The sequence below is a fragment of the Rhodococcus sp. IEGM 1366 genome (assembly GCF_033142425.1).
In the GTDB taxonomy this organism is placed as follows: Bacteria; Actinomycetota; Actinomycetes; order Mycobacteriales; family Mycobacteriaceae; genus Rhodococcus_F; species Rhodococcus_F globerula.
Genome location: NZ_JAWLRZ010000001.1, coordinates 797,180 through 900,225 on the forward strand (window position 1 = coordinate 797,180; position 103,046 = coordinate 900,225).

The 103,046-nt window shown below is 62.0% G+C and carries 101 protein-coding genes (1 of these 101 cut by a window edge); 56 read left to right on the top strand and 45 right to left on the bottom strand.

The genetic code is table 11. The annotated features are described in order from the left end of the window. Together R4P64_RS03880 and R4P64_RS03885 are read right to left on the bottom strand one after the other, a co-directional pair. On the bottom strand, window positions 1–839 hold the 5' portion of the coding sequence (locus R4P64_RS03880; RefSeq protein WP_116104254.1) for a histidine-type phosphatase. 616 nt of this gene lie to the left of the window's left edge; only the first 839 of its 1,455 coding nucleotides appear in the window; the start codon lies at window positions 837–839; its stop codon lies beyond the left edge, outside the window. Between the two features lie 120 nt (window positions 840–959). Beyond that, the gene (locus R4P64_RS03885; protein ID WP_317819351.1) at window positions 960–1,679 is read right to left on the bottom strand and encodes a TSUP family transporter; all 720 of its coding nucleotides are present in this window, start codon (window positions 1,677–1,679) and stop codon (window positions 960–962) included. A gap of 83 nt (window positions 1,680–1,762) precedes the next feature. Here R4P64_RS03885 and R4P64_RS03890 point away from each other — a divergent pair, with 83 nt between their 5' ends. Beyond that, window positions 1,763–3,274 carry a PLP-dependent aminotransferase family protein gene (locus tag R4P64_RS03890; RefSeq protein ID WP_317819353.1) on the top strand — a complete coding sequence of 504 codons (1,512 nt, stop codon included), beginning with the start codon at window positions 1,763–1,765 and terminating at the stop codon, window positions 3,272–3,274. Here the strand turns inward: R4P64_RS03890 and R4P64_RS03895 are convergent. Further along, window positions 3,264–4,523: a Glu/Leu/Phe/Val dehydrogenase gene (locus R4P64_RS03895; protein WP_317819355.1), complete on the bottom strand. Its 1,260-nt coding sequence runs from the start codon at window positions 4,521–4,523 to the stop codon at window positions 3,264–3,266. The two genes, R4P64_RS03890 and R4P64_RS03895, sit on opposite strands and share 11 nt — an antisense overlap. Further along, the gene (locus tag R4P64_RS03900) at window positions 4,520–5,872 is read right to left on the bottom strand and encodes an aspartate aminotransferase family protein (RefSeq protein WP_033235366.1); all 1,353 of its coding nucleotides are present in this window, start codon (window positions 5,870–5,872) and stop codon (window positions 4,520–4,522) included. The genes R4P64_RS03895 and R4P64_RS03900 overlap by 4 nt, the downstream gene beginning before the upstream one ends. Window positions 5,873–6,182: 310 nt before the next feature. Here R4P64_RS03900 and R4P64_RS03905 point away from each other — a divergent pair, with 310 nt between their 5' ends. From R4P64_RS03905 to R4P64_RS03925, 5 genes are all read left to right on the top strand, one after another. Next, the gene (locus R4P64_RS03905) at window positions 6,183–6,920 is read left to right on the top strand and encodes an SDR family NAD(P)-dependent oxidoreductase (RefSeq protein WP_092805474.1); all 738 of its coding nucleotides are present in this window, start codon (window positions 6,183–6,185) and stop codon (window positions 6,918–6,920) included. Continuing rightward, window positions 6,917–7,837, top strand: coding sequence for an ABC transporter permease (locus R4P64_RS03910; protein ID WP_317819359.1), 921 nt, complete (start codon window positions 6,917–6,919; stop codon window positions 7,835–7,837). The genes R4P64_RS03905 and R4P64_RS03910 overlap by 4 nt, the downstream gene beginning before the upstream one ends. A 146-nt stretch (window positions 7,838–7,983) precedes the next feature. Continuing rightward, window positions 7,984–8,904: an ABC transporter substrate-binding protein gene (locus R4P64_RS03915; RefSeq protein ID WP_317819361.1), complete on the top strand. Its 921-nt coding sequence runs from the start codon at window positions 7,984–7,986 to the stop codon at window positions 8,902–8,904. Continuing rightward, window positions 8,901–9,725 carry an ABC transporter ATP-binding protein gene (locus R4P64_RS03920; RefSeq protein ID WP_317819363.1) on the top strand — a complete coding sequence of 275 codons (825 nt, stop codon included), beginning with the start codon at window positions 8,901–8,903 and terminating at the stop codon, window positions 9,723–9,725. Before R4P64_RS03915 ends, R4P64_RS03920 begins: the two co-directional genes overlap by 4 nt. Before the next feature lie 82 nt (window positions 9,726–9,807). Next, window positions 9,808–10,995 carry a lipase family protein gene (locus tag R4P64_RS03925; protein WP_033235439.1) on the top strand — a complete coding sequence of 396 codons (1,188 nt, stop codon included), beginning with the start codon at window positions 9,808–9,810 and terminating at the stop codon, window positions 10,993–10,995. 32 nt (window positions 10,996–11,027) lie between these two features. Here R4P64_RS03925 and R4P64_RS03930 read toward each other — a convergent pair whose 3' ends face one another. Together R4P64_RS03930 and R4P64_RS03935 are read right to left on the bottom strand one after the other, a co-directional pair. Further along, window positions 11,028–11,405, bottom strand: coding sequence for a DUF5313 family protein (locus R4P64_RS03930; RefSeq protein ID WP_033235370.1), 378 nt, complete (start codon window positions 11,403–11,405; stop codon window positions 11,028–11,030). A gap of 31 nt (window positions 11,406–11,436) precedes the next feature. Beyond that, window positions 11,437–12,408: a GlxA family transcriptional regulator gene (locus tag R4P64_RS03935; protein WP_317819368.1), complete on the bottom strand. Its 972-nt coding sequence runs from the start codon at window positions 12,406–12,408 to the stop codon at window positions 11,437–11,439. 70 nt (window positions 12,409–12,478) lie between these two features. Here R4P64_RS03935 and R4P64_RS03940 point away from each other — a divergent pair, with 70 nt between their 5' ends. From R4P64_RS03940 to R4P64_RS03950, 3 genes are read left to right on the top strand one after another with little or no spacing between them, the layout of a single operon-like run. After that, complete coding sequence (locus R4P64_RS03940) at window positions 12,479–13,804, top strand: MFS transporter (RefSeq protein WP_317541899.1); 1,326 nt, start codon at window positions 12,479–12,481, stop codon at window positions 13,802–13,804. Window positions 13,805–13,837: 33 nt separating this feature from the next. Next, entirely contained in the window at window positions 13,838–15,391 is a 1,554-nt protein-coding gene (locus R4P64_RS03945) for a succinic semialdehyde dehydrogenase (RefSeq protein WP_033235373.1), read from the top strand. 8 nt (window positions 15,392–15,399) lie between these two features. After that, on the top strand, window positions 15,400–15,843 hold the full coding sequence (locus R4P64_RS03950; RefSeq protein WP_033235374.1) for an SRPBCC family protein: 444 nt from the start codon (window positions 15,400–15,402) through the stop codon (window positions 15,841–15,843). A 45-nt stretch (window positions 15,844–15,888) separates the two neighbouring features. Here the strand turns inward: R4P64_RS03950 and R4P64_RS03955 are convergent, their stop codons facing one another. Continuing rightward, entirely contained in the window at window positions 15,889–16,830 is a 942-nt protein-coding gene (locus tag R4P64_RS03955; RefSeq protein ID WP_045066206.1) for a proline dehydrogenase family protein, read from the bottom strand. Between the two features lie 171 nt (window positions 16,831–17,001). On the opposite strand from R4P64_RS03955, the gene R4P64_RS03960 reads away from it, so the two are divergent. After that, a complete protein-coding gene (locus R4P64_RS03960) occupies window positions 17,002–17,280 on the top strand; it encodes a hypothetical protein (RefSeq protein ID WP_317819373.1) in 279 nt (92 codons plus the stop codon). A gap of 179 nt (window positions 17,281–17,459) precedes the next feature. Here the strand turns inward: R4P64_RS03960 and R4P64_RS03965 are convergent, their stop codons facing one another. From R4P64_RS03965 to R4P64_RS03980, 4 genes are all read right to left on the bottom strand, one after another. Continuing rightward, window positions 17,460–18,275: a siderophore-interacting protein gene (locus R4P64_RS03965; protein ID WP_233364788.1), complete on the bottom strand. Its 816-nt coding sequence runs from the start codon at window positions 18,273–18,275 to the stop codon at window positions 17,460–17,462. An 80-nt stretch (window positions 18,276–18,355) separates the two neighbouring features. After that, window positions 18,356–19,726 (bottom strand): HNH endonuclease signature motif containing protein, encoded by a 1,371-nt coding sequence (locus R4P64_RS03970; protein WP_317819375.1) that lies wholly within the window; start codon window positions 19,724–19,726, stop codon window positions 18,356–18,358. A 70-nt stretch (window positions 19,727–19,796) separates the two neighbouring features. Further along, window positions 19,797–20,414, bottom strand: coding sequence for a LuxR C-terminal-related transcriptional regulator (locus tag R4P64_RS03975; protein WP_033235378.1), 618 nt, complete (start codon window positions 20,412–20,414; stop codon window positions 19,797–19,799). Continuing rightward, window positions 20,411–21,613: a sensor histidine kinase gene (locus tag R4P64_RS03980; RefSeq protein WP_317819378.1), complete on the bottom strand. Its 1,203-nt coding sequence runs from the start codon at window positions 21,611–21,613 to the stop codon at window positions 20,411–20,413. Before R4P64_RS03980 ends, R4P64_RS03975 begins: the two co-directional genes overlap by 4 nt. A 114-nt stretch (window positions 21,614–21,727) precedes the next feature. Here R4P64_RS03980 and R4P64_RS03985 point away from each other — a divergent pair, with 114 nt between their 5' ends. The 3 genes from R4P64_RS03985 (at window position 21,728) to R4P64_RS03995 (ending at window position 24,061) form a co-directional block, all read left to right on the top strand. Beyond that, window positions 21,728–22,774, top strand: a complete 1,047-nt coding sequence (locus R4P64_RS03985; protein ID WP_033235440.1) for an ABC transporter permease — start codon at window positions 21,728–21,730, stop codon at window positions 22,772–22,774. Further along, window positions 22,771–23,511 (top strand): ABC transporter ATP-binding protein, encoded by a 741-nt coding sequence (locus R4P64_RS03990; RefSeq protein WP_317819380.1) that lies wholly within the window; start codon window positions 22,771–22,773, stop codon window positions 23,509–23,511. The genes R4P64_RS03985 and R4P64_RS03990 overlap by 4 nt, the downstream gene beginning before the upstream one ends. A gap of 109 nt (window positions 23,512–23,620) precedes the next feature. Continuing rightward, window positions 23,621–24,061: a PAS domain S-box protein gene (locus R4P64_RS03995; RefSeq protein WP_033235381.1), complete on the top strand. Its 441-nt coding sequence runs from the start codon at window positions 23,621–23,623 to the stop codon at window positions 24,059–24,061. On the opposite strand, the gene R4P64_RS04000 is transcribed toward R4P64_RS03995, so the two are convergent. Beyond that, window positions 24,062–24,700 (bottom strand): TetR/AcrR family transcriptional regulator, encoded by a 639-nt coding sequence (locus R4P64_RS04000; RefSeq protein WP_233364260.1) that lies wholly within the window; start codon window positions 24,698–24,700, stop codon window positions 24,062–24,064. 54 nt (window positions 24,701–24,754) lie between these two features. Between R4P64_RS04000 and R4P64_RS04005 the strand changes: the two genes are divergently transcribed. Beyond that, window positions 24,755–25,687 carry a hypothetical protein gene (locus tag R4P64_RS04005; RefSeq protein ID WP_317819385.1) on the top strand — a complete coding sequence of 311 codons (933 nt, stop codon included), beginning with the start codon at window positions 24,755–24,757 and terminating at the stop codon, window positions 25,685–25,687. A gap of 46 nt (window positions 25,688–25,733) precedes the next feature. Here the strand turns inward: R4P64_RS04005 and R4P64_RS04010 are convergent, their stop codons facing one another. Further along, complete coding sequence (locus R4P64_RS04010) at window positions 25,734–26,738, bottom strand: AraC family transcriptional regulator (RefSeq protein ID WP_033235388.1); 1,005 nt, start codon at window positions 26,736–26,738, stop codon at window positions 25,734–25,736. Window positions 26,739–26,853: 115 nt separating this feature from the next. Here R4P64_RS04010 and R4P64_RS04015 point away from each other — a divergent pair, with 115 nt between their 5' ends. The 4 genes from R4P64_RS04015 (at window position 26,854) to R4P64_RS04030 (ending at window position 31,185) form a co-directional block, all read left to right on the top strand. Beyond that, the gene (locus R4P64_RS04015) at window positions 26,854–28,308 is read left to right on the top strand and encodes an aldehyde dehydrogenase (RefSeq protein WP_045066833.1); all 1,455 of its coding nucleotides are present in this window, start codon (window positions 26,854–26,856) and stop codon (window positions 28,306–28,308) included. Window positions 28,309–28,321: 13 nt separating this feature from the next. Then, window positions 28,322–29,113, top strand: coding sequence for a maleylpyruvate isomerase N-terminal domain-containing protein (locus R4P64_RS04020; protein ID WP_317819388.1), 792 nt, complete (start codon window positions 28,322–28,324; stop codon window positions 29,111–29,113). Window positions 29,114–29,175: 62 nt separating this feature from the next. Beyond that, window positions 29,176–30,012: an SDR family oxidoreductase gene (locus tag R4P64_RS04025; RefSeq protein WP_172936933.1), complete on the top strand. Its 837-nt coding sequence runs from the start codon at window positions 29,176–29,178 to the stop codon at window positions 30,010–30,012. A 75-nt stretch (window positions 30,013–30,087) separates the two neighbouring features. Next, window positions 30,088–31,185, top strand: a complete 1,098-nt coding sequence (locus R4P64_RS04030; protein WP_317819391.1) for an NAD(P)-dependent alcohol dehydrogenase — start codon at window positions 30,088–30,090, stop codon at window positions 31,183–31,185. A 74-nt stretch (window positions 31,186–31,259) separates the two neighbouring features. On the opposite strand, the gene R4P64_RS04035 is transcribed toward R4P64_RS04030, so the two are convergent. From R4P64_RS04035 to R4P64_RS04045, 3 genes are all read right to left on the bottom strand, one after another. Next, window positions 31,260–31,544, bottom strand: coding sequence for an SHOCT domain-containing protein (locus R4P64_RS04035; protein ID WP_141485349.1), 285 nt, complete (start codon window positions 31,542–31,544; stop codon window positions 31,260–31,262). Beyond that, window positions 31,541–31,978 carry a DUF6325 family protein gene (locus tag R4P64_RS04040; RefSeq protein ID WP_317819393.1) on the bottom strand — a complete coding sequence of 146 codons (438 nt, stop codon included), beginning with the start codon at window positions 31,976–31,978 and terminating at the stop codon, window positions 31,541–31,543. The genes R4P64_RS04035 and R4P64_RS04040 overlap by 4 nt, the downstream gene beginning before the upstream one ends. Before the next feature lie 82 nt (window positions 31,979–32,060). Further along, entirely contained in the window at window positions 32,061–33,275 is a 1,215-nt protein-coding gene (locus R4P64_RS04045) for a hypothetical protein (RefSeq protein WP_317819395.1), read from the bottom strand. Window positions 33,276–33,367: 92 nt separating this feature from the next. On the opposite strand from R4P64_RS04045, the gene R4P64_RS04050 reads away from it, so the two are divergent. After that, window positions 33,368–33,955, top strand: a complete 588-nt coding sequence (locus R4P64_RS04050) for a DinB family protein (protein ID WP_317819397.1) — start codon at window positions 33,368–33,370, stop codon at window positions 33,953–33,955. A gap of 7 nt (window positions 33,956–33,962) precedes the next feature. Here the strand turns inward: R4P64_RS04050 and R4P64_RS04055 are convergent, their stop codons facing one another. Next, window positions 33,963–35,522 carry a YfcC family protein gene (locus R4P64_RS04055; protein ID WP_095887602.1) on the bottom strand — a complete coding sequence of 520 codons (1,560 nt, stop codon included), beginning with the start codon at window positions 35,520–35,522 and terminating at the stop codon, window positions 33,963–33,965. After that, on the bottom strand, window positions 35,519–36,895 hold the full coding sequence (locus R4P64_RS04060; RefSeq protein WP_080711779.1) for a M20/M25/M40 family metallo-hydrolase: 1,377 nt from the start codon (window positions 36,893–36,895) through the stop codon (window positions 35,519–35,521). Before R4P64_RS04060 ends, R4P64_RS04055 begins: the two co-directional genes overlap by 4 nt. Window positions 36,896–37,514: 619 nt before the next feature. Between R4P64_RS04060 and R4P64_RS04065 the strand changes: the two genes are divergently transcribed. From R4P64_RS04065 to R4P64_RS04075, 3 genes are all read left to right on the top strand, one after another. After that, entirely contained in the window at window positions 37,515–38,987 is a 1,473-nt protein-coding gene (locus tag R4P64_RS04065; protein ID WP_317819401.1) for a hypothetical protein, read from the top strand. Between the two features lie 98 nt (window positions 38,988–39,085). Then, window positions 39,086–39,766, top strand: a complete 681-nt coding sequence (locus R4P64_RS04070) for a class F sortase (protein WP_317541938.1) — start codon at window positions 39,086–39,088, stop codon at window positions 39,764–39,766. An 81-nt stretch (window positions 39,767–39,847) separates the two neighbouring features. Further along, window positions 39,848–43,048, top strand: coding sequence for an acetyl-CoA carboxylase family protein (locus R4P64_RS04075; protein ID WP_317819403.1), 3,201 nt, complete (start codon window positions 39,848–39,850; stop codon window positions 43,046–43,048). Here R4P64_RS04075 and R4P64_RS04080 read toward each other — a convergent pair. Genes R4P64_RS04080 through R4P64_RS04100 form a run of 5 tightly spaced genes read right to left on the bottom strand, consistent with a single transcriptional unit; the run spans window position 43,038 to window position 46,411 of the window. Further along, on the bottom strand, window positions 43,038–43,979 hold the full coding sequence (locus R4P64_RS04080) for a CopD family protein (protein ID WP_045066226.1): 942 nt from the start codon (window positions 43,977–43,979) through the stop codon (window positions 43,038–43,040). The two genes, R4P64_RS04075 and R4P64_RS04080, sit on opposite strands and share 11 nt — an antisense overlap. 3 nt (window positions 43,980–43,982) lie before the next feature. After that, window positions 43,983–44,519 (bottom strand): copper resistance protein CopC, encoded by a 537-nt coding sequence (locus tag R4P64_RS04085; RefSeq protein WP_287160950.1) that lies wholly within the window; start codon window positions 44,517–44,519, stop codon window positions 43,983–43,985. After that, window positions 44,516–45,184 (bottom strand): YcnI family protein, encoded by a 669-nt coding sequence (locus tag R4P64_RS04090; RefSeq protein ID WP_045066227.1) that lies wholly within the window; start codon window positions 45,182–45,184, stop codon window positions 44,516–44,518. The genes R4P64_RS04085 and R4P64_RS04090 overlap by 4 nt, the downstream gene beginning before the upstream one ends. A gap of 47 nt (window positions 45,185–45,231) precedes the next feature. Then, complete coding sequence (locus R4P64_RS04095) at window positions 45,232–45,747, bottom strand: hypothetical protein (RefSeq protein WP_317819407.1); 516 nt, start codon at window positions 45,745–45,747, stop codon at window positions 45,232–45,234. Window positions 45,748–45,757: 10 nt separating this feature from the next. Continuing rightward, entirely contained in the window at window positions 45,758–46,411 is a 654-nt protein-coding gene (locus tag R4P64_RS04100; RefSeq protein ID WP_045066229.1) for a DUF6474 family protein, read from the bottom strand. Between the two features lie 124 nt (window positions 46,412–46,535). Here R4P64_RS04100 and R4P64_RS04105 point away from each other — a divergent pair, with 124 nt between their 5' ends. The 5 genes from R4P64_RS04105 to R4P64_RS04125 all read left to right on the top strand — a co-directional run bounded on the left by R4P64_RS04105 (window position 46,536) and on the right by R4P64_RS04125 (window position 51,892). Next, window positions 46,536–48,092 carry a TM0106 family RecB-like putative nuclease gene (locus R4P64_RS04105; RefSeq protein ID WP_033235445.1) on the top strand — a complete coding sequence of 519 codons (1,557 nt, stop codon included), beginning with the start codon at window positions 46,536–46,538 and terminating at the stop codon, window positions 48,090–48,092. Window positions 48,093–48,166: 74 nt separating this feature from the next. Next, entirely contained in the window at window positions 48,167–48,571 is a 405-nt protein-coding gene (locus R4P64_RS04110) for a hypothetical protein (protein WP_051730605.1), read from the top strand. A 71-nt stretch (window positions 48,572–48,642) separates the two neighbouring features. Beyond that, window positions 48,643–50,853, top strand: a complete 2,211-nt coding sequence (locus R4P64_RS04115; RefSeq protein WP_317819410.1) for a hypothetical protein — start codon at window positions 48,643–48,645, stop codon at window positions 50,851–50,853. A gap of 13 nt (window positions 50,854–50,866) precedes the next feature. After that, window positions 50,867–51,628, top strand: a complete 762-nt coding sequence (locus R4P64_RS04120; protein WP_317819412.1) for a hypothetical protein — start codon at window positions 50,867–50,869, stop codon at window positions 51,626–51,628. A gap of 36 nt (window positions 51,629–51,664) precedes the next feature. Then, on the top strand, window positions 51,665–51,892 hold the full coding sequence (locus R4P64_RS04125) for an EAL domain-containing protein (protein ID WP_275942458.1): 228 nt from the start codon (window positions 51,665–51,667) through the stop codon (window positions 51,890–51,892). A 25-nt stretch (window positions 51,893–51,917) separates the two neighbouring features. Here R4P64_RS04125 and R4P64_RS04130 read toward each other — a convergent pair whose 3' ends face one another. After that, entirely contained in the window at window positions 51,918–52,685 is a 768-nt protein-coding gene (locus R4P64_RS04130) for an SDR family NAD(P)-dependent oxidoreductase (RefSeq protein WP_092805447.1), read from the bottom strand. Between the two features lie 166 nt (window positions 52,686–52,851). Here R4P64_RS04130 and R4P64_RS04135 point away from each other — a divergent pair, with 166 nt between their 5' ends. From R4P64_RS04135 to R4P64_RS04145, 3 genes are all read left to right on the top strand, one after another. Further along, window positions 52,852–53,442 carry a hypothetical protein gene (locus R4P64_RS04135; RefSeq protein ID WP_092805449.1) on the top strand — a complete coding sequence of 197 codons (591 nt, stop codon included), beginning with the start codon at window positions 52,852–52,854 and terminating at the stop codon, window positions 53,440–53,442. Further along, the gene (locus R4P64_RS04140) at window positions 53,435–54,088 is read left to right on the top strand and encodes a DUF6308 family protein (RefSeq protein ID WP_141485357.1); all 654 of its coding nucleotides are present in this window, start codon (window positions 53,435–53,437) and stop codon (window positions 54,086–54,088) included. Before R4P64_RS04135 ends, R4P64_RS04140 begins: the two co-directional genes overlap by 8 nt. Before the next feature lie 166 nt (window positions 54,089–54,254). Continuing rightward, a complete protein-coding gene (locus R4P64_RS04145) occupies window positions 54,255–55,493 on the top strand; it encodes an HNH endonuclease signature motif containing protein (RefSeq protein ID WP_317819417.1) in 1,239 nt (412 codons plus the stop codon). Window positions 55,494–55,544: 51 nt separating this feature from the next. On the opposite strand, the gene R4P64_RS04150 is transcribed toward R4P64_RS04145, so the two are convergent. Continuing rightward, window positions 55,545–56,228, bottom strand: coding sequence for a TetR/AcrR family transcriptional regulator (locus R4P64_RS04150; protein WP_033235207.1), 684 nt, complete (start codon window positions 56,226–56,228; stop codon window positions 55,545–55,547). A 102-nt stretch (window positions 56,229–56,330) separates the two neighbouring features. Here R4P64_RS04150 and R4P64_RS04155 point away from each other — a divergent pair, with 102 nt between their 5' ends. From R4P64_RS04155 to R4P64_RS04175, 5 genes are read left to right on the top strand one after another with little or no spacing between them, the layout of a single operon-like run. After that, window positions 56,331–57,521 (top strand): lipid-transfer protein, encoded by a 1,191-nt coding sequence (locus R4P64_RS04155; protein ID WP_007735955.1) that lies wholly within the window; start codon window positions 56,331–56,333, stop codon window positions 57,519–57,521. Window positions 57,522–57,563: 42 nt separating this feature from the next. Then, complete coding sequence (locus R4P64_RS04160) at window positions 57,564–57,995, top strand: SRPBCC family protein (RefSeq protein WP_095969428.1); 432 nt, start codon at window positions 57,564–57,566, stop codon at window positions 57,993–57,995. Between the two features lie 7 nt (window positions 57,996–58,002). After that, window positions 58,003–58,893, top strand: a complete 891-nt coding sequence (locus R4P64_RS04165) for a MaoC/PaaZ C-terminal domain-containing protein (protein ID WP_317819419.1) — start codon at window positions 58,003–58,005, stop codon at window positions 58,891–58,893. A gap of 41 nt (window positions 58,894–58,934) precedes the next feature. After that, on the top strand, window positions 58,935–59,801 hold the full coding sequence (locus R4P64_RS04170; protein ID WP_007735961.1) for an SDR family oxidoreductase: 867 nt from the start codon (window positions 58,935–58,937) through the stop codon (window positions 59,799–59,801). Between the two features lie 4 nt (window positions 59,802–59,805). Then, window positions 59,806–62,004 (top strand): acyl-CoA dehydrogenase, encoded by a 2,199-nt coding sequence (locus tag R4P64_RS04175; RefSeq protein WP_317819421.1) that lies wholly within the window; start codon window positions 59,806–59,808, stop codon window positions 62,002–62,004. A gap of 20 nt (window positions 62,005–62,024) precedes the next feature. On the opposite strand, the gene R4P64_RS04180 is transcribed toward R4P64_RS04175, so the two are convergent. The 4 genes from R4P64_RS04180 to R4P64_RS04195 all read right to left on the bottom strand — a co-directional run bounded on the left by R4P64_RS04180 (window position 62,025) and on the right by R4P64_RS04195 (window position 65,215). Next, window positions 62,025–63,437 carry an amidase gene (locus R4P64_RS04180; RefSeq protein WP_317819422.1) on the bottom strand — a complete coding sequence of 471 codons (1,413 nt, stop codon included), beginning with the start codon at window positions 63,435–63,437 and terminating at the stop codon, window positions 62,025–62,027. Between the two features lie 90 nt (window positions 63,438–63,527). Next, on the bottom strand, window positions 63,528–63,701 hold the full coding sequence (locus tag R4P64_RS04185; RefSeq protein WP_179300798.1) for a hypothetical protein: 174 nt from the start codon (window positions 63,699–63,701) through the stop codon (window positions 63,528–63,530). A 144-nt stretch (window positions 63,702–63,845) separates the two neighbouring features. Beyond that, entirely contained in the window at window positions 63,846–64,496 is a 651-nt protein-coding gene (locus tag R4P64_RS04190; protein WP_317819425.1) for a sterol desaturase family protein, read from the bottom strand. After that, window positions 64,493–65,215, bottom strand: coding sequence for a FadR/GntR family transcriptional regulator (locus R4P64_RS04195; protein ID WP_317819427.1), 723 nt, complete (start codon window positions 65,213–65,215; stop codon window positions 64,493–64,495). The genes R4P64_RS04190 and R4P64_RS04195 overlap by 4 nt, the downstream gene beginning before the upstream one ends. A gap of 158 nt (window positions 65,216–65,373) precedes the next feature. Here R4P64_RS04195 and R4P64_RS04200 point away from each other — a divergent pair, with 158 nt between their 5' ends. Further along, window positions 65,374–66,387 carry an ABC transporter substrate-binding protein gene (locus tag R4P64_RS04200; protein WP_317819428.1) on the top strand — a complete coding sequence of 338 codons (1,014 nt, stop codon included), beginning with the start codon at window positions 65,374–65,376 and terminating at the stop codon, window positions 66,385–66,387. On the opposite strand, the gene R4P64_RS04205 is transcribed toward R4P64_RS04200, so the two are convergent. Next, window positions 66,316–67,059: a TMEM165/GDT1 family protein gene (locus R4P64_RS04205; RefSeq protein ID WP_317819429.1), complete on the bottom strand. Its 744-nt coding sequence runs from the start codon at window positions 67,057–67,059 to the stop codon at window positions 66,316–66,318. The two genes, R4P64_RS04200 and R4P64_RS04205, sit on opposite strands and share 72 nt — an antisense overlap. 292 nt (window positions 67,060–67,351) lie before the next feature. Next, window positions 67,352–67,879: a hypothetical protein gene (locus R4P64_RS04210; RefSeq protein WP_033235199.1), complete on the bottom strand. Its 528-nt coding sequence runs from the start codon at window positions 67,877–67,879 to the stop codon at window positions 67,352–67,354. A gap of 167 nt (window positions 67,880–68,046) precedes the next feature. Here R4P64_RS04210 and R4P64_RS04215 point away from each other — a divergent pair, with 167 nt between their 5' ends. The 7 genes from R4P64_RS04215 (at window position 68,047) to R4P64_RS04245 (ending at window position 75,841) form a co-directional block, all read left to right on the top strand. Then, a complete protein-coding gene (locus tag R4P64_RS04215) occupies window positions 68,047–69,378 on the top strand; it encodes a DUF1254 domain-containing protein (RefSeq protein ID WP_317819432.1) in 1,332 nt (443 codons plus the stop codon). Window positions 69,379–69,396: 18 nt separating this feature from the next. After that, window positions 69,397–69,969 (top strand): HdeD family acid-resistance protein, encoded by a 573-nt coding sequence (locus R4P64_RS04220; RefSeq protein ID WP_033235197.1) that lies wholly within the window; start codon window positions 69,397–69,399, stop codon window positions 69,967–69,969. Continuing rightward, window positions 69,959–71,149: an AI-2E family transporter gene (locus R4P64_RS04225; protein WP_141485364.1), complete on the top strand. Its 1,191-nt coding sequence runs from the start codon at window positions 69,959–69,961 to the stop codon at window positions 71,147–71,149. Before R4P64_RS04220 ends, R4P64_RS04225 begins: the two co-directional genes overlap by 11 nt. Before the next feature lie 72 nt (window positions 71,150–71,221). Then, entirely contained in the window at window positions 71,222–72,085 is an 864-nt protein-coding gene (locus R4P64_RS04230) for a polyphosphate polymerase domain-containing protein (RefSeq protein ID WP_051730595.1), read from the top strand. Then, window positions 72,086–72,763 carry a DUF4956 domain-containing protein gene (locus R4P64_RS04235; protein ID WP_033235194.1) on the top strand — a complete coding sequence of 226 codons (678 nt, stop codon included), beginning with the start codon at window positions 72,086–72,088 and terminating at the stop codon, window positions 72,761–72,763. It begins immediately after the preceding gene. Then, window positions 72,763–74,439, top strand: a complete 1,677-nt coding sequence (locus tag R4P64_RS04240; protein WP_317819435.1) for a CotH kinase family protein — start codon at window positions 72,763–72,765, stop codon at window positions 74,437–74,439. Before R4P64_RS04235 ends, R4P64_RS04240 begins: the two co-directional genes overlap by 1 nt. A gap of 46 nt (window positions 74,440–74,485) precedes the next feature. Further along, entirely contained in the window at window positions 74,486–75,841 is a 1,356-nt protein-coding gene (locus R4P64_RS04245; protein ID WP_317819436.1) for a hypothetical protein, read from the top strand. Here the strand turns inward: R4P64_RS04245 and R4P64_RS04250 are convergent. Continuing rightward, window positions 75,838–76,461 carry a superoxide dismutase gene (locus R4P64_RS04250; RefSeq protein ID WP_033235191.1) on the bottom strand — a complete coding sequence of 208 codons (624 nt, stop codon included), beginning with the start codon at window positions 76,459–76,461 and terminating at the stop codon, window positions 75,838–75,840. The two genes, R4P64_RS04245 and R4P64_RS04250, sit on opposite strands and share 4 nt — an antisense overlap. Before the next feature lie 233 nt (window positions 76,462–76,694). On the opposite strand from R4P64_RS04250, the gene R4P64_RS04255 reads away from it, so the two are divergent. From R4P64_RS04255 to R4P64_RS04265, 3 genes are all read left to right on the top strand, one after another. Continuing rightward, window positions 76,695–77,894, top strand: coding sequence for an acyltransferase family protein (locus R4P64_RS04255; protein ID WP_172936913.1), 1,200 nt, complete (start codon window positions 76,695–76,697; stop codon window positions 77,892–77,894). Then, complete coding sequence (gene msrA / locus R4P64_RS04260; RefSeq protein WP_045066262.1) at window positions 77,812–78,525, top strand: peptide-methionine (S)-S-oxide reductase MsrA; 714 nt, start codon at window positions 77,812–77,814, stop codon at window positions 78,523–78,525. Before R4P64_RS04255 ends, msrA begins: the two co-directional genes overlap by 83 nt. Window positions 78,526–78,632: 107 nt before the next feature. After that, complete coding sequence (locus R4P64_RS04265; protein WP_245005885.1) at window positions 78,633–79,226, top strand: hypothetical protein; 594 nt, start codon at window positions 78,633–78,635, stop codon at window positions 79,224–79,226. Window positions 79,227–79,290: 64 nt separating this feature from the next. Here the strand turns inward: R4P64_RS04265 and R4P64_RS04270 are convergent, their stop codons facing one another. Further along, entirely contained in the window at window positions 79,291–80,220 is a 930-nt protein-coding gene (locus tag R4P64_RS04270; protein ID WP_317819437.1) for an LLM class F420-dependent oxidoreductase, read from the bottom strand. A 27-nt stretch (window positions 80,221–80,247) separates the two neighbouring features. After that, window positions 80,248–82,023, bottom strand: coding sequence for a hypothetical protein (locus R4P64_RS04275; RefSeq protein ID WP_317819438.1), 1,776 nt, complete (start codon window positions 82,021–82,023; stop codon window positions 80,248–80,250). A gap of 477 nt (window positions 82,024–82,500) precedes the next feature. Between R4P64_RS04275 and R4P64_RS04280 the strand changes: the two genes are divergently transcribed. The 4 genes from R4P64_RS04280 (at window position 82,501) to R4P64_RS04295 (ending at window position 85,974) form a co-directional block, all read left to right on the top strand. Then, on the top strand, window positions 82,501–83,388 hold the full coding sequence (locus R4P64_RS04280; protein ID WP_317819439.1) for a DUF4328 domain-containing protein: 888 nt from the start codon (window positions 82,501–82,503) through the stop codon (window positions 83,386–83,388). After that, entirely contained in the window at window positions 83,385–84,149 is a 765-nt protein-coding gene (locus R4P64_RS04285; RefSeq protein WP_033235185.1) for a glycerophosphodiester phosphodiesterase, read from the top strand. Before R4P64_RS04280 ends, R4P64_RS04285 begins: the two co-directional genes overlap by 4 nt. 74 nt (window positions 84,150–84,223) lie before the next feature. Continuing rightward, the gene (locus R4P64_RS04290) at window positions 84,224–85,138 is read left to right on the top strand and encodes a DUF5926 family protein (protein ID WP_033235247.1); all 915 of its coding nucleotides are present in this window, start codon (window positions 84,224–84,226) and stop codon (window positions 85,136–85,138) included. 47 nt (window positions 85,139–85,185) lie between these two features. Further along, window positions 85,186–85,974, top strand: a complete 789-nt coding sequence (locus R4P64_RS04295) for an alpha/beta fold hydrolase (RefSeq protein ID WP_317541992.1) — start codon at window positions 85,186–85,188, stop codon at window positions 85,972–85,974. Here R4P64_RS04295 and R4P64_RS04300 read toward each other — a convergent pair. The 5 genes from R4P64_RS04300 to R4P64_RS04320 all read right to left on the bottom strand — a co-directional run bounded on the left by R4P64_RS04300 (window position 85,971) and on the right by R4P64_RS04320 (window position 90,176). Next, complete coding sequence (locus R4P64_RS04300) at window positions 85,971–86,516, bottom strand: ferritin (protein WP_033235246.1); 546 nt, start codon at window positions 86,514–86,516, stop codon at window positions 85,971–85,973. The two genes, R4P64_RS04295 and R4P64_RS04300, sit on opposite strands and share 4 nt — an antisense overlap. A gap of 90 nt (window positions 86,517–86,606) precedes the next feature. Continuing rightward, window positions 86,607–87,152 (bottom strand): ferritin, encoded by a 546-nt coding sequence (locus tag R4P64_RS04305; protein ID WP_033235183.1) that lies wholly within the window; start codon window positions 87,150–87,152, stop codon window positions 86,607–86,609. 46 nt (window positions 87,153–87,198) lie between these two features. Continuing rightward, window positions 87,199–88,536, bottom strand: a complete 1,338-nt coding sequence (locus R4P64_RS04310) for an LCP family protein (RefSeq protein ID WP_373557460.1) — start codon at window positions 88,534–88,536, stop codon at window positions 87,199–87,201. 16 nt (window positions 88,537–88,552) lie between these two features. Next, the gene (locus R4P64_RS04315; RefSeq protein WP_045066276.1) at window positions 88,553–89,407 is read right to left on the bottom strand and encodes a CPBP family intramembrane glutamic endopeptidase; all 855 of its coding nucleotides are present in this window, start codon (window positions 89,405–89,407) and stop codon (window positions 88,553–88,555) included. Further along, the gene (locus R4P64_RS04320; RefSeq protein ID WP_045066279.1) at window positions 89,379–90,176 is read right to left on the bottom strand and encodes a DUF2470 domain-containing protein; all 798 of its coding nucleotides are present in this window, start codon (window positions 90,174–90,176) and stop codon (window positions 89,379–89,381) included. The genes R4P64_RS04315 and R4P64_RS04320 overlap by 29 nt, the downstream gene beginning before the upstream one ends. Before the next feature lie 139 nt (window positions 90,177–90,315). Here R4P64_RS04320 and R4P64_RS04325 point away from each other — a divergent pair, with 139 nt between their 5' ends. The 3 genes from R4P64_RS04325 to R4P64_RS04335 are packed head-to-tail and all read left to right on the top strand — an operon-like array spanning window position 90,316 to window position 92,570. Then, window positions 90,316–90,969 carry a hypothetical protein gene (locus R4P64_RS04325; RefSeq protein ID WP_317819441.1) on the top strand — a complete coding sequence of 218 codons (654 nt, stop codon included), beginning with the start codon at window positions 90,316–90,318 and terminating at the stop codon, window positions 90,967–90,969. Window positions 90,970–90,990: 21 nt separating this feature from the next. After that, entirely contained in the window at window positions 90,991–91,905 is a 915-nt protein-coding gene (pheA, locus tag R4P64_RS04330) for a prephenate dehydratase (protein WP_317819442.1), read from the top strand. Next, window positions 91,902–92,570: a histidine phosphatase family protein gene (locus R4P64_RS04335; RefSeq protein ID WP_317819444.1), complete on the top strand. Its 669-nt coding sequence runs from the start codon at window positions 91,902–91,904 to the stop codon at window positions 92,568–92,570. The genes pheA and R4P64_RS04335 overlap by 4 nt, the downstream gene beginning before the upstream one ends. A 9-nt stretch (window positions 92,571–92,579) precedes the next feature. Here the strand turns inward: R4P64_RS04335 and R4P64_RS04340 are convergent, their stop codons facing one another. From R4P64_RS04340 to R4P64_RS04365, 6 genes are all read right to left on the bottom strand, one after another. Next, complete coding sequence (locus R4P64_RS04340; protein WP_317819445.1) at window positions 92,580–94,643, bottom strand: acyltransferase family protein; 2,064 nt, start codon at window positions 94,641–94,643, stop codon at window positions 92,580–92,582. A 40-nt stretch (window positions 94,644–94,683) separates the two neighbouring features. Beyond that, window positions 94,684–95,511, bottom strand: a complete 828-nt coding sequence (locus R4P64_RS04345) for an ESX secretion-associated protein EspG (RefSeq protein ID WP_317819446.1) — start codon at window positions 95,509–95,511, stop codon at window positions 94,684–94,686. Continuing rightward, window positions 95,508–96,740 carry a PPE family protein gene (locus tag R4P64_RS04350; RefSeq protein WP_317819448.1) on the bottom strand — a complete coding sequence of 411 codons (1,233 nt, stop codon included), beginning with the start codon at window positions 96,738–96,740 and terminating at the stop codon, window positions 95,508–95,510. Before R4P64_RS04350 ends, R4P64_RS04345 begins: the two co-directional genes overlap by 4 nt. Window positions 96,741–96,797: 57 nt before the next feature. Further along, window positions 96,798–97,097 carry a PE domain-containing protein gene (locus tag R4P64_RS04355; protein WP_092805548.1) on the bottom strand — a complete coding sequence of 100 codons (300 nt, stop codon included), beginning with the start codon at window positions 97,095–97,097 and terminating at the stop codon, window positions 96,798–96,800. Window positions 97,098–97,238: 141 nt separating this feature from the next. Then, a complete protein-coding gene (locus R4P64_RS04360; protein WP_033235174.1) occupies window positions 97,239–97,589 on the bottom strand; it encodes a metallopeptidase family protein in 351 nt (116 codons plus the stop codon). Between the two features lie 3 nt (window positions 97,590–97,592). Then, a complete protein-coding gene (locus R4P64_RS04365) occupies window positions 97,593–98,690 on the bottom strand; it encodes a septum formation family protein (RefSeq protein WP_230590200.1) in 1,098 nt (365 codons plus the stop codon). Window positions 98,691–98,772: 82 nt separating this feature from the next. Here R4P64_RS04365 and R4P64_RS04370 point away from each other — a divergent pair, with 82 nt between their 5' ends. The 3 genes from R4P64_RS04370 to R4P64_RS04380 form a co-directional block, all read left to right on the top strand. Continuing rightward, window positions 98,773–99,168: an ankyrin repeat domain-containing protein gene (locus R4P64_RS04370; RefSeq protein WP_092805552.1), complete on the top strand. Its 396-nt coding sequence runs from the start codon at window positions 98,773–98,775 to the stop codon at window positions 99,166–99,168. 67 nt (window positions 99,169–99,235) lie between these two features. Next, window positions 99,236–100,489 carry a serine--tRNA ligase gene (serS, locus tag R4P64_RS04375; RefSeq protein WP_033235171.1) on the top strand — a complete coding sequence of 418 codons (1,254 nt, stop codon included), beginning with the start codon at window positions 99,236–99,238 and terminating at the stop codon, window positions 100,487–100,489. A 359-nt stretch (window positions 100,490–100,848) separates the two neighbouring features. Continuing rightward, window positions 100,849–103,046: Ig-like domain-containing protein (locus R4P64_RS04380; RefSeq protein ID WP_317819455.1), on the top strand; the 2,198-nt coding region annotated here is incomplete at its 3' end.

Here is a 103,046-nt window from a genome sequence, read left to right on the forward strand (position 1 = left end):
ACGAGTGAGAACTCGCCGGCGACAAGACGATCCACAAAGCTCTTCGAGTACAGCTTCTCCATCATGTGACGTGACACGTCGCGAGTGCGAGGCAGGTTCTCGATCTGCTCGTCCACGGCTTCGAGGCGAGGATCGGAATCCTCGTATTCCTTGTAGTCCGCGTTCAGATCGGAATCGTGGAAGTAGAGGACGTCAGGATCAGACGTGACAGCTCCGATATTTCCGGCGATCGCCGGAAATGCGGTGCTCACGCCCTGGGCGAAGTTGGCGGCACTGTCCACTGCGCGGTCCACGCCCGAGGACGTCAGGGTGATCGAGCCGTCCTGCTTGGCAATTGCGTCGAACAGCTGCGGAAGGCGTTCCGTCACACGGGCACCCATCTCGCGATGCTCGGTAATGCCGAGGCCGCTCAGATTGCCGTAGCCCAACGTCTGGTTGGCCGCCATGAGTTCACGAAGTACGGGGCCGAACTCCTTGCCGACGGGAGTCAGAGCGTTCTCGGCTTCGGCGATCTCCCAGAGTTGCAGGCTCAGGTCGTCGTACTTCAGGCTCGAGAGCGCGCGGGAACCATGACGTGCAACGCTTTCCGTGTACACGGGCGTGAAACCAGCGGGCACGGCCTGGAGTCCGCCAATGGCCTGGCCGGGTGAATACGGAGTCTTGGACGTGAAGCCCCCGACGGCAGGTGTGCCCGGGGCCCCGAGAGAACCGGTGTCGAGAGAACCGGTGTCGAATGAACTGAATGGTGACGCGTCGGCAATGGCAGAAGTGCCGGTCGTGACAAGCATGAGTCCGACAGCGCCTGCGGCCGCCAGCAATCCGAAGCGGGGGCTTCGCATGGTGATGAGTCCTTTCTGCTCGCGCCGATATGGCACGACGAACAGGAAGTTAGATCGGCTAAGCGTCCGTAGGTGGCCATAGGACAGACGTCCAGGTGGCCGCAGGGTTAAAACTCGGATTCACATGGCCAGTCCGGCTACGCTTTTGGCAAACAGCACGGTTGCCGCGGTGAGGATGATGTAGGTGGTTGTGCGACTCAAGACCGCCAGGGAGATCCGCCGCGCCAGGTACGAGCCGAGCAGGTGTCCACACACCAGCAGGGGAGACAATGCGAGTGCGCCAAGCAATTCGCTTCCGGTAACACCGATCTGGAGATGGAGTGCGATAAGCGTCGCCGCAGCCATGACAAGAAAGATCGTCGACAACGTAGAGCGCAGGGTGGCAGCATCGTCCGGCCGATAGGTCAGCGACAGCGGTGGGCCGGGCATCGCGGCCAATGCGCCCATGAACCCGGCCGCGGCCCCGGCGCCGGCCAGGGTTCGCCGTGATCCGGTCACGGACTTACCCGCGAGCATCACCGCCCCTGCTGCCAGCGCGAGAACGGCCACCAGGAGTTGAACGGACGCCGTTTCGACGCGCTGTATGACCCATAGGCCTGCGGCGATACCGGGAATCATTGTGGCGGTCGCGATTCCGACCGTGCGTGTGTCGCAATGCCCGCGTTCTCGCGCCGCCACCATCAGCATCATCGGGATGGTGAGAATCAGTAGCGGGGCTGGAACAAGCCACGGGGCAATCAGAATAAGGGCGGGTCCGGCGATCAAGCCGAAACCCGAGCCGGTTGCCGATTGAATCGCCGAGGAGGCAACAAGAACGCAGGCAACCAGGAGAAGAATCACAATCCCATTCTCTGGGCGATCTGGCACTGACGGAAGATCCAGATCGTGGGAGCATTAATGGGGCCAGAATCAGGAGGAGCAGGTTGCGATCACACGAAAATCTCGGAGAGTTCCTCGAGGGCAGGTCGGCGTATCTCGACTCGGCCACCAACACGCCGATGTACCGGCGCGTGCGGGCCATGCTCGAAGACCTGCTTGCACGTGGAGTGTTCGACGGTGGTCGACCCATGCCGTCGACGCGCTACCTGGCGCAGGAACTTGGCGTTTCCCGAAATACGGTGGCATCGGCCTATGACGAGCTGATTGCGCTCGGAGTTATCGAGAGTCGTCCTCGCAGTGGTCTTTACGCGGCAGCCCCGCTCACTCGAACACCTTCTGCAGAGTCGTCGCCGCCCGCTCCGCCAGTTGACTGGTCGACATTGCTACAGCCCCGCGAGAGCGTCGAGTTCACCCGAACTCTGGGCCATCCCGACGCCTTCGACTATCCGTACCCGTTCATCAGTTCTCAGCCCGAACTGCGCTCCTTCCCGGTCCGCGGTTGGTTGCGCGCGGCGAGTGAGGCGATGACGGGCCCGCATCTGCGATACAGCGTGCGTGATGCTGTCGATCAGGACGATCCGCTGCTGGTGGAGGCGCTGCGCAAGGAAATTCTCCCGTCGCGTGGCATCGAAGCAGCGGCTGACGAGATCTTGGTGACGAGTGGAACTCAGCAGGGGCTGTCGCTGATTGCCGACGTCCTGTTGCGACCCGACAAGATCATGGGCTTCGAGAACCCCGGATACCTCGACGCTATGCACATTTTCAAGCGCTCCGGTGTGGAACTGTCTCCCATTCCCGTTGACGGGCGTGGGGCGGTGTTCGACCGATCGACTGTCTTCGACGCCATGTATCTCACTCCGAGTCATCACCACCCCACCAACGTCACATTGAGCCTGCCTCGCCGCAAGCTGCTTCTGGAATTGTTGGAGGAGAGAAACGGTTTTGTAATCGAAGACGACTATGACAGCGAATTCCGCTTTCGTGGGAGGCCGACTCCGTCCCTCAAATCCTTGGGGGACAACCGCCGGGTGATCTACCTCGGTTCCTTCTCGAAGTTTCTCTCGGCCGGCCTGCGCATCGGGTACATCGTGGCGGATCCGCCTGTCATTGCGGCACTTCGAGCAGAACGGCACCATCGAACCAAACATCTTCCGGGACATATTCAGCGGTCGCTGGCGTTGTTCATCATGTCCGGTGATTACCACAAGGTGTTGCGCTCGCATCGTCGTCGGCTCAAGCAGAACTGGGAAATCATCACCGAGTCGATCAACAAGTACATGCCACGAGTTGAGACGCCGGCGTTTCCTCCAGGCGGTGTCAGTGTCTGGTACACCGGCCCGGAGGATCTTGACGCTGCCGAACTCACGGAACGTGCAGCCCTGCAGGGGATCCTGGTGGCCGACGGCTCCCGCTACTTCTTTCCAGGGACAGGCTCCCGAAACTGCCTTCGACTGGGCTTCGGTTCGATAGATCAGAATTCGATCGAACCGGGCATCGCACTGCTTGGAGGAATTGCTCACCGACTACTGGATGAGTCTCGCCGGATCAGTGAGTGAGGCCGCGCGCGCGGTGGGCCCGAGCGACGCGACCGACTGCCAGGGTCATTGCGGCGCGTCGGAGCGTGGTGCCGGTAGCACCAGCCTGATCCAGTACCGCAGCCCAGGCTGCAGTCATCCGATCATCGAGTCCCCGTTCTACTTCGGGGAGAGTCCACCAGTAACCCTGTTGTGCCTGAACCCATTCGAAGTAGGACACGACGACTCCGCCGGCGTTGGCCAGGATGTCCGGGACCACCAACACTCCCGCTCGCTCGAGTGCGGCGTCGGCCTCGGCGGTGGTTGGCCCGTTTGCACCCTCCACGACAATACGTGCCTGGATGCGATGTGCGTTGCCGCCGTGGATAACTCCTTCAACCGCAGCGGGAACCAGGAGGTCGACATCCAGTTCGAGAACGGCAGCGGGGTCGATCTGCTCACCTCCGGGGAAGCCTGCGACGGAACCGTGCTCGGTGACGTGGGCTCGCAGAAGGGGCAGGTTCAATCCGTCGGCGTTGTGCACCGCGCCGAATCTGTCGCTGACAGAGATGATCCGGACTCCCGCGTCGACGAGGTAGTCGGCAGCGTCGGCTCCCACCTTGCCGTATCCCTGGACAACGGAGGTGGCCGAGTTCGGTTCTATGCCTGCCTTTTTCAGAGCCAACAACGCGATGTGCGCAACACCGCGTGAGGTTGACGTCCGGCGGCCGAGCGAACCGCCGAGATCAAGCGGCTTGCCCGTCACCACGCCCGGGACACCACGGCCCCGAGTTGCGGAGTAGGCGTCCATCATCCAGGCCATCGTCTGCTCGTCGGTGCCGACGTCCGGAGCGGGAATATCGTTGTCCGGTCCGATGACGGGTGAGATTCCCTGGGTGTACGTCCGGGTCAGTCGTTCGAGTTCGGCCGGCGAGAGAGTCAGGGGATCGACGTCCACCCCACCTTTTGCCCCGCCGTACGGAATATCGAGGAGCGCGCATTTCCACGTCATCCACATTGCGAGAGCCCGCACTTCGTCAAGATTCACTCCGGCGCTGTACCGGATCCCGCCCTTCGCCGGTCCGCGCGCGATGCTGTGCTGCACGCGGTATCCGGTGAACACTTCAACGTCGCCGTTGTCGCGGACCAGCGGAACGCTGACCGTCGTCTCACGTCTGGCGGACCCGAGGATGCGGTGCAGGCCGTCCGGGTAGCCCAAGGCCGCCACTGCCTCCGCGAGTTGCGTGCGCGCGTCGTCGAGCGCACTGGCGTGGACGGCCGAGGCTGTCACCGGGGACCGTCGTAGTAGGAATCGGCCACGTCGAGGGCAGTGTCGAGCATGGCGAGTGCGGCGTCGACCTGCGTCGGCGTCACGGTGCACGGCGGGACGACGTGGATGCGGTGGTAGTTGTTGAAGACGAGCAGTCCGGCGTCGCGGGCGGCGGCCATCGTCTGGCCGATCGCGGCGTTGGTGCCGCCATACGGTGACAGGGGCTCGCGCGTCTCGCGGTTCGTCACGAGATCGAGTGCCCAGAAGACTCCGAGACCGCGGACGTCCCCGATGCTCGGGTGCTTGTCCGCGAGAGCGCGTAGGCCCGGTCCGAGTGACGTGCGACCGATGAACTCTGCGTTCTCGACTATGCGCTCCTCGTGCATCGTGGTGATGGTGGCCACCGCTGCGGCGCAGGCGAGCGGGTGGCCGGAGTACGTCATGCCGCCGGGGTACGGACGCTCGGCAAACGAGTTGTAGATCTTCTCGCCGACGATGACTCCGCCCAGGGGCACGTAACCGGAGTTCACACCCTTGGCAAACGTGATGAGATCGGGGACAACGTCGTAATGGTCGATTGCCAGCCAGGCGCCCGTGCGGCCGAAGCCGGACATGACCTCGTCGCAGATCATGACGATGCCGTATCGGTCGCAGATGTCACGAACACCCTTCAGATATCCGGGCGGCGGCGGCATGATGCCGGAGGTGCCGGGAACGGATTCGACGATGATCGCGGCAAACGCGGCCGGACCTTCGAAGCGGATCAGAGTTTCGAGATGTTCGAGAGCTCGCTCACATTCCTGTTCCTCTGTCTCGGAACGGAATTCGGATCGGTACAGGAAAGGTCCGTGGAAATGAACGGCGCCCGAGTTTCCGTAATCGTTCGGCCACCGGCGGTGATCGCCCGACAGGTTGATCGTCTCGGCAGTAGCGCCGTGGTACGAGCGGTACGCCGAAAGGATCTTGTAGCGACCGGTATGCAAGCGCGCCATGCGAATTGCGTGCTCGTTGGAGTCTGCGCCGCCGCTGGTGAAGAACACCCGGTCCATTCCTTCGGGTGAAATCTCGGCGATCAGACGCGCTGCCTCGGACCGAGCCTCGTTTGCGTGCGCCGGCGCGATGGTGCAGAGCTTCGCAGCCTGCTCCTGTACCGCCGCGACAACCTTGGGATGCTGGTGACCGACGTTCGTGTACACGAGTTGCGACGAGAAATCGAGGTATTCCTTGCCGTCGCCGTCCCACAGGTAGCAGCCGTCTGTGCGCTCGACCACCATGGGCTGCAAGGATTTCTGTGCCGACCATGAGTGAAAGACGTGTGCGCGATCCAACTCGTACGTGCGTTGTGACGTGCTGATTGCGGGAGCTGCCATGGCAGAAACCTCCTGATCGAGGGTTGGAACTTCTTCAGTCCACTCAAGGATGGGGAATGGTTGTGGTCCTGCGCCAGATCCAGATTCGAGGGCATCTCCTGGGGCCAGTTACACGATGGAACCTTCGCGTTAACACGAGACGGCTACGTTACGACTGGCCCGAGAAATTCACCACGCAGGTGGCACTGGAGTGGGGGCCAGATCACGACCACACTGGTGGGCAGTTCATTCGCCGCCGTCGGGATCTCGTGTCTGCGGATCTCTCAGGGCCGAAACATCATTCATCGAGGAGTTCACAACTATGTCCGTCATGAAAGCTCCAGTTGCCGTGGTCACCGGGGCCAGCAGCGGCATCGGTGCCGCTACGGTGCGCCACCTCGTCAAAGAGGGTTTCGACGTGGTGATGGGTGCACGCAGAATGGATCGACTCGAGGAGTTGGCCCGCGAAACAGGTGCTCGCGCTCTGTCTCTCGATGTGACGGACGTCGAATCGGTCGACGCATTCTGTGACGCGATCGAGCGGTGTGACGTGCTGGTCAACAATGCCGGCGGCGCATTGGGAGCCGACAGTATCGCCAACACCGACGAAGCCGACTGGTCCGCGATGTTCGACGTCAACGTGCTCGGTGTACTGCGCGTCACACAGCGACTTCTCCCGCGCCTTCGTGAGAGCGGAAACGCTACTGTCGTCACCATCGGGTCGATTGCCGGACGCGAGCCCTACCTCGGCGGCGCTGGGTACAACGCCGCGAAACATGCTGTGACAGCACTCACTCGGGTTCTTCGCCTCGAACTGCTCGGCGAACCCATCCGTGTCTGCCAGATCGATCCCGGCATGGTGGAGACGGAGTTCAGCATGGTGCGCTTCGGTGGCGACAAGGAGCGTGCCGATGCGGTGTACGCCGGCGCCGATCCGTTGACCGCGGACGACATCGCGGAATGCGTTGCCTGGGTTGTGACCCGCCCGAGCCGAGTCAACGTCGACTCGATGCTTGTACTGGCTCGCGACCAGACCTCAGCTCAGCGAGTGCACAGGAGGACGGCATGACCACCACTGCTTCACCGAGTTCAACTGCTTCACCGAGTTCAAGAGAAGCTACGCGTGTACCTACTCCTCCGCCCGCAGTGTCCGCGAAGAAGCGCACACCGATCTTCACGCCGGAACGGGTGCGCTCAATCGGAGTCCGGATTGCGGCTCTGGTTGCGTTCCTCGTGGTGTGGTGGGGTGTTACCGCAGCCGGTGTGATCGACGAATTATTCCTTCCTTCACCAGGTTCGGTGTGGGATGCGTTCATTCGGGCCAACACCTGGCATCAGGTGGCGCCCGGTGTCGACCGCGAAGTGCTCGGCGAACAGAACTACTTTCTCTGGGAACACTTGATCGCCAGCGGTCAGCGCATAGCGGCGGGCGTCGGCGCGGCCGTGATCGTGGGTCCGCTGATCGGTTTTGCGATGGGAATGTCCGTCCCGATCAGAACCTTCGTGGAGCCGTACCTGAACTTTCTGCGTGCGTTGCCGCCACTCGGCTATATCGGCCTGCTGATCGTCTGGTTCGGTATCGGTGACACCTCCAAGATCTGGCTGCTGTTCCTCGCTGCCTTCCCGCCGATCGCGATAGCCACACTAAACGGCGTCACCTCGGTGAAGGTCGATCAGATCAACGCCGCTCGAGCTCTGGGTGCGAGCCGAACTCAGGTACTGACCAATGTGGTCTTTCCGTCGACGCTGCCGGAAGTGATCAACGGTATTCGAATCGCGGTCGGCTTTGCGTGGACCACCGTGGTGGCCGCGGAACTCAACAACGGCATACCCGGTATCGGCGGGTTGGCCTATCTTGCCGGCACGCAGCTCAATACACCACTCACAATCGCATGCATCATCGTCATAGGTTGCGCCGCACTTGTTCTCGACTCCGCGATCAAGGCAATCGGAACACTCGTAGCACCATGGAAGGGTAAGGCATGACCGGTCAGTCGAGGCGAATTGCAATCGCGGTGGTTTCCGCTGCAGCTCTGGGAACAACTTTGACCGCGTGTGTGGAAACGGGTCGAGGTGAGATGAGCCGCTCGATGGACAGCTCAGTGAGTTGTCCTGTCACAGTGGATGAATCGGTGACTACATCGGCACGGATCGGGTATCAGGACATTCCGAACGGTGACCTGATCGTCAAGGATCAGGGACTGCTCGAGGCGTGCATGCCCAATGCGGATATCACGTGGAGCAAGTTCAGTTCGGGGCAGGATGTAGTGCAGGCCTTCGGTTCCGGAAGCCTGGATCTGGGAACCTTGGGGTCGAGTCCGGCAACAATGGCGTTGTCGGCACCGCTGAATATCCCCATGCAGGTCGTCTGGATCCAGGACGTGATCGGCGAAGCCGAGTCTCTCGTTGTCAAAGACCCATCGATAACCACATTGGAAGGGTTGAAGGGCAAGAAAATCGCGACACCGTTCGGCAGTACGTCGCACTACAGTCTGCTTGCAGCCCTCGGAGCGGCAAACATGACTGCCGATGTCACCCTCATGAGTCTGAAACCGGACGCAATGCTCGGAGCGTGGCAGGGTGGACAGATCGACGCGGCCTGGGTGTGGGATCCGACGCTGTCGAAGCTGACGGCCGACGGTCACATCATCATGAGTAGCGCTGATGTTGCGACACAGGGCGCGCCTACGTTCGATCTCTCGGGTGCTACCACTGAATTCGTCTCCGCCAATCCGGAATTCATGCTCATGTGGACCAAGCTGCAGGACTACGCAGCCGGCCGGATCAACGCCGATCCCACTGGTGCCTCAGTATCGATGTCTGCTCAACTCGGTATTGCCCCCGATGTCATCAAGCCGCAGTTGGCGGGCTACACGTACCTCTCGGCGGCGGAGCAAGCCGGCCCCGCCTTCCTCGGCGGCGAATTCACTCAAAGTCTTTTCGGCACTGCGGAATTCCTGCTGCAGCAGGGAAACATCGACGCAGTAAGCCCCAGCAGCACCTACGCCGAGGGAATCTACACGGACGCAGTGACGAAAGTGGGCCAGTCATGACGAGCACGGCTACAGACCTCAGCACTCGCGTCGTACTCACCGAAGTTCGGAAGGAGTACGTCACCGCAGGTGAATCGGTACTCGCGCTGGCCCCCACCAGCTTGACTTTCGAACCGGAAGAATTTGTCTGCGTAGTCGGACCGTCCGGTTGTGGCAAGACGACGCTCCTCCAAATGCTTGCCGGTTTCCAAGCGCCGACCGAGGGAACCATCATGGTCGGGAACACTCACATCAAGGGGCCGGACCCGGATCGTGGTGTGGTGTTCCAGCAAGCAAATCTGTACCCGTGGTTGTCGGTGCGGAAGAACGTCGAGTTCGGGCTGAAGATGCGGGGAGTTCCTCGCGCCGAGCGTGCCGCCGAGGCCGATCGGATGCTGGAAATGGTCGGCTTGGAGTTGTATGGTGACCGTAAGCCCTACGAGCTGTCCGGTGGCCAGCAGCAACGCTGCCAGATTGCGCGTGTACTTATCACAGACCCGCGAATTATCCTGATGGACGAGCCTTTTGGTGCACTCGACGCCATGACCCGCGAGAAGTTGCAGCTCGAACTGCTCGACTTGTGGCGCGAGCGTCGTAAGACGGTCTTCTTCGTCACTCACAGTGTGGAAGAGGCAATCTTCCTCGGAACCCGAGTGATTGTGATGGGCGCCAGGCCGGGTCGCGTCATCTACGACCGCAAGGTGTGGTTCAAGGGTGACAATCGCGAACCCGTCCCCACCACTGTCCGTTCGACCCCCGAGTTCGTGGCTATGCGAGACGAAGTCGCAGCCAAGATCTACGAGGCACAAGGTTTGATCGGCGCAACGGTTGCGTTGCACTGACTTTCACTGCACTGACTTTCACTGCACTGACTTTCACTCATCTGGAGGAGTTTTCGTGAAGCTCGAACGCAAGAGACGTCTGATCCGAGTGTCCAGTGGAGCCCTGGCACTGTGTGCGGCTGCATCGGTAGCAGCCTTTGCTGCCCCGGCGTCGGCCGAAGGGTCACTGTCCTTCGGAGATCCGCAGGCACCACAACTGTCGCCGGGAACTCTGATCACCGCGCACAATCTCACCGAATCTGCTGCACTGCCCAGCGCGGCGAAGAACGAACGTATCACCTATATGTCCCAAAGTGCCTCAGGTGAACCGATTCTCGTCTCTGGCGTTGTTGCTATCCCCAAGACGCCTGCCCCGGCAGGTGGTTGGCCGGTGATCAGTTGGGCACACGGCACAACCGGAGTTGCCGACGCCTGTGCGCCGTCGGCGGATACTCCCGCCGGTCCGGTTCACGACTACCTGTCGGTGGTCGACCAGACGCTCGACCAGTGGGTCAGCAGTGGGTACGTTGTGGTCCAAACCGACTACGAGGGTCTCGGTACTCCCGGCGGTCACTCGTACATGAACGGGACCAGCGCAGCCAATACCGTGACCGATATCGTTCGAGCCGCTCGGCAGGTGGACGATCAGGTTGGCAAGGACTGGTTTGCGATGGGTCACAGCCAGGGTGGGCAGGCAGCCGCTTTCACGTCGCAGATCGGCAAGGACCGCGCACCGGAACTGAATCTGAAGGGTGCGGTATCGATAGCTCCCGGAAACGGCACGGCCCAGATTCCGGCAATGGTTGCTACGGGAAATCAGGCTATGGCAGGGGGAGTGCCGTTTGTTCCGGTCATCCTGCTGGGCGTACAGGCAGTTGATCCGTCTGTAGTTCCTGAAGACTTGTTGTCGGACCAGGCTCAGCCGCTCCTCGAGGCTGCCCGGACGGGGTGCCTGGCGGCAGTGCGTGCGGTACCCACCGTCCCCGTTGATCAGATCTTCCGTGAGGGTGCAGATCTGACGGCGTTGACAGCAAACCTGAACGAGCAGGAACTGTCGACCGTAACCCCGAAGGTGCCCACCTTGTTCGCGCAGGGAACCACGGATGTTCTTGTCTCGGTGGCAAGTACGTCCGGCGCAGTCAAGGATTACTGCGCCAAGGGCTCGGACATCGAGTTCAAGACCTACGAGGGTGCCGATCACCGCGGAGCAATCGCGGCGTCCTACAACGACGCGATGGACTTCACGACAAGAATGCTCGCGGGCGGAGAGGTGAACCCCGGGGCTTGTTGACCTCGCTAGGCCGATCGCACTCGTGAGGGCTGTCAGCGACCGTGCCGCTTTTCGTAGTCCTCACGAGTGCGATCGGCGCGGCGCTGGGCTTTCTCGTTCATCAGTTCGGGATCGAGGCCGTGACTCTGAAGGCGGTGACGGCGGTAGATGTTGCCGAGCGCCACGACAAAATAGGCCAGCGGGATGAGCAGTAGCGCCATCATGGCGAGAGGGATCCAAATGGGTCCCGGAATCAGGAGAAACAGCAGGAGGATGAGCGTCGCCGGCACCGTGAAACGGACGATGTAGCGAACCTGGGCGCCCGGTCCGACCAGATCGTTCCGAACCCAATCCTGGTACTTGTCAGGGAGTGTCTTGCCCAGAAGGTAGCCGCAGTACTGGAGGAAATTCGGGCGGGTCGATTCAGCCATACCTCCAGGGTAGTTGCCGGGAATGGCAGATTTACCCCGGTGCCTGGAAAGTGCGGCGATAGGCACTCGGCGAGACGCCGAGCGTGTCACTGAGGTGCTGACGCATCGATGTGGCGGTCCCGAATCCGGTGCGCGTCGCAATCGTGTCGATCGAGAGATCGGTTTCTTCGAGTAGTTCGCGGGCGTGATCGATACGCCGAGCGGTGAGCCAGCGGTTCGGTGTTGTCCCGACCTCGTCGCGGAATCTGCGACTGAAGGTGCGGACGCTCATGTTGGCGCGATTCGCCAGGTCCGTCAGAGTGATCGGTTCCCGGAGATGCTCGAGAGCCCAATGCCGAGCGGCGGCAGTCGATTCGGAAGGTTTGTCGGCCAGCGGGCGTCGAATGTACTGGGCTTGCCCACCGTCGCGCCACGGCGGTACGACGCATCGCCGGGCGACGGTGTTCGCCACTTCCATGCCGTGATCGCGCCGCACGATGTGTAGGCACAGGTCCACTCCTGAGGCCACTCCGGCGGAGGTCAGAATGCGGCCCTCGTCGACGAACAGGACGTCGGGGTCCACCTTCACCTTGGGGTAGATGCGCTGGAAGTGATCCGTGTTGCGCCAGTGAGTAGTGGCCCTCAAGCCGTCGAGCAGGCCGGCCGCAGCCAGAACGTACGAGCCGGTGCAGATCGACACGAGCCGTGTCCCGGGGCGGATGTGTTCGAATGCCGCCGCCAACTCGGGGGATAGGTAACCGTCCTCGTAGGCGGGACCAAGTTCGTACGACGCCGGAATGACGACGGTGTCCGCTGTGGCGAGTAGTTCACTGCCGTGGTCGACCGTAATGCTGAAATCGGCATCCGTTCGCACGGGCCGGCCATCGACAGTGCAGGTGAGGATCTCGTACAGAGGCTTGTCCTCGGCGTCGACCGCGCGTCCGAAGATGCGCGCCGGGATGCCGAGCTCGAAGGGAATGACACCGTCGAGGGCAAGGACAACAACGCGATGCGGTCCGCTCATGGCCTGATTCTTTCATATATTGGCAATCTGGCCACTGTCGCGGGTTGGCGCGGTACAGCAGAATCCTCTTGTGACTTCTGAGATCGCTCTCCCTGAATCGGGCCGACAGCGGGTGCGCCCGCCGCGCTTTCACCGTGCCTGGTCGGTGGCGATCGTGGCCTTCCTGGCGCTGGTCGGTGCTGCCAGTTTCCGAGCGGCACCGTCCATTCTGATCGACCCCCTACATGAGGATTTCGGCTGGTCACGCGCCAGTATCTCGGCTGCCGTATCGGTGAACCTGGTCCTGTACGGACTCACCTCGCCGTTCGCGGCGGCCCTGATGGAGCGCTTCGGTATCCGCGCTGTTGTCACCTCCGCGCTGGCGTTGATCTCGCTCGGCAGTGGTTTGACGATCTTCATGACGTCGAGTTGGCAGTTGATCCTGCTGTGGGGCGTCTTTGTCGGCTTGGGGACCGGATCGATGGCACTGGCCTTTGTCGCCACCGTCGTCGACCGCTGGTTTGTCGAGAAGCGTGGGCTCGTCACCGGCATCCTGACAGCCGGTGGTGCGGCCGGCCAATTGGTGTTCCTGCCCGTCCTGGCAAAGATCGCCGAAACCTACGACTGGAAGAGCGTCGCCTTCACGGTCTCGTTCGCCGCGTTGGCCGTCGTACCGTTTGTGCTGTTGTTCCTGCGCAACTACCCGTCGGACGTCGGGACGACGCCGTACGGTGCACCCGCCGATTACGTCGCGCCCGCTGCGCCGGTTCATCAGCGTGGCGGCGCCGGGGGCCGTGCAATCTCCGTGCTGATCATGGCCTCGAAGACCAAGGTGTTCTGGCTTCTTGCGGGCACTTTCGCGATCTGCGGCGCGAGCACCAACGGCCTGATCGGCACGCACTTCGTCCCAGCGTCGCACGATCACGGCATGCCGATCACCACGGCCGCGTCTCTGCTGGCGTTGATCGGAATCCTCGACATGATCGGAACCATCGCGTCCGGGTGGTTCACCGACCGGGTGGACTCGCGGAAACTGCTCGGCATCTACTACCTGTTTCGCGGAATCTCGCTGCTCTTCCTGCCGTTGCTCCTCGCGAACACGGTGAACCCGCCGATGATCGCCTTCGTCATCTTCTACGGACTCGACTGGGTGGCGACGGTTCCGCCGACCGTCGCGCTGTGCCGTCAGCACTTCGGCGCCGACGCTCCCATCGTGTTCGGTTGGGTGCTGGCGTCGCACCAGATCGGAGCGGGACTGGTGGCCTTCCTGGCGGGCCTGGTCCGTGATCAGATCGGCTCGTACGACGCGGCCTTCTACGTGGCAGGCGCTCTGTGCGCGATCGCCGCTGTGATGTCGCTGATGATTGCAAAACGCCGTACTGTGATCGGCACCACCGACGGGGTAAGTTATACGTAACTCCAAGAACTACTCACCAGTAGGGGTACCGAAATGCCAGCTCCGTCCGCTGCGACCTTCTCGCGGCTCGCCGAACTGATCGCCATCGACAACGCTGCCGATCGCCCGACGAAGTCCATCACCGAGGTGTTCACCGGCAAGGAGCTGGCGACCATCCCCGTTGGCACCGCCGACGACGCACTTGCCGCTATCGCTCGCGCCCGCGTCGCACAGAAGGAGTGGGCAAAGCGCCCCGTCCTCGAGCGTGCCGCGATTTTCCATCGCTACCGCGACCTCATCCTCGAGAACCGCGACGCACTCATGGACATGGCACAGGCGGAGACCGGCAAGTCGCGCGCGGCTGCGCAAGAAGAAGTTCTCGACATTTCGATGACGGCGCGGCACTACGCGCGCGTCGCCCCGAAACTGCTGCGTCCGCGCCGAGTATCCGGCATGCTTCCCGGCCTGACCAAGACGGTTGTGCGGTACCAGCCCAAGGGTGTTGTCGGCGTCATCTCGCCGTGGAACTACCCGATGACGCTGGCGGTGTCCGACGCCATTGCCGCGCTTCTCGCCGGTAACGGTGTTGTTCTCAAGCCCGACAGCCAGACTCCGTACTGCGCTCTTGCCTGCGTCGAATTGCTCTACAAGGCAGGGCTTCCCCGCGATCTCTTCGCCGTTGTTCCCGGGCCGGGTGGCGTTGTCGGAACAACGCTGGTCGAGAACACCGACTACCTCATGTTCACTGGTTCCACTGCCACCGGACAGTTGCTCGGCGAGCAGGCCGGTCGCCGTCTCATCGGATTCTCCGCAGAACTCGGTGGCAAGAATCCGATGATCGTTCTGGCCGGCGCAGATCTGCGTGAAGTCACCGACGCAGCGGTGCGCGCGTGTTTCTCCAACTCCGGCCAGTTGTGTATTTCCATCGAGCGCATTTACGTCGAAGAGTCCATCGCACCCGAGTTCATCCGGATGTTCGGTGACCGCGTCAAGAAGATGAACATCGGCGCCGGGTACGAATTCGGAATCGAGATGGGCAGCCTCGTCTCCGAAGCCCAGGTCAAGGCTATTTCCTCGCATGTCGACGACGCTGTGGTGAAGGGCGCCACCGTCATTGCCGGTGGAAAGGCGCGCCCGGATATCGGACCGCTGTTCTACGAGCCCACACTCCTCACCGGCGTGCCCGAGGATGCGGAGTGCTACCGCGACGAGACTTTCGGCCCCCTCGTTTCGATCTACCCCGTCAAGGACGCCGAAGAGGCAATCGCCGCTGCAAACGACACCGAGTACGGTCTCAATGCCAGCGTGTGGGCGGGAAGCAAGGCCGTCGGTGAAGCGATTGCCGCACGAGTCCGCGCCGGAACCGTCAACGTCGACGAGGGCTACGCACCTACCTGGGGCAGCACCGCTGCGCCGATGGGCGGCATGGGAGTTTCGGGCGTCGGACGCCGTCACGGTGCCGAAGGTCTGATCAAGTACACCGAGCCGCAGACGGTTGCGACCACTCGGGTCATGAATCTTGGTGGGCCACGCGGAGTTCCGGCCAAGCTGTGGGCCAAGATCATGCCCCATGCCATCAAGATCATGTCCTGGGTTCCGGGTCGGTAGGCGTCCAGGTGGATCGCTCGAGCGCGTACATCGAAGCCACGCCCGACTCCGTCTGGACCTTGGTCAGCGACCTCGAAGGGATGGGTCGTTTCAGTCCCGAAAATACCGGTGGTGCCTGGACTTCCGGAAAGCCGGGTACGGTGGGCGCAACATTCAAGGGCACCAACAAGCATGGTCTGGTGCGGTGGAGTACCCGCTGCACCATTACCGAAGTTGTTGGTGGGCAGAAGTTCGCCTTCGAAGTAGCTGAGTCGAAGGCGCGATGGAGCTTCCTCGTGGAGCCGTCGGGAACGGGCACTCTGCTCACCGAGACTCGTGAAATATTCGCGACTGCGCCCCGGTATGTACGGATTCTGTCCGGTAGTGGCGTTCTCGGCCGCGGCCGAGATCAGATCATCGCGGCCGGGATCGACACCACCCTCGCGCGTATCAAGATGCATCTCGAGCAGTAGGGAGAACACGCAGTGGGGCCAGTGCGGCCCCACTGCGTGTTTTGATCAGACTGCGGCGTCGGCAATTGCTGTGTAGACGCGCGCCGGTTCCTCGGCAATGCGATTGAGGACGTAGAGCCACCACTCGGTCCCGAAGATCACGTATTCGCGAGTGGTGAAACCGTCGGCATGCAAAGCGTCCAGTTGCTCGGTTCCCAAGCCGAGCAGCATCTCGAACTCGACGTGTTCCGCAGCCAATGCCGAACCATGTTCTGCTCGAAGTGTTTCGAGGATGTCGCGGTCGTGTGTTGCGATCGCCACGAGATGTCCGGCCTTGACGATCTTCGACGCGTACGTCAGGTATGCGTCCTGCAACTCGGCACTTCCGCGTGGGTATGCAATTGAATCCGGTTCCAGGAACGCGCCTTTCACCAGTCTGATGCGCCCGGGCCGATCGAGGAGTGTTGCGATGTCCTGCGCCGTCCGGTGCAGTCTCGCCTGAACGGTGACACCGACGTGAGTGAACCGTTCCGCTAGTCGGCCGTGAATGTCGAGTACAAGATCGGTACGGTCGGAGCCTTCGGCCGAGATCATCAGTTCGGCTCCGGCACGCTCGGTTGCTTCGGCGAGCCGAACGACGTTGCGGTAACACAACTCCGGATCGACGACGAGACCGATGTGCGATAGGTCGAATGACACCGTGCTGTCGACGCCCGTCTTGCCGATGCGCTCCGCCAGTTCGACGAACACGTCGGTTTCGGCGTTCGCGACATCAGCGTCACGAACACTCTCCCCGGTGTATTCGATGCTGCCCTTATGCCCACGGGCAAAGATCGCCGGCAGGCGATCGAAGGCTTCGTCCATCGTTTCGCCACCGATGTAGCGATCGGCGACTCTGCGCGCAATTGCTGCGGATGCCGGATCGGCCATCGTGCGCTCTTTGAGTGTTTCGTCGAGGGCCATCCGTCGGAGTACGTCGGCGGCCTGGGCTGCGGGGTCGGGATTCACGATGTCAGCCTACGTTCCCGGGCGGGGCAGGAATTTTTCTTCAAACCCTTGCGTTCGATCTATTGTCGATATATCGTCGATACGTCAAACAAACACAAACAGTCCAGGAGGACAACATGTACGCCCCACACAACAACCCAGAAATGCAAGAACGCCGCGAAGACTGCGGACGTGGACACCAGCGCCGGGATCGCGGTCAACGCCGCGGATTCGGTGAAGGTCGCGGATTCGGCGGTCGCCCCGAAGGCTGGCCTGAAGGTCGTCCTGAAGGCCGACGCGGCGGAAATCCTGAAGGCCGACGCGGCCGTGGCGGCCCCGATCGTCGAGGTCACGGCGGCCCTGAAGGTCGTGGAGGACGCGGAGAATTTGGTGGCCGTGGCGGACGCCCGGAGTTCACCGAGGCAAGTGCCGCACTTCGCACTGAGACGGGTCTTCTCCGAGGCGCCGTAGTTGCGGTAGCCACTGGCGGAACACCCGAGCAGGTAGCTCAGGCGCAGGCAATTCTTGCTGAAGCGCGACGCGCGCTGTTCGAACTGCTGGCCCAGAAGCCGGCTGAAGCGCCCGCTGAAGAATCTACCGGTGAGTCCGCTGAAGAATCTGCCGAGACTTCGGCAGAGTGACCACCTCGCTCAGGCGCCGACGGTAACGTCCTCGCTGTTCATGCCGGAGACATGACCGTCGGCGCCCTCTCGCCAATAACCGACAACATTGTGCTTGTCGCGGGCGATTCCACGAACTTCCCTCAGATGCTTACGAATTCGTCGGCTTGTTGCGCTTTCGCACGCCACCCAGGCGTAGGTATTCTCTGAATCGGAGTCAGGGAACTCCACCTTCTCGACGGCATCGAAAAGTGCGCTCGGCGCCTTTCCGAGACCACTGCCCGTGAGCCACGTGTACGTGACTTCGCCGCGAGTGACTAATTCCTGTCGATCGTCTTCCGTTTCGACCTCGATGATCGCGTGTGCGACATCGCCTTCGCGGAGTTCTTCGACAATCCTGCCCAGCCCCGGGAGGCCCGTTGCGTCCGCGACAAGCAGTTGCCAACGAGGGCCGTCGGGAGCTTGGTAATGGGAGCGCGAACTATCGGACCAGAAGACGCCGAGCAGGTGTCCGGGTTCGGCCCGCAAGGCCCAATCAGCAGCAATACCGCCAGGGTGCACGACGAAGTCGATGTCGAGACGTCGACCACCGTCGTGCACCTTGCGCACTGTGTAGTGCCGCCACGGCGGCTCGGTCCCCAGTTCGGCTTTGCCGTAGTCGGGATTGTTGAAGAACTCGTAATTCGCCTCTGTTTCACCGGGTTTCGGGAAGGCGAGGTCGATTCGCTCGTCACCCTGCCCGCCGGTCGGCCAATGCCAGTCGCCTTCTGCCTCGATGCTGATCCGCCGCATGTGCGGTGTCAGGGACACGACGGATACGACGCGGGCGGGCTCGCAGAAAGACATGCTTCGACCATAGGGTTTCGGCCTGTCGATGTGGGGACAGATGCTGTCGCAAGGAGGACACAATCCCGCGATTATCGGGTTCAGTCTCGGTGGACGGGGCCCTGGCGGGTGGTGGAGCGGCGGCGTCGTTGTTTCGGGTCGATCGCGGACGGTGGGATGAACCACGGTTTGTGATCGGTGCCCATCTTGACTTCCCAGATACCGCGGAACCCGCTGGTGCTGTGGATCAATCGGTGGTGGTTGCGGCAGAGGAGGGTGAGGTTGTCCATCACCGTCAGGCCTCCGACCGACCACGGTTTTATGTGGTGGGCGTCGCACCAAGCCGGTACGGCGTCGCAGTTGGGGAAGGCGCAGCCTTTGTCGCGGGCGATCAGTGCCGTCCGCTGCTCGGGTGTGACGAGGCGTTTATGTGGAGTCGCATCGAGCGGTGCGCCGTTGCCGTCCATCAACACGGTGGAGAGCATGCAATCGCACGCGAGCATGCGGGTCAGGCTCACACTGAGCGGCCCCATCCACGGCATGTACCCGACATCAAGGTCCTCGACATCAGGCTCATCGTCATCGAACGCACTGCCGTAGAACTCGCCATCATCCGATGCGGTATTGCCGCGCATGGTCGCGCATTCCCGATGCTCGGCAAGATCTTTCGCGGTGATATGCACATTCACGTGCGGACGCTGACCGCCATCAACACCGGTCATGGCGTTGTCGAGGTACCGGCGAATCAGTTCCGTGAAGGCGTCGGCGGTGCGTTTGGCTGCCGACCGCTGATCTGGGGTCCCATCCGCGGCCGGTTTCGGCATCGACAAACCCGAGAGAGCCGACAACAACATTTCACCGGTGAGTGCATCGAAATCGCCCTTGATCGCGACCCGACCGTTGAGCGTCGGCGAAATCCGCAAGACGTTGAGGTCATCGTCCTCACCGGGCGGGGTGTCGTCGGATTCGAAGATCCGCTCGAGAACCGCAATCGCGTACCGCAGTTTGATGGTGGTCGCTTCCACACCGGATGCGGCAGCGAGAAGGGTTGCCATGCAGGACGGTAGAGCGTTCTCCGGCATTCCTTTTGGTGGTGATTCGCAGAACGAGGCGATTATTGCCGCGTGATCGAGCGAGAGGTCACCGGCCTCGAACTGCGCAGCAACATCCGGGAATACCCGCAGTGCAGCACCGAGAGCCGCGATCTTGTTACCGGCCGCATTCTGCAGCATCGTATTCGCCGCCAACCACCGCCCCACGCCGCGGTAGCAAAGCACCTGCTCGTCCGGATTGAGCGCCAACGCGTCGACTGCGGCAACCCGAATCGCTTCCAACCGAAGGATTTCCGCAGACACGCAGACAGCGACATCCCGAACCTCGGACGGACGCAACCGCCACAACCTGCCACGCACACCCGCCGCCGGACCGGCTACAACATCCCCCACCACAGTTGAATCGAAAACCGTCGTCATCAAGGCCTCCCCACCCGTGACCTCAATTATACTCGAACACCTATTCGAATCAAGAGGCATTTCGGACAGGTTAGATCGAGCCCAACTCCCGAGCCCGGGCGACGGCGGAGGTTCGTGACTTCACACCCAGCTTGCCGAAAATATGGACCAGGTGAGATTTGACCGTAGTCTCGCTGAGGAACAGTTCCTTGCCGATTTCGCGATTCGACTTTCCGGCCGCTACCAGCTTCAGAACCTCGATTTCTCGTGGACTGAGGCTGGTTTCGGGTTTTCTGACCCGGGTCATCAACTTGGATGCGATCGCGGGAGAAAGAACGCTGTCGCCCGCAGCGGCAGAGCGGACCGCCGCGAGGAGTTCTGGCGGCGGAGTGTCCTTGAGTAGGTATCCGCTGGCTCCGGCTTCGACGGCGCTGAGGATATCCGCATCGGTGTCGTAATTCGTCACCACGAGTACGTGTGGCGGGTCAGGCAGTGCGCAGACGCTTCGGGTGGCGTCGACGCCTGATTTTCCAGGGCCGAACCGTAAATCCATGAGTACCAAGTCGACTGGTGTGGTGGCGCAGAATGCGATGGCTTCTTCGGCGGTTCCCGCTTCGCCGATCACTTCGATGTCGGGTTCACTCTCGAGGAGAGCGCGCAAACCGGCTCGTACGATGGCGTGATCGTCGGCCAGCAGTAAACGGATCATTCGTCGCCGATCTCGAGGGGGAAGGTCACGGTGACTGCAGTGTGCCCTGGCTCCGACTCGATGTCGAAAGTGCCGCCTTGCAGTTGGACACGTCGCCGAATTGCGTTGAGTCCAAAAGATTCGGCTGGCCCGCGATCCAGGACCGAGATGTCGAAACCGACACCGTTGTCGACGATGTCGAGGCTGACGGTGTCCGTGGAATACGTGAGTGTCACGGCCATTCGAGTGGCGTGTGCGTGGCGCAGAACGTTCGCCACCGCGCCCTGAGCGATCCGGACGAGGGTTGCCTCGAGCGGCATCGGTAGCGCGATCGGCTCGCCTTCGACTACGGCACGGGCCTCGATGTGAGCGCTGGACGCGCGCTCGCAGATTCGGCCAAGGGCGTCGGACAGCGACTGACCATCCAGCGCTGCGGGTGTCAATTCCGCTATCAGTTGCCGGGTTTCGGCAAGGCTGTCTGCTGCAGCTTCGCGGGCGAGGCTGATCTGACGCACGGCAGGACTGTTCGGATCGGCGCGTTCTGCGGCATGCAGCAGCATCTGGATGCTCGAAAGACCTTGTGCAACAGTGTCGTGAATTTCGGCGGCCAGTCGCTCGCGTTCTGCAAGTTTGCCGGCATCTCGTGACGTCGACGCCAATTCCTCACGCGTGTTCATCAACTCGTCGATCAGGCGACCGCGCTCGGCGGCCTCCCGGTACAGCGCTTGATAGCCGAGTCCAATGGCAACCGCGACAGCGGCGCCGATCATCGGACCGATTGCCCCCGCGATGGACCATCCCCGGTGCAGACCTGTTCCGATCACCGCGACCGACGTCGCGGTCACTACCGCTACCAGGCTCCACGGGCGTCGTAGCAGGTGAACGTAGAGGAAGAACAGACCGAAAACGAGGTAGGCAGCCTCGGCGGACAGCGCCATCAGAACTATCCACACGAGGGTCAGCATGGCCAGCCACCAGCGCGCGGCATTCCCGCGCAGGCGCTTGACCACCCCGAACAGATAGACCGCGGTGAAGATCGCCGTCAAGGCGATGATGTACGGCATCGCCGCGGTTTCGTCGACGATCGCCCTCAGAAGAACAACGCCGGCCAGCGCGACAACCAGTATGTCCTCGCCGAGTTGGAGGCCGGCAAAGACAGGTGTGAGCGGTGATCGGTGCATCTCGCCCAGCTTAACCAGGTTCGGCGCCGCGCCATCCATCAAAAGTTGTAATCGCGGGTCCTACTTCGGTTGGCCGCGATGTCCGTCCGAGGTGCGATGGAAAGAGTGTGGATCAGCGGGAGTGTAGAGGCAAGCACAGGAAAGGAATTCACAGTGTTTGTCGCAATGAAGGACTTACGGGCAGCGCGAGGTCGTTTCGCGTTGATCTCGGCGGTGGTTCTGTTGGTTGCACTGCTGGTCAGCTTTCTCAGCGGTTTGACCGCCGGGCTACGCCATCAGAATGTTTCTGCCATCGAGTCGATGACGGCGGATACCGTCGTGTTCGCCGATACCGGGGCGGGTGCGTCGTTCGACGAATCGGCACTCACCGCTGATCAACTCGCAGCCTGGACGGCAGGCGCGCAGACTGTGGATCCCGTCGGCATCGGCCGCGGTAAGGCCGGTGTCGTGGGCTCGAACCAGAAGTCGGTGGCGCTGTTCGGCGCTGACGGCGGTTTCGGCAACCGGACGCCCGACGCTCCGGGAACGGTGGTCCTCAGCGAGGGCGCAGCCCGGGACTTGGGCGCAGCCGACGGTGACCGAGTCAGCATCGGCTCCGGGGAGTTCACCGTCAGCGCAGTTCGCGGCGATGACTGGTACAGCCATACTCCCGTCGTCTGGACGACACTCGCGGATTGGCAGGACCTGAATCCGCGCGGCGGGGTAGCAACAATTCTGGCTGTATCCGGCGCGTCGGATCCTTCGGCAATCGACGATGCGGCATCAACCACGTCGACGACGGTGACCGGATCGCTCGATGCCATCGGGTCGTACAAGTCCGAGAACGGGTCGTTGACCTTGATGACGGTGATGTTGCTCGCGATCTCGGCTCTCGTGATCGGCGCATTCTTCACGGTGTGGACGATCCAGCGCATGCCGGATATCGCAACGTTGAAAGCGCTCGGCGCGACGTCGGGTTCCTTGGTCCGCGACGCGCTTGGCCAGGCGTTCATCGTGCTTGTTGTCGGCGTTTCGCTCGGAATCGGCTTGACTGCGATCGCCGGTTCGGTGATCGGCGATTCGATGCCTTTCGTATTGGACGCGTCCACAACTCTGGTGCCCGCAGTGGCGCTCATCGGGCTCGGCCTGCTCGGCGCCGCGTTTGCTCTTCGATTCCTCTTCACCACTGATCCGCTCACAGCACTAGGGAGTTCGCGATGACCTCTGCAGCCGGAAGCACCGTTCTCGACATCCAAAACGTCAACCTGACATTTCCCGACGGACAATCCCGCGTCACCGCTCTCGACGACGTGTCCCTGCGACTCGATCGCGGGGAGATTGCCGCGATCACCGGCCCGTCGGGTTCGGGAAAGTCCAGCCTGCTCGCGGTGGCGTCGACGCTTATTCGCCCGGACTCAGGCCACGTCTACCTGCGCACCGGCGGCGAAGCCACGGATCTTGCGACACTCGGCCGCCGCGACGCGTCCGAACTACGACGCACGTCCATCGGCATCGTGTTCCAGCAATCCAATCTGGTGTCGTCGTTGACGGCGCTCGAACAGCTCGAGGTGATGGCGCATCTGGGGCAGTCCGTGTTCACGTCGCGGGCGCGCCGCAAAGCCGCGAAAACGAAAGCGATGGATTTGCTCGATGCGGTTGGATTGGCAGATCACAGCGGGAAGCGTCCAGGGCAACTGTCCGGTGGTCAGCGTCAGCGTGTGAATCTCGCGCGCGCCTTGATGAACGATCCGCAACTGTTGGTGGTGGATGAGCCCACGAGCGCGCTCGATCAGGAACGTGGCGCGGCGGTCATGGATTTGATCATCGGAGTCGTGCGAGAACACAATGCTGCAACTCTTCTCGTGACACACGACCGCGGACACCTGCATCGGATGGATAATGTTTATCGTGTGGTTGATGGATCCTTGACAGTCGATCGGGAGGTATTCGCGGCCTGACTGCGGGGGCATGGTCTCCAGTGACCGTCGAAATTCCCCAACCGGAAGTCAACCGACGATTAGCTGGGACGCTAGACTGTTGCGACTGGGCAACATGAGAGGACGTGTTATGGAACGCCGCCGCAATGTTGCGCCGCCGACGCAATCACCGATCGCAGATCTCGAGCAGATGCCGCCGTTGATCCTGCTGGACAGATTGCCGGTCCCGGTGGTGGCCGTGCACCGCGACGGCAGCATTGTTTTTGCCAATCCGTCCTTTGCCGACATGCTTGGCTACCCGAAGAAAGCCGTCGCCGCCTTGCGTCTGCAGGACATCATGTACGACAAGGATGCCGACGACGTCAGTGCCGAGCAGGCTCACCGCGAGTTGAGTTCCGAGCCGGGTTCGATCAAGGAATTTGTCCACGCCGACAGCACTTTGGTTCGCGCGACGGTCAGTCAATCGTTGCTTCGGCGTGACGACGACACAATCACTCTGGCAGTTTTCCACGACCTGACAGAGCGATTGTGGAACAACCCGCGTCATACCTTGGACAAACCAAACGCCTGATCACATGCGGCGCGGCCTGGACTTCTTCGCTTGGTCCAGGCCGAGGGTGGAGGCAAGTGTGCCGACCACCCATTCTTCGTATTGCTCTCCGGTCCACCCCGACTCGACCACGAGATCGGTATAGGTTTCGGCACTCGTCAAAGTGAGCGCGACGTTGATCGCGGTCTCGAGATCGACGGACGGGTCTTTCTCCACGAGCCCGATCATGAGGTGCTGTTGCACGGTTCTCCGCTGAGCGAGATTGGTTTGCCACAGCAGTGCCGCGTCCTCGTCAGCGGATGCGGCGGCGCGCAAGGCCAGCAGGATGTCTGCGGTTCGTTCGAGGATGAGTCGCCCGTGATGAACCTGAATGCGCAGTTGTCCGAGGGGATGTGGCGCACCGAGTGCCGCCGCCACCCACGGCCGATCCAGAGTGCTTATCCGAGCCTCGTCGCCGGCGACCTCGACTTCCAGCAGCGCCGACAATACGCTCGGCTTGTTGCCGAACACGAAGTAGACGCTTTGGACCGAAACGTCGGCCGCGTCGGCCAGTTGTTTGATAGTCGCTGCCGCGTATCCCGGATTGACGAAGACATGCCGCGCCGCCGCGATGATCTTCGATCGTGCGGTCGCCTGTGCCACTGTTTCTACCCCCACCATGCGCTGGAGTTTAGCTCTAGAGTGAAGCTCTAGCTACTCGGAGGGAACAAGAAAATGAAGGTCCTGGTTCTGGGCGGCTATGGCGCAGTGGGTGTCCCGCTGATGGAGGAGTTCCGTACGGACCCCGCCGTGTCAGCGTTTTCTGCCGGGCGCAACGCCGCTCGCGCCGACGTGGCTGTCGATCTGACCGATCAGGACGCCTACTCTCGGGCCGTATCGGGCTACGACGTGGTGGTCAACGCGTCGGGATTCGAAGACGTCCGGTTGGCGCAGCAAGCAGTTCGCGGTGGAGCTACGTTTGTGGACATCACCGCGACGTCGGCGTACTGCGATGCATTGGAAAACGTCGACGGTCCCGTGCTGCTGGGTGTCGGATTAGCGCCGGGATTGACCAGTGTTCTTGCGGCGGAGGCACATCGACTCGGCAGCGGACCGGTGGACATCATGGTAGGTCTTGGCGGCGGCGAACTTCACGGCCCCGCGGCCACGGCGTGGACGTACGGAATGTTGGGCACCAGGTTTCGTGATCCGAGCGGTGAACTCGTCCGCAACTACACGGGAATGAAGGTATTCGACGTCCCGGCCGAGGCGCCTGGCTACCGCAAGGGTCCAGCGGTGCGCGCGGACTTCTCCGATCAACATGCTTTGACGCGTGATCTCGGCGTGCCGGTGAGAACCTACTTGCGTCTGGATACCTCGGCGGCGACGCTCGGTTTGGCCGCGATGACGTGGGCACCGCCCTTGCAGAAAGTAGTTCCCAAGAAGATGTGGGGTTCGGATCGCTGGATTGTCATGGCCCGCACCGAAACCGGCCCGACGCTGTGGGCGTCCGGCCGGAGTCAATCGGCTGCGACAGCCATGATCGCTGCGCGCGCCGTGGACGTCATTCGTCAGTCTCCGATTGCGCGACCGACGTGGCTTCATTCGGTGGAGTCGACTGAGTCGCTACAGGCGGGTATTCCAGCATTGGTGGTCAGGCAGAGATAGTAATGGAAATGATTTCCATTCCTGTGTCGCTGTGCAAACTACGCAATCAACTGCTGCGCCCGGTCAATTCCCTCCGCTTCGCGAGTGGCGTTGTGGAGAACCACCGCTTACAGCTCCGGGTCAGGGTGCTCGGTTCGGAATAGCCAAGTTGCCGTGACACTGCGGAGACCGGGACGTTCGGGTTGGCGAGAAGGCTGAGAGCGAGTTCGCGCCGCGAATCATCGACGAGTGATTCGAAAGTTCTGCCTTCAGAGGCCAGCCGTCTCTGCAGTGTTCGCGGGTGCAGCATCATCAATGTCGCGACTTGCTTCAGTGTGGCCACGCCTGCGGGCAGAGACCGCACGATCAACGCGGACACCGCGTCGTAAAACGCCACATTCGGATCTCGACCCGCCATGAAACGCACAGCAACGCCGTAGGCCAACGGATCCACCCGGGGCAGCTGACGATGCATGACTCCGCGCGGAAAGGTCAGCAGATTCCGGTCTGAGCCGAACTCGACCGAGCACCCGAAATATTCGATGTACCTGTGCAGTTCGGAGATGCGCGGATGCTGGAATGAGATGTGCGTCGGATGAAAATCCGGGCCCGCCATCATCCTGAACGTCTGGAGCGTCACTCCCATCGCCAGTTCCACGACGTGCGAACGGTACGGCAGTCGATGCAGCACGGTGTCGAGCCCATAGGACACGTCGGTGTCGCCGATCGTCAGATCGACGGCCAACGCCGGGCTGTACACGTGGGCATAACGGGCCACGTCGTGCAACGCGTCGCCGATCGTCTCGGCGCTGCGGGCCGCGATGGCGACCGGACCGAGGATGTCCGGGTCTTGTCTGCTCGCAAGCCTGAGGGCGAAATCCGGAACCCCAAGCTCCTGTGCGCATTGTCCGAGCAAGGTGGACAACGCACTGAACGGAACGAAGCTGTCGTAGGTGCCGATCATGGCCGGATCGATGCCCACACGGTCACAGAACTCGTGGGGATCACCCCCGAGTTCGGAGATCAACTCGGGCAATCGCGTCAACGACGAAGCACTGATGAGATCCGCCATGTGTCGAAATGTAAATAAATTGGCGCGTGAAGTCAATTTAATCCTCGCGTGGGCAGTGATGATCGACACAGATGACTTGTTCAGCGTCGAACGCCATCCTCGGAGGAGCCAGAAAATGACATCGCGCACCGACCACACCGCTCTGTTCATCGACGGAGCGTGGAGGACACCGGACAGTTCGGAAACCATCCCGGTTGTCTCACCTCTCACCGAGCAGGAGATAGGTTCGTTCCCCGCATCCACGACGACGGACGTCGACGCGGCGGTGACATCGGCTCGAAACGCGTTGCGGCGGAGCGACTGGGCGGAACTTTCCCCCACCGAACGTGCAGACGCCATTCGCAGATTCGCCGACGAACTCGAGAAACGAGCCGAGGACCGCGCGACGACGGTCACTCACCAGAACGGCATGCCCATCGAGCTCGCCCGATTCGCCGAGGGCGCCGCACCCGTCCAACTCTTGCGCTATTACGCAAACCTCGCCGAGTCGACGCCCCCCGAGGAACGACGCGTCAGCCAACCGATGCCGGGCACGACGATCGTGCGACGCGAGCCCATCGGCGTCGTCGCTGCCATCGCGCCCTGGAACTTCCCTGCGGTGCTGTCGATGTTCAAGATCGCTCCGGCTCTAGCGGCGGGTTGCACCGTCGTATTGAAGCCGTCGCCCGAAACTACTTTGGACTCTTACGTATTGGCTGAAGCCGCCATTGCGGCCGACCTTCCTGCGGGCGTCATCAACGTCGTGACGGGTGGACCGGAGATCGGCCGGTATCTCGTGGCGCATCCTGGGATCGACAAGGTCGCGTTCACCGGATCCACCGCAGCCGGTCGACACATCGGCGAGGTGTGTGGCGGAATGCTTCGCCCCGTCACCCTGGAGTTGGGCGGTAAGTCGGCAGCCCTGGTTCTGGACGACGCGGATGTCGAGCAGACGGTAACCGGTCTCGCGACGGCATCTTTGCTCAACAGCGGGCAGACCTGCTACATGTCGACTCGAATCTTGGTCCCGCGCAGCCACAGTCGGACCTACATCGATGCCATCACTGCCATGGCGGCGGGTCTGCAGGTCGGCGATCCGATGGACCCGTCGACGTTCGTCGGCCCCATGGTGAGCGCAAGGCAACGCGATCGCGTGCTGTCCTTGATCGAGCAGGGTCGTTCCGAGGGCGGAACCATCACAACCGGTGGTGGACGTCCTACCGACCTCGACACGGGATTCTTTGTGGAGCCCACCGTGTTCGCCGACGTGAACAACGCCAGCACAATCGCACGGCAGGAGGTATTCGGGCCGGTGCTGTCCGTCATTTCCTATGACGACGTCGATGATGCGCTCGCACTTGCCAACGACTCCGAGTACGGACTCGGTGGGACGGTGTGGACCTCCGACGAGGAACGCGGAATCGAAATTGCCCGGCGCGTCGAGACAGGCTCGTTCGGCGTCAACACCTTCAACCTCGACTGGGGTTCACCGTTCGGTGGAGTCAAAGCCAGCGGTGTGGGCCGCGAACTCGGTCCAGAAGGACTCGCGTCGTACCAGCAGCTCAAATCCATCTTCCTCGCATCCTCTTGAGAATCGAGTCACCATGTCCGAGGCAGGACTCGCCGGCGCCCGCGCGCTGGCAGAAAACACAGTCAAAATCGCCGAGCAGTTCGGGACCGCCGAATGGGAAGCCGACAGTGCGTGCCACGGCTGGCGCGTTCACGACCTCGTTGGCCACATGGCGTTCTTCTTCAACTTCATCGCCGATCCGGACCTCGTATTCCCGCCGAACCCCAGTGGAATGTCCGAGCGGCTCAACGACGCTGCTGTTCGCGAGCGCGCAGATCTACCGCACGAGCAGATTCTGGACTACTACCGGGAACAGTCCGCAGCAGGTCTCGCGACGCTAGCCGCGCTGCAGGGCGAAGAGCTTCGCAACAACACACTCGAGATGCTCGACCTCGGGACCTATCGTCTGCATCAGCTCAGCGATGCGGTGTCGTTCGACCATCTCGTTCATCTGACGTCGGATCTTCTGGCACCGTTCGGACCGATCTCTCACGGGGATGTCGACGTGGCGGCTGCTATCGATCCGGCGATCGACTGGATGGTCTCAGGACTCCCACAGATGTGCGGCGAAGCCGTCGCTGCCGCCTTGACATCGCCTGTGGCACTTCGACTTACCGGTGCCACCGAGCGCACTTTCGTCCTGGCTCGTGGCGACGAAGGAGTCACCGTCACCGAAACCGGTGACGTGCCCGAGAACATCGCGACGACCCAGGCCACCGATTTCCTGCGATGGGGGACCACCCGATCTGCATGGCGGTCAGCGGTCGATGTTTCCGGCGATCGGAAGACCGTCGCGGGCGTCCTCGATGCCATCAACATTGTGTGATCCACACAGAACTTTCGGTGTGACCCACACAGAACTCACGCTTTCGAAGAAAAGGGAAAATTATGTCTCAATACTTGCAGGACAAGGTCATTCTCATCACCGGCGCGGGCGGTGGGTTCGGTCAGCTCATCGCCGAGAAGGTGGCAGCGCAGGGCGCCAAGGTCGTCGGCGTCGACATCAACGAAGCCGGTCTGAAGGCTGTGTTCGAGGGTATCGCGGCAGCAGGGTTCACTGGCACCTACAAAGTTGCCGACGTCACCGATATGGACCAGGTCGTCGCTGCAGCACAGCACGGAATTGCGGAATTCGGAGCGCTCGACGTACTCGTCAACAACGCCGGGGTTATGCCTCTCGCCTACTTTGCCGACCACGAGCGTGCATGGCAGAAGTGGCACAAGGCAATTGACATCAACATCAAGGGCGTCGTCAACGGAATCTCCGCCGTCTACGACCAGATGATCGAACAGGGTCGTGGCCAGGTCGTCAACATCTCGTCGATCTTCGGCAACGCAGGCATCGACGGTTCCGGCGTCTACAGCGCGACAAAGGCTGCAGTCACCACGATCTCGGATTCGCTGCGAATCGAGGCCAAGGGCAAGATCAAGGTCACGACGGTCAAGCCAACTGGCGTGACAGGCACCAACTTGGCGAGCTGGATCGTCAACGAGAAAGCGATCCTCGGGCTCACCGGTCAGCGCGCCGGCATCTACATGGAGAACGTCGGTCACCTGACCGAGGGCACCATGCGTCCCGAGCAGAAGGACGTCGACTCGATCGAATACTGGCTCATCAAGCCCGACGATCTAGCCGATGCTGTTGTTCACGTCATCGATCAACCGTGGGGCATCAGCATCAGTGACATCACCGTCCGCGCCAGCGGCGAGGACTACTTGTACTGACGGGCGCTCACAACGCCGACAGACCAAATCGATCCGTCTCACCACTGCCACTGACTCGAAAGACGCAGGAAAGCAATGAAAATCGAAGCAGCCGTCCTCCGTGGCGAAGAAGCCCCCTTCAGTATCGAGGACCTCGAGTTGGCCGACCCGACCCCGCATGAGGTCCTTGTCCGGATCGTCGGGGCCGGCCACTGCCACACCGATGTATTACCCAGGGCCGCAGCAGGGTTCGGAACCCCACCGATCGTTCTCGGACACGAGGGCGCCGGAATCGTGGAAGCCGTCGGATCCGCGGTGCAGACCGTCGCGGTCGGTGACCACGTTGTCCTGAGCTTCGACTCCTGCGGCACCTGCGCCAACTGTCTTGACGCTCACCCGGCGTACTGCGACACCTTCCTGGCCCGCAATCTCGTCGGCAACGCCCTCGACGGCTCCACCCCGCTGACCGACACCGCCGGAAAACCCGTCGCCGGAAGATGGTTCGGCCAGTCGTCCTTCGCCACCCACGCGGTCGTCGACGCACGTAACGCCGTGGTCGTCGACAAAGAACTGCCGCTGGAATTGCTCGGCCCCCTCGGATGCGGAATTCAAACCGGCGCCGGTGCAGTTCTCGAAGTGCTCCAGGTGCGTCCCGGTGAAGGCATCGTCATCGTCGGCGCGGGTGCAGTCGGCCTGTCCGCGGTCATGGCCGCCAAGGTCGCCGGCGCCGGACCGATCATCGCTGTCGACTTGAACAGCGACAGGCTCGAACTGGCCCGCGAACTCGGTGCCACGGACACGATCGTTCCCGGAGTGGGTGATCTGACAGAACAGATCCGCGCGATTGCTCCGGCCGGAGTCCGATACGGCCTCGACACCACCGGGCTACCCACCGTCATCGCGGCTACCCTTGATGCTCTTGCTCTTCGCAGCACTCTGGGACTGGTCGGCGTGCAACAGGGCGATTTGATGATCGCACCACTTGCTCTGACTGCCGGTCGCACCATCACCGGCATCCTCGAAGGTGACGCCAACCCGCACACCTTCATCCCCACCCTGATCGCACTGTGGCAGGCCGGGCAATTTCCCTTCGACCGCCTTGTCACCACATTCCCTCTCTCCGAGATCAATGCCGCTGAAAAGCGCGCTCTCGCAGGGGAAATTGTCAAACCGATACTTCTCCCAGGCACCTAGTTCACTCGCGCACGAGGTCTCGAAGTAAGGGCTGTGCTCATCCCCGCAATCGGCGGGGATGAGCACGATGACGCTCAGTTCCCGAGAATCCGGGCCTTCTGGGCGTCGAACTCGGCGTCGGTGAGGATGCCGGCGGCTTTGAGCTCACCGAGCTTGGTGAGCTGTTCGATCTTCGCGTCCATCGATGCTGCCGGCGCAACCTGAGGCGGCAGCGGCGGCAGATCCGGAATCGGTGGAACAGCCTGTGCTGCTGCCTTGGCCTGATCTTCTGCTGCCCAGCGAGTTCGCTGGCGGCGCTGAACATTTCCGTGGATGGAGCTCGCGACAGCTACTCGGCTGGCCCGCCTGAGGAAGCTCATTCGTTGTTCTCCGTTTCATTCAAGGCATCGGCCAGTTCGTCGACTGAAATGTGACCTTCGGTGATCACTCGGGCACCGCTGCGAACCCACGCATCCAGAACGGGGAGCACAGTCAACTCCTCGTAGACGAGAACCGCTGCAACACTTCCGGCGGCGATGTCCTCGCCCACGGCGGCGATGTCGCCGGCGTCGAGCAATCCGGACGCGGCACCGTCGAACTGGGACAGATCAAAATCTGCGAGGTCGAACGTGGATGCCGGAACCACGCGCAGCGAGTTGTCCGCAGCTTTGACAACAAACTCGAGATCGAGAATGCGGATGGTTCCGTTGTCGACGATCTCGAGCAACTGCTCGAAACCGTCGGCAGTTATTGCGCCATCGGGAAACTCGACGGCAACATATTCGATAGGACCGAACTGGTCTTGACTGGCCATCAGTTCTCTTGTTCCTTCTTCGAGGTCGGTGTTCCGGCCTGGTGAAATGATCATCTGCAACTTTAGTCCGACTGTCTGGTTTCTACGCTTTCACGGTTTCGGCGACATCGCGGTAGACGATCATCTCGCGCTGCAACGCACGACGGAACCGCGGCTGCTCGGCCAGCAGCACTGCCAGCACCGTCAGGAGTAACCACGTCGCGGCGGCGCTCGCAACCAGCATGAGCACCGGAATCCACGGCCCACCCATCTGCTCGAGTAGCGTCGTCTTGGCCCAAACACGCCAGTACAGCATGAGATTGACGACCAACCCGACACCGTACGAGATGGCGAAGGAGAGCATGAAGGGTTTCCACGTGCCGTCGTAGCGACGTTCGAGAATCGGTTCGGCACGCAACGGCAAGCTCACCGACATGACGTTGGCGACTCCGAGCCACAGCAGGATCATGGTCAGGACCTGCCCGCAGGCTTTCAACAATTCGGTGCTGTTTCCGGCGCGCCATGACAGAACGACGCTGAGAACAAAGCCGGCGGTGCCGACGAGGATCAGCATCACGATGTTCTTGGCGACCAGCACATGCCACAGGCGGGTACCACCGGAGAGCGCGGCGCGCACCCGGCCGGCGTCGAAGCTCAGTGCATTGGTGCAGACCACACTGCCGATGACCCCTGACAATGCGTACAGAGCCAGATAGGGCAGTCGGTCTTCCTTGCTGTCCCACTGGAAAAGTCGGATGAACGCCAGATACGCGAACCCTAGCCCGAGGCTCAGGCCCAGACGGAACGCAATGGATCGAGGTTTCCCGTTGAATACGTGTCGGAATTCCTCGCGAATACGGCTGCCGAGGTCCTGCATGTGCCGAACCGCGGGGTTACCGGCCGCGAGCGGGACATAGCCGCGGATCGCAGCGGCAACGTCGTCACTGTCGCCGGCATCGAGGGCGGCGACACGAGCTTCGAGAACTGCGAGATGTGCTGCTTCGAGCGCAATCCGGGCGGTGGTGACCGCTGCTACCGCGTCAGCTTCTGCTTGAGCTGCAGCGCCGATGCTGGCGTCGGCCGGCAGGGGTGGCTGAAGGCGGGTGATCAGTTCGAGTTGGCGGGCCATGTGCGGTGACGGCGAGAGGCCGCTGTACGTCGGTTGGTTCAGTGCCGCTCGATCCTTGTCCAACAGATCCCGGGCACCGATCGCAGCCTTCTCCACTGCAGTTCGGCTCTGCCATCGGACCGAACGTACTTCGGCTTCGGCCGCGAGGGCCCGCGACGCCACTTCGGCCAGATCTTCGACCGCGGTCAACTGCTCACTCCACTCGGTGGTTGTTATGGGGAAATCAGCTCTCCTGCGCACTATCTCACGCAAGAGCAGGCATCGGTGCAACACTGACAGACATGACTAGCGTGCAAGACAAGGCCGATCTGCAGCGATACCTTCAGTCGGCTCGGGACGCCTTGCTCTGGAAGCTCGAAGGGCTGTCCGAGTACGAGATCCGGCGACCGATGACGCCTACCGGCACCAATCTGCTGGGGTTGGTCAAGCACATGATCGGCGTGGAACTCGGGTACTTCGGCCCGGTGTTCGGACGCCGGGTGCCGGACCTGCCGCAGTGGTTGCGCTCGGACGAGCCCAATGTCGATATGTGGGCCCGCGCAGACGAATCCAGGGATTACATTCTCGAGACGTACCGTCGCACGTGGGTCTTTTCGGATGCCACGATCAATGATCTGGATCTGGATGCAGCGGGCGAGGTGAAGACGTGGCCGCCGGAACGGCGTGACGTGACCTTGCATCAGATACTCGTGCACGTCGTGACGGAGATTCACCGTCATGTCGGCCACGCCGACATCGTGCGCGAAATGATCGACGGCGCTGCTGGTCTGCGATCCGACAACGCCAACGTGGCGCCGGGTGATCAGGCGTGGTGGGCCGAATATCGAGACCGCCTCGAACAGGCAGCTCGCAGCGCCGACCACGCCTGACCCATTTCTACTCGAGAACCGCGGCGGCGCCGATCACGACGACCACGATCACGAAGTTGATCAACAGCAGTGGCCAGACGAAGCGCAGGAACTTGTCGTAGCCGACCTTGGCCATTGCGAGTCCACCGACAACGACGACGTTGGTGGGTGCAACCATCAGCATCAGGCCGTGGCCCATCTGGAAGGCCGTGATCACCAAAGACCTACTGACTCCGGCAAAATCACCCAGCGGTGCGAGCAGTGGCATTGCGAGGGTGGCGTGTCCCGAGCTGGACGGAATCAGGAAGGCCAGTGGAATGTTCACGAGCATCACGAGGATCGCGAACACACCCGCGGACGCGCCGGACACCAACTGTTCCATCGCATTGAGGATGGTGTCGAGGGTTTCGGTGTTGGTCATGATCACGGAGACGCCGCGCGCGAGCAGGATGACGATGGCGGGCCCCACCATGTCGCCGGCGCCACGGGTGATCAGTGAGACGGTCTTCTTCTCGCCCATCTTGGCGACGATGCCGACGAGGACGGCTGCGAGGATGAACAGCATCGCCAGTTGCGGGAACCACCAGTTCAATTCGAACCAGTATGGCTCGGTGGCGGTGACGTGGTACGCGTCGTACTCGGCCGGCCCGGTGGTACCGCCGAAGATGCTCGACCACGGGATGACGGAGAAGATCATCAAACCGAAGGTGAGTCCGGTGATGACGAGGACCAGTTTCTGAATTCCGGTCAGCTTGCTGTCGATGTCGACAGGTGGTGCTGCCTCTTCTTCCTCGTCGTCGATGTCGAATCCGACGAGCGAGGTGGCCGGATCCTTCTTCACCTTGGCGGCGTAGCGAAGTACGAATACCACTGCCACTGCGGTCAATACGATCCACAGAATGACACGCAGGACGATACCGTCGCCGATGGAGACGCCGGCTTCACCGGACGCGACGCCGATCGAGAACGGGTTGACGGTCGACGCCATATTGCCGACGAGTGCGCCGAGGATGATCATCGTCGCCGCGACCATGCGGTCGTAGCCGAGAGCCGTCATCAGGGGGATGAGGAGCGCGTAGAAGCCGAACGTTTCGACGGAGAACCCCATCGTCGATCCGAGCAGCGAGAACAGCACCATGATGACGGTGATGAGCAGCCAGCCCTTGTCGCTGAGCTTGGTAGCTAGTTGCGAGACAGCGGTTTCGAGGCTGCGAGTGGCGAAGCTGACGGAGATGAATGCACCGAGGGCCATGATGAACAGAACGACACCGACAGATCCGAAAAGCCGACCGATGTTGTCGGTGTCGACAAATCCCGTGAGTGGATCCTGGACACCGTAGAGGCCGTTGACGGGGGAGAGAATCAGCTGCTGGATGCGTTCGAAGAAAGTCAGCGGGGACGTGACGGTTTCGAAGCTACCGGGGACGGGTGATCCGTCGACGTCGACACCGAAGCGTCCGGCCGGAATGAACAGCGCGGCAATCCATACCAGTACCGTGACGATGGCCAGCATCGTGACGGCGCCGGGAAACTCGAACTTCTTCTTCGCCGGGGTGTGCGCGGCGCCTTCTTCGGTCTTGGTGCTCATTTCTTTCCTTCGAATGTGCGGGCGTACTCCTGGAAGAACAGAGCTTTCGCGACAACGGCCTTTTCGAATTCGTCGAGAAGCACACGCTCGTTGGGGCCGTGAATATTTGCGTACCCGTCGGTTGCGCCGAAGAGCAGTTTCTCGGCGGTGGGCACGGCAGTGTCGAGAGCCATCACGATCGGGATGGAACCGCCGCCGGCCATCTGTCCGGCTTCGCCGTCCCAGGACTCCGAGAGCGCGAACATGGCCGCGTCGAATGCGGGGCCGCCCTGTTCTGCAGCAAAGCCGTCCCCGGTTTCTCCGGCTTTGACGTCGAGTTCGAGGCCGAACGGGCGTAGTGCCTGTAAGTGCCGGACCAGTGCTGCCTGCGCTTCGGATGCAGGCTGACGCGGATGCACGCGCAGGTTGATCACTGCGCGTGCGGTGCTCGCGACGGCGTTGACTGCGCCGTCGACGGGCGGTGCGTCGATTCCGGTGACGGTGATCGCCGGACCGGACCAGATTCGTTCACCGATTCCGCCGGTGCCGAGGAGGGGGAGTCCGTCACGTACTTCGGCGAGGGTGCGGAATTCTTCGTCGGTGTAGCTGCTTCCCGTCCATTCCTCGCGCAGCAGACCGTCGACGGCGACATCACCGTTGTCGTCATGCAGCGATGCCAGTGCGCGGATGAGCGCGAGGCGCGCGTCGGGAGCGGCGCCGCCGTAGAGGCCGTTGTGTTTGTCGGCTCCGAGAGTGGTCAGTTCCACGATCACCTGGGCGGATCCGCGCAATGCGACGGTCAGGGTGGGTGATCCGGGGCGAACACTTCCCACATCGGCGATCACCATGGCGTCGGACTGGAAGAGTTCCGGGGCTTCGGGCGGATAATTGTCGAAGGGGCTGCCGAATTCTTCCTGGCCTTCGATGACGAGTTTGACTGTCACAGGCGGTTTTCCGTCGAAGACGCGAAGCGCCCCGATCATGCCGATCACGTTTGCCTTGGAATCCGCCGTCCCGCGGCCGTAGAGCGCGCCGTCGCGTTCGGTGGGCTCGAAGGGCGGTGTGTCCCACAGTTCGAGGTCTTCGGCGGGAACGACGTCGTAATGCGAGTACATGAGGACCGTGGGCGTCCCGACCGGACCCGGAATGGTCGCAATGATGACAGGTGCCGTCTTACCCGGAATTTCGAGACGATCGATCTGGGTGACCCCGGATTTCTCCAAGAGCGACACGATGAAATCGTGGGCCTCGAAGAGTGGTGCTGCGGGATAGCCATCGGTCGCGATCGACGGTATCCGTACCAGTTCGATCAATTCCGATCGAAGCGCAGGCATCAAATCTGCCGCAGCGTTCTTGATCTGAAGAGGCGTCATCGGCCCAGCGTTTTCGGGCATCGCTTGATCTCCTTCTGGAGCAAAGTGGACAGTGGGTACCTAGCTCTGCGACAAGTCGAGCCGAGCACCCTTCAGACCGGTCAGTCCTTAGTCGGAAAGATTACGGTTGTCTGGTTGATTTCGTGCGGTCGGTGTAGACATTGCGCCCGTTCGTGCCGGGCGGCAGCACGCGAATGGTGCGGGTCGAATTGCGTGATTCCATTCATTCTCGGGCCGCGTGCGCTATGGGATCGCGACGCGCCGTGAGTTGATCAACAGATAGTCGTTTGGTCGATTTGTCACCATTCAGCTATCGGTAAGCACAGCTATCGTCTTGTAACTGTGTCGATTGTTGAATTTGTGACGATTTTCTTCCGGATTGGGAAATTGTTTCGGGAACTGTTCGCCCTTGTGGATAAATGCACAGGTTATCGCCGGTTTCCCCCTGTATCTGTGACAAAGTGTCACATAACAAACCTTTTGGCTGTTTTGCGACGCTATGGGCGCTTTCCTCCGAATAGTGACGTTTGACAGCAAGCGCGCAGCAAGTTTCAATCGTCGAACTGTGTTGGCAATCACATGGCTAATGCCATGTTGGCCTGCTGGGTGCCCCAACTGTTACTTCGCGAGGAGATCGTCCATGAACACATCGTCATCGTCATCAGCCGTGGTGCGGCGGAAAAAGATCGGGCTGGCATCCGTGTCCGCTGTGTCGACGCTTGCATTGGTCGGTGGAATTGTCGCCGGTTTGGCAGGGCCGGCAACAGCGGCGCCCGCGTCGTCGGCCGCCTTCACTGCGCCGATGTGCGAAGGCACGCAGACGTCCGCTGACTATCCCTACGCGGACGACATGGTTATCGATGGTGTGCGCCTGGATTACTACAACGCCGGAAATGTGGTGCCGCTGTACTACAACAACGACCAGCGGTCACCTGCCCCTATCTGTGGTGTGCGCGACGTCCCCGAGGCCAGTGGTCCACAGTCGGAGTGGATGTACTGCACCGACATGAAGGAAGAGACGTGCGATGAGATCTCGCCTGATGGCGAGCCTGGCTACAGCGATGGCGGGCAGTTCAACGTAGTAGGACCGACGCTTCCGGTCGGCGGCAACGATCGTCTGACTCAGGAACAGGAACTGCTCATCAGCTACCTGATTCAGAATCCCCACCCGTTCACGCCGGGTGGCGTCGCTGATGATTCGACGGCTGCGAACAGGGTAAATCGTCAGCTTCTTATCTGGTGTGTATCGGACAAGGAGTACCTCGAAGGAACCGACGCCGTAGTCGATTGCGACGCGGATCTCGGTCCGGCTGAGCAGGCTCGGATTCTCGGGGTCATGAATGTGACACCCGCCCTGAGTATTTCGCTCGCAGACCCGGCCAGTGGCACTCTCGCCAGTGGCGGCAAGGCAACATTCACGGTGTCCACCAACATGTACGGCAAGCCGCTCACCGTGAGCGCTCCCGCAGGCGCAACTTTGGAACTGTGTGAGCCGAACGCAAATGTGAAGCTGACCGGAAACACCCTGGTTGTCACCGGTGAGGGCAATGATCCGACTGATGTGGCGCTGTGCGTCACGTCCCCGGGTGCAGGCGCGGTCAAGGTATCCGTCTCCGGCGCACCCAGCTCGTTCGAGAGCATCCACTGGAACAACGCCGGCGCCGAGTGCCAGGTTTTTGCAACGTTCAACACCGTCACCCCGGCCAAACTCCAGGGTGATGCGACGGTGACCTTCGATGCGGCTCCGACCACAACGCCGTCCACGACTGTTCCGACCACGACGCCGGGAGCTCCGACCACGACGCCGTCCACGACTGTTCCGACGACAACCACCAAGCCCAACGTGATCGTTCCGATCATTCCGATTATCCCGATCATTCCGGTGATCCCCGGAGTGCCGGTTGCTCCCGCTCCGACCACGGTTGCGGTACCCACCCCGCGTGTGGTCACGCAAACGACCCCGAAGGCTCCGACGGGTGAGCGCCCGACCTCCATCGACGGTGGCGCAGCTGACGAGACTGCAGGTCCGCACGTCGGAATTGCGATTGCGGGACTCGGTCTGATCGGGCTGGCTGCCTGCGGAGCAATCGCCGTCCGCCGCCGCCGCTCGTAGCAGCGGAAATCTGAACCAGTTTCGATCGAGCAGCGTCCGGTGCCGACTCTCCCCGTCAGCACCGGACGATGCTCGTTCACGACAAAGGAACATCTCTGATGACGTCGATGAATCCGAATCCCGTACCGGATGAGCCAGGCACCAGTTCCGCGGAACCTGTGCGCAGGCGCAAGTCTCGCGTATTTGCTACTGCGGCAATAATTATCGCGGTAACTGTGGGCTTACTCATGACATACCTCGGCTCTCGGTCGGGTGAGAGTACGGCGATACCGCCGGCGCCCACGGCCGGCCAATCGGCGCCGGCGGTGCTCGCTCCTGCTGATGCGCAGATGTCGCCTGCTACTTTGTCCCTCGATCCGCTCGGGGTGCAGGCACCGATCGTCGACGCGAGTGTCATCGATGGAGCATTGACCCCTCCCGACGACGTCAGCGAGGTCGGGATCTGGTTGGACGGTGCGCCATTGGATTCGCAGACGGGCACAACACTGATCGCCGGGCATGTGAATCTTGCCGGTCAGGGTAACGGTGCGTTGTTCGATCTCGGGACAGTCGAGCCTGGGCAGGAGATCCGTACGTCGGATGCCGCTGGGAACAGCACACGGTGGCGGGTGACGGCGGTGGTGTCGCGAGCCAAGGCGGACGGAATCGAGGAGAGTGTTCTGGCCGGGCCGGACGGTCCGCGCAAGCTTGCCGTGGTGACGTGTGGTGGGGAGCTGGAGTTCTCGGACGGGGTCGGCAACTACCAGGACAACGTGTATCTCTACGCCGACGTGATCTAGTGGTGCGGGCGATCCCCCATGCTTGACATTGACGTCAACGTCAAAACACACTGTGGCGGTGACTGACTGCGAAACCTCGGAATGAGACTGCTGATCGCCAATCGAGGCGAGATTGCTCTGCGCATCATTCGAACAGCCCGCGAACTCGGGATCGAGACCGTGTCGGTCTACGCCGAAGATGACGCAACAAGCCCACACGTCGAAGCTGCGACAGAGTCGTTTCCACTGCCAGGCAGCGGCGCGTCTGTGTATCTGGATCAAGACTCGCTGTTGTCGATCGCCCTCGATTCATCGGTCACGCATATCCATCCCGGATACGGATTCCTCAGTGAGAATCCGGATTTCGCACGGGCGTGTGCCAGTGCGGGCCTTGTATTCGTGGGTCCGAGCGCTGAGGTGCTCCGTATCTTCGGGGACAAGTCACGCGCGCGTGGCGCCGCTGTGGAATCCGGCGTTCCGGTGTTGCCGGCCACGGCGGGCGATGCAAGCCTCGACGAGGTGCGGGAGTTCTTTGCGCGGCATTCGCGGGGAATCATGATCAAGGCACTTTCGGGTGGCGGCGGTCGGGGCATGCGTGTCGTGCGCGATCTGCCCTCGCTCGACGACGCTTACCGCGTGTGTGCGGCGGAGGCTCGGGCCGGCTTCGGCAGTGCCGAACTGTTTGCCGAGGTGCTCAGTGAACGTGCTCGCCATATCGAGGTCCAGGTTGTGTCGGCGCCCGGCGCGGCGGGTATCTGTGCGACGGCACTGGGAGATCGCGATTGCAGCGTTCAGCGCAGGCATCAAAAACTTGTCGAAATTGCTCCCGCGCAAGGTCTTTCCGAACCACTGCGCGAGCGTTTGCATGCCGCTGCGGCGAGGTTGTGTGCGGAGGTCGGTTACCGTGGGATCGCAACAGTGGAGTTTCTCGTGGAGGAGCGAGGATTCGTTTTCCTCGAGGTCAATCCGCGTATCCAAGTGGAACACACCGTCACGGAAGAGGTGAGCGGTGTCGACCTGGTTGCCGTGCAGTTGATGATCGCCGACGGCGTGAGTTTCGAATCATTGGATCTTCCTGAGGGGATTACCTGTGCAGCAGGAGTTCCTGGGCATCAGGGAACCGTTGCGGCGGCGTCGGGTATCGCAATCCAGATGCGGGTCAATATGGAAACCATGACGCGCGACGGCGGTGCGCGCGCGGAAACCGGAACGCTTGACGTGTTTGCGCCGCCGAGCGGACCGGGAGTTCGAGTCGACACCTTCGGTGCGGCGGGTTTGTCGCCGAGTGCCCGCTACGACTCCTTGCTGGCGAAGGTGATCACACACACCCGTCGGGCAGATTTTGCTGCGGCGGTGCGCAAGTCGATTGCCGCACTCGACGAGTTTGCGATCGAAGGGGTTGCGACCAACCTTCTTTTCCTGCGGGCGATCGTGTCGGAGAAGGATTTCCGTGACGGCGTCGTCGATATCGACTGGCTCGAGGGACGTATTGCCGATCTCGTCCCGGAAGCCAAGGTTTCGGAGCCTCCCGTTGCAGTGCTGGGTGAGACCGTCCTGCGCGCGCAGATGGCCGGAATTGTCGTCGAGATTGCCGCTGTCGGCGATGCTGTTCACCAGGGCAGTCAGGCCGCTGTGCTCGAAGCGATGAAAATGCAGCATGTCCTGGCTGCCGAGTCCGATGTCGAGGTGATTCGCGTACTCGGCAGGGTCGGCAAGGCAGTGGTTGCGGGTGAGCCACTCATGGTGGTGCGCGATGCCACAGCGGCCGAGCGAGTGGAGCGTCCCGAGGACCTCGACCTGGATCTGGTGCGTCCTGACCTCGCGGAAATCCTTGCCCGACATGAGGTGACCTTGGATGCGGCGAGGCCCGAAGCGGCAGCCAAACGGCACAAGCTGGGTCGTCGGACGGCACGCGAAAATGTCGAGGACCTGATCGACGACGGCAGCTTTGTCGAATACGGCGCCTTGACTTTGGCGGCTCAGCGTAGCCGTCGCAGTGAAGAAGACCTGATCGCAAATACGCCCGCAGACGGATTGATCGGTGGCGTGGCAGCAATCAACGGCGGTGAGAGCGTCGTCATTTCGTACGATTACTCGGTTCTTGCCGGTACGCAGGGCATGCGCAATCATGCCAAGACAGACCGACTGCTCGAGCTCGCCGCCCGTAAACGTGTTCCCGTGGTGCTGTTCGCGGAGGGCGGTGGTGGTCGCCCCGGTGATACGGATGCCGGAGCAGGGTCGGGGCTTGAACTGGGTACCTTCCGGGCGATGGCGGCATTGCGCGGCCGAGTGCCGTTGGTGGCCGTCGTATCGGGTCGTTGCTTTGCCGGCAATGCCGCGTTGGCGGGTGCGTGCGATGTCCTGATCGCCACGCCGGACGCCAATATCGGAATGGGTGGTCCGGCGATGGTCGAGGGCGGTGGACTGGGCACTTACCGCCCGGAGGACATCGGGCCGATCGACATTCAACGGCGAAACGGGGTTGTGCACGTGGTTGCCGAGAATGACGCTGAGGCAGTCGAATTGGCAAAGAAGTATCTCGGCTTCTTCCAGGGTGCGGCGCAGCAGTGGACCGCGCCTGATCCTCGGCTGGCTCGGCATGTAATGCCGGAAAACAGGCTGCGTTCGTACGATGTGCGACGCGCCGTCGAGGCGATTGCCGACGTCGATTCGGTGCTGGAGTTGCGGCGCGATTACGGCCGCGGCGTCGTGACGGCGTTGATCCAGGTGGAAGGGGTTCCGGTTGCCGTGCTCGCGAACAGTAGTGAGCATCTGGGCGGGGCAATCGATGCGGAAGCAGCGGACAAGGCGTCGGACTTCCTGGAACTGTGCGAGGCGCATCGGATTCCGCTGGTTACGCTCTGCGACACTCCGGGATTCATGGTGGGGCCGGATTCCGAGGAACAGGCGACGGTACGGCGATTCGGTCGCTTTTTCGTGGCCGGTGCGAGGCTCACGGTGCCTTTCGGGACGGTGATCCTGCGTAAGGGTTACGGTCTCGGTGCCATGGCGATGGCCGGCGGGTCATTTCACGCGCCCGAGTTCACGGTGGCCTGGCCGACCGGCGAGATCGGGCCGATGGGGCTTGAAGGCGCTGTCCGACTGGGCTTCCGGAAGGAACTCGAATCAGTCGAAGATCCGGCTGCGCGGGAAACCCTGTTCGGTCAGTTCGTGGAATTGGCCTACGCACAAGGCAAGGCGCTGATGGCGGCAACAACATTCGAGTTGGACGACGTCATCGATCCGGCAGATACGAGGAAGTGGATCAGGCAGCTTTGCGGGGCCGAAGGCCCTAAGCGGTAGTGGCAAGGGCCGCTGCAAGCCCGAAAGCAACTGCCATGAGGACAACTTCGCCGATTGCGCGGCGAAGCGATCCGTCGGCGCTCATGCGGTGGGCGGCACTCGCGACGACCCACGTACGACGCCACCACCATCCCAACCCGAGGAGCAGGGCAACGGCAACGAGCTTGGCGAGGACGACGCGGCCGTAGGCGGTGTCGACAAACGCGGTCACAGATCCGAGTCGTACGGCTGCGTTGACAACTCCCGTGATGACCAGCGCAAGAACGCATCGCCACGCGAGAGCAGAGTATTTGGGCAGCCAGAGTGCCCAGGCGCCGCGAGCGGGCATGGCGAGCGCGAGGGCGGCGAGGACGCCGAACCACAAGCCGGCAGCGAGTACATGGATGGCATCGAGGATGGAACCGAAGCTCTGCTGCGCCATGTGACCGGTAATGGGGCGGGTGGCAAGGGCAAGGGCGGTGACAACCAATGCCGGTGCGACGGGCGCTGTTTCAGGGTTCTTGAATCCGTAGACGCCGTAGCAGACGACGGCAAAAGCGCACACGATGATGGCTGCTCCGACCCGGCCGACATTGACTTCGCCGACAAAAGTTGCGAAGTGGCCGACGGTCAACGCGGTGATCGGCTGTCCGTCGGCGGCAGCGGCACTCAGTGCGAGCAAGGCGATTTCGGCAACCAGCCACACGGCGGCGATGGCAGTGAGTTGTGTCCACATCGCGCTGTTGGGTGAAGCCGGCCGACGCTCGCCCCGGCCCATCCAGGCGAGTGTGGCGATTCCCAGTGTCACGGAACCACATCCGATGGCGAGGACGCGTACCGTGCTGGACGCTTCAGGGCCGGCGGGACTCGCCAATCCCCACGCGATCAGCACTCCCAGCAGTGCTGTGGGTACGGCAAACAGCAACCACCACCTGTTTGCCGTACCGCTCACGGATCAGCTCGACTTCGGCTTGCGGAGCACGAAGAACAGTGCGCCGCCGAAGACGACAACACCGGCGAGGATGAATCCCCACACCGGGATGCTGCTCGACGACGACTCGGACGACGAACTGTCACCAGCCGACGCAGCCGGGGTGACCGGGGTGCCGGGACCGGCCTCGGTGAGTGTGAAGTTCAACGTTCCCTGAACCGGATGGCCGTCGGCGGACGTGACGCGATACGCGATCGTGTACACACCGGCGGGTCCCAGATCTCCCAGGTCCACGCTCACTGTTGCCCCCTCGACTGAGGGCTCGCCCTTGGACCATTGATCGCGGCTGTCACCGGGGCCCGTGACGGTCAACGCCGCGAACTGCGCTTGCAGTGCTTCGTTGAAACTGACGGAAACGTTGTCCGGGGGAACCTGGATGGACGCGCCGTTCTCGGGGTTCGACCCGACCACCGCGGAGTGCGCGCTGGCTGTGCTCACCCCGAGCATGGACGCGAGCATGGCAAGTAGGCCGATAGTGACGACCTTCAGTCGTGTGCTCATGAACGCTTGCTCCTCACAAGTGCACCCAGGCCCAGTGCAGCGCCGAGCGCGCCGAGAACCAGTCCGGCTCCTCCGAGCCAGCGGGCGGTGTTGTCGTTCGATGATTCTGTCGCAGTTGTCTCGTTCGTGGCGTGAGTATCGGCGCTGCTTCCGTGCGCGTCGCCCGTCGAAGCTGCCAAGGTCAAGGACGGCGCCGGCTTGTCGGGCTCACTGCCGTCGGCGAGGGCGGCCTGATCCCAGTTGACGACGTTGCCGTCGCTGTACGTCTGCACCGCATTGAACGAGACCTCGTCCTGCGTGGGCAGCGGGCCGGCGGAGAGAACGAACTGTTGGAACTGGCCGGGGCCGACGCCGACACCGGGATCTGCCGTCCAGGTGACGGACTTGGCGACCAACGACGTCGGATCCTTCTCGACGACGGCAGTCCAACCTGGCATCGGTTCGGTGCGCGCGGACTTGAGGTCGGGCAGTGCCACCGTCACCTTGGTGGTGGACGCGGTGTCGGATTCAGTGGGTACGCGGAAGGTCAAAACGCTGTACCCGCCCTGGGTCGCTCCCGGAGCTACGACGCTGACGTGCGCCGACGCGATTCCGCCGGCGAGCAGGATTGCCCCGCCGGTTGCTGCTGCCGTGATGAGCGCACGCGAAATCAGGGTGTTCTTCATGTGGAATGTGTCCTCTTGGTCTGGTGAAGGGTTTCAGTGCGAGTTCTTCAGACCAGAGCGGGAGGTCCGCGCGGGGAAATGCCGGCGCGAAGGAGTGCGCCATTGGGGCCGAGGTGGTGCGTCGTCGGGAATCGACGGATCAGCGCTGCGACGGGCATCGCCGGCGCGGACAGCACGACCTGCACGACGCGGGTGACGACTCCGAACAGTCGCTCGGCAGCCAACACGAGGGTCGCGCAGACGAGCACGGCGACTATGTGTGCTCCGAGCATCGCCAGCCCCGGAGAAGGGGAATGAGAATGCACGGAGAGTGTCATGGTGGTGTGCGCTGCCAGTTGGCCGGCGCCGAGAGCTGCAATGAGTGGTAGCGGTCCGCGGGTCGGAACGGGAAGCGTTCCGGTGATCGCGCCCACGGCTGAACACACGGCTATCAGCAGGGTCAGCGCCGACGCCGGCGGTACATCGCCGCCGGCCAGGCCGTGCGCTGCGATGGCAAGAGCGGTCGACACAGCCCCGACAGCACTACCCCGAAGGAGTGCTGTCGTGGGCGCGTCGGTGGACACTCGAGCAGGTCTAGCGGACGCCGAGGCGTGCGAGCAGATCAGCCTCTACGCCGTCGAGTTCGGAGGAAATAGCGTGGTGAGCGGCCTTGCGGCGAGCCTGCGGCATCTGCTCGGCCGCCCGCACCGCGGTGCTCAGGTCGCTCAGACGCTCACGGATGGCTGCGGCAAAACGCTGCGTCTCGGCGTCGTTCGGCTTGTGGCTGAGGATTTCGGTGACCGAGCTTTCCGCTCCCGCAATGCGGGCGCTCAGCTTGGCTCCGTGGCCGGTGTAGTCGCCCAGTTGGTCGACGGCGATGCCCATCTTCTGAGCGCGCGCGGTATCCAACTGACCACGAACCGCGGTTGCCGCTCGATAGATGATCGGCAGCAGAACCGGAGCCAGTAGCCGAGCGACACCCAGGTACTTGCGCACCTTGGCAACGGTCAGGCCCTGATTCACAGCGGCCTTTTCCTGGGCCTTCAGCGTGGCGATCTGCGCCTTTTCGATCTTGTGCGTCGACTCGATCTCAGCCTTTTCCAGCTTCTTGATCGACTTGGTCTCAACCTTGTCGCGCTTGCGTTGGCTCTTGGCGTTGAGTTTCGCCTCGACCTCGGCCTTGTGCTTGAGAGCCTTCGCCTCCGCCTTGCGGGTGGCACGAGACTTTCGCTTCTTGAACAACCCCATCGAAAAGGACCCCGTTTCCAGGTGTTTGTGCGCTGCCAGGTACCTGCGCTTCGGCTTCAGCCTAGGGGAGCACATAATCTTCGTCATCGTGTGTTCCGATAAAAGCCCCGCGCCCTCGCTCCCTCTGATCGATTCAGGGGCGCTCACGCGTTGCCGTCATCGGGTGCGCCTCGACGGATTGTTTCCGGGCAAGTGGGCGTCGGAGCCTCTCGATACGGGCATCAAGCAGCGTCAGGAATCGGCAACGGCCAAGCGTGCGGAGATCGCGGAGCTGGTGATCGGCGCCGCTCCGGATCGTTGGGTGCGGATCAACGCCGATCAGTCGACGGCGGCGCAAGCTCGCGACACGCTGGCCGCATGTGAAGCCGGCGCCGACCGCATCTGGGGCGCCGTGTTGCCTGTCGAACGTGACACCGGCCGCAAGGGTCGATGCGAAATGTTGATCCGCGATACCGACGGCGGCGGCTATATCCCGGTGATCGTTGTCAACCACAAGGTCACCGACCCGGGGCAGGGTGCGATCACATCTGGCCTGTTCGAGTGGGAGCCTGCAGTCGATCCGAAGCGCAAGGTGCGAGGCCAGGTTCGTGATCAGATGCGCGTCGCGCAGGTCTACCGGATGCTCGAGCGCCGGGGACTGGCGAGTCCGTCGTTGCAGGCGGGTGCGATCGGTTACAACGGCGACTGCATCCTCGTTCACGACCTGAGTGCGATTCTCGAGGACTACGACGAGCGCTACGACGACAGGATTGCCGTGGCGCGCGGTGAGGTGCTGACGTCTCCCTCTCAGGTCAGTGAGTGCAAATCGTGCCCGTGGTGGACGGAGTGCAAGGAAGAGTTGGTCCGCAACCGTGATGTGAGCCTGGTTGCGGTCGGTTCCCGGGCCGAGCTTCTGCGTGACGCCGGATGCAACACCATCGATCAGCTCGCGGCCTGGGAGGGCGAGCCGCTCGAGGATTGGCCACACGGAAACTTCGACGACGCCGTCGTCATCGCGAAGGCGTGGCTGGCGGGCGCTCCGTTGGTACGACGGTTCGACAAGATCTCGGTGACGCGCGCCGATATCGAGATCGATGTCGACATGGAGAGTTACCAGGAGCACGGTGCCTATTTGTGGGGAACTTTGCTCAATGTCGGTGGCTTCTCGATGTATCGGGGATTTGCGACGTGGGATCCGTTGCCGACACGGGACGAGGCGCGATCGTTTGCGGAGTTCTGGGGTTGGCTGATGGCAGAGCGTGCGGGCGCAGCGGTGTCCGGTAAAACCTTTGCCGCCTACTGCTATTCACGTTCGGCGGAGGACAAATGGCTTCTGGATTCTGCGCGTCGATTTGCCGGTGAACCGGGCATTCCGACCAAGGAAGAGATCCGGGAGTTTATCGACAGTCCGCAGTGGGTTGACATCTACCAAGCCGTCAGCGATCAGTTCATCTGCCCGGATGGCAAGGGGCTCAAAAAGATTGCGCCCGTTGCCGGATTCCATTGGCGCGACGCCGAAGCCGGTGGTGAAGCGTCGATGGCGTGGTACCGCGAGGCGGTCGGCTACGACGGTGAGCCGGACGAGACGCAACGGACGCGGATCCTGCAGTACAACGAGGATGATGTCATCGCCACCAAGGTCTTACGTGAGTGGATGACGGACCGCGCGGAGAAGGAAATTCCCCTCGCCTCGGACCTGTAATCCGGCTACTCGACGTATACTTGGCCCGCGTTGCATGAGTCGGGGGGTCTGACTCGTAGGTCCGAGGGGGGATCGTGGGTACGTTTGCGGCCGATATTGCTGAATTGAAAAGCTTGGGCGGGGTGCTACACGGGCTCGCGGATGAAGCTGGTCGGCTGAGCGTGGGACCGTCGGCCGGTGCTCCTCCCGCCACTGGTGGCACGTTTGTCCCCATGGCGCCTGGGCCCTTGCTCGGGAATCTCCCTTTTGCGCCTGCGAATACGGTGCTGACCTCTTTTCTCGAAGCATCAGCGATCTCGCACGAGCTTGTCGAGGGTGTGCTGGTTCCCTCATTGCAGGAACGGTTGGGCGAGACCGGCGACATCATGATCAACGTCGCCGAAAAGTTCCGCAGTCGCGACGAGCAGTCTGCGGCCGAACTTGCCACCGCGTACACCGACGCCACAGGCGCCTGGGTCGCCCAGGAACCCACCGCATGACCCCGACGCGTGCACAGATCGAATCGTGGGATCCAGCGTCGCTCACTGCCGTTGCCGACGCGTGGGTTACCTTGGGCAGCAAGGCGGAAGATCTGTTTTCCCGGTACCTCAGCAGTGTTACCACCGTCCACGGTGCTTACTGGGAAGGAAAGACCGCGGAAGCGGCTCAGGACAGGGCCGCCGCAGACAGGAAGACTGCCGGCGAGGTTGTCGATGCTCTCGAAGCTCTGGCAAAAACCGCACAGCAAGGCTTTCACGAGATCGACGCTCCCTTGCAGCGGGCCCGAATGGCTGTTCTTGCAGCAGAAGCGGATAGATTTGTGGTCTCGGACGCGCTTCTTCTCACCGACACCGCGGCCGAACCGGACACAGCCCGTGTTGCCCTGATGGTCGAACGGCAACGTGAACTGACCGACGCCGCAAATGCCACCGAGAATGCGGACAACACTGTGCGAAGCTCCCTGGCAGGCGCTCGTGACGGGCTACGTGTGACATTTGTATCCGCAGCTACCTCGGGTGGGGAGCAGGGTAAGAGTGATTCTGACGCTTTAGCCACACATCCGGCGTCGATGACGCCGGAACAATTGCAGCGGATCACGGAAACCGGCCACCTGACACCGGAACAGGTCACGGCGTTGGAGCGTGGTGAAACTGCGATAATCCCGGCGTCGCAGATGGAATACCTCAATCAGCTGGGAAGATCACTGGATGGGAAATCGCCCCAGGAGATCGAAGACCTGCTCTCGAAGTTGCCGCCCGATGCGCAGGCTGCGGTCGCAAACTCGCTGCAGATACTGTCCAACGAGAACGTCAGCGCGACGGTCGAGGGTGATCCGGACGTTCCGACCAAGGGCGGTCTGAACCTTCTACCCGACATGATGCGAGAGTCTCTGACTCGGGATGACTTGGTGGTAAACAGCTTTGAAGTAGCTGGCGGATCCGGCCTTCCCAGCATCGCACTCAACGGGGTTGCCGACAATCAGGCGAGCGCCGACATCGTTTCGATGGGCGACGATCAGTACAAGAGCGGAAGCACCCTGGACAGTGCGCTTCTCGACGTGGGGCAGAAATACCTGGATGCGCAGGTCGCTCATGAACAGAACCCGGAACACAAGTTCGAGTACTTCATGGTCGATGGGCGTGGTACCCAGGACATGGCTGTCACCGAGCAGATCTTCGCCGCTGTGGGACATGACAAAATTGCCGTCGATGCCGTTGTCAACAATCCAGAGATCGGCAGCGACTTCGTGAAGGATGTGCTGTCCCACAACTGGACTGACGACGGTAAAGCCGCGTCGACGCTCTTCGACTTCCCGGATGGTGATGCCACTGTGGAGAATCCGAATGATCCCACCGATGTGGCCACGGCAACTCGTACCGGCAGCATCATGTCAGCTGTTGGGGAAGCGGTTAGTACTGACGACGCGTGGAAGTTGCTGTCCAATATCCCTGAAGCCGACGGCCAGTCGACTGGCCAGCTCAATCCCGATCTGTTGCAGACAGTTTCGAATAGTATGAGTCCCTACGTTTCTGATCTGGCTGGTGAAGATCCTGAGAATCATCCAGGTTTCAGCATCGGAGGGTGGACTGATCCCGACGGGTTTCGTCACTACACTGGCTCGGCAAACGTGTTCGCTCTGATGAATACCGACGAAACGGCTGGCACGAACTTTACCCGAGCGGCATACCAGGAGATGCTCGCGAAGCAGGGTGCATATGCGCTGAACCCTATGGGGGAAAGTGCAGCCAACAATTTGGATACTGCGGGAAGGCTGGCGGGGCTGACAGACTACGGATTGATGCGTGGCACTCAGGATGGTTACGACGACAAGGCGGCGCAGGCGGCCGAAATATATGCACGCAAGAACAATGCATATGGCGCCTTGATGAGTCTCGGAACCTTGGGAATCGGAAACCTCCCTGGCGGGGATTACATCAACGCCATGATCGGTGCCGGGGGTGATCCGTTGAAGGAGTCGGTAATCGGTGCCCAGCCTTCAGGGCCTGAAACCGCTAAACTCGCAGGTTTCGATTCAGCTAGACAGGCTTACAATATTCTGAATGCGGCACCGGAATTACCGCCTGAATTCAAGGAAGTTTACCGGTGGGCATTCGATGATGGAGAATTGAAATCTTGGGATCAAATTAAGGAGGCGACCGACGAAAAACCTTATAGGCTGGGTGATATTGACACAATGTTTTCGACGTTTGGTTCCTCAACTGATTTCCATGCGACGCGGATGCTGGAAAAATATAATGCGGTGGCGTGGAATGCTCCCTAACAGGGCACTTTCGGTGGCGGTAGCGCTGATATGTGTGGCCTCTATTTCAGCGTGTGGCAGCGACAGATCGCCGACGAATTCTGCCGATGTCGCACCTGCGTCGGAGTTTCCGCACACAACGGTGTGGTCGGCTGATCCTGGTGTCGACTTATTCGGTCGCGGTGCTGAATTGATTCGAGCGACTGCCGAAGCCACTGCGTACACCCATACCGGCGGACCAGAGTTTACTTATCCGGGCTACATCGATGCGATTCGTGACATTTCCAGGGATCGTTCTTCAATTAGTTCGTGGATCGTGAATCAGACTCCCGACTACGATAATAGGTTTACTTGGTTCCGGAATATTGTCGATTTTTCGGAGAGTTCAGATTCGGTGTCGGCAATTGTGTGTGACTATTTGGTTCACGAGAAGCCGTCGAAATTTGACAGTTCGGTTGTTCTCGATGGTTCAGTGCGTATAGTTTTGGAGAATGCTGCTGAATTTGCGGGCAGTTCGGGAACCGTAGACACCGATGTGGGAGGTCATGATCCACGTGCCCAACGCCCACCCTCGTGGAATGTTTTCGGGAACTGGAAAATCGTGGAGGAAAAATCGATTCCGGGCAATGCGATCTCGCAAGGGTGCGTCGATTGGTGGAAACAAGAGTTCCCGACGTTCACCGTAGACACCCAAGGGAGTAGAGCGCTGATTTCGCCTCCCGGGTATGTCATGCCGACTATGCCGATGGCTGTGCAGTTTCCGGAGTGGATCGGTCCGTCGCTCGGCGTCGCCTAATTGGACCGTCTTCGTGCGACGGGGATCGCAATTGCGTTGGACGACTTCGGAACCGGCTACTCGTCTTTCGAGAGTTTGAAGAAACTGCCCGTGGACATTCGCAAAATCGACAGATCATTCATCACTGAGCTCAGTGAAGGTGATTCGCCGGTTGTGAGTTGGTTCAGGGCTATTACATCAGCGAGCCGATACCGGCGGCGGACGTCGCCGAATACCTCAAACGGTCATAGCCCTTGTGCGCCTTTGTTAACCGCGGGCGGTTGACAAAGGCGCACAAGGCAACAGAAACCTACCGCGGTGTCATACGGAGAGCGCCGTCCATGCGGATGGTCTCGCCGTTGAGGTAGTCGTGCTCGACGATCATCTGAGCGAGTTGCGCGTACTCGGACGGCTGGCCCAGACGCGACGGGAACGGAACGCCGGCTTCGAGGCCCTTGCGGTACTCGTCGGTGACGCCCGCGAGCATCGGGGTGTCGATGATGCCGGGAGCGATCGTGTTGACGCGGATGCCGAACTGAGCCAGGTCGCGGGCAGCCGGAACCGTCATGCCGTGCACGCCGCCCTTGGATGCGGAGTAGGCGATCTGTCCGATCTGGCCTTCGAATGCGGCAACAGATGCGGTGTTGATGACAACGCCGCGCTGGCCCGACTCGTCGACAGCCTCGGTCTTGGAGATGGCGTCGGCGGCCAAGCGCATGACGTTGAAGGTGCCGAGCAGGTTCACAGTGATGACCGTGCGGAAAAGCTCGAGGTCATGCGGGCCGTTCTTGGACAGGATGCGTCCGGCCCAGCCGACGCCGGCGCAGTTGACGACGATTCGCAGCGGAGAGCCGGATTCGACGATCTGGTTGATGGCAGCTTCGACCTCTTCGCCGCTGGTCACATCGGTGGGGATGAGGGTGACACCGGCGGGGACATTGTCGCCGGCGCGTTCGATCGATGCGGGCAGATCCAGGCCGAAGACGGTGGCGCCGGCGTCGGCGAGGCGCTTGGCCGTAGCTGCTCCCAGTCCGGAAGCTGCTCCGGTGACCAGTGCTGCGGTTCCCTTGATTTCCACTTCGTATGCTCCTCGAGTTAGCGATCGGTAAGGCAGTGGTACGTGTTGAGAACCATAACGCGGCGCTCTATGTGAGGGCGAACGCGCGAGGGCTCCACAGCGCTGGGTACCTTTGATGCGAGGTGAGACGTAAGGTTTCGACCTCATCGGATGAGAGGGGGCCGCGGTGAGCAAAGCACCTGTGCGCCCCGCCGCCTCGGTCGAGAACTTCGAGCGATTGCAGGGCGACCCACTCTTCGAGGATCTCGCCGAGTTGATTGCAGAGGTACTTTCCTACGCGTTCGACGCTCCGGCGGCAGTCGAGATCGAGCAGTGGACGATCAGCTGCCTGCCGTCGACAAACCGATCCGCGGATCGCCATCGATTGTTCACCCTCAACATCGGTCCGATGGAAGTGCTGAGCGTCGAGTGTCATCTTGCCGGCGGGCAACCGATCGAACACGTCATGTCGGTCTTCGTGTCGAGTTCGGCGTTGGAATCCCGAACGGGTTGCAGTATCGAGGAACTTGCTGCAAAACACGATTTGCTCGGTATCCGGCGTACTGCGTTAGCTTCAGCTGACGGCGACGGGACCATGATCGACTGCAGCCTCGAGGACTCGGAAGCGTTGGAGCAGTTCGCCGAACTGCCCGTCGACGCGTCGACCGTTCGGCCGCTCGCGGAGCATCTCGTGGCCAAGGGCAAAGGGCCTTTCCGGCAGTACCACAACCCCGGATTTGCCAAGTACGTACTCGAAAGGTCGGTCGATCATGGTTGAGCAAATGTCCATCCGCTTGCCGCGTGTGCTGCGAGACGGTGACGATGCCGGCGCCGTCGACGTGTTGCAGGAGTACTTCACGAGGCCGCTCCGAAAGACAGGGTATCTCCGTACCGGTGCGTTGTGGGATTCCTGGGATCCCAGTGGTAATCGTGGTCGCGATGCGGACGTCTTCACTGCGGAAGATCTTGTCGCAGTGACACTTCTCTCGGTTCAGGTTCCGGCCCAGGGTGCATTGTTCCTGCTGGGGGAGAGCAACGCTTCACTGAATGCGCTCCTGGCTGATGTAGGTCCAGATCGCGATCTGGTGGACGAAGTTGATCCTTTGACGCCGGAATCTCCGGTGTGGCGGCTGGAGACAGCGCTGCGCGAGATCCACGGCGTCGGCCGCACGATGGCATCCAAGCTGATTGCTCGCAAACGCCCGCGGCTCTTCCCGATCTACGACGACGTCGTCGGTCGAGAACTCGGAACGAAGGCCGCCCATCTGGAGCCGGTGCGCGGCGCCTTGCGCGACGGGGAACTCCAATCGCGATTGCAGGGCCTACGCGATCTGGCAGGTCTGGACGAAGTAGTGCCCGCAGTGCGGATTCTCGACGTTCTGGCGTGGATGCAGGGCAAGGGTTACAAGCCCGCTTCGGAGTAGACGGGTTCTTTCGAATCGTTGCATGATTGGGCACGATGGCAGTGCGCAACTGTGGGTCACGGTTCATTGAATATTCTTGTACGTCAACAAGTCTCGATCACAGATTCGCTTAAACGTGTCCGATATGTCCCTAGGAATCGAAATTATGTTCGACTAAAATTAGTTCATGGAAAGTCGGGAAGCGTGGCAATACGACGGCGAGGGCCTCAAGGCCGAGGTACTCGACCTCGCTCGCGCCCGGCACGAGATGCAGTCCCGCATGGTTGTGATGATCACGGAGATGTTCACCCGCGACACCCTCGGCGGCAAAGGATTCCGCGCTATCGCGCAGTGGCTGCACCTGTCCACCAACCTCGAGATCGGTGAATGCAGCCAGTTGGTGGGTCTGGCGCGGTTGTTCATGCTGGAACCTGTTGTCGGACAATCTTTTCACGACGGTGACATCGACGCGTTGAAAGCGCGTCAGGTTGCCCACTTCTGTCAGCACCCGCCCAAGAACATGAGCCTCGCCGACGTCGAGAAAGCCCGCGAGGTCCTCCTGACCCTCGCCTCGAAAAAGGTCACCGACTGCGATTCCGTCCGCGCCGCGATCCGGCGGATTCAGAAGCAGTACGGCAACCGCGCCGACGGTGTACCGGCCGGTGAGGATTCCGAGCTCAACGAGTTCTACGCCTCCCGCGGTTTGTACGGGCGAGTCAGCGTGAAAGGTGACCTCGACGCCGTCAACGGTGCCCGTCTCATCGCACTACTGTCCGCCCTCTCGGCGCCCACGCCGGAGAAGGACGGTGTGAAAGACGAACGCACCCCGGCACTTCGACGCGCCGACGGGTTCTGCGAAATGCTGCGCCGCTACGAAGCCGCGGGCCTCGGTCCCGTCGAAGGCGGCGTGAAACCGCACCTGACGATCACCGCCACCGCAAAAGACATGACCGATCTTCAAGCGCTGAAGGATATGTTGCCCTCCACTGAAGAACTCGGGTACGCGATCACCAACTGGGCCGGCCCCATCAGCCTCGACACCGCCCGCATGCTGGCCTGCGACTGCGAGGTCACCCGAATCCTCCTCGATAGCAACGGTGTTCCGCTCAATCACGGCATGAAGGCACGCCTTGCCAGTGTCCCGCAGCGGCGGGCCCTGACGGTGCGAGACGGTGGATGCGCCTTCCCCGGTTGCGGCACCCCACCGGGCTGGTGCGACGCCCACCATCTGATCCACTGGCTCGATGACGGCCCCACGGATCTCGATAATTTGATCTTGTTATGCGGTCACCACCATCGGATGATGCATCACACCGAATGGCGCGTGGACATCGGAGACGACCGAAAAACCCGGTTCTATCCACCGATGTCCGTGGATCCGTACCAAGTTCCCGTTCCCGGGAACACACCGCCAACAGCAGCCTGAAAAACCACCGTGTGCACCGGGGATCAAACATGCCCCGGTGCACTTTGCTGCCTACAACTCCGATATCGGCGTCTCCAAAGTGATGTCCACACCCATCCGTCGCAGATTTCCGTCGAGAACCTGCCAGATGGAAAGCTCGAGGAACTCGGCCAATTCAGTGCCGGACACGTCGGAACCGGGTTGGCTGAGCCAACGATTGACGCTGACGTCGACCAAGCCGATGACGCCGAAAGCCAAGGGCTCTGCCATCTTCGACGGTTTGCCGCGGCTGGCGAGGATCGCACCCAACAGGTTTCCCAACTGGACGGCGATGGCTGTCTTGGTTCCGGTCACCACTTTCGAACCGGTAGCTCGGGTGCTCGGCGAGCCCTTGCCTAAAAAGTGGTGCAGTCGCGGGTATTTCACAATCCATTGAAGGTAGGTCTCGACTGCCCGTGAGATGGCCTCGCCGACCGTGCCCTGTGGCGTGAGGGTGGGTGTCAGGTCGGTCATCATCATCTCGAGGATGCGGACTCGCAGCTGCTCGTCGAGGTCGGCTCGATCCTTGAAGATCCGGTAGACAACAGAGCGGGGGACGTCGGCGCGCTCGGCGATCTGCTGGACGCCGACGTCGGCGCCACCTTCGTTGACTGCATCGAGTGCTGCGTCGAGGATCCGCGCTTTGCGCTGCTCCTTGTGATCGTTCCAGCGAGTGCTGCGCCCGTCGGGCTGCGCCGACTCGGCTGTTTTTGTCATAAATCGAACGATACTCACCCGGCCATTGACTGGACAAGATGTCTCACATACTTTGGTGGGACAGCGTGTCACACACAGATACCGTTCTCTTCAGGAGTGGCAATGAGTAACAGGGTTTTTGTCGTCGGCGTCGGCATGACGAAGTTCGAGAAGCCGGGAGCCCGCGAGTGGGACTACCCCGACATGGCACGCGAGTCGGGTACCAAGGCGCTCGAAGACGCGGGTATCGACTACACCGAGGTCGAGCAGGCATACGTCGGCTACGTCTACGGCGAGTCCACCGCAGGTCAGCGCGCTGTCTACGAGCTCGGTCTGACAGGCATCCCCATCGTCAACGTCAACAACAACTGTTCGACGGGATCGACCGCGCTCTATCTCGCCACGCAGGCAGTCAAGAGCGGTCAGGCCGACTGCGCACTGGCGCTGGGCTTCGAGAAGATGCAGTCCGGGTCCCTCGGATCCACCTACGACGACCGTGAACAGCCACTCATGCGGCACCTCCTCGCTCTCGCCGAGCTGCAGGAGTTCGCGATGCCGCCCGCTCCGTACATGTTCGGCGCGGCCGGCGTCGAGCACATGGAACGCTTCGGAACCACTGCAGAGCAGTTCGCGAAGATCGCCGTCAAGAACCACAAGCACTCGCTGAATAACCCGTACGCCCAGTTCCAGGACGAGTACACCCTCGAACAGATCCTCGAAGCACGCCAGATCCACGGCCCGCTCACCAAGCTCCAGTGCTCGCCCACCTCGGACGGATCCGGCGCGGCGATCATCGCCAGCGAAGCCTTCGTCGAGAAGCACGGGCTTGCCGCTCAGGCGATCGAGATCGTCGGGCAGGCCATGGTCACCGACATGAACAGCACTTTCGAGGACAAGAGCGCCATCAGTCTCGTTGGCGCGGACATGACCCGTAAGGCCGCTGAGAAGGTGTACGCGCAGGCCGGGATCACCGCCGACGACGTCGACGTCATCGAACTCCACGACTGCTTCTCCACCAACGAGTTGCTGACCTACGAGGCACTTGGACTGTGCGCAGAAGGTGACGGCGGCAAGCTCGTCGACGCCGACGACACCACCTACGGCGGACGCTGGGTGGTCAACCCGTCCGGCGGCCTCATCTCCAAGGGTCACCCCCTCGGCGCAACCGGCCTCGCACAGTGCGCCGAACTCACCTGGCAGCTCCGCGGAACCGCCGACAAGCGTCAGGTCGACGGCGCGAAGGTCGCCCTCCAGCACAACATCGGACTCGGCGGCGCAGTTGTCGTGACCGCATACAAGCCCTACGCACGCTGAATCACACCCACAACCCGCTAGCTACCCACTAGGAGTTTCATCATGGCTTCCGTTTCCGTCTCCGCTGTACTGCCCGCATCCCCCGAGAAGACCTGGGATGCGCTCTCCGATCTGTCTCGCTGGGAAGAGTGGCTCACCATTCACCAGGGCTGGAAGAGTGAACTCCCTACCGAGGTTGCGTTGGGCGCCAAGTTCACCGAGGTCGTCTCCGTGATGGGTATGGCAAACAAGATCGAGTGGACCGTCGAAGAGGTCGAGGTTCCGAAGATGGTCAAGATTGCCGGTACCGGAATGGCCGGCGTCACCGTCGAATTCGTTCTCTCGGTCGAGGCCGACGGTTCGGGTTCGAAGGCAACCGTCGACGCCAGCTTCAAGGGCACCATGATCGTCGGGCCGATCGGCAAGGCAGTTGCCAAGAACGCCAAGGCTGATCTCGAGGCCTCGCTGGCCAAGTTCGCCGAGCTGGTCGGGTAACGGCTCAATGACAACACCGAAGACGACAACACCGAAGACCAACGCGGTCGAATTCGATACGTCCGGGCTGGACGTATGGACCGATCCGGAGCACTTCGAGGTGACAGCCGAGCGCATCGCCGAATATGCCGCTGCCACCAACGATCCCATCGAGCGACACCTGAAGGGCGAGATCGCTCCACCGGTCTTCGCGGTGGTACCCGTCTTCATGTCGATGGCACCCGCTGCGCTGTCGGTGGCGCCGGTCGAACTGCTGATGAAGCTCGTTCACGGTGAGCAGGACTTCCTGTTCCACCGTCCGATCTACCCCGGTGACCATCTGGTCGCTCGCGCCAAGCCCATCGGATTCGAGGGCCGGGACAACGGATCCACCGTCGTCATCTACGTCGAAACCAAAACCGACAAGGGTGAATTGGTCAACGAGCAATGGATGACAGCGTTCTTCCGCAAGGTCGACGCGGGCCCCGGACTGGGCGAGAAGGCTCCTGAACACCGATTCGACGACGCTCTTCGCGCGGGTAGTCCCGCAGCGGTGGTGAACCAGCATATCGACGAGGACCAGACCTTCCGGTACTCACCGGCTTCTGGCGATCCGATGCCGATCCACCTCGACGAGGAGATCGCTCGGATGTCCGGGCTCCCCGGAATCATCAATCACGGGCTGTGCACGATGGCGTTCACGTCGTGGGGAGCCCTGACCGAACTGGCGGGCGGAGAGACCGAGCGGTTGCGCCGTCTCGCAGTGCGATTCGCGAAGCCCGTGCTCCCGACCCAGGACATCGAGACGGTGTTCTACAAGTCGGGTTCGGCAGACGGAGCCACGTCGTACTCGTACGCAACCAGCGCGGTCGGCGACCTCGTCATCAAGGACGGCCTCGCGGTCATCGCCGACAAATGAGTCTTCATGTCCGACAACTGAACTGATGGGAATCTGAACTGATGGGAAGTCTCGACGGTCGCGTAGCGATCATCACCGGAGCAGGACGCGGCATCGGCCGTGAGCATGCGCTGCTCTTCGCTCGTGAGGGTGCGAGCGTCGTGGTCAACGATCTCGGCGGCGCAAACGACGGATCGGGCGCAGATGCCGGCCCGGCGCAGCAGGTAGTCGACGAGATCGTTGCCGCAGGCGGAAAGGCGGTCGCCAACACCGACAACATCGCCACCTGGGACGGCGCCGAGGGCCTCGTCAAGCAGGCCGTCAGCGAGTTCGGCCGACTCGACGTATTGGTCAACAACGCCGGCATTCTTCGTGACGCCTTCATCGCCGGTATGGACGAGAGCCAGTGGGACGCAGTCATTGCCGTGCACCTCAAGGGGCACGCGGCGACGCTGCACCACGCTGCCGCCTACTGGAAGGACCAGAGCAAGGCAGGGGAGACCGTCAACGCTTCGGTCATCAACACTGCTTCGGCTTCGGGCACCTTCATGCCCAACGCGGGCCAGGGCAACTACGGCGCGGCCAAGGCGGGCATCGCAGCTCTGACCTTGGTGGCCGCAGACGAGCTCGATCGATACGGTGTGCGCGTCAACGCAATTGCGCCGATCGCGCGTACTCGACTGACGCTGGCTACACCCGGTATGGGCGCGTTGTTCGCCGCCGAGGTCCCCGAGGGTGAGTTCGACGCGTTTGCGCCGTCCAACATCTCCCCGCTGGTGGCCTATCTAGCGGCAGCGGATTGCAAGCTGACCGGCAAGGTGTATGCCGTTCAGGGTGGGGCCATCACGGAACTCGCCGGCTGGCACGGTGTGAACACCATCGAGAGCGAGGGTCCCTGGACCACCGCCGACCTCGCAGAACGTCTGTAAGCGCATGGCACGCAACGCATACGAACTCGGCCTCGGGCTGAGTGAGGAGCACACCGCACTCGCAGATTCGGTGCGGTCATTCGCCGAGCGCACCATCACTACCGAGCAGGTGCGCGCGGCGGTGGAGTCGAGGACCGAGGACAAGTTCCCCGAGTTCTGGACGGCCCTGGTCGGGCAAGACCTTCTCGGGCTCGCGGTTCCGGAAGAACAGGGTGGTCACGGCGCCGGTCTGCTGACCTTGGCGGTGGCACTGGAAGCATTGGGCCGCACTGTCTCTCCCGGCCCGTTTGTTCCGACGGTATTGGCAAGCGCCGTTCTCGGCGGCGCCGATTCCAAGGCGGGACCCGAGTTCCTGCCCGGTCTGATCGACGGAAGTCGTACGGCAGCAGTCGCCTTGGGTGCTCCGTTGGCGGCCGAGTCGTCGGACGGCGGATACAAGATCACGGGCGCACTCGACGGTGTGCTCGGCGGTGAACATGCCGACGTGCTGCTGGTCCCGATCCAGTTGCCCGAGGGCGTTCGCTACGCGGTGCTCGAGAGCAGCGCAGTCGCGATCACCGTGCAGGACAGCATCGACGTGCTGCGCGGCAGTGCGCGGATCGAAGCTGACAATGTTCAGATCAGCGCCGAACGGGTACTCGACGGTCTCACCGAGGCGCGGGTACGGTCCATTGCCGCAGTCGTTCTCGGCGCCGAAGACGTCGGCGTCATGTCCTGGTGTGTTTCCACTGCGTCGGAGTACGCCAAGACCCGTGTGCAGTTCGGGCGACCCATCGGCCAGTTCCAGGGCGTCAAGCACAAGTGTGCGCAGATGGGCATTGCACTCGAGCAGGCACGCGCCGTTGTGTGGGATGCGGCAAGCGCATTGGACAGGGGCGACGACACGGCAGATTTTGCCGCCGATATCGCCGCAGTCATCGTGCCGGACGCCGCAGTGCAGGTAGCGCAGGATTGTGTGCAGGTCCATGGCGGCATCGGATTCACGTGGGAGCACGACGCCCACCTGTACTACCGGCGCGCGCTCTCGATCCGCGGCATTCTCGGCACCCGCGAGGATCGTGCCAACCGTGTTGCGCAGCAGGCACTTGACGGTGTCAGCCGGGCTTCGGTTCTCGAACTGCCGCCAGAGGCAGAGGAGATCCGCGGCGGCATCGCGGCCGAGCTTGCCAAGTTGGTCGAGCTCGACGAGGACGACCAGCTGATCGCGCTCGGCGACGGCGGCTGGGTTCAGCCTCACCTGCCGAAGCCGTACGGGCGCAGCGCCGCTCCGCTCGAGCAGATCGTCATCTCCCAGGAGATCAAGGCTGCGGGTATCTCGATGCCGCAGCTCCTGATGGGCACCTGGGCCGTGCAGGCCGTCGTAGCGCATGGTTCGGACAAGCAGAAGCAAGAACTGGCAGTACCGACCCTGCAGGGTGAGCTGGTGTGGTGCCAGCTCTTCAGTGAGCCCGGTGCTGGTTCCGACCTCGCGTCATTGTCGACGAAGGCCGAAAAGGTCGACGGCGGTTGGAAGATCACCGGTCAGAAGATCTGGACCACGGTTGCGCAGTTCTCCGACTGGGCAATGTTGATCGCGCGTACGGACGCCGCCAAGCCGAAGCATCAGGGCATCACGTACTTCGTCCTGGACATGTCGACACCGGGCATCACCGTCCGCCCGCTGCGTGAGATGACGGGCTCGGCGCTGTTCAACGAGGTGTTCCTCGACGATGTGTTCATCCCCGACGAGAACGTGGTCGGCGAGGTCAACGACGGCTGGAACGTCGCACGTACGACGCTGGCCGGCGAGCGCGTCGCCCTGAGCCAGAAGATGGAGGCGTACGCCTCGGACTCCGATCTACTGAAGTTCGCGAAGTCAGCAGACCTGAGCCCGATCGGGCGCTACCGCGTCGGCGAGCTGGTGGCCGAGAGCCAGGCTATCGACCTCATCGGCTCCCGCGTTGTGCTCAAGCAACTTTCGGGAATCGACGTGAGTACGACGTCGAGCGTCGGCAAGCTGCTGGCGATGAAGATCAGCCAGTCGATCGCCGAGTTCGTCGTCGCTGAACTGGGTGCTGCCGGAGCGGTCAGCATCCCAGGTCAGCCAAGCGACAAGGCGATGGAGCAACTCATTTCGGGCCGTGCCACCACCATCTACGGCGGCACAACCGAGGTGCAGCTCAACGTGATCGGTGAGCGCATGCTCGGATTGCCGCGAGACTGAGGGTATTTATCGGGTGGGGCTCAGTCCTGGATTCTTCTCCAGGGCTGAGCCTCTTCCAGTTCGAAGGCCAATTCGAGGAGTGTGCGCTCGTCGCCGAGATCGGCGGAGAAATGCGAAGCCAACGGCAAACCGTTGCTGGTCTGGTGCATCGGTAGCGAAATCGCGGGGCCGCCGGAGATGTTGTTGAGCGGTGTGAACGACGTGTACGCGATCAACTTGTCGAAGAGTTCCTCGAAAGGCTGAGCAGGAGAAAGGTATCCGAGCTCGGGGGTGGTGTGCCCCAGAGCCGGCGAGAGCACGACGTCGTACTTCAAGAACATGGCGCTGTATTGCTGCTGGAGCCGTCGCAGGCGGTAGAGCACGCGCGGCGTCTTCACCAGGTTCTTCCGGTACAGCGTGTACAGGCCCTTGGTGAGATTGTCGGTGCCGGACTTGTCGAAGTCAGGCCCGAGCATCTGTTTGCCACCGGTGGAGATGGCAAACGACAAAAAGCCCCAGTAGATGCTGAAGTCGTCGATGAATTCCGGTCCGACGGGCAATGCCGCGTCCTCGACGTGATGGCCAAGGCTTGCAAGGAGTTCAGCCGTAGCTTCGACGGACTTGCGTGTCTCGTCGTCGGTCTTGGTGACCGTCACGGAATCGGTGATCACGCCGACGCGCAGGCGGGTTGAGCTGGGTCCTTCGATCAGGCGAACCGGTGCGAGTCGTGGATTGCGGTAGTAACTTTCGGCCGCTGACATCCATCGTGCGGTGTCGCGAACCGTGCGGGTGACGGCGCCCTGAGAGATCAGCCGGATCGGCATCGACTTGTCGGCCGGATCGGCGATGGTACGGCCGCGAGTGGGTTTGAGTCCGACCAGTCCGCAGGCAGCGGCAGGAATGCGAATCGATCCACCACCGTCGTTGGCGTGCGCGATCGGGAGGACTCCGGCAGCAACCAGTGCAGCAGCGCCACCCGAGGAAGCGCCCGACGAGTAGGCCGGGTTCCACGGGTTGTGCACGGGTTCTTCCGTCATGTACTCGGTGGACGCACTGAATCCGAACTCGGGCAGGCGGGTCTTGCCGATCGAAATGGCCCCGGTGGAGAGGAACTGCTTCGCGAAATCGCTGTCGGCCTTGGCGGGGACTGCTGTGAAGGCGGTGCTGCCCTGCTGGGTGGGAAGGCCGGCGCTGTCGGTGTTGTCCTTGATCGCGGTGGGGACGCCGGCGAAGATGCCCGTGGTCGACCGGTTGCTCCTGGCGAGGGCGCGATCGAAGTCTGTGCAGGCCAGACCGTTCAATTGCCCCTGCACTGCCTCGGCGCGCGCGATCGACGCCTCCATGACTTCCCGTGCGGTCACCTCGCCTGATTTGATCCGGGCGGCGACGCCGGTGGCGTCGAGATCGCCCAGGGCGTCATCGGTGAATGCGTGGACGGGGGTGTTGGGGCTCATGGGGATCCTTGTCAGGCGGAGGCACTCAGGTCGTCCGTCCAGCATATTGGACGGACGACCCCTGAGTGGCGCTATCTGTGGATTGCGGTATCAGCTACCGAAGATCGTCACTGCCTGCTCTGCTGCCTGCGGTGCCTGCTGGAACAGGCCCTGAGGGATGAACTGCTGAGGGATGAACTGCTGAGGGATGAACTGCTGGGGACCCAACTGCTGGAAGTTCGTGACCATCGGGTGGATGACGTTGTTGAATACATCATTGAACATGTGTTGTGTCCTTCGGTTACAGCGTTTTTCGAACTTCTGACTCCATCGACACTAAGCATGGTTCGAGTGGGTTTCAACGAAAATCACTGATACACAGTCAAGTTCAAGTTCACTGCCAGCTAGGGGCCAGGAATCGGCGCTTCTTCACAGCTTCGACGCGGTGCCATGCAGGTTCTTGGCTGTCGGGGATGTCTCGACGGATTTGGGATCGGGGTACGTGCCCAGTACGCGATCGGCCGTTCCCGCGGTGGTGACGGTGAACCAGTAGTGCTCGTTCTTGAAGTGATGGTTGCGATGGTTGCGCCAAACCGACCGGTAGAGAGCAGTTTTCGGCTTGTAGTCACTGTGGATGAGGAAATGAATCCACTCGTAGCCGAGGCCGAGTACGGAAATACAGGTCAGGAAGGTCAGACCGAGTTCGACGCGGGGAAACGCCAGGAGTGCGACGGCAGTCAGGACGGGAATCACGATCAGGAGCGTCTGCCACGGAATGAAGATGAGTGAGACGGTTCGCGGGGCGAAATGGTGCTCCCGATGGCTGCGCGCCAGGCGTGAATCGAGGGTGACGCCGGCAATGGTCCGCGGCTTCCAATGGAGAACGAAGACGTGAATAATCCACTCCACGAAGGGAAATGCGGCAAGCATAACGAGCGGAACAAGGGCGTCGGTGATCTGCCAGTTGCCCAGCGTGAAGCGCGCCGCCGCGGCGACCACCAACATGGTGCCGATCATCCACGGCGTCGGTGACTTGCGGAACGTCCGTGCTGCGTCGGCCAGAGTGAGAGGCTTGCTCATGGTTTCAGTCCTTCCAGGAAGGTGAGAGCGTCGCCGATTGCCGTCGTACCGGTGTGAAGGAGCTGTGCGGCTGACGCCTCGGCAGTTGACTCGTCGTGTGAAGTGATGGCGGAGGCCAGTTTTCGATACAGGTCGGTCTGGCCGACTTCGGCGACCATGACGGAGGCAAGTGCAGTCATCGCCGGTTCGTATGCAGCGCGCAGGCTGTTGAAGATCAAACGGAAGGCAATGGAATCTGCGCTGTCGACGACGACGTCCCAGAACACCAGAGCGCGGTCTTGCAGCTCTACCGGATCTTCGGTGGCGCCTAGTTGATCCACAGCCGTGTCGAGTTCTCGGGCAGATTCCGCGGAGATGCGACGGGCGGCCAGCACCGCGATCTGCGGTCCCATCAACTCGCGAGTTTCCAGGACGCTGCGCACCACGGCCAGGTCGGGGACGCCGTCTCGAACCAGCAACTGGGGGAGAAGTTCGGGTCCGGCCTGGCGCCGGAAATCTCGCACGGACGTGGACTCGCCCTGGCGGACCTCGACGAGCCCGGCCTGGGCTAGCTTCTGAATTGCCTCTCGGACCGCGGGCCTCGAGACCCCGAATGCCTCGGCGAGCTTGCGCTCGCTGGGGAGATTTTCGCCCGCCGCAAGCTCGCCGGCCAGCACTTTCACCGAAATCTGATCGAACACTGCGCCGGAAGCCGAGGTACGTGCAACGGGTTGGAACATGTACTGACGATAGGCCACCTTCTGGCAAGAGGTCAAGTGGTCAGACCAGTTGTCTGTGGCGTGAAAGAGACAACCCTTGACCGATACTCTTCACCGTAACCCCGCAGGTGAGGATATTTTTTAGGTCACCCTAATTTCAGTTACTGTCAGGACACTTAATGACATCACTTCTGCTGCCGACACTCGATACCGATGACGAATTCGCTCGCATCACCGCCGCACTCACCCGGCGAGGTTTCCTCGGGGCCGGTGCCTTAGCCGGGATCGGATTGCTTACCGCCTGCGGAACCAGTTCGGGCGAAACGGCCGAGGGCGAGACGCGCACGATCACCACCGTCAACGGCCAGGTGGAGGTACCCGTTAATCCGCAGCGGGTGGTCAGCGCCGATTACTACACGGGCCCCGCGATGTTCGACGCCGGATTCACGCCTGTCGGATTACCGGTCGACTACGAGAACGCCGACGGCGTCCCGGAACCGTATGCGTCTGCCCTGCGGTCCCTCCCCAAGGTAGGGCGCTGGTACGAGCCCAACGCCGAGGCGATAGCGGCTTTGTCTCCCGATTTGATCGTGATGACCAACCTCCTTTCGGAGAACAACCCGGATCTTTTCGAGCAGATCCGGTCCATCGCACCCACCGCGGTTTTTGCCGAAGACGGCCAGTATGCGTGGAAGGAGCGTGCCCTCGGGGTCGCGGACGCACTCAACCAGAGTGCGAAAGTTCAGGAGTTGGCAGACCGGTACGAGGCGCGGATTGCCAAGTTCCGCAGCGACAACGCGGACGTGCTGAGCAAGGTGAAGGTCGTCTACACCACGTACTTCGAGGAGAGCGGCTTCTCGCTGTACTCGCCGACCAAGTATCAGACGACGGTCATCAGCGAGGCCGGGTTCCAGTTCAACGACCGCTCACTCGCAATTCCCGCCGGCAGCAACGAGTGGTTCCCGAAGGAGCAGTTGGAGTTACTCGACGAGGCCGACGTCATCATCACCAACAGTGGTAAGGGTCCGATCAACGAGAAGTTGGCGAACGACACCATCTTCCAGCGTCTGCGCGCCGTCAAGAACGATCAGGTGTACTCGTTCGACTACGAGGGCGTCGCCTCATTCGGTTGGGCGCTTACCTTCCTCGAGCAGTTCCAGCCGATCGCGCAGGAGATCAGAGCCAAGCTCTGAAGGAGGCTTCGGATGGGTGCGCTTCCAGGCCATCCGGGCCAGCGCACCCACCACGGACATTGCCAGGACAACTCCGCCGCCGATGATGCCGGCGGACGAGTCCGGGAAGATACCTTCGAGCAGCAGCCAGACACCGAAGACGAAGAACAGCACCGCGGCACCGATCTTGATGAATCCCTCCGGGAGGTGCTTGCCCAGCACCGAGCCGACGATGATGGCGAGAGCGTCGGCCGCCACCATGCCGATGGTCGATCCGATCCAGATGCCGATCCAGTCGTTGTCGGTCGCAAGGGTGATGGTGGCGAGCATGGTCTTGTCGCCGAGTTCTGCGAGGAAGAAGGCCGACGCGACGGCGATGAAGGCTGAGCGGGTGACGCGTCCGGCCTTGTTCTGCTCGTCCTCGGTGAGATCGTCACCGCGCAGGGTCCAGAGGCCGAAGACCAGGAAGGCGATACCGCCGACGATGGAAATTGCCGCCGTGGGCAGTGCGACGCCCAGGTAGTGGCCGACAGCCACTGACACCAGGTGAACAAGGGTGGTGGCGACGGTGATTCCGCCGAGAACAACCCACCAGCGATAGCGCAGGGCAAATGTCATTGCCATCAGCTGGGATTTGTCGCCGAGTTCAGCGACGAAGATAACGCCGAAGCTCAAAAGTATTGCGGCTAGCAAGATTAACTCCTCCGGTCCGTATCGGTCGGAGGAAATATGGGGCCTCCGGCCTGGACAGACGCAACGGGTGCGTTTGTCCGGCCGAAGGTCTCGCCCACCGAGGTCAGAAACCTTCGGTTCGCCAGGCCGGGCGCTTCGCGATCCGCACCAGGCGGAACGCGTTGAACCAGTATGTCGACACAGGCGATTGGGGGCTACTCCCCTTCGTTGTTACCGAGGTTAGCCTGCGTTTCGCGAATTGGCAAAGCGCACAGCAAGTTTGGGAGCCCGAACTTATCGCTTACCGTTACCGTCAGCAGGCGAGGAGCATTGCCAAAACTGCGGTGTCGGGATCGCTGATCGGATCGATGCCTACCCGGCTGATCATCGAGACGACCGTCCCGTCGGCCTCGGCTTCCACCCAGGCCGCGCGATGGTCCAAGCCGAGGTACGGCAGTCCGGGAAGCAGGACACACCCAGAGGCGCTGCCCTCACATTCCGGCAGGCTGGGAGTCGTTTCGGAGGGTGGGTGCAGCATGATCAGCGCCGGCGGTTGATGCTCGGAAAAACGTCCAGGTGGCAGAGCAAAATCTCCGAGAACCGGACCTTCGGCCATCACCAATCCCACAGTGCCCGGTTGTGGATCATCCGGGACGTCCTCGCGCACGCCGAAAACCGTCGAGGTGGGCAACAGACCGGGGAGTGACGCGACCCGCACAGCCAATGCGAGCAGTTGCGCCCATTCTTTGGTGGTGTCGGGCCAACGCCCCGAAATGACAAAACCCTGCAACGCTCCGGCCGACTGGAACGGTGAGATGCCTATCGCTTCATTTCTATTCATCTCTGTTCCTCCCCGAGGTGATGACAGGTAAATCCGGCACACGTCGTTGGGTAGCTAAAATATGCGCCTAAACACTGCTGGCACACAAGAGTAGGAGAGTGCCAGCGGTGATGAGCGCAGGTGCCGGCGGTGGTTTGCGCAGGTGAGAGCGGTGGTATCCATCACGCATGACTGCCTCGAAGCGCTCGTCGTTGGATGATTTGGCAACGCAGGCCTGGATATTCGGATATCCACTGTTGATCGCGGCGGTCTCACGGGACGTGATGACGGCAACGGCGACACCACAAGGCATGAAAGCGCCGCTCAACCAGTTTGCGTACGCGCGGGAAACCCCGGATGCGTCGTTCACGGATGTGGTCTCGCCCAACGCGGACACTCTCTACTCGTCGGCGTGGTTGGACCTGCGGACCGAACCGCAGGTCTTGACGTTGCCGGACTTCGGGACGAGGTACTGGCTGGTCCCGATTCTCGACGCGTGGAGCGATGTCTTCACCGTGCCCGGTTCCCGCACGGTAGGTCGTACCGGCGGACCGTACGTCGTGGCGGGTCCGACATGGAAAGGCGAAGTGCCGCGGGGTACGACGCTTCTCCGCTCGCCGACGGCGATGAATTGGATAGTGGCGCGCTACGCCACATCGGGCGGCACCGACCTCGCCGCAGTACACACGTTGCAGGACGGAACCCGGCTGACACCACTGTCGCAGTGGACGGACAACAAGGCGGGACACACGGCGCCCGAAGGCTCGCTCGACCCGACAGTCGATACGTTCACACCCCCGGTCGACCAGGTTGCCGCGATGGACGGACAGGCGTTCTTCACCGCACTCGACGCGCTACTCGACGACAATCCACCGCGTCCCGAGGATTCCGAGATCATGAAGCAGCTCGGCGACATAGGAATCGGGTCGGGACTCGCGTGGGCGTCGCGGCCACCCGAAGTGCGCGACGCATTGGACCGCGCCGCACGCAGCGGCATGGACCTGCTGCACACTATCGCGGCCGACGCCGAAAGTTCCCCGAAGAACGGCTGGACCATGCACCGCGGGTTGGGGCACTACGGAACGCACTATGCGCAGCGGGCTTTGATCGTATGGCTGGGATTCGGCGCCAACCTCGACGCGGACGCCGTGTACCCGCATGCCACCACTGACATCGACGGCAATGCCCTGACCGGGGAGAAGAACTACGTCCTGCACTTCGACGAGGACGAGCTTCCGCCGGTCGAAGGGTTCTGGTCGCTGACAATGATGAACGAGCGACAGTTCTTCGTGGACAATCCGATTGATCGATACGCCATCGGTGACCGAAGTGACCTGGGGTTCGAGGACGACGGCTCCCTGAATATCTACATTCAGCACGAGTCTCCAGGCGGCTCGAAGGAAAAGAACTGGTTACCCAGCCCGGCAGACGGATTCAACGTATTCTTGCGACTGTATTGGCCCAAGGCTTCGGTGCTCTCGGGATCGTGGACGGCACCGGGTATTCGTCCGACGAACTGAAATGCTCGGAGGCTACTGATGGTCGCAACGAACCCGTTTGTGTTGTACGGCAAAGAGATCTGGTGGATGATCCTGGTCCGCGGAATCTTCGGCGTGATTTTCGGAATCATCGCCCTCGTGTGGCCGGGAATAACCGTGGTGGCCTTGGTCTTCGTTTTCGGTATCTACTCCATCGTGGACGGTGTGGTCACCCTGGTGCGGGCAATCCGCGACCGAGCGCATCTCAGTTCATGGGGATGGTTCGTCTTCACCGGCGTGGTTTCGGTGGCAGCCGGTGTTGTCGCATTGGTATGGCCCGGAATCACTGCGGTGGTACTGCTGTACATCATCGCGTTCTACGCCATCCTGTTCGGAATCCTCGGCGTGGTCGGATCTTTCAAGCTCAAGGGCTTGTCGGGCTCCGGGTGGGGATGGCTACTCGCCGCGTCGGTGCTGGCCGTGATCTTCGGAATAATCCTGCTCATCTTCCCTGGTGAAGGCATCATCGGGTTGACCTGGTTGCTTGGTTGGTACGCAATATTCTTCGGCATTCTGATGATCGTCGGTGCGTTCCAGATCAGGAGTCGGGCAAAGGAAGCTGGTGTTCTCTAAGCGGGCTCCCGCTCCTGTTCCCGTCCCCGCCCCGGCACCGACTGTCACAGGCAGCGAACATTGGTCGATTCCGCGCGGGCTGATCGTGCTGCTCGGCGCTGCCGCAACAGTGGTCGCGGTTGCCGGGATGAAGGGCTTCAGTGGAATTCTCGGTCCTGTATTTCTGGCCTTGATGCTGACTGTTGCCGTTCAGCCGATTCAGGATTGGGCGCAGAAGCACGGCTGGCCGAAGTGGCTCGGCATGCTCGGCGCCCTGGTCACGGTGTATTTGATCCTGATCGGCTTGGCCGCGTCGTTGGTTGTCTCGACTGCTCAATTGGCCACGATCCTGCCGGAGTACTCAGACAAGATGGGTGCGCTCCTGGACGAGGCTCGAAGTAGTCTGGCTAGCTTCGGAGTTGATACCGAGCAGATCCAAAACACGGTCAGCAGTATCGATCTCACCAAGGTTTTGGGAGTGGTCGAGACAGCTCTCGAGGGCCTCCTCGGAGTGTTCTCGGACCTCGTGTTCATTTTGGCGCTACTGCTGTTCATGGCCTTCGACGGCATGAGTATCCGGTCGAGACTGCATATCCTGGCCGAAGAGCGCCCTGAAATCTCTTACGCTCTTTCCACTTTTGCCAAGGGAACCCGCAAGTACCTGGTGGTGTCCACCGTCTTCGGTCTGATCGTCGCGGTGCTGGACGGCGGCGCGCTGTGGTTGATGGGGATCCCCTTGCCGATTCTGTGGGCGTTGTTGTCGTTCATCACCAACTACATCCCGAACATCGGATTTGTGATCGGTGTGATCCCGCCGGCACTGCTCGGACTCCTCGAGGGCGGACCATGGTTGATGGTGTGGGTGATCGTCGTGTACTCCGTGATCAACTTCGTCATCCAGTCCATTATCCAACCCAAGTTTGTCGGTGACGCCGTTGGTCTGTCGGTGACGATGACCTTCCTCTCGCTCATCTTCTGGTCGTGGGTGTTGGGCGCGCTCGGTGCGCTGCTGGCTATTCCGCTCTCACTTCTGGTGAAAGCCGTCCTGCTCGACATCGATCCGTCTACCCGGTGGGCCGACATCTTGATCAGTGGTCCGAAAGAGGTTGCAAAGCCACCAGATGCTGTCGAGGAACCGGAAATGGACGAGGAGCCGCCTGAAGAGCAGTCACGGGTGAACACCGAGCCAACTTCAGGTTGACGCAACCTTTCTTCGAGATTGACAGCAACTTGGCAGCTTTACTCCAGGATTACCAAAGCCTGGTGGAGTGGACTGTTTCCCAGTCGACGAAGAAAGGCCACGTCATTGGGAACGCCCGAACGATCTCTGCGCACGGCTAGTTCGCTCCATGCGTTCAACCGGTATGAGATCAAGTATCTAGCCCACGAACGAGACGTTCCCGCATTGCGCGAGGAACTGAATGCACACATGGACTCCGATGTGAATTCGCCGATCGGTGGATACCCGGTGACCAGCCTGTACTACGACACACAGAGCCTTCGCTTCTACTGGGAAAAGATCGAAGGACTCAAGTTTCGCCGGAAACTCCGAATTCGCCTGTACGGTCGCCCGTCCGACGCAGTTGACGAGACGCCTGTGTACGTCGAGATCAAGCAACGGGTCAATCGTGTGACTCAGAAGCGGCGCGTTCAGGTTTCCTACGATGTTGCGCGGCAATTGTGTGACGGCCGACGCGACATCGACGTGGACAGAACGGCGCAGCCCTTTGTCAACGAAGTGTCCACGCTGATCGGCAATCTCGACCTCCGGCCGTCGGTCACGACCGGATATCTGCGTGAAGCGTTTGTCGGTATCGACGCCGACCTCGGCTTGCGGGTGACCATCGATCACAAAATTCACGGCCGAGATCGCGACTTCCACTTCGCGGCCGAAGCGCAGAATCGCTTCATCATTCCACCGCACCTGTGCATCGTGGAGATCAAAGCCAATGAGCGTGTGCCTTATTGGGTTACGGATATGGCAGCACGGATGGACATGTCCGTCGTGCGAATCTCCAAATACTGCCAGAGCGTCGAAGCCTTCGGGATGGCGCCGCGTTCGCGCCTGCATGCCCGTGAAGAACTGCTCACGCCCTCGATTCCATTCGAGAGCTCCCTCGTCACATCAGGACTGTAAATGAATTTCGATCTACAAGATCTCAGCGGCACCTTTTCGACCTTCGACATCATTGTCTCGCTTGCACTTTCCTTCGTGCTGTCCGCGACCATCGGCTACGTGTACCGATTGACGCACAAGAACGTTTCGTACAGTCAGTCGTACGTGCAGACATTGGTGATGGTGGGCATGGTCATCAGCCTCATCATGCTGGTTGTCGGATCGAACGTCGCACGGGCGTTTGCGCTCGTCGGCGCGCTCTCCGTGGTGCGATTTCGCAACGCGATCAAGGAAACTCGCGACGTGGGCTTCATCTTCCTCGTCATGGCAATCGGAATGACCACGGGTACAAGGTTTTACCTCCTGGCAATTGCCGCAACCATCGCCATCTGCCTGGTCTTGGTCCTGATGAGCAAATTCAACATGTTCAAGCTCGACGTGCAACGTCAGGTCGTGAAGGTCCAGGTTCCCCCGGAGCCCGGATACACCGCACTGGTCGAAGACATTCTGATCGATTACACCAAGGAATTCGAACTGGTGTCCACCGAATCGGTACGTTCGGGTGCTCTCACCGAGCTGTATTACACCGCCCAACTGAAGCCGGGTAAGAAACCGGCAGAACTGATCTCGGCACTCAGTGGCGTCAACTCCGGCCAGCGAGTCACAGTCCTGACCGGTTACGACCAGACTGATATCTGATGGGCGAGAATGCAGCGCCGGTTGCACCCCGTAGGCGGCTGATCCACAGGGTGCCAACGCCTCTGCGTCAGCATTGGAAGTTGGCTGCTGCGTTCGTCGCGTTTGTGGCTGTGCTTGCCGGCGTATTCGGTCAGACTCGGGTGCGTCCGTACATAACCGGCGACGCCACGGTCATCGCGTCGCAGGTTACCGAGAACATCACGGGCTCAGTTGATTTCTTCGACGCATCGGTTGAACACACCTTCAGTGTGGAGTTCAGCGAATCCGACTACGACAAGATGATCGATGCTTACGCAACCGACGGTGAGAAGGAGTGGATCGAGGCCGACATCACGATCGACGGCACCCTGGTCACCGATGTCGGCTTGCGTCTCAAAGGCAACTCCACGCTTCGTGGCCTGAGTAGTACTGAATCCGGCGGACGCGGGATGCAAATCCCGGACGGTGTAGTGGTTCCTGATGGGGCAGTAGTTCCTGACGGTGCGGTGATACCTGATGGCGCAGCCGCACCCGAGTGGGGTGGCGGGGGCGGCGGCATGGTCAGCCTGTCGGCCGATGATCCGGCGTCTCTGCCTTTCCTGATCAGCTTTGACAAGAATGTGTCCGGGCGGGCCTACCAAGGTATGACGCAGCTGTCGATCCGGCCGGGCAGCCCAGTGCTGAACGAGGCGATGGCGCTGTCGCTCACCGCTGAATCCGGCCAGCCAACACAGCGATACAGCTATGCGGTGTACTCGGTGAACGGCTCCGAAACCCAGACGCGGTTGATACTCGAGCATCCAGACGAGGGCTATGCGAACTCACTGTTCGACAGTGACGGAGTGCTCTACAAGGCCGATGCCAACTCGAGCTTCACCTATCAAGGTGACGACCAGACGACCTACGTCGACCAGTTCAAGCAGATCAATGCTGAAGGGTCGCAGGACCTTCAGCCGATCATCAGCTTCCTGAAGTGGCTGGATTCGGCGACCGACGAGCAGTTCGACTCAGAACTCGCAAACTGGGTCGACGTCGATTCCTTCGCCAGATACGTTGCGACGCAGAATCTTCTGGTGAACGGTGATGACATGGCGGGGCCGGGCAAGAACTACTATCTGTGGTACGACCTCGAGTCGAAGAAAATCTCTGTCGTTGCGTGGGATCTCAACATGGCGCTGAGCGGTAATTCCGAAGCGGGACCGCATGATTCGATCAGCATGGGAGGTGGCGGTATGCGCGGCGGCGCTCAGCAGGGAGCCGCGACGGACGACGCCGCACCGCAGGGCGCAATGACAGAAGGCGCAATGCCCCCCGGTCGTGCAGCGCGCGGTGCAGGACAGATGGGCGCGGGACAGATGGGTGCGGGAGAGACGGCTGCCGGACAGGAAGGCGCCGAGCAGGCGCCCGGCGGGGCCATGGGCGGGGCCATGGGCGGCGGAATGGGAGGCAACCAACTGAAGGAACGGTTCCTCGCGTCGACGGCCTTCACCGAGACCTATGACACGGCGTACCGTGAACTGCACGAGCAGCTCTTCTCGAGTGGCCGCGCGCTGGGAATTCTGGACGATGTCGCGTCGTCGATTCCGCTCAGTGACGGTTTGACGGAGGAGGCTCTTGCCACCCAGGTAGAGACGATGAGGACGCGGTTGCAGGCCAGGACGGATGCGCTGGCGGACGATCCGGTGATCGCCGGCTGAGGTAACTCTCAGTATTTCTACAAGATCGCCATCTATCGTCTCGGCCATGAGCACCGCGAACAACACCGAGAACACCCACCGCCAGCCGTCGTTACTTGGTCGACGGCTGGCGGTGGGTGGTTTGGCAGCTGTTGTGGTGGGTGCGGTGGCCGGTACGGGCTGGGTGTGGTTCTCGGGCAGCGAGAACAACTCGCGGGCAGTTGCGATAGTCAACACCGATGCCGGAACCATGCTGGACGGCGAGGAACTACGCGCCGGTGACACGCTGGTCGAGACACTGAGCGCGAGTGAAGACTTCGAATTCCACGTCGTGGACAGCCCCGGCGGTAACTATTTTGCGACCCTCACCGTGCCGGAGAATTTCAGTGAGTCGGTTGCCTCGATGCTGGGCCCGGATCCTCAGCAGGCAAGCATCGACCTCGAGGTTCAGGGCGCTGACGGAGCGCAGGCGGTGGCACTGACCAGCGCGGTGTCGGCGCAGGTCAGTGCCGACGGTATCAAGGGTTTGATGTCACAGACGTCCGCCGCCCGTCGAGCATTCGATCAGAATCTTGTGACCGCGCAGATGCTGGTAGCGGGAACAGCGGGCGCCGAGAAGTCGATCGACCAGGTGAAGGCCGGGGCAGACACGATCCTGCCGTACCTGGAAACAGCGCGCGCGGGTTCGTTGCAGTTGACGAGTGTCGCGGAGCAGGTTTCCGGCGTCGTGGATCAGGCTGCCGGGTCGGCGGAGGAATTGGCCACGCGCGCAGACTCGCTCGGCTTGACGTTGGGTGAGGCGTCGTCGTCCACCGCAGATCTCAAGTCGCGCATCGATTCGCTGACCGGTGCGTTGAGCGGATTGCCGGTGCCGCAGGATATTACGGCGCAATTGGCGAGCGTGAGTACCGACTTGGGTGCCGTGACTGCGCAATTGAACGCGGTGCCGTCGATGTTGGGTGGGTCGGTGGGCCCCGATACGGCGCTCGGCGATTTGGTGCGTACTGCCGTCGGCCAATTGCAGGGTGCCAGTGCTCAATTGAACAGCGCTGCCGGTCAATTGAGTGACGGTTTGATTCCGATCGCAGACCAGGCTCCGCAGATGCTCGAAGATGTGACCACTCAGATCACCCAGGGGTTCGGGACTCTCAAGTCGGTTGCGACGTCGTTGGTGACCGGGTTGGACACCGCAAAATCCGGGCTGCCGGCGTTGACAACTCCGCAGCAGGTTCAACTGATGTCGGTGCTGTCCGATCCTGTGGCGGTGAATCAAACCACTGCGCCGGGAAGTGGATCGGATTCGCGCACAATCGCTTTGGTGTTCGGCGTGGCGACAGCCCTTCTTGCGGGCGCTTTGCTGATGCAAACGGCGGCGCCCCTGGTGAAGGAGCGCCGCCGCGTAGAGCAAGAAGAACGTGACTAGACGATCAGGCCTGCGGTCTGCGTACGAGCGCGCTCGAAGCGTGCCGTGACGTCGTTCCAGTTCACGATGTTCCAGAATGCCTTGACGTAGTCGCCCTTGACGTTCTGGTAATCGAGGTAGAAAGCGTGCTCCCACATGTCCAGCATCAGCAGCGGCGTGAGGCCGATGGAGATGTTGCCCTGCTGATCGTAGAGCTGGACGATGACGAGGCGTGCGCCGATGGAATCCCACGCGAGGATGGACCAGCCGGAGCCCTGGATGGCGTTGGCGTTCGCGGAGAAGTGTGCGCGGAAGAGATCGAACGAACCGAAGTTGTCGTCGATCGCTGCGGCGAGTTCGCCCTCGGGCTTGTCGCCACCGTCAGCGCTGAGGTTGTTCCAGAAAACGGTGTGGTTGGTGTGGCCACCGAGGTGGAAAGCCAGGTTCTTCTCGAGCAGGTTGGCCTGCGCGGCGATGGTGTCGTTCTCGCGAGCCTCGGCCAGCTTCTCGAGTGCAGCGTTGGCGCCGGCGACGTATGCCGCGTGGTGCTTGTCGTGGTGCAGCTCCATGATCTTGCCCGAGATGTGCGGCTCGAGGGCTGCGTAGTCGTAGGGGAGTTCCGGCAGCGTGTAAACAGACACGAGGGTCCCTTCTTTGCGGGCTCCGTGAGCCCTGCTTCTTCGAGAGTATGGTGCTTGGATTGCGGATCAATCTTGGGTATCCACCCAATAACATTCGTACACGGTCTGCAACAGTTCAGCTCAGGTAGTCATTCCCTGACAATAAAGTTCGGGTAACCGAAAACTGCGTGATCTCGGACATTGGGGCATCCGGAAATTCGTCGTAAAGGTGAACGGAACCTTAAACTTGCTCGATGCCCGCACCAGTTTTTCTCCCGGAGTCATCAGAGGCGGCACCGCCTCGGGTGTACCTTCCGGGCGCTGACCTGCTGCGCGCACTCGCTGTTGCGGCGGTGATCTACTCCCACATCTCGTTCTACGTCATCGACGATCTCGGCTCCGGTTGGTGGCTGATCGACGTCGTGTACGGCGCCTTGATCGAACCGGCTCAGCTAAATCAGCACCTGTCTTTTGTCGGCGTCGCGACGTTCATGATGTTGACCGGCGCCCTGGTGACTCGGTCCGCGATACGTGATCGGCCGGGCAAATTCCTGACCAACAGATTGAGTCGACTGGTACCGGCATTCTGGGTGGCAATTGCGATTGCCATCCTGTTGGTTCGTCTCGGTATCAACGGCATGTTCAGTGGCCAGGACGGTATTTCGAATACCCAGGCGTTGATGAGCTTTTTCCTCGGCGGGTTCTTTCTCACGCCCGAAGTGGCTGTTCTCGGTGTGACCTGGACGTTGACGGTCCAATTCCTGTTCTACCTTGCCTGCGTGGCGATGCGGCCGATTCTGCGGATGCGGCCGGTAATCATGCCGCTCGGCGGGGCAGCGCTGTGTTCGCTGGTATTGCTCTACAACATTTACGCACCGATGCCGTACACCGTTCCGATGCTCTCGAAGATCGCGGCGACACTCCCGGCGGTTTTCCTCGGACAGATCATGTACCTCGCGTGGGCGCGGCTGGCACCGGGGCGATGGCTGATCGTCGCCGTTCTGGCGCAGATCCACGTGATCCTCGTGGCCACCGAGTTCCGCGTCTACTGGGCCGGTGAAAACTATTTGTGGACCATCACCGTCGTAGCCGCCGCGGTGGTCCTCATCGGCCGCTACGACGGCGGCCCGACGCGCTGGGCGTTCGTGAAGTGGTTGTCGACGCGGAGCTACATCATCTACCTCGTCCACACGCTGATTCTGTATCGCGTCGTCGAGAACACGACCCCCCACGTCGGTCCGACGCTCGCCTTCGGCCTCTTTCTTGTTGTCACGGCGGTCGTCGCGGAATTCGGCTATCGCTGGGTCGAACTGCCAGGTGCCCGAGCCGTCACGGCATGGCGGAACAAGCGCTCACGCGTAGAATCAAAGAATGAGCTGGTACGACGACATTCTGGGGCGAGCGTCCGCACAATCCACCCTGATCAGTCCGCAGGACGCACTGCCAGGACGTGAGACCGCGATGCCAGTGCCTGCCGCGCATTACGTGAACGGGCATCCGCTGACGCCGCCGTTCCCCGAGGGGATGCAGACCGTCGTCGTCGGTATGGGTTGTTTCTGGGGTGCGGAGAAGGAGTTCTGGCAGCTGCCGGGCGTCTACAGCACCGCTGCCGGATATGCGGGCGGATACACCCCAAACCCCACGTACGAGGAAACCTGCTCGGGACGCACCGGGCACACCGAGGTAGTGCTCGTCGTCTTTGATCCGGCCGTCATTTCGTACGAGCAGATCCTGGCTCATTTCTGGGAAAACCACGATCCGACGCAGGGGATGCGTCAAGGAAACGACCAAGGTTCGCAGTATCGATCCGCGATTTTCACGACTTCCGAAGATCAGGAACAGATCGCGCACGCATCGGCACTTGCATTCGGCAAACGATTGACTGACGCCGGTTATGGCGCAATTACGACGGAAATAGGTCCGCTGCGTGATTTCTTCTATGCCGAGGACTATCACCAGCAATATCTTGCAAAAAACCCCGGCGGATATTGCCCAGTTCATGCCACGGGAGTCAGCTGCCCGGTAGGACTATTGCGCCAAGATCAGGTGCCGGCACAGACCGATATTCTTCCGCCTCACGAATAGTTGGTGTTGGAGGACACATGTGATTCCGATCGTTAATACTTGCAACTAGATCGAAATAGAGGGAATCTCGATAGCAAGAGTGTCTTGTCGAGAGAACTGAGCGCATCATGTCCGCTAGTACGCGAGCAACAGCGTCGTTGCTCCGACGCACCATTCACGTCGGCCACGACCCGATGGTCAGGCGTAGTGATCGCATCGAAGGATTCATGTCCTTCGGCTTGATCGTTCTTGCGATCCTGCTGGTGCCGTTTGCCATCTGGGCAGGCGGCGCTACGGCGGCAAGCCAGAATGCCCTGATCGCCGACCAGGCCAGGAGCACCCATTCCATCGCCGCCGTCACGACGGGCGACTCGGTCACGTCCAGTGTCGCGACCGCCGATTACATTCCTGCGAACACCGAAACAGCACCGGCTCAGTGGAACTGGAACGGACAGGTTCATCGCGAAGACATCACCGTCGACGAGACCACGCCTGCCGGCACTTCCGTCGACATCTACGTCGACAACAACGGTGACAAAACCATTGCCCCGATCACGCAGAGCGCAGCTGACGTAGCCGCGGTTGTGACCGGAATCTTCACGTGGTTCAGCATCATGTCGCTGCTGACCATCGGTTTCATGCTGATTCGGGTATGGCTCGACCGTAGCCGCGACGCACAGTGGGACCGGGACCTGCGCGCATTCCTCGACGCACACGGCTAAGGGCTTCGCCCCTGTGCGCCTTTCTGGTAGTGGGCGCTACCAAAAAGACGCACAGGCCGAAGGCCTAGGCGATCTGCGGCATGACCTCGCTCGCCACCAGTTCGAGATGATCCAGATCGCTGAGATCAAGCGTCTGCAGGTACATACGCTCTGAACCGGCCTCGGCAAATGCTCCGAGTTTGTCCACCAGCTCCGACGGCGTTCCCGCCAAGCCGTTTTCGCGCAGTTCGGCTACTTCGCGGCCGATGGCAGCGGCCCGCTTGGCGATTTCCGCCTCGTCACGTCCGCAGCACAAGACCAGTGCGTTGGAATACGTCAGCTCGTTCGGGTCCCGGTTGATATCGACACAGGCCTGACGAACGCGCCCGAAGATCTCCTTGGTGTCGCCCGCGGACTGGAACGGGATATTGAACTCACTGGCATACCGCGCCGCCAAGGCCGGTGTCTTCTTCTTACCGACGCCGCCCATCAGAATGGGCGGTCCGCCGGCCTGGTGCGGCTTCGGCAATGCCGGAGAATTCTTGATCTGCACGTGCTTACCGTCGTAGTCGAACTGCTCGCCGACGGGTGTGCGCCACAAGCCAGTCATCACGTCGAGGGTTTCCTCGAGCAGTTCGAAGCGGTCCTTCAGTGCCGGGAACGGAATCCCGTACGCCTCATGCTCCTTTTCGTACCAGCCGGCGCCGATACCGAAGTCGACGCGGCCGCCACTCATCTGGTCCACCTGCGCGACGGAGATGGCAAGCGGGCCGGCGTACCGGAACGTTGCCGACGTCACGAGCGTGCCGAGGCGGATCGTCGATGTCTCGCGGGCAATGCCGGCCAGCGTGATCCACGCGTCGGTCGGTCCGGGAAGGCCGTCGGAATTCATGGCCAGATAGTGATCGGAACGGAAGAACGCTCCGTACCCGAGTTTTTCGGCCGTCTGGGCCACCGCGAGTAGTTGTTCGTAAGTAGCGCCCTGTTGGGGTTCGGTGAAGATACGTAGATCCATGCGCTCAACTCTGCCACTGCGGGTGCGTCAGGGCAGCGCGGGAACAACAACACCCACCTGTCCGGCGGCAAGGCACAGTGACAGTCCTGGGGTCCGCGGCGCTACCTTGACGGTTGTGCCGTCGCCGACAACCTGCACGAATGCCGAGTGCAAGCCCTGCTTCACGGGAACGGAGACCGCGTCACCGGTGGTCAAGGACACGTCGATCGTTCCGTCTGCGCTCGCGAGATAGTTGAGCTGAACTGTCCAATCCCAGACGGCCAACGGTCCGTCCAACGTCAGTTCTGTCGGGCCGTCGACACGTGTTCCGCACTGCGGATCCGTGCCCTCGAGAATCCGTCGCGTGAACGTGACTTCGCCGTCGACGACAATGCCGTTGTCGTTGATCAGTCGCAGAATCGGTGTACTGGAAGCAAATTCGGGTCGATCGGGCAGTGGGCCGAGTACCTGGGAAGCCATGTTGTTCGGGTTGGTGAAAGGAAGGAGAACCCAGATCGAGACCGGCTGATCGAGCAGCGGCGCATCCGTGTTCTGCGCCAACGACACCCGGGCATTCTGAAGATAGTCACGGGTTGGGCTTTCTCGCCAGACATTCACGAACGAGAATGTCGAGACCAGGGAACTGACGACAAACAGAACCGAAAGACCCACGGCAATAGCGCGGATCGGCACCGTGGTGTGGGAGTCGACGCGGGGTTCGACCCGGGGTGGCGCCGCGAAGTAGAGCGCAATTGCGAGAGCGAACACCGTGGCCGAATCCGTGAAATACCGCAGGGTCTGAGCCAATTCGTACGTCGTGCCCTCGGCGGTGCGGGTGACGGTCATCGCAGCAACCGACGCCAGAAAATACAGAGCAGCGCAGATCCAGATCCAGGCAGCGCCTTGTCGGGAGCGCACGGTGACCGCGAGTGCCGTCAGAAGCATGATCCAGGCGGCAATGACCAGGAACATCGGCGGATCGGCCCACGCGGGACCCGGAATCCATCGTTCCCACTGCCACGGCCCACCCAACAAAGTCGGGAGCATTCCCAAGGAAGTTCCGTGGTGCAGCAGGGCCGTGGACATGCTGCGACCGTTGCCCGTCACCGGCGATTCGACGGTGAACAGGTACACCGGAATCCAGATCGCGAGCACAACGGCGCACGGAATCCACAGCGCCTTGGCTTTTTTCGCAGCTGTGCGGATCGGCGACGCGTCGGACTGCGTGCGCAGGTACAAGACGAGGAACACGAGCGCCACAAACGGCACGAGTACCGACTTCTCGAAGAACAGCAACGAGACCACAAAAACTGCTGTCCCCGAGGCGGCATAGCGCCGTCGGCCGGTCCGCACGAGTTGTATCGCGTCGCCGCACACCCACGCGAGAGCAATCTGCAGAGGAAGCGCGTTGAGCGCCGCCGACCACCAGGCAAATGCCGGCAATGTGAGCGGGATGAACAGATAGCCGAGCAACGGAATCAGCAGCGCCGGACGCCATCCGAGCACCAGTCTGAGCGTGCGGAGCAGCGCGAGTGATGCCAACGCCTGACCGAGGACAAGCAGCATCACCGGAAGAGCCCACTGGTACGGGGCAATTCGCGTCACGAGGCCCGTCAGGAAGAAGGCTGCCGGCATGAAGTGACCGTCGTGGTCGTAGAGCAGCAGTTCGCTCGAGAAGAGGGGGAAGCGAGCTCCGCGTCCGATCAGGATGAGATCGTCCCAGTAGAAGTAGTTCTGCGATGCCACCCACGTTCGAATACCGAGTGCGATCGCGATCGACGCGAGTGCGATCGGCAAAACGTACCTGGCACTGGGCTTGGTCATCGGGAGAGTCATCGCCTGGCAATGCTGCCAGGTGCCGTCCCACAGTGCTGCCAGGTGCCGCGTGAACGGATTGTCCGGTGGACTCCGGCCGCGAATTCACAGGGAATTCGCCCGCTTGTCAAATTCATCCTCGAGCCTGTGCATCGTTCGCTAACACCTGTCAGTAAACCCACAACCCATGAGCCCTGACCTGTGGATAAAGGTCTGTGGATTCATCCCAAGCTGGGGATGAACCTGTGGATAGTGTGGATAACTCGAGTTTTTCGGTGTCGCAGGTCACATTATCGGCACAAAGTTGTACCTGGAGATGAAGTTCAGGTTACGGAACAGCTCCGAAACCATTTGCTGCCGTTACCGATACGGCGTGACAGAATCGAGCGTGTGAACCAGCTACAGGTCTGCGCACGGTGCGCCGCACGATGGCCCGTCGTCGGTCCCGCGGGTAGATGGTGTCCCCGCTGCGGCGGTGTCCTCCTCATGCCGGTCCGCACCGACGTGTATCTGCCCCCTTCCCGTCGCGGCTTCCGGTGGATCGCCCGCAACCCCGGGGAACCACGTGGCGTCGGAGATCCCAACCCGCCGCGCGCCGACCCGTCGACGCCCCGCTACGACGCCGTCCCGACGTGGGGACTCACCGACGTCGTCGACACCAGCCCAGCCGAGGAGTCTCGCGCCGACCGGATGGCCGATCGCGTCGGCTCGTTGCTCACCATTGCGGCAGTCCTGTACGGACTGGCCGTCTTCGCGGAACTCGGCCGCTACACGATCCTGGTGTACAACCAGACCCGTCTGGTCCCACAACTGTTGTTGCGGCTGTCGGACGCCGCCGTCTACTTCACGCAACTCGGTGGGCTGCTTACGGCTGTTCTCGCCGCCGTGGCCGCGGTGTGTTGGCTGCTACGTGCGCGCCGCGACCTGTACGCGCGGGAAAAGCGCATTGATCCACGCTCACGCGGTGAAATCCTGGTCGGCTGCGCCGTGCCGGTCCTCAATCTCGTGATGCCGCCCGTATATCTACTCGAACTCGTGCGCCGCGACCCGCGCGGGAGCCGGCTCGTCAAGATCTGGTGGGGGTTCTGGGCGTTCAGTGGCTTCCTCCTTGTCGTGAACGCGTATTGGCGCTCGCGACCCGGCCTCCAGGCAATGGCCGACGGAGTGCTCCTCTCGGCCTTCATTGCGTTGATCGCCGCTGCCACCGCTGCGCTCCTGCTGGTGGTGATCCGGCGTATCGAGCACAAGGATTGGCGAGGCGAACCGGACACCGCGACCAGATGGGTGCCGGTTCCACGATCGGTGCTGGAAAATGCCGTGCCGGCGAGCTCGGTACCTGAAAACGCCGTGCCGGAAAAAGCAGCCGCTCAGTGAGCCCGGATCGCCGAGGCCCGCTCGTCGTAGCGCATCGAGGTGCGTCGGCTGCGCGGCCGGAACACACGCTTGCCGCCTACGAGCTTGCCCTCGAAGAAGGGGCAGACGGGCTCGAGTGCGATGTCCGGCTCACCCGCGACGGCCACCTGGTCTGTGTCCACGACCGCAAAGTCGACCGCACGTCCAGCGGCACCGGCATCGTCAGCGAGATGACCCTCGATTCCCTGACCGCACTCGACTTCGGATCAACCGGCGAGCCCGCAGATCTGCTGACCCTGTCCGAACTCATCACCTTGGCGCTGGATTTCTCGCGTCCGGTGAAACTGTTCATCGAAACCAAACACCCCGTGCGGTACGGCGGACTGGTCGAAGCGAAACTCCTCGCCGAACTGCACCGCTTCGGCATAGCGTCGCCGCCGTCCGCGGATCATTCCCGGGCCGTCGTGATGTCCTTCTCGGCCAGCGCGGTGTGGCGTGTGCGCCGAGCAGCCCCTCTTCTGCCGACGGTCCTTCTCGGGGATGCGTCGCGGTATCTCGGCGGCGGAGCGTCGACGGCTGTTGGTGCGACCGCGATCGGCCCGTCCGTCAAGGCGCTGCGAGAGCATCCCGATCTTGTGGACCGCGCCGCTGCGGCCGGACGCGCTACCTACTGCTGGACCGTCGACGACAAGGCGGATGTGGACCTGTGCCGTGAGCTCGGGGTCAGTTGGGTGGCCACAAACCATCCCGGACGCACGAAGCAATGGCTGGGCAGTGCTTGATCGTGCGGGACGCAGTGCTTGATCGTGCGGGACGCAGTGCCTGATCGCGGGTGATGCCGTGTAGTTTTGCCCTCGTGGCTAAGAAGAGCAAGAGAAACAGTGGACCGAAGGTAGACAGTGGGCGCGCAGCGAAGCTCGCAGCCCGCCAAGCAGAGCGTGACGCCGCATCAGGCGCGGTCAACCGCCCGTTCGAAGGCCTCGCGGCAGAGTGCGACCTGGTTGCCATGCGCGAATTCGTTCCTTCGGCCACGGCTCCGCTGCCCGTCATCGGCTCGGATCGTCCCGTCACCGTCGCGACGGTTCTTCCCGGCGCTGTTGCCGCTCTCGTCCGCAACGAGGGTGAGACGGCAACCGGATTTGTCGGTGTTCAGGTTCAGGCTCACTCCGCAGATCTGGGCGCAGACCTCGCCGCATCCGTGACGTGGGTTGCCGACGCAGCCCCCGGCGACGCGCTCCCCGCTGCCGATCCGGCCGAGGACACCCCGGCCGTTACCGCGGTCGTCGATCCCGCCGCACTGCTCGACATCACCGTCTACCAGGACTTCAACTGGTGGATCCCCGAAGGTACCGAAACGGATGCCCAGGTCAAGGCCACCGTTGAGCAGGCCAACGCGGCAATCATGCCGTCGGCTCGCCTCGAAGGTGACGGCCTCGTCGCAGCCTGGTGGGTAGACGCCGGCGAGAAGGCGCACCTGCGTTGGGTTCGCCCCGAAAGCGAAGACGATCTGATGCTTGCACTGGCTCGCGTCCACGCTGCCGGCGGACTGAACCTGGGTGAGGGTTCGCGTTACGCGGGATCCTTCCGCACCCACGGACTGCTGGTTCCGGTCTTCGACCTGGACCCCGAGAAGCACGCAAACGAGTGGGTTGCGGCAACCGTCGAGTTCGGCGATCGCCTGGCGCAGGCCCTGGCCGTCGACGCACCTCTGACGTCGGCCGAACTGCGTTCGCGCGACGGACTGCGTGGACGTCAGGTCACGCTGCGCTGATAGCGCTTCTATAGACGTTACGCGGGGTCACGTATAAAGTTCTACGGATGACCTTGGCGCACGACATCTCCGGTAGCGGTCCCACGCTTGTGCTCGTCCATGGCATTGTCCATCGGCGCCAGGCGTGGGATTCGCTTTTGGATCAGTTGACGCCGTATCGGCGCGTCGTCACGGTTGATCTCCCCGGCCACGGGGATTCTGCGCTGCCCGAACTCGGCACTGATGTCATGGGCCAGTTGATCGACGACGTCAGTGAATTCATCACAGAGGTGACGCCGCCGGGCGAGCGCGCCCACGTCGCCGGTAATTCTCTCGGCGGGTGGATCTCACTGTGCCTCGCGGCACGCGGCGACGTTGCTTCGGCAACGGCGCTCTCGCCGGCCGGATTTTTTGTCAATCATCTGGATCAGGTGCGCGCGATAGGCACGTTTCAGGCACTCCGAAGCACGGCCAAACTTTTCGGCGACGGATTGCCCCGCGCGCTGCAGTACAAGCTGATTCGCTATCCGGCGCTTGCCGCGTTCTTTGCGCATCCGAGTCACGTCGACTACTCCGCGGCCCTGGCCGACTGCCGTTCACTTATCTCGAATGAGCTTGTCGATCTAGGGATGGAACTCGATTTTGTGCTGCCGCCGATCGTGAATCCGGCTGTGCCCGTGACAGTTGCGTGGGGCCGACGCGACCTGATCCTGCCGGTCTATCAGGCCCAGCGCGTGAAAAAGCCCTTCCCGCAAGCAAAACTCATAGTTTTGCCTGGGGTAGGGCATGTCCCGATGACCGACTCACCCGAGCTGATCAGCTCGATTCTGCTGGCCGGCAGTGAGTTGCGGCGTTAGACGGCTCCACCGGCAACTGCGGGTGCTCCCGAAGAATCGCCAACGACGCTCATTTCACGAGACACGAAATCCTCGATGTCGAACAGGTTGGCGCCCGCACGATCCGCGATGGTGAGAAGTGTTGTCATGCTCGCAACTTCCTCGACCTGCTCCTTGAGGAACCACTGCATGAACTGCTCACCCAAGTAGTCGCCTTCCTCACGAGCGGTGCTCGCAAGCTGAACGATCTGCTCGGTGACCGACTTCTCCTGGGTGAGTGCAAGCGCAATGGCTTCCCGGACATCCTTGAAGTCGGACTTGGCGCCGTCGACACCCGTGAGTTCGACGTTGATGCTGCGATCGAGGAAGTACTGGACGATCATCATCGCGTGATTGCGCTCTTCAACGGCCTGCTTGTAGAAGTGCTTGGCAAGCTGCGGAAGATCGGCGTAGTCGAAATAAACAGCAGTTGCCGTGTACTGGTGCGAGGCGTTGAATTCGTTGCGAATCTGGTCTCGGAGGAGCGCATGGAATTTAGTCATGTGTGTGTCACCAGAAGTCATGAACCCCAAGATAGTGCAGGTCAGGGGCACTGTCATCCCAGTGCAGCCTTATTGTGGTAAGCGTTTCCAAACTAATGGAAACCTAATTATTCAAGCCCCGGCACCCGCAATTTTCGGAGCAGTGGCATCGGCTGCGGGCGGATTGTTCATCTCGCGCGCCACAAAGTTTTCCAAGTGGAAAAAATTGTTTCCTGCCCGATCCACGATCGACAACAACGTGGTCATACTCGCGACTTCCTCAACCTGTTCCTTGAGGAACCACTGCATGAACTGCTCACCCAGATAGTCTCCGGTGTCACGAGCAGTGCGAGCCAGACGCGTGATCTGCGCCGTGACGGTGTGCTCCTGCTCGAGCGCCAATTCCACAGGTCCGCGCACATTTTCGAACTTCGTGACAACCTCGTCGACTCCGGGAATCTCGACGTCGAGATCGTTGTCCAGCAAGTACTGGATCATCATCATGGCGTGGGAGCGTTCTTCGCTCGCCTGGTTGTAGAAACGCGTCGCCATTTGCGGAAGATCATGCGAATCGAAGTACACGGCCACCGCGACGTACTGCTGAGACGCCGTGAACTCGTTCCGGATCTGCTCACGCAGAAGAAGGGTGAATTCGCTCGAGTTCTTCGCCTGTGTCATGTCTCCAGGTTACTGCGTGCAGGCCGCCGTCCGGGATCTACGTTGCTCAGCCGGGTGTGACCAATTCCGCAGGAATCTGCTGATCATTGGCGAGCGCGTCGAAGAATTGTGATGCCTTGGTCTTGTCCCACAGCAGAACGTCACCCGAGCCGTCGACGTAATCGAATCCGCCGACGGGAACCGTTGTAGTTGTCATGCCGCCGCGCAAAGCCCACGCGAGTGACGCCAGATTCCAGATGTGATCACCGTTGTCGACCTGAAGCGACTTTGCCGTGTCGGTGGCAAGGGACCACAACCGGAACGGATTGAGGAACGTCGTAGGACTGGTGGCCTTCGACAGCAGAGCCGACATGAACTTGCGCTGATTGTTCATGCGATCGAGATCGGCCATCGCCGTTGCGCGGGTACGCACAAATCCGAGCGCCTCCGAGCCTGTCAGGTCCTGACACCCGGCAGGCAAGTTGATACCGGCAAGGGGATCGTCGATCGGAGAATCCAGGCACACGTTGACCCCGCCGACAGCATCGACGATTCCCGCAAAACCGCTGAATCCGATTTCCGCGTAGTGGTCGATTCGCAAACCCGTTGCTTCCTCGACGGTCTGCACCAGCAACGGCGCTCCGCCCCACGCGAATGCGGCATTGATCTTGTCGGAACCCTCACCCGGAATCGGAACATACGAGTCACGCGGAATGCTGACCATCGTGGTCTTCCCACTCTTGGGCACATGGACCAGCATGATCGTGTCCGTGCGCTTGGGTCCGGTATCGCCACCGGTCGCGAGCGCCTGCTCCTGCTCCGGAGTCAGACCGTCGCGGCTGTCCGAACCCACGATCAACCAGTTCGTGCCAGGTGTATCCGCGACGCGGCCGGCGTAGTCGGGAAGCGCGTCGATCCGATTCAGTGAATTGTCGACGTAGAAAATCGCGCCGACAAACGCGAGAAGCAGGACCAGCAACGTGATGCCGATGCGCTTGCCCCAATTCTTGCGTCGACGAGGCGCCGACGGCGGCTGCTGACGCGGCGGTGGCTGGCGGGGTGGCTGATTCGGCGGCGTCCTCCGCGGAGGTGGCGGGGGAGCTTGACGGTATTGCTGCGCTTGCCGATCCTGCGGTGGCTGCCGGTTCTGCTGGGGGTCCCGGTACGGCTGTGGTTGCTGCGGCGGGGCCCAGTTGTTGCGGTTTTGGGGCGGTGGGGTCTGCGACCACGCCCGGTTCTGGGGTGGCTGGTTCTGGGGTGGCCGGCCGTCACGGCGAATGACCTGAGTTCCCTCGGGCGGGCGCTGACCCTCGGGCGGCCGCGGCGGCTGACGCCGCGGCGGCGGACCCTGAGGTGGAGGACCCGGTCGCGGCGGGCGCTGAGGATAGGGAGAGTCGCCGGTCACCAGTTCACGGTACCGGTCACGGCAACCAACCCACATGATCGCGAAGCAGGGCGTAACCGATGAACGCCACCATGTCGATGAGCGCGTGGGCGATGATCAACGGCCACAGGCGTCCCGTTCGCTGCCAGTACCGACCGAAGATCAGACCCATGACGACGTTGCCGACACCACCACCGAAACCTTGGTACAGGTGATAGCTGCCCCGCAGCAGCGACGACGCGAGCAACGACGAGTTCTCGCCCCACCCGAGCAGGCGCAGCCTGCTGATCAGATACGCGACAACAAGAACTTCTTCGGCACTCGAGTTCGCGATCGCCGAGAGAATCAGAATCGGGACGCGCCACCAGTGATCGTCGAGGGCACTCGCCTGGACGGTGAGATTGATGTTCAACGCCTGCGCCGCGAGATAGAACAGCAGTCCGGGAAGGCCGATCAAGGCGGCAAGGCCAAAGCCGGGCGCGATGTCGCGTCGTAGCTTCGGTTTGGGAGGAAGGCCGGCCGCGGTCGGGCCGATACCCGCCCGCCAGAGCAGGTACAGGCCGAGTGCAGCCCACGCGAACAGTCTTGTCACACTCAGCAATTGACGAGCGAGGTCGATCCAGTCGATCGCTGCCTGCGACGGATTGAGCGCCACCGTCTGATCGGACAATGCGACGGGCGTCGCGAGGGATTCGAGGAGCGACAAGACGCCGGAAAGGCCACTGAGGCCGAAGGTGACCAGCAGGACGATCGTGATCTCGATCCGCACACCGCGACGTTCGGACGCATCGAGAGCAGGTCCGGCGGGAGCGGGTGGGTTCAACCACGAGCGGACGGTTTGGCGGGCATTCACCCGCGCAACGCTATCCGTTGGCGGCGCCGCCTGTGACATGTGAACCGCCGGGGCGCAGGCCGTTGAGGAACGGGCAGCCGACAAGGATGCGGATTGCGCGGGACAGCGAGATGGCGTCGTCGACGGGGTTGGCAAACGGCATCCAGACGTCCCGGTCGCCTGCGTGGTCCTCGATGCGCAGACGCAGTCCGTACCGGTCGATTCCGAGGGGGCGTACCCGTCCGGTGCGCAGGTATGAGGGCAGTTTGCGTGTGAGCATGTCCACAAGGTCGCTGTGATCTTCGTCGAGGTGCTGCAACCACGCCGTTTCCATTTCGCAGAACGGATCGGGGTGAGCGGCGAGCAGGTCTTCCACGGCGACGGGTTCGGCTCCGGACGAGTCTGCGACAACGGCCGACGCGAGGCTCAACCGGAGTAGTACCGAGGTGTGACCGAGGTCGAGGAGTGCGGGGTGCGGGTGTTCGGCGGCGACGTCGTCGGCCAGTACCCGCGATTCGTAGTCCGGCACCGCGTGCAGTGTGCCGCGCAGCCAGACGAGTGAGCGGACAGGTTCGCGCAGGGCCAGCGGCGCGTGATCGGTGAGCTCCAGCACTGCAGGTAGGCCGCCGTTTCCGGCGCTCCAGGCAAGTGCTGTTGCAGCCGAGCCGGAGGGGACGGCCACAACGATGTCGCCGTTGGATCGCAGGTGGTGCACCGATGTGACGGTCGGTTCGCTGCCTTCGATCGCGAGAACCGCATCCTGGGCTCGGGCGCAGGCGCTACGTACTCGTTCGGCGGTGGATGGACCGGTGCTCGTTTTCGTAGCCATGCTGCCCCCTCGGTGGGTGTTTCCGGTTACCTCACCGGCTGATGAGGTAACCCTAACCTAAGCTGCTGTGGTGTGAATCGCAAGACTTTTGCGCAACTCGCCTGAAATCCCCGACCACACCCGCCACTACGGTGGAGCGGTGGCCATACCTCTTTCCCTCGGGTTGCCCCCGAAAAGTTCCCGCGGACTGCTCGACGGACTCCTCCTCGGCGCCCCTGGCGAACCCCGAGTTGTTCCCGCATCGGCGCTGCTCGGAGCCGAATCCGCTGGACGCGTCGTAGTTCTCCTCGATATCGACCCCGCGCGGTTGCGAGCGGATGCCGGTGCGTCGTACGAAGCGGTGCGCTTTGATCTGGAGTGCACAACCGAACAGATCGACGACGCCATCGCACTTCGCGTGCCCGCCCCACTCGCGGTGTACGTCGTCGGCGGCGACGAGGTTCTGTCTCCGGCCGAATCTGCTGCGTTGCTCTGTGAAGGAGGACGCATTCCCGGCCTCGATTCAGAGCACTCACCTGCCGAAATCGCCGATTTTCTGGCCGTGCTTGCCCACGAATCGGTGGGTTTTGTCGCCCGAGCGGCCGACGCGGACGAGGTGATCGGATTGCTGTGCGGAACCATGGCGGCCCTGCGCGGCGACGACGCCCGCGCTGCCATTCTCGACCCGCAGCCGGCAAAACTGGCTGCGCTCATCCCCGAAGCCCAGTCCGCGTTGCGCGAGGTTCTCCTCACGATCGAAGTATCCGACCCGACTTCGGTGGAAACGGCACTACGTTCGGCAGGTTTGAGCTGATCGTTGCGTAACCTTTGAGGCGTGCCAAAAATCGCGTATTTCGGTCCGTCGGGAACCTTCACGGAGATAGCGCTCGCCCAGTTCGAGGCAGAGGGCGCATTCGACGAGCTGGTCGAACGGGTGCCTGCCGGTAGCCCACCCTCGACGCTCGACCTGGTTCGTGACGGCGTTGTCGACGGCGCCGTGGTGCCGTTCGAGAACTCGGTGGAAGGCGGTGTCGCGCCGACGCTGGACTCACTCGCCTTGGGTTCGCCGCTGCAGATCGTGGCCGAGACCGAGATCGAGGTGAGCTTTTCCATCCTCGTTCGCGACGGCATCAGTGCGGATCAGGTGCGCACCATCGGTGCCTACCCGCACGCGAGCGCCCAAGTGCGGGGATGGATCGCGGCCAATCTCCCGAACGCGGAAGTTGTGATCTCCTCGTCCAATGCCGGTGCCGCGCTGGACGTGCAGGCGGGAACCGTCGACGCCGGTGTGTCCACGGCCTTGGCCGGCCAGATGCTCGGATTGTCAAGCCTTGCAGACAATGTCGCCGACGTCGGCGGCGCCGTGACGCGCTTCGTGCTGGTCACCAAGCCTGCGCCGGTACCGGCCAGAACCGGCGCAGACCGCACCGCCTTGGTGCTCCACCTCGACAACGCTCCCGGATCGCTGGTCCAGGCTCTCTCCGAATTTGCCGCTCGTGGAATTGATTTGACGCGAATCGAATCGCGTCCGATGCGCACGGAGCTCGGAACTTACCGATTCTTCGTCGACTGTGTCGGACACGTCGAGGACTCCCTGGTGGCCGAAGCGATGCGCGCGTTGTACCGAAAATCCGGAGTTCGCTTCCTGGGGTCGTGGGCGACCGCGAATTCAACAGGGCCACAGCCTCCTTCGGATGAAACAGCGATCGCGTGGATCGAAGACCTCATGCGTGGAGAGGGAGAACGATGACCGGCAGGCTCATTCTCGTTCGGCACGGCCAGACCGAAGCCAACGTAGCCAAGCGGCTCGACACAGCGTTGCCCGGAGCCAAACTCACCCCGGAAGGGCTGGCGCAGGCCGAAGTTCTGGGCAAGGGTCTGGCCGCCGCGCCGCCACTCGCCTTGGTGTCGTCCTTGGCGTTGCGTGCAAGGCAGACAGCGGGATTCGTCGAACAGGCCGCCGGGGTCTCACTGGACGTGCGAGACGGGTTGCATGAAGTACAAGCAGGTGACCTGGAAGATCGCACCGACGAAGACGCGCACCGTCTGTTTGTCGAAACCTTCCATCACTGGCACACCGGCAACCTCGGTATGCGGATACCCGGTGGCGAAACCGGTTACGACGTCTTGGAACGGTATATCCCCGTGGTCAACTCACTGCGCGAGGAGTTCCTCGAAGGATCACCGGGGGCCGGCGATATCGTTGTCGTGAGCCACGGCGCCGCCATCAGGCTGGTCGCAGCTCAGCTCGCGGGCATCCCGGGACTGTTCGCGGCGAACAATCACCTTGCGAACACCGAAAGCGTCGAACTCCTGCCGCGAGCCGACGGCGGTTGGGAGTGCCTGCGCTGGGGGCCCGTGAACCCACCGTTCGAGCACCGGCTCATTCCGGGTGCCGACGACGTGATGGGCTGACGCTCCAGCTCACCACCAAGTTGTCGCTGAACCCAGCTGACGGCCGAGTTCCGGCGTCAAGGTTCGGACGTAGCTTGCCGTGAGATGGTGGGAATCGTGGTACACCAACACATTTCCCTCCGTCACGCGGCACAGGTCGGGGCCGCAGACACCGTCGCTCAGATCCAGTAGCTGCACGTTGGAGAGTTCCGTAATTGCGTCCCACGCCGGGTTGATGTCGCTGAGCATGTCTGCCCGCGGCAACGCGCAATGATCCGCTGAGGTAGCAGTCGCCAGGCAGTCGATGGCGCGATACGGAACGCCGTCGTGGTGCAGCCATGGAGTATCGCGGATCGCGAGAACCTGAACGCCGCTCTGCTCCAGTTCGTGCCACACCTCGACGTAGGCTTCGGGCGTCACGTCGCCGGGACCGTCCGGACTGGGCCGGCTGGCGGTCGTGAACACGAAATCGGGTGTGGTGGCGGCAAGTCGGTCGATGACCGCGCTCGACCACGGCGCGCAATCCGGTACGTCGCTGACGGCGGGGCTCTCTCCCGCGACCAGCGGACAACCCATCTTCAGATACGTGTCGACCCGAAAACCATTGCTGCGGCCCAGTTCGTCGAGCGCGGTGATCCAGTGCTCGGAGTGGGATCCCCCGGCGAGGGCGATCGCGCGGTCTGCGTTCACGTCACCGTACGTGCAGGTCAAGATGTCGATCTGCTGGAAATCCGAGATACAGCCGTCGAGTGTGGTTATCGGAAGATCCAGTGGTGCGTCGAAAATGGACGGAACCATCGACGCTTCCGGGATCGAGACGCCGTCGGTCAACGTCAAGGCGCCCGGGTGCGTTGGGATGTCGAGAGTATCGGCTGCGCGCTGACCCGTGCTCTGACTTCCCACGTAGGCCTGCCAACCGAACATTCCGGTGACGATGACCGCCGCACCGACGACGGAGGCCAGCAGGATCGGCCTCCGTGCCGGAGCATCGCGCTCGATCGGTACCTCGACCGCCATCCGCAAGCCGTAGGCCACCGCGAGCGATGCGGCGATGATCAACGTCCCGCCCACAAATCCGGCTTCCGGGCGCCCGGTGACAAGGAGAGCGAACACCAGGATCGGCCAGTGGACCAGGTACAGCGCAAAGGCGAATGAACCCAGCTGCGAGAGAACGGGGTGCGCGAGAACCTGTGCGGTCCAAGTCTTGTTTCCCTCGCCGCTGACTATCAGTGCGATGGCCGCGAGCGTGGGAACCAGGGTCCACGGTCCCGGGAATTGCTCGGCGCCGTCGAGGAAGAACCCACACAGCAGAATCGACGCCAGTCCGGCGATGCCGAGAACTGTTTTCAGCGCAAGCGGCCAGGCCCCGACCCGCGTGATATTCCAGCGTGTCAGCATCAACGCCGCGAGTGCGCCCACCGACGGCTCCCACAGGCGGGCCGCGGAATCGTAGTAGTTCCAGGCTTGATCGTGGCCGGACATCACTGCGGCGTAGGTAAACGACGTGATCGCAAACGCGCCGAATACCAGCGTCAGTGTTGGCCGCAGAAGCTCTGGGCGAGTGCGTGATACGCACGACGCGACCACCAGCACCACTGCGATGGCCACGAGATAGAACTGACCCTGCACGGCCATCGACCACAAGTGTTGGAGCGGAGACACCGAACCGTCGGCCGCCAGATAGTCGCTCGACGTAAGCGCAAGCTGCCAATTCTGGAAGAAGCCGAGAACGGCTGTCAGCTCGTCGGCGAGGCCGGCCCATCGGGTTCGAGGCAACAGCACCAAGGCCGCCGCCGCGGTCAGGAACGTCACCGCCGCGATCGGGGGGAACAATCTGACGAATACCCGTTTGAACGCCGGTAGGGGATTGAGCGAGCCACCGGCCTCGGCGCGGCGAACCAGCGAACCGACAAAGAAGTAGCCGGACAGAACCAGGAAGACGTCGACCCCGCCGGATACCTTGCCGAACCACACATGGAAGACCACCACCAAGGCGATCGCGAGTCCCCGAAGCCCGTTGAGGTCTTCGCGGTACTGCCGTGTTCTCGGTTTGTGCGGTGACTCGACGGTGGTGGTGGGGGTGGTCAAAGGCATGCTGGGTGAAGGCTCCGGGCGTCTAGGGGATCGCCCTAGGTTACCGGGAGACGGCACCAGGCGATTCGGACAGCAGTTCTACCAGCGAATTCACCGCCTGTCGGAGCCGTTGGGGTGTTCCGGAACTGATCGAGCTCCACTGCGTACCGTCGGCCGACGTGCTTGACGACGCGACAACGCGGCCATGCGCGGTATTGAAGACCGACACCACTCCGGCGGGGAGATTCTCGATGCCGACGCCCCGCGGGACGGCAACAATTTCCGTGAAGGACGTGCAGGTGACAATCGCACTGCCGAGCTGGCCGGCCTCGACGGGTGGTACCCCGGCTTGGGTCAGAGCGTCGGCGACGGTGTCTGTGTCGGGTCCGGCGTTCAGTGCGGCGCTCAGCATGTCGGTGGGTGCGTTGATCACGGCAACCTGCAAGGCGTTCGACGGGCCGAGTACGCGCACCACCACATCTGCCGGATTCGCGACTTTGTGAAGTGTGTAGATTCTGGTTGCTTCGTTGAAAGATGCTTCCACGCACAGTGATTCGTCGGCGGCAACGCACACCCGGGTCAGTGTTCCCTGGTTGTGGCTGCGCAGTGCAAGTTCCCACGCGGGGCGCGTCAGGGTGCGCAGTGTCGCAGCAATGCCGTGATGGATCTCGCCGCCCAGGAGAAGATCTCGCGCAGCCAAAGATGTTGCTGCACTGCGCATTGCCGCATCGTATTCGGCTACCGAATCCCAAAGTGCTGTGCCGCCGAGTACCACCGGGAGCACGTCGAGGCCAAGGCGCTCGCGGGCGTACTCGATCTCCGCCGACGTCAGATCGACGGAGGGGAAAACGTCGGTGTCGGTAGCTATTCCGAGATCAAGGGTGCTCACAGGCGCGATTCCAGATCGGCGGCACCGATCACCGAGGTGATGACGGTACGCCCATCGGCAAAATGTTCGAAGTGCTTGAGGTAGTCGGGGGTGTCGTGGAATTCGGTATCGTCGTCATCTGCCGCGGCATGCCGACCACTGGCGACGGGGCCCGTTCCGGAACTCGGCGTAGCGCGGACGGCATCGGTGCGGACGGCGTCGGAGCGCACACTTTCGGTGCCGACAGCATTGACTACTGTCCCGGACGCCGCGCGGGGCGTGATCTGGTCGGCAGAACTGACCGAAAGCCCTGCGCTGGTCGAATATGCGCCGACGGGTGTTGTGGCAGACGCTGCGGTGGTGGCTGTCGCATGCCGCCCAGTGCTGTTACCGCCGGTCAGGGCGGTCAACGGTGAACTCAGGAATGATGTTGCACCCGCGCCCAGCCCACCGGCTAACCCACCGCCCGCACCGACCGCCGCCGACACGGCACCAGCCGCCGCGGTAGCCGTGGTTGCGGCTGCTGTTGCTGCAGTGGTGGCGGCGTTGGATCCGGCGAGTACGGTACCGAGCTGGGAAGCGGCCGCAGTGACAGCAGGGTTGGAGAGCACCGACGTGATTGCCGCCGCAGCAGTGCGAACCGGGTCAACAAATGCGTTGACGGTCTGTTCGGCGACGCTGACATTCTGCTGAGAGCCCTGGCCGGCAACATCGGACATGGTGATGGACGGCGGCGGCTCGAACTCGTCCCGTACGGCGAGGGGAGCCGTAGCGGAATCGTAGGTTTCCATGGCCGCCGCTGCCCGGAGCTTGAGCTGCTCTGCAGCCAGTTCGGCCACCGCAGCCGATCCGGTGAGGGCACCGCCGAGGGTGTACGCGGCTAGCTTGGCTGTTTCGACGGCAGCGATTTCCGGTAACGACGGCATGGCGATAGCCGCGACGGTGTACGTCGCTGACTGAACCTGCGCTTTGCCGCCGGTCTTCTGGGCGAGCATGGAAGACCGTGCTGCCCACTCCTCGAACGGCTTGAACTTCGCGAGAGCGGCATCGGCGGCGTCGCCCGTCCAGCCGATTCGTAGATTTGCCATTACTCGGCTGACCGTCGACGCAGTGTCTCCGAGTCCGGCGGATACTGCCGTCCAGGCTCCGCCCGCGACGCTGAGTGGCACCGGGCCCGCGCCGGCGATCAACGCAGCCGAATTGGGCGCTGCGCCGCGTGGATACCAGATGACGCCGGTGATGCCGACCATTGTTCTTCCCCCCAGAAGTGGAAATGTGCGAAGTAGTGACGTGTCTGCGGACGAGAATCAGAGTGGAGCCGAAGCCAGATCCGCCTGCGTCCGGTTGTCCTCGAATTCATAGGCGGCGGCGTAGCGGCGCAGTGCGGCAGCCGCGTCTTCGAGTTCGGCAACAGCGCGGTCGGCCGACGATGCCAAGCTTTCGGACGTCGCATTGAAACTGTTCGCGGCGCTGGTGGACACTTCGTCGGAGCCGGACGGCAGGACTTGCCGGGCGGGTCTTGTGGACGCGACGACTCCGCGCAGCCGTGCGGCCCCGGCTTCGAGTTCGAGGGCAGCGGTAATCAGTGCGTGAGGATCGACGTGCATGTGCCGAACTCCTAGGTGACCAGTGCGAATGATGGGCGAGGATCATCATCCGTCGCCCTACAGACGCCGAACGTCAAACTCCCCGCACCTACTTTGATGCGCGCCGGGAGCTGTCGGTTCCCTCGAAATCGGACTGGTTTCTCAACCCCACCCGAGTTCGTGCAAGCGGTCCTCTTCGATTCCGAAGTAGTGGGCGATCTCGTGGATGACCGTGACCGCAACCTCGTGCACGACCTCTTCTTCGGACTCGCAGATGTCGAGGATCGCGTCGCGGTAGATGGTCACCGTGTCCGGCAGGTATCCGCCGTACTGAGAATCGCGCTCGGTGAGGGCAATGCCCTGGTACAGCCCGAGAAGTCCCGGTTCCTCGGGGTCACGAGGTTCGACCAGGACAACAACGTTGTCGATGGCCTTTGCCAATTCCGGCGGAATGAGATCGAGTGCCTCGCCGACCAGGTCTTCGAACCGGTCGTCGTTCATGGTTACCGTCATGGCTTACGACGGCGGGGACGCGCCGGGCAACGGTGTCGGCACTGACCGACCTTCCGGTGCTGAAGGCGGCGGGACCGGAGCCGCGCCGTTGATCAGGATTTCGCCTTTGGCGCTGCCGGTGATGGCCGCGAACCCGCCGGTGGCGACTTCCGTGCCGACGGAGCAGTTGACGCGTCGGCTGCCGGCCAACCAGCTCTCGAGGGCGATGTTGTCCCAGAACAGGGTCAGTGTCTTGTCGCGCAAGGCGTCGGCTGAACCCAGGTACTCGTTGGCAGCCTGCGTGCAGACTCCTTCGAGATAGGCGTCCTGATCCTCGACCGACGGCATGCCTGCGGGAAACTGGGTGCCCAGGTCGATCACCGAGATGACCTCGTATGCGTGGGGGTTCGCGCAATCCACGGGGTCGGTCGGGAGATTCTGGTTGATGCCGATGCAGGTTCCGACGTCCCAGACATTCGACTGATCCTGATCGGCAACCCTGCCGATGAATGGCAGAAGTTCACCGGTTGTGGTCGAGAACTGCAGACCACAGCGCAGCGAACGGTCGCCGGACGTCCAGGACGATTCACTCGGGAACATCAGCCCGACGCTGAACTTGCCCTTCGGGTCGAACCGCGAGCCGAGGTACGAGTTCACGATCGGAGTGCAGTGCTCGTCGCGCAGTTCTGCGAACCGCAGCGCGCCCGGGTATCGCGATCCGGGGCCGAACTCCGCGCCCGGGAACACCGACAAGTCGAGCGGGCCGGCAACTTCGAATCGATGCTCGGTGTCGCACGAGACGATGGACATGTCGGTGCGATCACCACCGGATGCCGTCGCAGGCGTCCAGTTCAGGCAATCGCCTGCGCCGGCCGACGTGAAGGCGTTTTCCTCGGCGGACTTGTTGGTGGCCTGAGAGCCGATTCCGCCGACAGTGGCAGCTGGCTTGTCGCCACTGTTCAGGCCGCCGGAAATCGCGATTGTCGCAATGGCGGCAACAACCGCGCCCACCGCAACAGCAGCCAGAACGCGTCTGGTGCGGTGCGCTGAGACGGTTTTCTTCCCCGACGCGCCCGTCGGGCCCGCCGGATCGGACGGCTTCTCGATCTTGTCTTCAGGCATCGATCCCATCATGCCTGTTTTCCATGCCGTACCGAACCTTCACGGCAAAACGTTTACGTCCGAAGCAGGTATTTTATGGACTATGACCGAAGAATCCGGGCTCGAACCCGAAGCCGTCGAACTTGCCGGGCGCCTCTTCGACATGGCGCGGACCGGCGACGCGGCGTCTCTGGCGTCGTACATCGACGCCGGGATTCCGGTGGATCTGACCAACAGCAGCGGCGACACGCTGGTGATGTTGGCCGCATATCACGGCCACGTTGATGCCGTCGTTGCTCTGATCGAGCGTGGCGCCGACGTCAATCGGGCCAACGACAAGAACCAGACACCCCTTGCCGGTGCCGTCTTCAAGGGTGAGGACGCCGTCGTAAAAGCACTGGTGAGCGGGGGAGCCGACCCGCGCGGCGGGCATCCGAGCGCTATCGACGCGGCCCGGATGTTCGGACGCGAGGACTATCTTTCCCTCCTCGAATCCTGAGCGTCTCCCGGAGCGGCCGCGGACGTGACCGTTGGCGACCTGGGGTGAGTGGGTAAAGTTCCTAGTCGTGATTGACCTCAAGTTCCTCCGCGAGAATCCCGAAATCGTCCGCGAGTCGCAGCGCACCCGTGGAGAAGATCCCGGACTGGTCGACGCTCTGCTCGAAGCCGACGCGTCCCGACGCGCCGCTGTGCTGACCGGAGACAACCTCCGCGCCGAGCAGAAGGCGTTCGGCAAGAAGGTCGGTCAGGCATCTCCGGAGGAGCGTCCCGCACTGCTCGCGGGGTCCAAGGAACTTGCGGCCAAGGTCAAGGAAGCCGAAGCCGCGCAGCACGAGGCGCAGGCCGCGCTCGACGCCGCGCACCGCGCGATCTCCAACGTCGTGCAGGAGGGCGCTCCCGCCGGCGGCGAAGACGACTACATCGTTCTCGAGACTGTCGGCGACATTCCGTCGTTCGACTTCGAGCCGAAGGATCACCTCGAGCTCGGTGAATCGCTCAACCTCATCGACATGGAGCGCGGCGCGAAGGTCTCGGGTTCGCGTTTCTACTTCATGACCGGGTACGGCGCGATGCTCCAGCTCGGTCTGCTGCAGCTCGCGGCGCAGAAGGCTATTTCCAACGGCTTCACGATGATGATTCCGCCGGTGCTCGTGCGCCCGGAGATCATGGCCGGTACCGGCTTCCTCGGCGCTCACTCCGACGAGATCTACCACCTCGAGGAAGACGACCTCTACCTTGTCGGCACCTCCGAGGTCCCGATGGCCGGTTACCACTCGGGTGAAATTCTCGAGCTGAACGAAGGCCCGAAGCGTTACGCCGGTTGGTCCTCGTGCTTCCGCCGTGAAGCGGGCAGCTACGGCAAGGACACCCGCGGCATCATCCGCGTCCACCAGTTCGACAAGGTCGAAATGTTCACATACTGCCGACCGGAGGACGCCGACGCCGAGCATCAGCGTCTCCTGCGTTGGGAGCGGGACATGTTGGACGCCATGGAGATTCCGTACCGCGTCATCGACGTTGCCGGCGGAGACCTCGGTTCTTCCGCTGCCCGTAAGTTCGACTGCGAGGCATGGGTTCCGACGCAGCAGGCGTACCGCGAACTGACGTCGACGTCCAACTGCACCACGTTCCAGGCGCGACGGTTGAGCGTTCGGTACCGCGACGAGAACGGCAAGCCGCAGACAGCTGCCACCCTCAACGGCACCCTGGCTACGACGCGCTGGATCGTGTCGATCCTCGAAAACCACCAGCAGGCCGACGGCACCGTTCGCGTCCCGGCAGCACTGGTTCCGTTTGTCGGCACGGATGTGTTGCGCTGACTTCTTCCTAGCTGAAAAGCCGAGGCCGCGACGATTTTGTCGCGGCCTCGGCTGCTTTTCTGCCCGACCAGGTGTGTTCGGCTTGGGGGTAGTTGTTTCGCGCAGAGCGGGGCTGAAGGTCTGATGATCTGCAGCTCCGCTCTTGTCTATTTCGGCCTCCTTAGCTCACCCAAGACGGTGGCCAGCAACATTTTGCTCCTTATTGGACGTCCGTCTTACCAAAACTGATACAGGTAGCAGTTTTCTAGCTACTCTGTGATTCAACTTTTGATCAACAGTTCCTAACCAAAATGTCGGCTCGCTGGGTGGGCTTCCCTTCTGCTGCGCAAAGCAGATTCGGATTCAGCTCAACTGCTGCTGTGGCACTGGCTGCGGCGGTTGTTCCGTCCAGTCAGCTCATCGCAAGAGAGGGCTCGAAGCACATGAAAGACAAGAAGTTACGTCGGTTGTTAGCCGGCGTCAGCACCGCAGCGATGGCGGTGGGCTTCGCGACGTCGTTCGGCGTCATGACAGCGTCCGCTGCGCCCGTGAGCACATCGACGACGTCCGGCAGTTGGACATTCAACCGAACGATCAGCAACGGTACGCCCGTCCCCGGCGAGACAATCACCGTCACGAACAACATCCGGTGGAACGGTGGTATCGCTCCGACCATCAGTGCCTTCAAGGACATTCACCCGGACTGCCTCACCTACGTCGTGGATTCGTCAAAAGTCGCCGGTAAGGGCGTCGGCACGAATACGACCTCCACATCTGTGAGCATGACGGGATCGTGGATCCGCAGCGCCGTCGATCGGAACATCGACTACACGGTCAAGTACACCGTCGGCCAGAACTGTGCCCGCGACGTAGCCCTGATAACGGGCGCCGGCATCAGCGCGAACCAGGGTACGGGTTCTGAAACCGCCAATACGGGTCCGTCGATCACCGTTGCAAAGGCTGCGACGCAGACCACCCTCGCCGTAGCGCCTGCACCGCAGGCCGATCGGGCCTCGACTCTGACGGCCACCGTCACAACAGGTGCCACCGGCGACGTCGCCTTCTTCAACAACGGCAACCCCCTTGGTACCGGCACGATCGCCAACGGCACCGCTACCTACGCGTGGACCCCGTCCGGCGCGGACGCCGGCAAGCCGTACTCGATCACCGCGAAGTACCTCAGCGACGCCACCAACGCAGTATCGACCTCGACAGCGCAGACCGGAACTGTGGCAGCTGCGCCGACCGCACCGGCAGCGCCGACCGCAGTCACCGTGAACCCGACATCTGTTGTTGTCGGTGGCACTGTGACGGTTTCCGGGACTGCTGAGGCCAATTCGGAGGTCACTGTCATCGCGGGTGACAAGACGTGCAAGGTTACGGCTGGTGCCGCCGGCGCTTTCAGCTGTGACATCGTCACCAGCGAGGTCGGCACCCTGACCGTGACTGCCGTTGCGGCGAATGCTGTTGGTGTCGGTCCGATCTCAGCTCCGGTCACTGCGACCGTCTCGGCTCCGCCTGATGTTGATTCGACGCTTGGTTTGACGGTTCCGTCTGTTGCGACGACGGGTGTTGCTGTTGATTTGACGGCGACGGTTGCTCCGGCGAATGCTGTGGGTACGGTGCAGTTTCAGGACAACGGTGTCGATATCGGTTCGGCGGTGACTGTTGTCGGTGGTGTTGCGACGATGAATAACGCATTCGCTTCTGCTGGTGCGCATTCGATTACGGCGAACTTCACTGCAGGTGCGGGTTTCAAAGATTCGGTTGCTGCTGCGAAGACCGTGACAGTGTCTGATCCGGTCCCGGTTGATGTTGATACGACGTTGGGTTTGTCGGTTCCGGCTTCGGCGACGACGGGTGTTGCTGTTGATTTGACGGCGACGGTTGCTCCGGCAAGCGCTGTGGGTTCGGTGTCGTTCAAGGTTGGCGGTGTCGAGGTTGGTACTGCTTCGGTGTCGAATGGTGTTGCGACTCTGTCGCACACGTTTGCTTCTGCTGGTGTGCAGTCGGTGACGGCTGATTTCTCGGGTGTGGGTTTTGTGGCGTCGAGTGCGGGTCCGTCGTCGGTGACGGTCTCTGATCCGGTTCCGGTTGATGTTGATACGACGTTGGGTTTGACGGTTCCGGCTGCCGCGACGACGGGTGATGCAGTTGATTTGACGGCGACGGTTACTCCGGCTTCCGCTGTGGGTTCGGTGTCGTTCAAGGTTGGCGGTGTCGAGGTTGGTACTGCTTCGGTGTCGAATGGTGTTGCGACGCTGTCGCACACGTTTGCTGCTGCTGGTGTGCAGTCGGTGACGGCTGATTTCTCGGGTGCTGGTTTTGTGGCGTCGAGTGCGGGTCCGTCGTCGGTGACGGTCTCTGATCCGGTTCCGGTTGATGTGGAAACGTCTCTGGTGCTAAATGTTCCGGCTGCCGCGACGACAGGTGATGCTGTTGATTTGACCGCGACCGTTGCTCCGGCTTCCGCTGTGGGTTCGGTGTCGTTCAAGGTTGGTGGTGTCGAGGTTGGTACTGCTTCGGTGTCGAATGGTGTTGCGACGCTGTCGCACACGTTTGCTGCTGCTGGTGTGCA

Bases quoted from the DNA above. Each gene is read 5' to 3' on its own strand.
- R4P64_RS03900 (WP_033235366.1), bottom strand. From the start codon at position 5,872: ATGGCAGCTCCCGCAATCAGCACGTCACAACGCACGTACGAGTTGGAT.
- R4P64_RS03905 (WP_092805474.1), top strand. From the start codon at position 6,183: ATGAAAGCTCCAGTTGCCGTGGTCACCGGGGCCAGCAGCGGCATCGGT.
- R4P64_RS03910 (WP_317819359.1), top strand. From the start codon at position 6,917: ATGACCACCACTGCTTCACCGAGTTCAACTGCTTCACCGAGTTCAAGA.
- R4P64_RS03920 (WP_317819363.1), top strand. From the start codon at position 8,901: ATGACGAGCACGGCTACAGACCTCAGCACTCGCGTCGTACTCACCGAA.
- R4P64_RS03930 (WP_033235370.1), bottom strand. From the start codon at position 11,405: ATGGCTGAATCGACCCGCCCGAATTTCCTCCAGTACTGCGGCTACCTT.
- R4P64_RS03935 (WP_317819368.1), bottom strand. From the start codon at position 12,408: ATGAGCGGACCGCATCGCGTTGTTGTCCTTGCCCTCGACGGTGTCATT.
- R4P64_RS03945 (WP_033235373.1), top strand. From the start codon at position 13,838: ATGCCAGCTCCGTCCGCTGCGACCTTCTCGCGGCTCGCCGAACTGATC.
- R4P64_RS03965 (WP_233364788.1), bottom strand. From the start codon at position 18,275: ATGTCTTTCTGCGAGCCCGCCCGCGTCGTATCCGTCGTGTCCCTGACA.
- R4P64_RS03970 (WP_317819375.1), bottom strand. From the start codon at position 19,726: ATGACGACGGTTTTCGATTCAACTGTGGTGGGGGATGTTGTAGCCGGT.
- R4P64_RS03975 (WP_033235378.1), bottom strand. From the start codon at position 20,414: ATGATCCGTTTACTGCTGGCCGACGATCACGCCATCGTACGAGCCGGT.
- R4P64_RS03980 (WP_317819378.1), bottom strand. From the start codon at position 21,613: ATGGATGGCGCGGCGCCGAACCTGGTTAAGCTGGGCGAGATGCACCGA.
- R4P64_RS03990 (WP_317819380.1), top strand. From the start codon at position 22,771: ATGACCTCTGCAGCCGGAAGCACCGTTCTCGACATCCAAAACGTCAAC.
- R4P64_RS03995 (WP_033235381.1), top strand. From the start codon at position 23,621: ATGGAACGCCGCCGCAATGTTGCGCCGCCGACGCAATCACCGATCGCA.
- R4P64_RS04000 (WP_233364260.1), bottom strand. From the start codon at position 24,700: ATGGTGGGGGTAGAAACAGTGGCACAGGCGACCGCACGATCGAAGATC.
- R4P64_RS04005 (WP_317819385.1), top strand. From the start codon at position 24,755: ATGAAGGTCCTGGTTCTGGGCGGCTATGGCGCAGTGGGTGTCCCGCTG.
- R4P64_RS04010 (WP_033235388.1), bottom strand. From the start codon at position 26,738: ATGGCGGATCTCATCAGTGCTTCGTCGTTGACGCGATTGCCCGAGTTG.
- R4P64_RS04015 (WP_045066833.1), top strand. From the start codon at position 26,854: ATGACATCGCGCACCGACCACACCGCTCTGTTCATCGACGGAGCGTGG.
- R4P64_RS04020 (WP_317819388.1), top strand. From the start codon at position 28,322: ATGTCCGAGGCAGGACTCGCCGGCGCCCGCGCGCTGGCAGAAAACACA.
- R4P64_RS04025 (WP_172936933.1), top strand. From the start codon at position 29,176: ATGTCTCAATACTTGCAGGACAAGGTCATTCTCATCACCGGCGCGGGC.
- R4P64_RS04030 (WP_317819391.1), top strand. From the start codon at position 30,088: ATGAAAATCGAAGCAGCCGTCCTCCGTGGCGAAGAAGCCCCCTTCAGT.
- R4P64_RS04035 (WP_141485349.1), bottom strand. From the start codon at position 31,544: ATGAGCTTCCTCAGGCGGGCCAGCCGAGTAGCTGTCGCGAGCTCCATC.
- R4P64_RS04040 (WP_317819393.1), bottom strand. From the start codon at position 31,978: ATGGCCAGTCAAGACCAGTTCGGTCCTATCGAATATGTTGCCGTCGAG.
- R4P64_RS04050 (WP_317819397.1), top strand. From the start codon at position 33,368: ATGACTAGCGTGCAAGACAAGGCCGATCTGCAGCGATACCTTCAGTCG.
- R4P64_RS04055 (WP_095887602.1), bottom strand. From the start codon at position 35,522: ATGAGCACCAAGACCGAAGAAGGCGCCGCGCACACCCCGGCGAAGAAG.
- R4P64_RS04060 (WP_080711779.1), bottom strand. From the start codon at position 36,895: ATGCCCGAAAACGCTGGGCCGATGACGCCTCTTCAGATCAAGAACGCT.
- R4P64_RS04065 (WP_317819401.1), top strand. From the start codon at position 37,515: ATGAACACATCGTCATCGTCATCAGCCGTGGTGCGGCGGAAAAAGATC.
- R4P64_RS04070 (WP_317541938.1), top strand. From the start codon at position 39,086: ATGACGTCGATGAATCCGAATCCCGTACCGGATGAGCCAGGCACCAGT.
- R4P64_RS04075 (WP_317819403.1), top strand. From the start codon at position 39,848: ATGAGACTGCTGATCGCCAATCGAGGCGAGATTGCTCTGCGCATCATT.
- R4P64_RS04085 (WP_287160950.1), bottom strand. From the start codon at position 44,519: ATGAGCACACGACTGAAGGTCGTCACTATCGGCCTACTTGCCATGCTC.
- R4P64_RS04090 (WP_045066227.1), bottom strand. From the start codon at position 45,184: ATGAAGAACACCCTGATTTCGCGTGCGCTCATCACGGCAGCAGCAACC.
- R4P64_RS04100 (WP_045066229.1), bottom strand. From the start codon at position 46,411: ATGGGGTTGTTCAAGAAGCGAAAGTCTCGTGCCACCCGCAAGGCGGAG.
- R4P64_RS04140 (WP_141485357.1), top strand. From the start codon at position 53,435: ATGGTTGAGCAAATGTCCATCCGCTTGCCGCGTGTGCTGCGAGACGGT.
- R4P64_RS04145 (WP_317819417.1), top strand. From the start codon at position 54,255: ATGGAAAGTCGGGAAGCGTGGCAATACGACGGCGAGGGCCTCAAGGCC.
- R4P64_RS04150 (WP_033235207.1), bottom strand. From the start codon at position 56,228: ATGACAAAAACAGCCGAGTCGGCGCAGCCCGACGGGCGCAGCACTCGC.
- R4P64_RS04155 (WP_007735955.1), top strand. From the start codon at position 56,331: ATGAGTAACAGGGTTTTTGTCGTCGGCGTCGGCATGACGAAGTTCGAG.
- R4P64_RS04160 (WP_095969428.1), top strand. From the start codon at position 57,564: ATGGCTTCCGTTTCCGTCTCCGCTGTACTGCCCGCATCCCCCGAGAAG.
- R4P64_RS04165 (WP_317819419.1), top strand. From the start codon at position 58,003: ATGACAACACCGAAGACGACAACACCGAAGACCAACGCGGTCGAATTC.
- R4P64_RS04170 (WP_007735961.1), top strand. From the start codon at position 58,935: ATGGGAAGTCTCGACGGTCGCGTAGCGATCATCACCGGAGCAGGACGC.
- R4P64_RS04175 (WP_317819421.1), top strand. From the start codon at position 59,806: ATGGCACGCAACGCATACGAACTCGGCCTCGGGCTGAGTGAGGAGCAC.
- R4P64_RS04180 (WP_317819422.1), bottom strand. From the start codon at position 63,437: ATGAGCCCCAACACCCCCGTCCACGCATTCACCGATGACGCCCTGGGC.
- R4P64_RS04185 (WP_179300798.1), bottom strand. From the start codon at position 63,701: ATGTTCAATGATGTATTCAACAACGTCATCCACCCGATGGTCACGAAC.
- R4P64_RS04190 (WP_317819425.1), bottom strand. From the start codon at position 64,496: ATGAGCAAGCCTCTCACTCTGGCCGACGCAGCACGGACGTTCCGCAAG.
- R4P64_RS04195 (WP_317819427.1), bottom strand. From the start codon at position 65,215: ATGTTCCAACCCGTTGCACGTACCTCGGCTTCCGGCGCAGTGTTCGAT.
- R4P64_RS04200 (WP_317819428.1), top strand. From the start codon at position 65,374: ATGACATCACTTCTGCTGCCGACACTCGATACCGATGACGAATTCGCT.
- R4P64_RS04210 (WP_033235199.1), bottom strand. From the start codon at position 67,879: ATGAATAGAAATGAAGCGATAGGCATCTCACCGTTCCAGTCGGCCGGA.
- R4P64_RS04215 (WP_317819432.1), top strand. From the start codon at position 68,047: ATGACTGCCTCGAAGCGCTCGTCGTTGGATGATTTGGCAACGCAGGCC.
- R4P64_RS04220 (WP_033235197.1), top strand. From the start codon at position 69,397: ATGGTCGCAACGAACCCGTTTGTGTTGTACGGCAAAGAGATCTGGTGG.
- R4P64_RS04235 (WP_033235194.1), top strand. From the start codon at position 72,086: ATGAATTTCGATCTACAAGATCTCAGCGGCACCTTTTCGACCTTCGAC.
- R4P64_RS04240 (WP_317819435.1), top strand. From the start codon at position 72,763: ATGGGCGAGAATGCAGCGCCGGTTGCACCCCGTAGGCGGCTGATCCAC.
- R4P64_RS04245 (WP_317819436.1), top strand. From the start codon at position 74,486: ATGAGCACCGCGAACAACACCGAGAACACCCACCGCCAGCCGTCGTTA.
- R4P64_RS04255 (WP_172936913.1), top strand. From the start codon at position 76,695: ATGCCCGCACCAGTTTTTCTCCCGGAGTCATCAGAGGCGGCACCGCCT.
- msrA (WP_045066262.1), top strand. From the start codon at position 77,812: ATGAGCTGGTACGACGACATTCTGGGGCGAGCGTCCGCACAATCCACC.
- R4P64_RS04265 (WP_245005885.1), top strand. From the start codon at position 78,633: ATGTCCGCTAGTACGCGAGCAACAGCGTCGTTGCTCCGACGCACCATT.
- R4P64_RS04270 (WP_317819437.1), bottom strand. From the start codon at position 80,220: ATGGATCTACGTATCTTCACCGAACCCCAACAGGGCGCTACTTACGAA.
- R4P64_RS04275 (WP_317819438.1), bottom strand. From the start codon at position 82,023: ATGACCAAGCCCAGTGCCAGGTACGTTTTGCCGATCGCACTCGCGTCG.
- R4P64_RS04280 (WP_317819439.1), top strand. From the start codon at position 82,501: ATGCCGGTCCGCACCGACGTGTATCTGCCCCCTTCCCGTCGCGGCTTC.
- R4P64_RS04295 (WP_317541992.1), top strand. From the start codon at position 85,186: ATGACCTTGGCGCACGACATCTCCGGTAGCGGTCCCACGCTTGTGCTC.
- R4P64_RS04300 (WP_033235246.1), bottom strand. From the start codon at position 86,516: ATGACTTCTGGTGACACACACATGACTAAATTCCATGCGCTCCTCCGA.
- R4P64_RS04305 (WP_033235183.1), bottom strand. From the start codon at position 87,152: ATGACACAGGCGAAGAACTCGAGCGAATTCACCCTTCTTCTGCGTGAG.
- R4P64_RS04315 (WP_045066276.1), bottom strand. From the start codon at position 89,407: ATGTCACAGGCGGCGCCGCCAACGGATAGCGTTGCGCGGGTGAATGCC.
- R4P64_RS04320 (WP_045066279.1), bottom strand. From the start codon at position 90,176: ATGGCTACGAAAACGAGCACCGGTCCATCCACCGCCGAACGAGTACGT.
- R4P64_RS04335 (WP_317819444.1), top strand. From the start codon at position 91,902: ATGACCGGCAGGCTCATTCTCGTTCGGCACGGCCAGACCGAAGCCAAC.
- R4P64_RS04340 (WP_317819445.1), bottom strand. From the start codon at position 94,643: ATGCCTTTGACCACCCCCACCACCACCGTCGAGTCACCGCACAAACCG.
- R4P64_RS04350 (WP_317819448.1), bottom strand. From the start codon at position 96,740: ATGGTCGGCATCACCGGCGTCATCTGGTATCCACGCGGCGCAGCGCCC.
- R4P64_RS04355 (WP_092805548.1), bottom strand. From the start codon at position 97,097: ATGCACGTCGATCCTCACGCACTGATTACCGCTGCCCTCGAACTCGAA.
- R4P64_RS04360 (WP_033235174.1), bottom strand. From the start codon at position 97,589: ATGACGGTAACCATGAACGACGACCGGTTCGAAGACCTGGTCGGCGAG.
- R4P64_RS04365 (WP_230590200.1), bottom strand. From the start codon at position 98,690: ATGCCTGAAGACAAGATCGAGAAGCCGTCCGATCCGGCGGGCCCGACG.
- R4P64_RS04370 (WP_092805552.1), top strand. From the start codon at position 98,773: ATGACCGAAGAATCCGGGCTCGAACCCGAAGCCGTCGAACTTGCCGGG.